Annotated in this window: 115 protein-coding genes and 1 tRNA gene (1 of these 116 running past the window's edge); 77 read left to right on the top strand and 39 right to left on the bottom strand. The window is 30.6% G+C overall.

Translation table 11 applies throughout. The features are described 5' to 3' along the window. From FVF61_RS09820 to FVF61_RS09830, 3 genes are all read left to right on the top strand, one after another. Positions 1-3,117 (top strand): gliding motility-associated C-terminal domain-containing protein (locus FVF61_RS09820; RefSeq protein WP_148455824.1); only part of this gene is annotated, 3,117 nt, incomplete at its 5' end. A 23-nt stretch (positions 3,118-3,140) separates the two neighbouring features. After that, entirely contained in the window at positions 3,141-4,049 is a 909-nt protein-coding gene (locus FVF61_RS09825; protein ID WP_148455827.1) for a PorP/SprF family type IX secretion system membrane protein, read from the top strand. A gap of 18 nt (positions 4,050-4,067) precedes the next feature. Then, a complete protein-coding gene (locus tag FVF61_RS09830; RefSeq protein ID WP_148455829.1) occupies positions 4,068-5,960 on the top strand; it encodes an OmpA family protein in 1,893 nt (630 codons plus the stop codon). Positions 5,961-6,007: 47 nt separating this feature from the next. Here the strand turns inward: FVF61_RS09830 and FVF61_RS09835 are convergent, their stop codons facing one another. Together FVF61_RS09835 and FVF61_RS09840 are read right to left on the bottom strand one after the other, a co-directional pair. Continuing rightward, positions 6,008-7,552: an Rne/Rng family ribonuclease gene (locus FVF61_RS09835; protein WP_148455831.1), complete on the bottom strand. Its 1,545-nt coding sequence runs from the start codon at positions 7,550-7,552 to the stop codon at positions 6,008-6,010. A 487-nt stretch (positions 7,553-8,039) separates the two neighbouring features. Beyond that, positions 8,040-8,330 carry an HU family DNA-binding protein gene (locus FVF61_RS09840; protein ID WP_109681930.1) on the bottom strand — a complete coding sequence of 97 codons (291 nt, stop codon included), beginning with the start codon at positions 8,328-8,330 and terminating at the stop codon, positions 8,040-8,042. Positions 8,331-8,464: 134 nt separating this feature from the next. Between FVF61_RS09840 and mutY the strand changes: the two genes are divergently transcribed. From mutY to FVF61_RS09900, 12 genes are all read left to right on the top strand, one after another. Continuing rightward, on the top strand, positions 8,465-9,505 hold the full coding sequence (mutY, locus tag FVF61_RS09845) for an A/G-specific adenine glycosylase (protein ID WP_148455833.1): 1,041 nt from the start codon (positions 8,465-8,467) through the stop codon (positions 9,503-9,505). Positions 9,506-9,598: 93 nt separating this feature from the next. Then, positions 9,599-10,042, top strand: coding sequence for a single-stranded DNA-binding protein (locus tag FVF61_RS09850; RefSeq protein WP_148455835.1), 444 nt, complete (start codon positions 9,599-9,601; stop codon positions 10,040-10,042). 31 nt (positions 10,043-10,073) lie between these two features. Beyond that, a complete protein-coding gene (locus tag FVF61_RS09855) occupies positions 10,074-11,378 on the top strand; it encodes a gliding motility-associated protein GldE (RefSeq protein ID WP_148455837.1) in 1,305 nt (434 codons plus the stop codon). 3 nt (positions 11,379-11,381) lie between these two features. Then, positions 11,382-11,963, top strand: coding sequence for a gliding motility lipoprotein GldD (gldD, locus tag FVF61_RS09860; RefSeq protein ID WP_148456641.1), 582 nt, complete (start codon positions 11,382-11,384; stop codon positions 11,961-11,963). A 296-nt stretch (positions 11,964-12,259) separates the two neighbouring features. After that, the gene (locus FVF61_RS09865) at positions 12,260-13,915 is read left to right on the top strand and encodes a hypothetical protein (protein WP_148455839.1); all 1,656 of its coding nucleotides are present in this window, start codon (positions 12,260-12,262) and stop codon (positions 13,913-13,915) included. Then, positions 13,912-14,394, top strand: a complete 483-nt coding sequence (locus tag FVF61_RS09870) for a hypothetical protein (protein ID WP_148455841.1) — start codon at positions 13,912-13,914, stop codon at positions 14,392-14,394. Before FVF61_RS09865 ends, FVF61_RS09870 begins: the two co-directional genes overlap by 4 nt. Before the next feature lie 333 nt (positions 14,395-14,727). After that, entirely contained in the window at positions 14,728-16,458 is a 1,731-nt protein-coding gene (locus FVF61_RS09875; RefSeq protein ID WP_233586787.1) for a hypothetical protein, read from the top strand. 1 nt (position 16,459) lies between these two features. Next, positions 16,460-17,206, top strand: a complete 747-nt coding sequence (locus tag FVF61_RS09880) for a hypothetical protein (RefSeq protein ID WP_148455845.1) — start codon at positions 16,460-16,462, stop codon at positions 17,204-17,206. Positions 17,207-17,282: 76 nt separating this feature from the next. Beyond that, positions 17,283-17,666 carry a hypothetical protein gene (locus FVF61_RS09885; protein ID WP_148455847.1) on the top strand — a complete coding sequence of 128 codons (384 nt, stop codon included), beginning with the start codon at positions 17,283-17,285 and terminating at the stop codon, positions 17,664-17,666. Positions 17,667-17,674: 8 nt separating this feature from the next. Beyond that, positions 17,675-18,376, top strand: coding sequence for a hypothetical protein (locus tag FVF61_RS09890; protein WP_146192549.1), 702 nt, complete (start codon positions 17,675-17,677; stop codon positions 18,374-18,376). Between the two features lie 7 nt (positions 18,377-18,383). Next, complete coding sequence (locus FVF61_RS09895) at positions 18,384-18,623, top strand: hypothetical protein (RefSeq protein ID WP_148455849.1); 240 nt, start codon at positions 18,384-18,386, stop codon at positions 18,621-18,623. 1 nt (position 18,624) lies between these two features. Next, on the top strand, positions 18,625-19,362 hold the full coding sequence (locus tag FVF61_RS09900; RefSeq protein WP_148455851.1) for a hypothetical protein: 738 nt from the start codon (positions 18,625-18,627) through the stop codon (positions 19,360-19,362). A 69-nt stretch (positions 19,363-19,431) separates the two neighbouring features. On the opposite strand, the gene FVF61_RS09905 is transcribed toward FVF61_RS09900, so the two are convergent. Continuing rightward, positions 19,432-20,067 carry a heavy-metal-associated domain-containing protein gene (locus FVF61_RS09905; RefSeq protein WP_148455852.1) on the bottom strand — a complete coding sequence of 212 codons (636 nt, stop codon included), beginning with the start codon at positions 20,065-20,067 and terminating at the stop codon, positions 19,432-19,434. A gap of 89 nt (positions 20,068-20,156) precedes the next feature. Between FVF61_RS09905 and FVF61_RS09910 the strand changes: the two genes are divergently transcribed. Then, the gene (locus tag FVF61_RS09910) at positions 20,157-21,035 is read left to right on the top strand and encodes a DMT family transporter (protein WP_148455854.1); all 879 of its coding nucleotides are present in this window, start codon (positions 20,157-20,159) and stop codon (positions 21,033-21,035) included. A 47-nt stretch (positions 21,036-21,082) separates the two neighbouring features. Here FVF61_RS09910 and FVF61_RS09915 read toward each other — a convergent pair whose 3' ends face one another. Then, complete coding sequence (locus FVF61_RS09915; protein WP_148455856.1) at positions 21,083-21,796, bottom strand: LolA-like protein; 714 nt, start codon at positions 21,794-21,796, stop codon at positions 21,083-21,085. A 145-nt stretch (positions 21,797-21,941) separates the two neighbouring features. On the opposite strand from FVF61_RS09915, the gene FVF61_RS09920 reads away from it, so the two are divergent. From FVF61_RS09920 to rpmA, 3 genes are all read left to right on the top strand, one after another. Further along, a complete protein-coding gene (locus tag FVF61_RS09920; protein WP_148455858.1) occupies positions 21,942-22,397 on the top strand; it encodes a DUF4199 domain-containing protein in 456 nt (151 codons plus the stop codon). A 75-nt stretch (positions 22,398-22,472) separates the two neighbouring features. Continuing rightward, entirely contained in the window at positions 22,473-23,018 is a 546-nt protein-coding gene (gene rplU / locus FVF61_RS09925) for a 50S ribosomal protein L21 (RefSeq protein ID WP_148455860.1), read from the top strand. 25 nt (positions 23,019-23,043) lie between these two features. After that, positions 23,044-23,304, top strand: coding sequence for a 50S ribosomal protein L27 (gene rpmA, locus FVF61_RS09930; RefSeq protein ID WP_148455862.1), 261 nt, complete (start codon positions 23,044-23,046; stop codon positions 23,302-23,304). A 53-nt stretch (positions 23,305-23,357) separates the two neighbouring features. Here rpmA and FVF61_RS09935 read toward each other — a convergent pair whose 3' ends face one another. Together FVF61_RS09935 and ahcY are read right to left on the bottom strand one after the other, a co-directional pair. Beyond that, positions 23,358-23,828, bottom strand: coding sequence for a DUF1569 domain-containing protein (locus FVF61_RS09935; RefSeq protein WP_148455864.1), 471 nt, complete (start codon positions 23,826-23,828; stop codon positions 23,358-23,360). Positions 23,829-23,979: 151 nt separating this feature from the next. After that, entirely contained in the window at positions 23,980-25,296 is a 1,317-nt protein-coding gene (ahcY, locus tag FVF61_RS09940) for an adenosylhomocysteinase (RefSeq protein ID WP_148455866.1), read from the bottom strand. Between the two features lie 135 nt (positions 25,297-25,431). On the opposite strand from ahcY, the gene FVF61_RS09945 reads away from it, so the two are divergent. Next, entirely contained in the window at positions 25,432-26,061 is a 630-nt protein-coding gene (locus FVF61_RS09945) for a 4'-phosphopantetheinyl transferase family protein (RefSeq protein WP_148455869.1), read from the top strand. Then, complete coding sequence (locus tag FVF61_RS09950) at positions 26,062-26,787, top strand: geranylgeranylglyceryl/heptaprenylglyceryl phosphate synthase (protein ID WP_148455871.1); 726 nt, start codon at positions 26,062-26,064, stop codon at positions 26,785-26,787. On the opposite strand, the gene FVF61_RS09955 is transcribed toward FVF61_RS09950, so the two are convergent. Next, positions 26,784-29,795, bottom strand: a complete 3,012-nt coding sequence (locus tag FVF61_RS09955; RefSeq protein WP_148455873.1) for a DUF3971 domain-containing protein — start codon at positions 29,793-29,795, stop codon at positions 26,784-26,786. The two genes, FVF61_RS09950 and FVF61_RS09955, sit on opposite strands and share 4 nt — an antisense overlap. Before the next feature lie 138 nt (positions 29,796-29,933). Here FVF61_RS09955 and FVF61_RS09960 point away from each other — a divergent pair, with 138 nt between their 5' ends. The 6 genes from FVF61_RS09960 to FVF61_RS09985 all read left to right on the top strand — a co-directional run bounded on the left by FVF61_RS09960 (position 29,934) and on the right by FVF61_RS09985 (position 35,769). Further along, positions 29,934-30,194 (top strand): hypothetical protein, encoded by a 261-nt coding sequence (locus FVF61_RS09960; protein ID WP_148455875.1) that lies wholly within the window; start codon positions 29,934-29,936, stop codon positions 30,192-30,194. Next, positions 30,178-30,810 (top strand): nicotinamide riboside transporter PnuC, encoded by a 633-nt coding sequence (gene pnuC / locus FVF61_RS09965; protein WP_148455877.1) that lies wholly within the window; start codon positions 30,178-30,180, stop codon positions 30,808-30,810. Before FVF61_RS09960 ends, pnuC begins: the two co-directional genes overlap by 17 nt. Continuing rightward, positions 30,771-31,334 (top strand): AAA family ATPase, encoded by a 564-nt coding sequence (locus tag FVF61_RS09970; RefSeq protein ID WP_148455879.1) that lies wholly within the window; start codon positions 30,771-30,773, stop codon positions 31,332-31,334. The genes pnuC and FVF61_RS09970 overlap by 40 nt, the downstream gene beginning before the upstream one ends. Beyond that, positions 31,335-32,885, top strand: a complete 1,551-nt coding sequence (locus FVF61_RS09975; protein ID WP_148455881.1) for a DUF4301 family protein — start codon at positions 31,335-31,337, stop codon at positions 32,883-32,885. A 1-nt stretch (position 32,886) separates the two neighbouring features. Further along, a complete protein-coding gene (gene arfB, locus FVF61_RS09980) occupies positions 32,887-33,294 on the top strand; it encodes an alternative ribosome rescue aminoacyl-tRNA hydrolase ArfB (RefSeq protein ID WP_148455883.1) in 408 nt (135 codons plus the stop codon). Positions 33,295-33,549: 255 nt separating this feature from the next. Then, positions 33,550-35,769, top strand: a complete 2,220-nt coding sequence (locus tag FVF61_RS09985; protein ID WP_148455886.1) for a TonB-dependent receptor — start codon at positions 33,550-33,552, stop codon at positions 35,767-35,769. Between the two features lie 82 nt (positions 35,770-35,851). Here FVF61_RS09985 and FVF61_RS09990 read toward each other — a convergent pair whose 3' ends face one another. Next, the gene (locus FVF61_RS09990; RefSeq protein ID WP_148455888.1) at positions 35,852-36,298 is read right to left on the bottom strand and encodes a hypothetical protein; all 447 of its coding nucleotides are present in this window, start codon (positions 36,296-36,298) and stop codon (positions 35,852-35,854) included. A 174-nt stretch (positions 36,299-36,472) separates the two neighbouring features. Between FVF61_RS09990 and greA the strand changes: the two genes are divergently transcribed. Next, entirely contained in the window at positions 36,473-36,946 is a 474-nt protein-coding gene (gene greA / locus FVF61_RS09995) for a transcription elongation factor GreA (RefSeq protein ID WP_148455890.1), read from the top strand. Positions 36,947-37,043: 97 nt separating this feature from the next. Then, entirely contained in the window at positions 37,044-37,433 is a 390-nt protein-coding gene (locus FVF61_RS10000) for an HIT family protein (RefSeq protein ID WP_148455892.1), read from the top strand. Here the strand turns inward: FVF61_RS10000 and FVF61_RS10005 are convergent. Together FVF61_RS10005 and FVF61_RS10010 are read right to left on the bottom strand one after the other, a co-directional pair. Then, on the bottom strand, positions 37,428-37,778 hold the full coding sequence (locus FVF61_RS10005) for a hypothetical protein (RefSeq protein WP_148455894.1): 351 nt from the start codon (positions 37,776-37,778) through the stop codon (positions 37,428-37,430). The two genes, FVF61_RS10000 and FVF61_RS10005, sit on opposite strands and share 6 nt — an antisense overlap. Before the next feature lie 2 nt (positions 37,779-37,780). Then, positions 37,781-38,947, bottom strand: a complete 1,167-nt coding sequence (locus FVF61_RS10010) for a sensor histidine kinase (protein WP_148455896.1) — start codon at positions 38,945-38,947, stop codon at positions 37,781-37,783. Positions 38,948-39,066: 119 nt separating this feature from the next. Here FVF61_RS10010 and FVF61_RS10015 point away from each other — a divergent pair, with 119 nt between their 5' ends. The 4 genes from FVF61_RS10015 to FVF61_RS10030 all read left to right on the top strand — a co-directional run bounded on the left by FVF61_RS10015 (position 39,067) and on the right by FVF61_RS10030 (position 41,655). After that, positions 39,067-39,936, top strand: a complete 870-nt coding sequence (locus FVF61_RS10015) for a flavin reductase family protein (protein WP_148455898.1) — start codon at positions 39,067-39,069, stop codon at positions 39,934-39,936. A 49-nt stretch (positions 39,937-39,985) separates the two neighbouring features. After that, complete coding sequence (locus tag FVF61_RS10020) at positions 39,986-40,360, top strand: DUF3127 domain-containing protein (RefSeq protein ID WP_148455899.1); 375 nt, start codon at positions 39,986-39,988, stop codon at positions 40,358-40,360. A 68-nt stretch (positions 40,361-40,428) separates the two neighbouring features. Next, the gene (aat, locus tag FVF61_RS10025) at positions 40,429-41,055 is read left to right on the top strand and encodes a leucyl/phenylalanyl-tRNA--protein transferase (RefSeq protein WP_148455901.1); all 627 of its coding nucleotides are present in this window, start codon (positions 40,429-40,431) and stop codon (positions 41,053-41,055) included. Positions 41,056-41,100: 45 nt separating this feature from the next. Then, a complete protein-coding gene (locus FVF61_RS10030; protein WP_148455903.1) occupies positions 41,101-41,655 on the top strand; it encodes a DUF4256 domain-containing protein in 555 nt (184 codons plus the stop codon). Positions 41,656-41,657: 2 nt separating this feature from the next. Here FVF61_RS10030 and FVF61_RS10035 read toward each other — a convergent pair whose 3' ends face one another. Continuing rightward, a complete protein-coding gene (locus FVF61_RS10035) occupies positions 41,658-42,221 on the bottom strand; it encodes a DNA-3-methyladenine glycosylase I (protein ID WP_148455905.1) in 564 nt (187 codons plus the stop codon). Positions 42,222-42,331: 110 nt separating this feature from the next. Between FVF61_RS10035 and FVF61_RS10040 the strand changes: the two genes are divergently transcribed. Beyond that, positions 42,332-42,934: a thioredoxin family protein gene (locus FVF61_RS10040; protein ID WP_148455907.1), complete on the top strand. Its 603-nt coding sequence runs from the start codon at positions 42,332-42,334 to the stop codon at positions 42,932-42,934. 177 nt (positions 42,935-43,111) lie between these two features. Here the strand turns inward: FVF61_RS10040 and FVF61_RS10045 are convergent, their stop codons facing one another. The 5 genes from FVF61_RS10045 to FVF61_RS10065 all read right to left on the bottom strand — a co-directional run bounded on the left by FVF61_RS10045 (position 43,112) and on the right by FVF61_RS10065 (position 46,660). Continuing rightward, entirely contained in the window at positions 43,112-43,837 is a 726-nt protein-coding gene (locus FVF61_RS10045) for a hypothetical protein (protein WP_233586790.1), read from the bottom strand. Positions 43,838-43,896: 59 nt separating this feature from the next. Beyond that, positions 43,897-44,589 carry a tRNA pseudouridine(55) synthase TruB gene (gene truB, locus FVF61_RS10050; RefSeq protein ID WP_148455910.1) on the bottom strand — a complete coding sequence of 231 codons (693 nt, stop codon included), beginning with the start codon at positions 44,587-44,589 and terminating at the stop codon, positions 43,897-43,899. Between the two features lies 1 nt (position 44,590). Beyond that, a complete protein-coding gene (locus FVF61_RS10055) occupies positions 44,591-45,388 on the bottom strand; it encodes an undecaprenyl-diphosphate phosphatase (RefSeq protein WP_148455912.1) in 798 nt (265 codons plus the stop codon). A gap of 53 nt (positions 45,389-45,441) precedes the next feature. Then, on the bottom strand, positions 45,442-45,711 hold the full coding sequence (locus FVF61_RS10060) for a DUF3098 domain-containing protein (RefSeq protein WP_148455914.1): 270 nt from the start codon (positions 45,709-45,711) through the stop codon (positions 45,442-45,444). A 70-nt stretch (positions 45,712-45,781) separates the two neighbouring features. Beyond that, positions 45,782-46,660, bottom strand: a complete 879-nt coding sequence (locus tag FVF61_RS10065) for a cell division protein FtsX (protein ID WP_148455916.1) — start codon at positions 46,658-46,660, stop codon at positions 45,782-45,784. A gap of 322 nt (positions 46,661-46,982) precedes the next feature. Between FVF61_RS10065 and FVF61_RS10070 the strand changes: the two genes are divergently transcribed. From FVF61_RS10070 to FVF61_RS10085, 4 genes are all read left to right on the top strand, one after another. Further along, complete coding sequence (locus FVF61_RS10070; RefSeq protein WP_148455918.1) at positions 46,983-50,087, top strand: leucine--tRNA ligase; 3,105 nt, start codon at positions 46,983-46,985, stop codon at positions 50,085-50,087. A 279-nt stretch (positions 50,088-50,366) separates the two neighbouring features. Continuing rightward, positions 50,367-50,894, top strand: a complete 528-nt coding sequence (locus tag FVF61_RS10075; protein WP_148455920.1) for a hypothetical protein — start codon at positions 50,367-50,369, stop codon at positions 50,892-50,894. Positions 50,895-51,050: 156 nt separating this feature from the next. Next, positions 51,051-51,749 (top strand): zinc metallopeptidase, encoded by a 699-nt coding sequence (locus FVF61_RS10080; protein ID WP_148455922.1) that lies wholly within the window; start codon positions 51,051-51,053, stop codon positions 51,747-51,749. Positions 51,750-51,850: 101 nt separating this feature from the next. Beyond that, positions 51,851-52,576 carry a Bax inhibitor-1/YccA family protein gene (locus tag FVF61_RS10085; protein ID WP_148455924.1) on the top strand — a complete coding sequence of 242 codons (726 nt, stop codon included), beginning with the start codon at positions 51,851-51,853 and terminating at the stop codon, positions 52,574-52,576. Between the two features lie 269 nt (positions 52,577-52,845). Here FVF61_RS10085 and FVF61_RS10090 read toward each other — a convergent pair whose 3' ends face one another. Further along, positions 52,846-53,316, bottom strand: a complete 471-nt coding sequence (locus FVF61_RS10090) for an Lrp/AsnC ligand binding domain-containing protein (RefSeq protein ID WP_148455926.1) — start codon at positions 53,314-53,316, stop codon at positions 52,846-52,848. Between the two features lie 10 nt (positions 53,317-53,326). Further along, positions 53,327-54,730, bottom strand: coding sequence for a saccharopine dehydrogenase family protein (locus tag FVF61_RS10095; RefSeq protein ID WP_262712021.1), 1,404 nt, complete (start codon positions 54,728-54,730; stop codon positions 53,327-53,329). Positions 54,731-54,769: 39 nt separating this feature from the next. On the opposite strand from FVF61_RS10095, the gene FVF61_RS10100 reads away from it, so the two are divergent. The 3 genes from FVF61_RS10100 to FVF61_RS10110 all read left to right on the top strand — a co-directional run bounded on the left by FVF61_RS10100 (position 54,770) and on the right by FVF61_RS10110 (position 57,887). Then, positions 54,770-55,165: a DUF423 domain-containing protein gene (locus tag FVF61_RS10100; protein WP_148455930.1), complete on the top strand. Its 396-nt coding sequence runs from the start codon at positions 54,770-54,772 to the stop codon at positions 55,163-55,165. A 60-nt stretch (positions 55,166-55,225) separates the two neighbouring features. Then, entirely contained in the window at positions 55,226-56,839 is a 1,614-nt protein-coding gene (gene pckA / locus FVF61_RS10105) for a phosphoenolpyruvate carboxykinase (ATP) (RefSeq protein WP_148455932.1), read from the top strand. Between the two features lie 103 nt (positions 56,840-56,942). Further along, entirely contained in the window at positions 56,943-57,887 is a 945-nt protein-coding gene (locus FVF61_RS10110; protein ID WP_148455934.1) for a T9SS type A sorting domain-containing protein, read from the top strand. A 75-nt stretch (positions 57,888-57,962) separates the two neighbouring features. Here the strand turns inward: FVF61_RS10110 and FVF61_RS10115 are convergent, their stop codons facing one another. Together FVF61_RS10115 and FVF61_RS10120 are read right to left on the bottom strand one after the other, a co-directional pair. Continuing rightward, positions 57,963-58,712, bottom strand: a complete 750-nt coding sequence (locus FVF61_RS10115; protein WP_148455936.1) for a uroporphyrinogen-III synthase — start codon at positions 58,710-58,712, stop codon at positions 57,963-57,965. Positions 58,713-58,732: 20 nt separating this feature from the next. Beyond that, positions 58,733-59,380 (bottom strand): DUF4271 domain-containing protein, encoded by a 648-nt coding sequence (locus FVF61_RS10120; protein ID WP_148455938.1) that lies wholly within the window; start codon positions 59,378-59,380, stop codon positions 58,733-58,735. A gap of 107 nt (positions 59,381-59,487) precedes the next feature. Between FVF61_RS10120 and FVF61_RS10125 the strand changes: the two genes are divergently transcribed. From FVF61_RS10125 to FVF61_RS10135, 3 genes are all read left to right on the top strand, one after another. Next, entirely contained in the window at positions 59,488-60,213 is a 726-nt protein-coding gene (locus FVF61_RS10125; RefSeq protein ID WP_148455940.1) for a polyprenol monophosphomannose synthase, read from the top strand. 3 nt (positions 60,214-60,216) lie between these two features. Then, on the top strand, positions 60,217-61,557 hold the full coding sequence (locus FVF61_RS10130) for a dihydroorotase (RefSeq protein ID WP_148455942.1): 1,341 nt from the start codon (positions 60,217-60,219) through the stop codon (positions 61,555-61,557). An 83-nt stretch (positions 61,558-61,640) separates the two neighbouring features. Then, entirely contained in the window at positions 61,641-62,003 is a 363-nt protein-coding gene (locus FVF61_RS10135) for a DUF4296 domain-containing protein (protein WP_158635207.1), read from the top strand. Here FVF61_RS10135 and FVF61_RS10140 read toward each other — a convergent pair whose 3' ends face one another. Beyond that, positions 62,004-63,014, bottom strand: a complete 1,011-nt coding sequence (locus FVF61_RS10140) for an NAD-dependent epimerase/dehydratase family protein (RefSeq protein ID WP_148455946.1) — start codon at positions 63,012-63,014, stop codon at positions 62,004-62,006. A gap of 88 nt (positions 63,015-63,102) precedes the next feature. On the opposite strand from FVF61_RS10140, the gene tyrS reads away from it, so the two are divergent. After that, positions 63,103-64,410: a tyrosine--tRNA ligase gene (tyrS, locus tag FVF61_RS10145; protein ID WP_148455948.1), complete on the top strand. Its 1,308-nt coding sequence runs from the start codon at positions 63,103-63,105 to the stop codon at positions 64,408-64,410. 108 nt (positions 64,411-64,518) lie between these two features. Here tyrS and FVF61_RS10150 read toward each other — a convergent pair whose 3' ends face one another. The 3 genes from FVF61_RS10150 to FVF61_RS10160 all read right to left on the bottom strand — a co-directional run bounded on the left by FVF61_RS10150 (position 64,519) and on the right by FVF61_RS10160 (position 68,163). Continuing rightward, the gene (locus FVF61_RS10150) at positions 64,519-65,499 is read right to left on the bottom strand and encodes a LuxE/PaaK family acyltransferase (RefSeq protein ID WP_148455949.1); all 981 of its coding nucleotides are present in this window, start codon (positions 65,497-65,499) and stop codon (positions 64,519-64,521) included. Between the two features lie 85 nt (positions 65,500-65,584). Further along, positions 65,585-67,720: a T9SS type A sorting domain-containing protein gene (locus tag FVF61_RS10155; protein ID WP_148455951.1), complete on the bottom strand. Its 2,136-nt coding sequence runs from the start codon at positions 67,718-67,720 to the stop codon at positions 65,585-65,587. A gap of 110 nt (positions 67,721-67,830) precedes the next feature. Continuing rightward, the gene (locus FVF61_RS10160) at positions 67,831-68,163 is read right to left on the bottom strand and encodes a T9SS type A sorting domain-containing protein (protein ID WP_148455953.1); all 333 of its coding nucleotides are present in this window, start codon (positions 68,161-68,163) and stop codon (positions 67,831-67,833) included. A gap of 193 nt (positions 68,164-68,356) precedes the next feature. On the opposite strand from FVF61_RS10160, the gene FVF61_RS10165 reads away from it, so the two are divergent. Together FVF61_RS10165 and FVF61_RS10170 are read left to right on the top strand one after the other, a co-directional pair. Then, the gene (locus FVF61_RS10165) at positions 68,357-69,040 is read left to right on the top strand and encodes a response regulator (RefSeq protein WP_148455955.1); all 684 of its coding nucleotides are present in this window, start codon (positions 68,357-68,359) and stop codon (positions 69,038-69,040) included. After that, complete coding sequence (locus tag FVF61_RS10170; protein WP_148455957.1) at positions 69,040-70,077, top strand: sensor histidine kinase; 1,038 nt, start codon at positions 69,040-69,042, stop codon at positions 70,075-70,077. The genes FVF61_RS10165 and FVF61_RS10170 overlap by 1 nt, the downstream gene beginning before the upstream one ends. On the opposite strand, the gene FVF61_RS10175 is transcribed toward FVF61_RS10170, so the two are convergent. Continuing rightward, the gene (locus FVF61_RS10175) at positions 70,051-71,106 is read right to left on the bottom strand and encodes a glycosyltransferase (protein WP_148455959.1); all 1,056 of its coding nucleotides are present in this window, start codon (positions 71,104-71,106) and stop codon (positions 70,051-70,053) included. The two genes, FVF61_RS10170 and FVF61_RS10175, sit on opposite strands and share 27 nt — an antisense overlap. Positions 71,107-71,296: 190 nt before the next feature. Between FVF61_RS10175 and trmB the strand changes: the two genes are divergently transcribed. From trmB to FVF61_RS10210, 7 genes are all read left to right on the top strand, one after another. After that, positions 71,297-71,971: a tRNA (guanosine(46)-N7)-methyltransferase TrmB gene (gene trmB, locus FVF61_RS10180; protein ID WP_148455961.1), complete on the top strand. Its 675-nt coding sequence runs from the start codon at positions 71,297-71,299 to the stop codon at positions 71,969-71,971. A 2-nt stretch (positions 71,972-71,973) separates the two neighbouring features. Next, a complete protein-coding gene (locus FVF61_RS10185; RefSeq protein WP_148455963.1) occupies positions 71,974-72,606 on the top strand; it encodes a LysE family transporter in 633 nt (210 codons plus the stop codon). Positions 72,607-72,613: 7 nt separating this feature from the next. Beyond that, positions 72,614-72,943 (top strand): MGMT family protein, encoded by a 330-nt coding sequence (locus FVF61_RS10190; protein ID WP_148455965.1) that lies wholly within the window; start codon positions 72,614-72,616, stop codon positions 72,941-72,943. A 147-nt stretch (positions 72,944-73,090) separates the two neighbouring features. After that, the gene (locus FVF61_RS10195; protein WP_148455968.1) at positions 73,091-74,227 is read left to right on the top strand and encodes an Mrp/NBP35 family ATP-binding protein; all 1,137 of its coding nucleotides are present in this window, start codon (positions 73,091-73,093) and stop codon (positions 74,225-74,227) included. Between the two features lie 3 nt (positions 74,228-74,230). Beyond that, on the top strand, positions 74,231-74,473 hold the full coding sequence (locus FVF61_RS10200; RefSeq protein ID WP_109681998.1) for a NifU family protein: 243 nt from the start codon (positions 74,231-74,233) through the stop codon (positions 74,471-74,473). A gap of 65 nt (positions 74,474-74,538) precedes the next feature. After that, positions 74,539-75,600 carry an NAD(P)/FAD-dependent oxidoreductase gene (locus tag FVF61_RS10205; RefSeq protein ID WP_148455971.1) on the top strand — a complete coding sequence of 354 codons (1,062 nt, stop codon included), beginning with the start codon at positions 74,539-74,541 and terminating at the stop codon, positions 75,598-75,600. After that, entirely contained in the window at positions 75,600-75,935 is a 336-nt protein-coding gene (locus FVF61_RS10210; protein WP_148455974.1) for a 2Fe-2S iron-sulfur cluster-binding family protein, read from the top strand. Before FVF61_RS10205 ends, FVF61_RS10210 begins: the two co-directional genes overlap by 1 nt. A gap of 53 nt (positions 75,936-75,988) precedes the next feature. Here the strand turns inward: FVF61_RS10210 and FVF61_RS10215 are convergent, their stop codons facing one another. From FVF61_RS10215 to FVF61_RS10235, 5 genes are all read right to left on the bottom strand, one after another. Further along, positions 75,989-76,888, bottom strand: coding sequence for a metallophosphoesterase family protein (locus tag FVF61_RS10215; RefSeq protein ID WP_148455977.1), 900 nt, complete (start codon positions 76,886-76,888; stop codon positions 75,989-75,991). A gap of 119 nt (positions 76,889-77,007) precedes the next feature. Next, a complete protein-coding gene (locus FVF61_RS10220; RefSeq protein WP_148455979.1) occupies positions 77,008-78,186 on the bottom strand; it encodes an acyl-CoA dehydrogenase family protein in 1,179 nt (392 codons plus the stop codon). Positions 78,187-78,226: 40 nt separating this feature from the next. Beyond that, the gene (locus tag FVF61_RS10225; RefSeq protein WP_148455981.1) at positions 78,227-78,886 is read right to left on the bottom strand and encodes a tRNA1(Val) (adenine(37)-N6)-methyltransferase; all 660 of its coding nucleotides are present in this window, start codon (positions 78,884-78,886) and stop codon (positions 78,227-78,229) included. Positions 78,887-78,945: 59 nt separating this feature from the next. Beyond that, positions 78,946-79,476, bottom strand: a complete 531-nt coding sequence (rimM, locus tag FVF61_RS10230; RefSeq protein ID WP_148455982.1) for a ribosome maturation factor RimM — start codon at positions 79,474-79,476, stop codon at positions 78,946-78,948. A 72-nt stretch (positions 79,477-79,548) separates the two neighbouring features. Next, a complete protein-coding gene (locus FVF61_RS10235; protein WP_148455984.1) occupies positions 79,549-80,109 on the bottom strand; it encodes a 30S ribosomal protein S16 in 561 nt (186 codons plus the stop codon). 147 nt (positions 80,110-80,256) lie between these two features. On the opposite strand from FVF61_RS10235, the gene FVF61_RS10240 reads away from it, so the two are divergent. The 11 genes from FVF61_RS10240 (at position 80,257) to FVF61_RS10290 (ending at position 94,699) form a co-directional block, all read left to right on the top strand. After that, on the top strand, positions 80,257-80,940 hold the full coding sequence (locus tag FVF61_RS10240; RefSeq protein WP_148455987.1) for a DUF6252 family protein: 684 nt from the start codon (positions 80,257-80,259) through the stop codon (positions 80,938-80,940). Between the two features lie 185 nt (positions 80,941-81,125). After that, positions 81,126-81,575 carry a ferritin-like domain-containing protein gene (locus FVF61_RS10245; RefSeq protein WP_148456645.1) on the top strand — a complete coding sequence of 150 codons (450 nt, stop codon included), beginning with the start codon at positions 81,126-81,128 and terminating at the stop codon, positions 81,573-81,575. A gap of 137 nt (positions 81,576-81,712) precedes the next feature. Beyond that, the gene (dnaE, locus tag FVF61_RS10250) at positions 81,713-86,098 is read left to right on the top strand and encodes a DNA polymerase III subunit alpha (RefSeq protein ID WP_148455990.1); all 4,386 of its coding nucleotides are present in this window, start codon (positions 81,713-81,715) and stop codon (positions 86,096-86,098) included. Between the two features lie 141 nt (positions 86,099-86,239). After that, positions 86,240-86,557, top strand: a complete 318-nt coding sequence (trxA, locus tag FVF61_RS10255) for a thioredoxin (protein WP_148455993.1) — start codon at positions 86,240-86,242, stop codon at positions 86,555-86,557. A 67-nt stretch (positions 86,558-86,624) separates the two neighbouring features. Then, on the top strand, positions 86,625-87,554 hold the full coding sequence (locus FVF61_RS10260; RefSeq protein ID WP_148455996.1) for a DUF58 domain-containing protein: 930 nt from the start codon (positions 86,625-86,627) through the stop codon (positions 87,552-87,554). 80 nt (positions 87,555-87,634) lie between these two features. After that, positions 87,635-87,708, top strand: a tRNA-Asp gene (locus tag FVF61_RS10265). Positions 87,709-87,986: 278 nt separating this feature from the next. Then, positions 87,987-89,204: a site-specific integrase gene (locus FVF61_RS10270; RefSeq protein WP_148455999.1), complete on the top strand. Its 1,218-nt coding sequence runs from the start codon at positions 87,987-87,989 to the stop codon at positions 89,202-89,204. Between the two features lie 47 nt (positions 89,205-89,251). After that, the gene (locus FVF61_RS10275) at positions 89,252-91,684 is read left to right on the top strand and encodes a DEAD/DEAH box helicase family protein (RefSeq protein WP_148456001.1); all 2,433 of its coding nucleotides are present in this window, start codon (positions 89,252-89,254) and stop codon (positions 91,682-91,684) included. A 169-nt stretch (positions 91,685-91,853) separates the two neighbouring features. Then, the gene (locus FVF61_RS10280; protein ID WP_148456004.1) at positions 91,854-92,717 is read left to right on the top strand and encodes an AAA family ATPase; all 864 of its coding nucleotides are present in this window, start codon (positions 91,854-91,856) and stop codon (positions 92,715-92,717) included. After that, entirely contained in the window at positions 92,689-93,723 is a 1,035-nt protein-coding gene (locus FVF61_RS10285; protein ID WP_148456007.1) for a DUF3871 family protein, read from the top strand. Before FVF61_RS10280 ends, FVF61_RS10285 begins: the two co-directional genes overlap by 29 nt. A 160-nt stretch (positions 93,724-93,883) precedes the next feature. Then, positions 93,884-94,699, top strand: a complete 816-nt coding sequence (locus FVF61_RS10290) for a toxin-antitoxin system YwqK family antitoxin (RefSeq protein WP_148456009.1) — start codon at positions 93,884-93,886, stop codon at positions 94,697-94,699. Positions 94,700-94,918: 219 nt separating this feature from the next. On the opposite strand, the gene FVF61_RS10295 is transcribed toward FVF61_RS10290, so the two are convergent. From FVF61_RS10295 to FVF61_RS10325, 7 genes are read right to left on the bottom strand one after another with little or no spacing between them, the layout of a single operon-like run. Continuing rightward, positions 94,919-95,791, bottom strand: coding sequence for an Abi family protein (locus FVF61_RS10295; protein ID WP_148456012.1), 873 nt, complete (start codon positions 95,789-95,791; stop codon positions 94,919-94,921). A gap of 2 nt (positions 95,792-95,793) precedes the next feature. Continuing rightward, the gene (locus FVF61_RS10300; protein WP_148456015.1) at positions 95,794-98,532 is read right to left on the bottom strand and encodes a DEAD/DEAH box helicase; all 2,739 of its coding nucleotides are present in this window, start codon (positions 98,530-98,532) and stop codon (positions 95,794-95,796) included. Beyond that, positions 98,522-100,282, bottom strand: a complete 1,761-nt coding sequence (locus tag FVF61_RS10305; RefSeq protein WP_148456018.1) for a site-specific DNA-methyltransferase — start codon at positions 100,280-100,282, stop codon at positions 98,522-98,524. Before FVF61_RS10305 ends, FVF61_RS10300 begins: the two co-directional genes overlap by 11 nt. 4 nt (positions 100,283-100,286) lie before the next feature. Then, entirely contained in the window at positions 100,287-103,175 is a 2,889-nt protein-coding gene (locus FVF61_RS10310; RefSeq protein WP_148456021.1) for an SNF2-related protein, read from the bottom strand. After that, positions 103,172-104,632, bottom strand: coding sequence for a DUF2779 domain-containing protein (locus FVF61_RS10315; protein WP_148456024.1), 1,461 nt, complete (start codon positions 104,630-104,632; stop codon positions 103,172-103,174). Before FVF61_RS10315 ends, FVF61_RS10310 begins: the two co-directional genes overlap by 4 nt. 5 nt (positions 104,633-104,637) lie before the next feature. Next, positions 104,638-105,204 carry a hypothetical protein gene (locus FVF61_RS10320; protein ID WP_148456027.1) on the bottom strand — a complete coding sequence of 189 codons (567 nt, stop codon included), beginning with the start codon at positions 105,202-105,204 and terminating at the stop codon, positions 104,638-104,640. 7 nt (positions 105,205-105,211) lie between these two features. Further along, positions 105,212-105,502: a helix-turn-helix domain-containing protein gene (locus tag FVF61_RS10325; protein ID WP_148456029.1), complete on the bottom strand. Its 291-nt coding sequence runs from the start codon at positions 105,500-105,502 to the stop codon at positions 105,212-105,214. Positions 105,503-105,785: 283 nt separating this feature from the next. Between FVF61_RS10325 and FVF61_RS10330 the strand changes: the two genes are divergently transcribed. After that, positions 105,786-106,181: a hypothetical protein gene (locus FVF61_RS10330; protein ID WP_148456032.1), complete on the top strand. Its 396-nt coding sequence runs from the start codon at positions 105,786-105,788 to the stop codon at positions 106,179-106,181. Between the two features lie 350 nt (positions 106,182-106,531). After that, positions 106,532-106,969, top strand: coding sequence for a JAB domain-containing protein (locus FVF61_RS10335; protein ID WP_148456035.1), 438 nt, complete (start codon positions 106,532-106,534; stop codon positions 106,967-106,969). A 148-nt stretch (positions 106,970-107,117) separates the two neighbouring features. Here FVF61_RS10335 and FVF61_RS10340 read toward each other — a convergent pair whose 3' ends face one another. Next, a complete protein-coding gene (locus FVF61_RS10340; protein ID WP_148456038.1) occupies positions 107,118-107,348 on the bottom strand; it encodes a helix-turn-helix domain-containing protein in 231 nt (76 codons plus the stop codon). 111 nt (positions 107,349-107,459) lie between these two features. Between FVF61_RS10340 and FVF61_RS10345 the strand changes: the two genes are divergently transcribed. From FVF61_RS10345 to FVF61_RS10380, 8 genes are all read left to right on the top strand, one after another. Continuing rightward, a complete protein-coding gene (locus FVF61_RS10345) occupies positions 107,460-108,329 on the top strand; it encodes a tellurite resistance TerB family protein (protein WP_148456041.1) in 870 nt (289 codons plus the stop codon). 1 nt (position 108,330) lies between these two features. Next, positions 108,331-109,119, top strand: a complete 789-nt coding sequence (locus tag FVF61_RS10350; protein ID WP_158635208.1) for a DUF3127 domain-containing protein — start codon at positions 108,331-108,333, stop codon at positions 109,117-109,119. A 7-nt stretch (positions 109,120-109,126) separates the two neighbouring features. Further along, positions 109,127-109,486 (top strand): DUF3127 domain-containing protein, encoded by a 360-nt coding sequence (locus tag FVF61_RS10355; protein ID WP_148456047.1) that lies wholly within the window; start codon positions 109,127-109,129, stop codon positions 109,484-109,486. 31 nt (positions 109,487-109,517) lie between these two features. Continuing rightward, positions 109,518-109,910, top strand: coding sequence for a hypothetical protein (locus FVF61_RS10360; protein WP_148456050.1), 393 nt, complete (start codon positions 109,518-109,520; stop codon positions 109,908-109,910). Positions 109,911-109,913: 3 nt separating this feature from the next. Next, complete coding sequence (locus FVF61_RS10365) at positions 109,914-110,258, top strand: hypothetical protein (protein ID WP_148456053.1); 345 nt, start codon at positions 109,914-109,916, stop codon at positions 110,256-110,258. 617 nt (positions 110,259-110,875) lie between these two features. Beyond that, positions 110,876-111,064: a hypothetical protein gene (locus tag FVF61_RS10370; protein WP_148456056.1), complete on the top strand. Its 189-nt coding sequence runs from the start codon at positions 110,876-110,878 to the stop codon at positions 111,062-111,064. Positions 111,065-111,223: 159 nt separating this feature from the next. Then, positions 111,224-113,242: an ATP-binding protein gene (locus FVF61_RS10375; RefSeq protein WP_233586794.1), complete on the top strand. Its 2,019-nt coding sequence runs from the start codon at positions 111,224-111,226 to the stop codon at positions 113,240-113,242. Positions 113,243-113,256: 14 nt separating this feature from the next. Continuing rightward, positions 113,257-113,931 carry a response regulator gene (locus FVF61_RS10380; RefSeq protein ID WP_148456058.1) on the top strand — a complete coding sequence of 225 codons (675 nt, stop codon included), beginning with the start codon at positions 113,257-113,259 and terminating at the stop codon, positions 113,929-113,931. Positions 113,932-114,186: 255 nt separating this feature from the next. Here the strand turns inward: FVF61_RS10380 and FVF61_RS10385 are convergent, their stop codons facing one another. Next, a complete protein-coding gene (locus FVF61_RS10385; RefSeq protein WP_148456061.1) occupies positions 114,187-114,696 on the bottom strand; it encodes a DUF456 domain-containing protein in 510 nt (169 codons plus the stop codon). Positions 114,697-114,826: 130 nt separating this feature from the next. Between FVF61_RS10385 and FVF61_RS10390 the strand changes: the two genes are divergently transcribed. Both FVF61_RS10390 and FVF61_RS10395 read left to right on the top strand, forming a co-directional pair. Next, positions 114,827-115,195: a BlaI/MecI/CopY family transcriptional regulator gene (locus tag FVF61_RS10390; RefSeq protein WP_148456064.1), complete on the top strand. Its 369-nt coding sequence runs from the start codon at positions 114,827-114,829 to the stop codon at positions 115,193-115,195. 2 nt (positions 115,196-115,197) lie between these two features. After that, positions 115,198-115,343, top strand: the 5' end (the start) of a protein-coding gene (locus tag FVF61_RS10395; RefSeq protein ID WP_148456067.1) for a M56 family metallopeptidase. It continues 1,444 nt past the right edge of the window; the window shows 146 of its 1,590 coding nt (coding positions 1-146); it begins with the start codon at positions 115,198-115,200; its stop codon lies beyond the right edge, outside the window.

Consider the following 115,343-nt stretch of genomic DNA (forward strand, 5'->3'; position numbering starts at 1 on the left):
AGCTCTGGTGGATTTCCTTTAAATATTCTTTTTAATTCAGGGACAATAGAAACCTTTAGTGATGCTATTAGAATAGAAAATGGAAATGGTACAGTTATATATGAAGGTACTGGAAATAATGGAGATCTTGCGGGTTTAACATTTCAATCGACAGGAGATACTCTTGTGTTATATGTTGAAGCGGATAGTTCTGTTAGTTGTGCTAGTGGCAATAGAACTGAATGGGATTTTGATGTTTGGTGCCAAACATGTATTCCACAAACCGTAGATTTTGATGTCGTTAATGGAGACTGCACTACAGATCCAAATAATCCAACATTTGAGATCGAAGTAAATATTACAGATATGGGAGACGCCACTTCTATAACTGTTACAGATAATATTGGTAATCCTGCTCAAGTAGTTACTAGCCCAGGAACATTAACATTTGGTCCGTATATTGCTAACTTAAATGTTATTATAACGGCAGCTAATACCGTTGATGCTAATTGTATTGTTGAAAGTGGCATGTTAACATTTTTATGTCCACCAGAACCAAACCCTTGTTCAATAATTTATGCAGGTGAAGATGCAACAGTAGATTGTAATAACCCATCGGTTGATTTAACTGCCAATTTCCAAATATATGGACAAGACACAAGCACATACGAGATTAATGCACTTGATGCGTGCGCTACACCTCCAGCATCTGGTGGTACACCAACTGGAGTTGAAATAGATGACACATGGTCTAATCCAATAGATATGGGATTTGAATTTTGTTTCTTTGGAGTGACATATAATCAGATAGTTATAGGAGCTAATGGTGTTTTATCTTTTGATAATACACTAGCTGGCGGTGATTTTAATGGTTGGGTACTTAATCCTGGAGATGTTTTACCAAATAATACAAATCCAACATTAGCTGAAGCTAATATATTTGGTGTTGCACAAGACCTTAATACGGAAACAATTATTGGTGGTTGTGGTGATATTAATTTTATGATTTTGGGAGCGTCACCTTCAAGACAATTTGTAGTGAATTTTAGTAATGTATGTCTGTACGGTTGTGATATGGATAATGCACCAAATGATTTACAAGCTTCAACACAAATTATTTTATATGAGTCCTCTAATGCGATAGATATCAATATTTTTGATAAACCAACTTGTACAAGTTGGAATAGCGGTCTTGCGGTTGCAGGTATTCAAAATCCAGCTGGAAATATAGCATTCACGCCACCAGGAAGAAATACTGGTGTTTGGTCGGCTACAAATGAATTTTGGAGATTTACACCTTCTCAAGGAGCTCCATACTATTCATTCGAGTGGCTTGATGGATCAACATCTCTAGGAAATACTGAAACTATTACAGTATCTCCAACCCAAACAACAACCTATACAGCCTCTATAACTTATGATTTATGTACAGGAGGAACTGCTACAATAACAGATGAAGTAGAAGTTGAATATATTAACCTTTCAACCTATGATGCTTCTTTTGAAATGGCAGCATTATGTGATGGCGCTACTGCGACTATAACAGGAGATACTGGAGGAGAATTTACATTCAATCCTATTCCTACAGATGGAGCAACAATAGATGCTACAACAGGTGAAATAACCAATGGACTACCTGGAACTACTTATACAATTCAATATACTGTTGGAGAAATTTCTTGTCCAGCTATAAACACAGTAGATGTTACCATATTACCTTTAGAAGATGCTTCATTTACCATGACAGCTTCATGTGATGGTGCAACAGCAACAATAACAGGAGATACTGGTGGAACATTTGCATTTAGTCCAGAACCAGGTGATGGAGCAACAATTGATACAACAACTGGTGAAATAACATATGGTGTTCCTGGTACAACATATACAGTGGAATATACTACTTCAGGCCCTTGTAGTACGTCAAGCACTCAAACAGTAACTATTATTCAGGCGGATGATTCGTCATTTACTTTAACAGCAAATTGTACTGGAGCAACGGCAACTATAACAGGAATTACAGGTGGAACGTTTGCTTTCAACCCTGTACCAACAGATGGAGCAACTATCAATCCGGTTACTGGAGAAATAACTAATGGAATTACTGGAACAACGTACACGGTTGAATACACTACAAATGGAACTTGTCCTAGCACTAGTTCTCAGACGGTTACTATTTCTCCTTTAGAAGACGCCTCATTTACTATAACAGCAGGTTGCAATGGTGCAACTGCAACTATAACAGGAGATACTGGTGGTACTTTTGCATTCAATCCTGTACCAGCAGATGGTGCAACAATCGATCCTGTTACAGGAGAAATAACTAATGGTGTTTCTGGTACAGCCTATACAGTTGAATATACAACATCAGGATCTTGTCAAGCAATTAGTTCACAAACGGTTACTATTTTGCCTTTTGAGGACGCTTCATTTAGCATGACACCTTCATGTAATGGTGCAACAGCAACTATTTTTGGAAATACAGGAGGAACATTTTCATTTAACCCTGTTCCAACAGATGGAGCTGTAATTGACCCTGTTACTGGAGAAATTACAAATGGTGTTCCAGAAGAAACTTATTTTGTAGAATATACAACTTCTGGACCTTGTCCAGAAACTGGAGGAGGATTTATTACATTATTAGCTAGTACAGAAGACGCAACATTTATGATTGATTTAACCAAGTGCGATGGAGCAACCGTAATTCTAACAGGAGACCCTGGAGGAACTTTTGCTCTTAATCCACCACCTCAAGGTGGAGCTATAATTGACCCTATTACAGGTGAAGTTACAGGTGGCGCACCTAATACTAATTATACAATTGAATATACAACTTCAGGACCTTGTCCAGTAACATCAAATGAAATTTTTACAACTGCAAATTGTGTCGTCCCTCAAGTAATTACGCCAAATGGTGATGGTTATAACGATTCATTTGATTTAAGCGGATTTGATGTAAGTAGTCTTGAAATATTCAATAGAAATGGAATAAAAGTTTACAGTAAAAATAATTATTCAAATGAATTTGAAGGAATTTCAGATAGTGGAGATGAACTTCCTACAGGTACTTATTTCTATGTCATGAGATATCAAGATAACGAAGTGAGATCAGATTGGGTATATATTAATAGAGAACAGTAAACTAACACAACCAAATTATTATAATGAAAAAACTATATATAATTCTCGTATTCTTGTTTGCATTACAAATGCAAGCACAACAAGACCCACAATACACACAGTATATGTATAATATGAATGTTGTAAACCCAGCTTATGCTGGATCTTATGACGGAGTTGCAATTGGCTTACTTTATAGAAGTCAATGGGTTGGGTTAGATGGCTCACCAAATACAGGTACTTTTAACGTTAGTGCTCCAGTTGGAAAAAGAGTAGGTATTGGGCTTTCTTTTATAACAGATGAAATAGGCCCTGTAAATGAAAATAATATCTATGCAGATTTCTCATATACGCTTCCTTTAGGTGGAGAAAATAAGTTAGCTTTTGGTCTTAAAGCTGGAGCAACTTTTCATGATATTGGATTAATTGGATTAGACGTAATTGATCCAAATGACCCTTTCTTACAAAGTGATGTTAATGAAGTAACACCCAATATTGGTTTTGGAGTGTATTTATATCAAACAAATAAATATTATGTGTCTGTTTCTATGCCTAATATGTTAAATTCAGTTCATTTAGATGCAAATGGTTATAAAATAGGATCAGAGACGCAGCATTTATTTGCAGCTGCAGGTTATGTGTTTAGTCTTTCAGACAATTTTAAATTAAAACCTAATACCATGTTCAAAATGGCTTTTGATGCTCCTTTAAGTTTCGATATAAATGCTAATGTGTTTATGTACAACATCGTTGAGGTAGGTGTTGGTTATCGTTTGGAAGACTCTTTTAGTGCAATGGTTAACTTTCTAATTACACCAAATTTAAGGGTGGGATATGCCTATGATAGTGTCGTATCAGATTTAGATGTGGCAACATCTGCATCACATGAGATTTTTATAAATTTCGATATACCACTAATGAAGAAAGTATCACGTTCACCTCGTTATTTCTAATTACTTAAGCTAAACATTATGAAGAATTTAAAAATATTTTTGACACTTATTTTAATGAGTAGTTTAAGTATAACTGCTCAAAATAAAGACACTCAAGTTGCAGATAAACATTTTGCAAAATATGAATTTGTTGAAGCTATTGAAGCCTACTCTAAATTAGTTGAAAATGGAAAAGCTAACGAGTATGTTTATGGGCAATTAGCTGAAGCTAATTATAATATATTCAGTACAACTGATGCAGAACGATGGTATGCTAAAGCTCTTGAGTCGAGTCAAGATTCCGAAATGATTTATAAATATTCTCAAATGCTAAAAGCTAATGGGAAGTACGATGAATCAAATAAGTGGATGAAAAAATTTGCAGATCAAAACCCTAAAGATGATAGAGCAAAAGCATTTAAAGCAAACCCAGATTACATTCCGGGAATTTTAGAAGGTGAAAAACTTTATGAACTTTCTACATTAGAATTTAACTCAGAATTTTCAGATTATGGAGGAACGGTTAAAGATGGGAATCTTTACTTTTCATCTGCAAGAAATAAATCTAGACGTAATTATGGTTGGAACGAAGAACCATATTTAGATGTATATCAAATAGCTTTATTAGATGGGCAAGATGCTGAACTAATAAATGGAGATGTTAATACAAGATATCATGAAGGATTAACATCTTTTAGTCCAGATGGTAACATAATGTACTTTTCTAGAGAGAGTTTCTTTGAAGGCGATTATGAAAAAAACAAAGAAGCTAAAACTAAAAAGAGTTTATTGTATTTGTTTAAAGCAAACAAGGTAGGTGATGCATGGGGAAATGTAGAGCCATTATCACTTAACAACAAAGAATATTCAGTAAAAAGTCCATCTGTAAGTAAAGATGGGAAAACACTTTATTTTGCATCAGACATGCCAGGAGGAAAAGGATTATTTGATATTTATAAAGTAGCAATTAATGCAGATGGTTCTTTTGGAATGGTTGAAAACTTAGGAGACAAAATAAATACCGAAGGTCAAGAAATGTTTCCTTATATAAGTGATAAAAACATACTTTATTTCTCATCTAACGGTCACTTAGGCTTAGGTGGATTAGATGTGTTTCATACGACTGAATCTGGAGATGTTATAAATGCTGGTGTTCCCGTAAATAGTAATGCAGACGATTTAGCTTTTACAATTAATGAAGAAACTGGCGAAGGTTTTGTGTCTTCAAATCGTGAAGGTGGTAAAGGTAACGACGATATTTATGCTTTAAAACGTTTAAAACCTTGTTTAGTAGAATTAACTACAACAGTAGTAGATAATGTTACAAATAATCCATTAGCAGGAGTTGAAGTAACAATTAAAGATGCTAGTGGACGTGTTGTTTCTTCTGAAAAATCTGATAACAACGGACAAGTTAAGTATACAGTTTCTTGTAATAAATCTTTAGAGATTTCAGGCGTTTTTAAAGATTATTTAAGCAATAATGTTACCTTTTCTGGAAGTGAAGAGGAAGAGTATGATTTACAGCTTAATTTAGACCCAATTGAAGTAATAATTGTTGATGACAAAGTTGTGTTAAACCCAATTTTCTTTGAATTTGATAAATCTAATATTACAGAGCAAGGAGCATTTGAATTAGATAAATTAGTAGCCGTTATGTCTAAATATCCAGAAATGGTTATACAAGCCGAATCTCATACAGATAGTAGAGGCTCTGCAAGTTATAACGAAAGATTATCTGATAGACGTGCAAAATCTACAGTTCAATATGTTATCTCTAAAGGTATTGAAGCGAGTAGAATTTCTGGAATTGGTAAAGGTGAAAACGAACCAAGAATTGATTGTGGGAATAAATGTACTGAAGAAGAATATCAAACAAACAGGCGTTCAGAATTTATAATTAAAAGTGGAGGTCCTTCCGTAAATAATTAAAAAAAAAGCATAAAAAAAGCCTTGCTAAATATAGCAAGGCTTTTTTATTATTTAATTTGATTACCATTTTTATCAAAAAAATGATATTCTAAGTATGTGTAAGCATCTCTTGGTAAAACTTTAACCCATTTCTTATGTTCAAAAAACCATTTTGAACGTATAGATGGAAAGCCTTTTGTTAAAAAGGCTGCTATAAAAGGATGTGTGTTTAAAGTTATCTTTTTATAGTCTTTTTTAAATAATTGCTCTAAATCATGAGTAATTTTTTGAATTAATACAATAGGTGCTTCAACTTCTTCGCCACTAATACCATTCGGATTGTCCTCTCTGGTTTTAATGTTCATTTCTTGTCTAACACGTTGTCTGGTTATTTGTATTAAACCAAATTTACTTGGAGGCAATATTTTGTGTTTAGCTCTATCATGTTTCATTTCTTCTCGTAAATGATTGAAAAGCTTTTTTCTGTTTTCTGGTTTAGTCATATCAATAAAGTCAACTACAATAATTCCTCCCATATCTCGAAGGCTTAATTGTCTGGCAATTTCAGATGCTGCTATTAAATTTACTTCTAAAGCTGTGTCTTCTTGCGTTTTTTCTTTATTAGATCTGTTTCCACTATTTACGTCAATTACGTGTAAAGCTTCTGTATGTTCAATAATAACATAAGCTCCTTTGGCCATTGAAACAGTTTTTCCAAAAGACGTTTTTATTTGTCTTTCAATTCCAAACTTTTCAAAAATGGGAACATTAGATTGATATAACTTAACGATTGATTCTTTTTTTGGTGCAATTTCTTGCACATAATCTTTTATTTGAATGTAAAGCTCTTCATCATCAACATGAATACTTGTAAAAGTGTCATTAAAAATATCGCGCAATATGGACGATGCTTTATTTAGTTCTCCTAATACTTTACTTGGATGATGCGCTTTATGTAGCTTTTTACACATTGCGGTCCAACGACCTAACAAATTTTGTAAATCTTTATCTAGTTCGGCTACTTTTTTGCCTTCAGCTACAGTACGTACAATAATACCAAACCCTTGTGGAGTTATACTCCGAACAAGACGTTTTAGCCTATCTTTTTCTTCTTTATTCTCTATTTTTTGTGAAATAGAAATTCTATCAGAAAAGGGGACTAAAACAATATATCTGCCTGCAATAGAAAGCTCAGAGCTTATTCTAGGGCCTTTAGTTGATATAGGTTCTTTAGCAATTTGTACTAAAATAGACTGATTTGATTTTAAGACGTCGTTTATTTTGCCGTCTTTATCAATATCTTTTTCAAATGGGAATTTGTTAAGAGTAAAATCTCTTAGTTTACCTGTGCTTACACTTTTTGTGAATTTTAAAAATGAAGGTAGTTTTGGTCCTAAATCATGATAATGTAAAAAGGCGTCTTTTTCGTAGCCAACATTTACAAAAGCAGCATTTAAACCAGGAACAGCTTTTCTTACCTTGGCAATAAACACGTCGCCAACAGAAAAGTTATTACTCCCTTCATCCTTATGTAATTCAATTAGTTTTCCATCTTTTAATAAGGCAAAATCAACATGTTCTGAACCAGATCGAATAATCAATTCTTTATCCATTTTGTTAATTTTTATCCATACTATTAGGTTGTAATGTCGTGAAGTTGTAAAGGTATTAAGTTGTAATCGAGCTAAGGAATTTACCTAACAAGAAACAACCAACAACTAACAACTAACAACCAACAACTAAACTGTACAGATGGATGATACAATATTTTTTATCTAGTTATAATTTTTATAACCAGATATAATACCAAAATAGACTGTAGGATAAACCTAAACAGCAATAAAGGCATTTCACAGGATTTTTTAAATCCGTGGAGTTTAAAACAACAAAAGGTCAAAATTGTGTTTTAACTCATTTCAAAGAACGTGTGTACTGTAAAACCGAAAAAGTAGTTATCTAACTACTTTTTCGACTTATTTTTTCTTTTTGTGACGATTAGCGCGTCTTCTTTTTTTACGCTTATGCGTTGCAACCTTGTGTCTTTTTCTTTTTTTACCACTTGGCATAAGTAATGCTTTTTAAAAATTAATATTATGGGTCTTATTTAACCTCTACGTTTGTTTTAACTCCTTCTACAAATACTTTTGCAGGTTTAAATGCTGGAATATTGTGAGCAGGAATCTTGATAGTTGTATTTTTTGAAATATTTCTTCCAGTTTTTTCTGCTCTTGTTTTTACTATAAAGCTACCAAAACCTCTTAAATATACATTATCACCACTTTCTAAAGAAGTTTTTACTTCTTCCATAAATGTTTCAACAGTTGCCTGAACATCACCTTTTTCAATTCCTAATTTTTCAGAAATTTTTGCTACTAAATCAGCTTTAGTCATTTTTATTTTATTTAAGTTACTATTAATTATTTAAAGGGATGCAAATATAGGAATTTAAAATTCAATATTTCAAACCTAATTCATTAAAATTTAAGATTATAAACGTTTATTTTTGCCTTTCATATATATTTTTAATGTCTGTAGCTAAAACTTTAACATCTTGGTATTCAATAAATAAACGCCATTTGCCATGGAGAGAAACTAAAGATCCTTATAAAATATGGCTTTCTGAAATTATTTTACAACAAACACAAATTAAGCAAGGTTTGTCATATTATGAGGCGTTTACAGATAAATATCCAACTGTTTTTGATTTAGCAAATGCTACCGAAAGCGATGTGTTAAAATTATGGCAAGGTTTAGGGTATTACTCTAGAGCTAGAAATTTGCATGCTACAGCTAAATATATAGTAAATAACTTAAATGGAAAGTTTCCTAATACCTATGAAAAATTATTAAAATTAAAAGGTATTGGAGATTATACAGCTAGTGCCATAGCATCCATTTGTTTTAATGAACATACAGCTGTTTTAGACGGTAATGTGTATCGATTTTTATCCAGATATTACGGGATAGATACACCAATAAATACGTCAAAGGGTTTTAAAATATTTAAGGCTTTAGCTCAAGATATTTTAGATAAAGATAATCCTGCTGAACACAATCAAGCCATTATGGACTTTGGCTCTAGACAATGTTCACCTACAAATCCAGATTGCATGTTTTGTCTTTTTAATCAAACCTGTGTGGCTTTTAGAGAAGATAAAATTTTAAAACTTCCACAAAAAATAAAGGCCAAAAAGCCAGTAAACAAATATTTCAATTTTTTAGTTTTTGTTTCAGATTCTAGCAGTACGATTCTTGAAAAACGTCAAGAAAATGGAATTTGGAAAAACCTCTATCAATTTCCTTTAATTGAAACTAAAAAAACGGCAAGTCTAAATACATTTCAATCAGCATTAAAAAATAATAGCCTAACATCTAATTTAGATTTTAAAGTATCTTTATATAATGAAATAGAAATAGTTCATAAATTATCACATCAGCATTTACATACAAAATTCTGGATAATTACAACAAAGAAACTTCCAGTACCTGGAATACCAATTAAAAATATTAAAGATTATGCTGTACCAGTATTAATTGAAAAATTTATTGAGGAATTTAATTTTTAAGGCTTAATTAATTTCACTCATTATTTTTTATTAAATTTAAAGAAATGAAAAGCAATTACGTAATTTTGCTGATTATTAACTTATAAACAAATTATGTCTGGAACATTAAATAAAGTGATGTTAATTGGTCACTTAGGAGATGAAGTAAAAATGCACTATTTTGATGGTGGTAATTGTATTGGTCGGTTTCCGTTAGCTACAAATGAAACCTATACAAACAAACAAACAAATGAGCGCATAACTAATACCGAATGGCATAACATTGTTGTAAGGAATAAAGCTGCAGAGATTTGTGAAAAATATTTAACTAAAGGCGATAAAGTCTATATTGAAGGAAGAATAAAAACTAGAAAATGGCAAGATGATAGTGGAAATGATAGATATTCTACAGAAATACATTGTACAGATTTCACGTTTCTTTCTACTAAAAGTGAAAGTGGAAATAATCAATCAACAAATCAAGGAAGTCAAAAGCCAGTAGATCAGAATCATTCAAGCAATCAAATGGAAGAAGATAATGACGATCTTCCATTTTAATTATATTATTGTTTAATTAAAGTTATAATCATTGGATCCTGAACCCACGAGATTTTATCCCTTATTATTGACAATTGATTTTTCAATTGTTTTTAGTTTTGTTTTGCTTATCTTACTGCTTTTATGCTCTGCACTTATTTCTGGAGCAGAAGTAGCTCTATTTTCTTTAAATAGAGCAGATTTAGAAGAGGGTATACAAGAAAACCCTAATACCTTTAAAATTATTTCAAAACTTTTAGAACGACCTAAAAAATTGTTGGCAACTATATTGGTCGCTAACAATTTCATAAATATTGCTATAGTTATTTTGTTTGCGTATTTAGGCGATTTTATATTTACTAGCATTACACAACCTCTTCTTAGATTTATAGTAGAAGTTGTGGTTATTACTTTTTTAATTTTACTTTTTGGAGAGATTTTACCAAAAATTTACGCCAGCAGAAACAAAGTAAAATTCTCTAATTTTATGGCTTATCCTTTAAGAGTTTTAGATGTTGTTTTTTCGCCTATAAGTCTGCCGATGAGAAGCATTACTTTAACCATACATAGTAGATTAGGAAAACAAAAATCTAATTTAAGTGTAGATCAATTATCTCAAGCATTAGAATTAACAAGTGAGCACGATACCACCAAAGAAGAACAAAAAATACTTCAAGGAATCGTATCTTTTGGCAATACAGATACCAAACAGGTAATGCGTCCAAGAATAGATATTTTTGCTTTAAATATTAATCAGAAATATCTTGAGATTATTCCTGATATTATTAGTCATGGATATTCCAGAATTCCTGTGTTTGAAGATAATATCGATAAAATTAAAGGAATACTTTATGTAAAAGATTTATTGCCATATATAGATAGAAAGCAATTTGATTGGACAACTCTTTTAAGAGAACCGTTTTTTGTACCAGAAAATAAAAAACTAGATGATTTAATGGCAGAATTCCAAGACAAAAAAGTCCATCTGGCTGTAGTTGTTGATGAATATGGAGGTACATCAGGTTTGATTTCATTAGAAGATATTATTGAAGAAATTGTTGGAGATATTAGCGATGAATATGATGATGAAGATTTAGTCTATTCAAAACTTGACGATAATAATTATGTTTTTGAAGGAAAAACTGCTTTAAAAGATTTTTATAAAATAATAAAGCTTGAAACCGATACGCTATTTGAAGACACAAAAGGAGAAGCCGAAACCCTAGCTGGTTTTGTTTTAGAGATTTCAGGAAGTTTCCCAAAAATGGGAAGTAAAATAAATTTCGAAAATTACGTTTTTACTATTGAAGCGTTGGATAAAAAACGTATTAAGCGTGTAAAAGTAACCTTACCTTAAATGATGAAAAACAGTCTTTTAGTTTTATTAATACTTGTAATTTGCATGGCCTGTGGTCAAGATCCTGTTCCAAAACCCAATGCACATTTAAGATTAGAATATCCAGAAGCTAATTATCAAAAACTTCAATTAGATCTTCCTTTTAATTTAGAAAAAAATCTAATAGCTACCAACGTAGAAACAAAACCGTTGCAAGGTGAAACAAAGAGCTATGGGGTGACTTTGCAATACCCTAGCATTAAAGGCGCTATTTATCTTACCTATAAAAGTATCGATAATAAGGAAGAAAACTTAATGGCTTTTTTACGCGATGCTCAAAAATTTACACAAGAACACACAAAAAAAGCCGATGAAATTATAGAACAAGTTTACGAAAATAATGAACGACGCGTCTATGGCATGATATACGAAGTTGGTGGTAATGCAGCTTCGCAATCTCAGTTTTATGTAACAGATAGTACCAATCATTTTTTAACAGGCTCGCTCTATTTTTACGCCAAACCTAATTACGACTCTATTTATCCAGCTGCTAAATATTTAGAAAAAGATATTAAACATATTATGGAAACAGTTTCTTGGAAATAGAATATTATTTGTCATTCCGAACGGAGTGAGGAATCTCTTTCTTTTAAAACAATTCAATCAAAATTCTCAAAAAACTCAATTAATTACGGAAAATCCGTAACGTCAAGTATGTATTTCATCGAAAAACAGCAAAAATACGTAACGTTACGTACATGATATTTTAAATTTAACCTTTAGGTTTATGGCATGTTAACCTAAAAATTATTTATTATGATCAAAAATCAAAAATCAAAAATCAAAAATCAAAAAGCGTAAAGCTAAGGCGGTTTTTATCTAAAAGTTTTATCTTACTTTTAATGATAGGTTTTTTTAGTTGTCAGAAAGAAGACGACACAATATCAGAATCAACTACAAATAACATTAGTATAAAAGAATACACTTTTGATGAATTAAATAGTAATACAACTTTTAGTAAAACATATAAAAAAGTAGTAAAAGCTATAAAGAAAAAAAATTTGAATGGAAGCAGAAGTCTAGACGATAATGATTTTGAAATAGATTCTACAATTATTAAAGAGATAAAAATTGGTAATATTACGTCATATACTTTTTTAGCTTATTTAGACAACCAAGAACCTAATAGTTTTAACAATATAGTTATTCAAATAGATAGTCTTGAAAACGAGAGGGCTTTATTAATAACATACTTTCCGGAGTCTTCAATGGAATATATTGTAGACCATAATTCTTTTACATTCCAAGGAACAAGTATGGCTGAGATAGTAAATATTGACTCTACTGCTTTTGTTAATAGAGATATGGATATAGGCTGTTTCGTAACTTGGTATTGTAATTGGGGTGGTTCAATACATTTAGCTGGAGATAATTGCACAGAAAGTTATATGTTTTCCGAGACCACTTGCAACTTAGGAGGTGGTGGATCTGGTGGTGGAGGTGGAGCAGGAGGCTCTGGTTCTCCAAATAATCCAGACCCAATAAACACTGCTCCAACATACACTATTCCATACGAGCAAAACTTAATAGAATGTTTGGGCTTGAACTCTGTAGAAAATGCTAATTTGGTTGTAAGTAATTGGATAAATAATCCAGATAATTTTATGCAAATGAGGGAAGCAAGTATATATTTGATTGGAGAAAATTGTATTGCAGATGCGCAAGCTTTTACAATAGAGGCTATTGAAACTACAATTGAAGGTGGAGAAGTTGATTTTGAAAATGAAGTTATACTAGATGAGACCTTCAAAGACTCAGAAACTCAATGCATCCATAATCTATTAAAATCAAATTCTGAATTTTATAATAACATGCTTTCTAATTTCAGTTCAGAAGATGCTAGAGGTGTTTTAGTTTTAAAAATTGGATCTACTTTAAATGGTGATTGGGGAACTACTCTTGGCTCATATAATAACTATAATGAGTTTATTATTACTACAAATAGTAATATTGAAAATTCAAGTAACTTAAAAAGAATGGTGACTCTTTCGCATGAATTAATTCATGCATACATGTTTTCTTCTTTAGAAAATTGGGGACTGATAGATTATAGTCCTGAAGGAGAACCTATTTTAAATTTAGTATGTCTGAATGGTATAAATTATAATGATTTAAACTTAAACACTTTAGATGAAAAAGATAGGTTTGTAGCGCTTATGTGTGCATTTAATCAAAATACTCCATTAAATGAACAATGGACCCATGATTTGTTTAACATCTGGTCTTTTGATACAAATACTTACAGAGAATCATTAGAAGATTTACTTATTAATGCACATGATTGGAATGGTGAAAATTCAGCTTTTAAAAACGAAGCAATAAGCTTATTTGGTACAACCAATTGGATTGAAAACGTTGCTGAAGCAATTTCATGGATTGGGCTAGAAAACACTCAAGAATATACTAATTATATAAACTCAATTGTAAATCCTGTAAAATTATTGTATATTTTAAATATTAGAAATAAAATTCAATCAGCAAAATCAAACTGTTTATGAAAAATGTATTAGTTTTATTATGCTTAATTATATCATGTCACTCTTTCTCACAGGAAATAAATTATGACATATATATATTACTTGAAAAAAATTCTGATTTTGAAGTTATTGAATCTAAAAATGATACATTATTGTTTCAAATGTTTATTCTTAAAAACCAAATTAATTCTGTAGACAAAAATTACATCATAAAAAAAGATGGTAAATTATCTACAAATATTAAGATTCAAAGTGGCAACACTAATAGTTCCATATTTCTGATTTATGAAAATATGAAAAAGCAAAATAACCCATTGTTAAAAGAGTTAAAGGAACTTAATAATGTTATTTCTTATCCTAGTGATTTTGACCATGCTGATTTAGATAATATTTATGACCTATTGAAAAATTCAAATCAAATCTTTGTTATTGAGTTTAGCGATAATTTTGGTTACTCAGTGGTAAAAAAAGTGAGATTAAAACAATTTGAACCTTTATAGTTGTTAATTGCTTAATACTTAAAAAAAAAGCATCTCATTCAATTTAGAATGAGATGCTTTCTCAAACAAGAGGAGGATTCTTTTTTGTTTACACCATATTGTTTTTATCATAAACATCAATTTTACGGAAAAACCGTAACTCCAACCATGCATTTCATCGAAAAGTAGGAAAAATACGTAATGTTACGTATAAGATATTTTAAATTTAACTTTTAGGTTTATGCCATATAAACTTAAAATATTTATTATGATCAAAATTCAAAATTCAAAATTCAAAATTCAAAAAGCGTAAAGCTAAGGCGTTTTTTATCTAACATTTCAATCTTGGTAATATTGTTTGGAGTATTTAGCTGTCAGAAAGAAGACGATGTACATATAGAATCTTATAACGAAGATTTAAGTATCAAAGAATATACGTTTGAAGAGTTAAATAACAATAATGAGTTTAACACTTCTTTTAGTAAAGTTATTGATGGATTAAAGAAAAACGGTTTTGTACATGGAAGAAGTGACGGAAATAATAACTTTGAAATAGATTCTACTGTTATCAAAGAAATACAAAAAGGCAATACTACGTCGTACACATTCTTTGCTATTCTTGAGAATCAAGAGCCAAATAGTTTCAATAATGTAGTAATTCAAGTAGATAGTATTAATAGTACAAAAGCTTTATTAATAACCTATTTTCCTGAAGCTCCAATGGAATATATAGAAGGTCACGATTCTTTTTCATTTCAAGGAACCTACACCACAGAAGAAATTGATTTTAATTTAACTTCGACCCAAAATAGAGATATGGATAATTGTACTACTGTTTATTATTGTACTTGGGGTGGGACAGTTCATTATGCTGGAGAAAATTGTACAGCAGGTTATATTTATTCTATTACATCATGTAGTAGCGGTTCTGGAGGTGGAGGTTCTGGTGGTTCTGGTAGTGGTTCTCCAAATGATCCAGATCCAGTTTATACTGCACCAGTTATAATTCCTTATAAGCAACATGTCATAGAGTGTTTGCAATTAAACCAAGTAGAAAATACTAATTTAACAATTAGCAATTGGATATATAACTCAGATAATTTCTTTCAAGTAAGAAAAATGAGTACGTTTTTAAGCAATAAAAATTGTAGTGAAAAAGCCCAAGCATTTGTAATAGCCTCTATAGAAGCTATAATAAATGGTGATATAGATGAGTTTAATGAAGATTTCTATACTTGGGGAGTAACAAAAGATGATACATTTGTTGACTCTGAATTAGATTGTATTTACGAAAAATTAAAAGGAGGAAATTTGGGTAATAATTTCTTTAAGGATATGTTATTCGAATTCGACCAATTAACACCTTTAAAATTCTCAATTGGACCAACACCTAATAGTGACTATGCTTTTACAAAAGGAGAAACAACAACTATTTTTGGGCAAACCCATGCATCATATGAGATTATTTCTTCAGCAAATGCAGAATCAGCATCCAACCTAGATAAAATGGTTACTTTGTCTCATGAGTTGATGCATGCTTTTATGTTTAAGTCTTTAGAAGATTGGGGTATTATTTCTTTTGATAACATTGGAAGACCATATCTAATCGAAACTTATGATGATATGTGCCAAGACGATAATCTGGATGAAGAAATAAATATTAATCTATTATCTATGAAGGATAGATGGGTGTTTTTAATTTGTGAAATTTTGGAAAATAGTGATGATCCTAATAATAACCAAGAATGGACACATTCTTTATTTAATAGTCCAGTTTTTGCCATTGAAACATACAGAGAAAAATTAGAACAATTACTACTTAATAACCATGATTGGGATGGTATGCCAACAAGTACTAAATCTACTATGATTTTATTGTTTGGAGATTTCAATTGGAAACAAAAAGTGGCAGAATACATGAGTTGGTCTGGGTTAGAAGATACACCAGAATTTGATACTTGGCTAGAAACCCAAGGGTCTTTCATTCCTGTAGGTTCTACATATACAAGTAATCGTGATTTTTTTGATAATGGAGTTATTGGTTATTGGATTCAAAATTATAATGTTCAAGTTAACTGCAATTAATATGAAAAATATTTTAGTATTGTTTTTGGTTCTTTATGCTTCAAGCATATTTTCTCAAAACAATTTATACCTAAAAGAAAAGGACACTATTTTTATTGTCTTTGACACTATTGTTTCCAAAAAGCATGTAATTATGGAATATTCGAATTTCAAATTAGATGAAAAGAGAAATTCTAAAGGACTAAATACTATTTATTTTTTGTTAGATAGCACTCTTATTCAAAAGCGAAAGGAATTCTATAAAAGACGAGAAGAGCATTCAAAAACTAATTTTGGCGCTATTGGTGCAAGTTCTACTTGCGATTGGTGTTTTGGTTTATATTTTGTTCATAAGTCTAATGTAAATTATAATCCATCAATTAATAATCTCGAAAATGACCATCAATATAAAACTATTAGTAAACATCTTTTAGAGAAAGAAAATGTTACTTTAAAGGACTCTTTAGAATTTGATAGAGGTGTGTATTTATTAGTTAATTACAGATATAATCCACCAACATCTATTTTATTGCTTTCAAAAGAAAAACTAATGAATAAAAATATATTTTATTTTGATGGTTCAACAAAAAAATATTTGGAGTTAAAAGAGTTACTTAAAGAGCCCCATTATCTTTTTATGTTGGATAAAACCTGGGTGAAACAAGAATTAGATTCTAAATTCACAAAAACGGAATATTTTATATTTAATGAAGTTTTGTATAGAGCTAGAACTAGGTCTGGTTATCCAGAATTGAGAAATTATGATTAATTTTTAACAATTAAAAACTAAAAAAGCACCTTATCAAAAATATGGGAAGGTGCTTTTTAGTATATAAAACTATATAATGAAAAATCAAAATAGCACTTATAATTGGACTCATTCATTATTTAACAGTCTTGTTTTCGTTGTAGAAACATATAGAGAAAAGCTAGAACAATTGTTGCTCGATAAACATGATTGGGATAGCGAACCTGATACGGTTAAAAATATAATGATTCAGACATTTGGAAATTTTAATTGGAAACAAAAAGTAGCAGAATATATGAGTTGGTCTGGATTAGAAAAAACACCAGAGTTTAACACTTTTGCCTTAACGCAAACCTCAATAGTACCTTCTGGATTATATAGCCCACCTCATATTGAAAAACAATTTGTGACAGATGTTATAAAATGGTGGACTAACAATAATAATGTTACAGATGGATTAACCTTAGGAAATTGTAATTAAATATGAGAATGAGTAATATAGTACATATAATTTTTTTTACTCTAGTAATAATATACTCAGGTAATGCACAAAATGAAGAGATGCTCTATAGCAATAAAAAAGACACCCTATTCATTTCGTATCCAAAACAATTAAAGGATAGTTTAGTTAAGATCACTTATGATAGTGTAAAAATAAAAAATAATCTAAATACCATAGAAAAAACAGTTGGTTTGAAAACTACATATAACCTATTAGATAGCGCAAATCTAAAATTGAGAAAAGAATATTTGTTGAGAAAAGAATATAACAGAATAAATGGTATTTTATCAAGTAATTCTATGGGTAAAATAGTTGGATTATATTTTGTGCATACACAAAGAGTAGACACTTCTTATTTAAGAGATCAGAATAGCAGGCTAATTTATTATAAAAATATTTTCTTAAAGCATTTAAAATCTGATGTTAGTTTTGATATTGACAAGAAATTATATTACATATACAGAACAAATGAAAGTGCAACAAGAAATTATATTATATCTTTTAATGAGCTACAAAATAAAAAGAGATTCTATTTTGATGGAACAGAAAATAAGTATAAAGAATTACAAGAAATAATTAAAACCCCTATGTATATTTATATTTATGATAAAAGTGTAATTAATAGCGAAAATGAAGAAGTACTTCTCTTTAAAGAGGTGATATGGAAACATATTCAGGGTACGTTATAAGTCTGTTTTGAAAGCGAAACATGTTCATTGGAAACAAAAAGTGGCAGAATATATGAGTTGGTCTGGATTAGAGCTAACTCCTGAATTTACAGCTTGGGCAGCTTCTCAAACAGACTTTATTCCATCAACTTTTACTGAAGATCCTGATTTTCCTGATTTAACTAGAGAGGAAGAGTTTTGTATTAGTATAACAAATTATTGGACTGAGCCTCTTTTTATTGACTATGTTTTAAATGACTGTAATTAAAATGAAAAATCCATTATTTATATTAATGTTTTTAATAAGTTCGGTGTCATTCTCACAAGAATCGTTTTTTCTAAAAGAAAAAGATACACTATATATAGTATTTGATAATCCAGATGCTAATAACCATGTTGATAAGCTATATAATAATATAAAAAAAGATGAGGGTAAAACGGTAGTTGGGCTAAGCTCTATTTACTTTTTGTTAGATAGCACTCGTATTCAAAAGCGAAAAGAATTCTATAAAGGACGTGAAGCGCATTCAAAATCTAATTTTGGCGCAATTGGAGCAAGTTCTAGCTGTGACTGGTGTTTTGGTTTATATTTTGTTCATAAATCAATAAGCACAAGTAAAATTAATCAGTCACCCAAATCAGACCCAATTTATATAAATTATAAAAAAAATCATTTAGATAAAGGAAATGTGTCTTTAAAAGACACACTTGATTTTGATAAACTTCTTTTTAATATGGTTTACTATCGATATTATCCTCCAATTTCAACATTGCAATTATCTAAAAAAGAGTTAAAAGAAAAAAAAGTGTTCTATTTTGATGGATCTACAAAAAAATATAATGAATTAAAAGAAATACTTAAAGAACCACTTTATCTATTTATGTTAGATAAAATATGGGTGAAACAAGAATTAAATTTTAAAGTTAATCAAACAGAATATTATATATTTAATGAAGTTATGTATAGATCTAGAACTAGGTCTCTTTATCCAGAATTGAGAAATTAAGTCTAAACAATTAAAAACCAAAAAAGCATCTCGATAGAGATGCTTTTTTTATTATATTTTAAAGTAAGATTACGCTTTACCTTTGTCTGTACAACAAGCCATTTTACAATCTGCTTTGCAGGCCATTTTCTTGTCTGTTGAAGCTTCAGGGGTTTCTGCCTTGTCTGCACAACATGCTTTTTTACAGTCTTTAGCACAAGCAGTTTTTTCAGCATCTGCATTGTCAGTAGAGTCAGCTTTATCTGCGCAACACGCCTTTTGGCAGTTCGCTTTTTCTTCATCTGTTTTTCCTTCACAACAAGCCATTTTACATAATTTGTTTTGATTAGAAGAACTAACTGTATGCATATCGGTAACAGAATACATATCGCCAGCTTTTTTAACTACTTCCTCTAAAGAGGTTGGAGTTACTTTAGCTTCATCGTATTCTACCATAGCTAATTTTTTATCAAAATCTACAGTAGCAGATTTTACACCTTCCAATTTAGCCATTTTCTTTTCAATGGTTTTTGCACAACCCATAGCACAAGTCATGCCTTCTATGGTAAACTCTGCTTTTGCATACGTTGCGTTTGGATCTAAAGTTACTTCTTCAGCTGCTGTTTCAACTTCAACTGTCACAACTTCTGGAGCAGTTTCGTTTTTACAAGCTGTTATAAAAACCGTTAGCAGCAATAAACCGATAATATTTTTTAATGATTTCATTTGTTTTAAATATTGATTTAATTACAAAATTAACAATTATTACTGTTTCTTGCATCAAAATTAACAACTTTGTGAATTAAAATAAATGTATGAAAAACATTCAAGTTAAATGGTTGTATTTATTTGTTTTGTCCTTAATCTGGGGAACCTCATTTATATTAATTAAAAAATCATTACTCGGGTTAACACCTTTTCAGTTAGGTGCTTTAAGAACTATTATTACAGGTGTTTTTTTATTTATTGCTGGATTTAAAAGCATCAAACAAATAGATAAAAAGCAATGGAAATGGATAGCTATTTCAGGATTTTTAGGCTCTTTTATTCCTGCTTTTTTATTTGCCATTGCTGAAACCGAAATAGATAGTGCTGTGGCTTCTATTTTAAATTCATTAGTGCCACTTAACACTATTTTATTTGGATTTGCAGTGTTTAAAATAGCATCAACTAAACGACAGGTTTTAGGGGTTATTATAGGATTTATAGGAACTGCTATTTTGATTTTAAAAGGAGCTGAATTAAATCCGCAACAAAATTATCTGTATGCTGGTTTTGTAATTTTTTCAACCATTATGTATGCTCTAAATGTGAATATTATAAAAAGGCACTTACAACATGTAAAACCTTTGGCTATTGCAGCAGGAAATTATGTCGTTATAATATTTCCTGCAATTTTGGTATTGTTTTTTTCAGATTTTTTTAATCATAAAACATTTGCAAATCCATACTTTAAAATATCTTTAGTTTATGTAACTATTTTATCGTTTTTTGGAACCGCTTTAGCAAAGGTTTTATTTAATAAATTAATTCAGATTTCTACGCCTGTTTTTGCTTCTTCTGTAACGTATTTAATGCCTATTGTTGCTTTAACTTGGGGAGTTTTAGATGGCGAATCATTTACGTTGCTACAAGGGTTTGCTACCATTATTATTTTAGTAGGGGTTTATTTATCTCATAAACGGCAGCAATAAAAAAGCCCGAAATAGTAATATTTCGATCTCTTAATTTTAAAAATTATTTATTTAAAGTCTTCTTCTGTAACTCCTTCATTAATAGTTATATTTGTGTAACTCATAGTAATTACTTGCATGCCAGCCATAATTTTTTGTTTGTAAGGAAATAAAATCTCATTAACACCTTTATAATCAGATATTTCCATGGTGGATTTTCCTTGCGATTTAGATTCCATTTCGGCACGTACAAGTAAATTGCTTTCAGTATCATAATATTTGTATGTAATATTTTCACCATGAACTACTTTAACCTTATAAGCATCTTTTCCTTTTAAAGAAGTAATTCCTTCAAAGAAAAGTTCGGAGTCTCCAGGGTATAATTCAGGAAAAATAGAATGTTTCCCTTTTTTTGAATTTATTTGTTCTTCAGTAAGGTTTGTTTTTACACCTTGCTGTTCAATATATCCAGCTTCTCCATCAAATTTTTGTCTAGATATAACTCCCATACCTTCAGCATACATTTCAACAGATTCATTGTTTGGTTCCATTAATTTTATTTCTGCTGTAAGTGACATAGGTAATCCTTCAATAGTAACATCTGCATTAAACTTAACAGTAATGACGTCTATAAGAACGTCTTTCCCTCCAATGGCTTTAATATAATTATTAAAAACAGTTTCTGCAGACATATTATCTGGAGCCTGTTTAAGTTCTTCATTTTGTGCTATAACAGATAAATTTACAGCTAAAGCAACAAATAATAATAATTTGATTTTCATAAGATTAGTTTTGTGTTTACAAATTTGTCTACAAGATATTATTTTTTGTTATAAAAAATCATGAAAATGATAAAAGGGATTAAAAATTATAATTTTAGATAATTTTTCACGAAATTTATTAAAATCTAATTTCAAAACATTTAAAATGAGCACTTCAGTAAAGGTTTCGGTTAAATATGGATTAATTACTACTATTTTATTAATTGCATATTTTTTAATTTTAAAAATAGTTGGATTTCATAATAACCCTTGGTTTAGAATGTTTAATGGTCTTTTTGTTGCTTTTGGCATTTATACTGCAATCAAAAACTTTAAACTAATTTCGGGAAATACGTTCAATTATGGTAATGGTTTTAAAACCGGATTGATTACTGGCTTTCTTGCCACTTTTTTATTCGCACTTTTTATGGGTATTTATTTGTTCCATTTAGATGTAGATTTTATGAATAGTTTGCTTAAAGATTGGTTTCAAGATTTCAATCATGGTGGAGGGATTTTAATTTTTATTATTCTAATTGAAGGTATGGCATCTACTACAATTCTTACCTTAGCATTCATGCAAATATTTAAAAACAGTAAAAATCTAGCGCAAAACAAATAAAACGTTTGTAGTTTAATTAATTAGCAGTATATTTGCACTCATTTTTTGAACAAATTAATTAATAAAAGTTACGCTATGTACGCAATTGTAGAGATAGCAGGGCAACAATTTAAAGTTGAAAAAGACCAAAAAGTCTTTGTTCATCGTTTAGCAACAGAAGAAGGAAAGCAAGTGTCTTTTGACAATGTACTTCTTTTAGCAGATGGAGACAAAGTAACTGTAGGCGCCCCAGCTATAACCGGAGCTCAAGTAGGAGCAAAAGTTTTAAAGCACCTTAAAGGTGATAAAGTAATCGTTTTCAAAAAGAAAAGACGTAAAGGTTACCGTGTAAAAAACGGACACAGACAATCTTTAACTGAAATTTTAATTGAAAATATAGTAGCTTCAGGAGCTAAGCCAGCAGCAAAAGCTGAAAAAGCTACTCCAGCAAAAGAAGTGAAAAAAGCAGAACCAAAAGCTGCTGCTCCAAAAGCAGAAGCAAAACCAGCTGCTAAAAAAGAAGAAGCTTCTCAAGATTTAAGCAGTTTAACTGTTGCTGAATTAAGAGAAATGGCAAAAGCAAAAGAAATTACTGGATATTCTTCTATGAAGAAAGCCGAGTTAATTGATGCTTTAAGTTAATTTAAAAATCTAAAATCGAAATAAAATGGCACATAAAAAAGGAGTCGGAAGTTCGAAAAACGGTAGAGAATCAGAATCCAAACGCTTAGGTGTAAAGATTTTTGGTGGTCAAGCTGCTATTGCTGGAAATATTATCGTTAGACAAAGAGGAAATACACATCATCCAGGTGAGAATGTATATTCTTCAAAAGACCATACATTACACGCTAAAGTTGATGGCGTAGTAAAATTTACAAAGAAAAAAGATAACAAATCTTATGTTTCTATTGAGCCTTTTGAAGCTTAAGAAACAATTCTTTACTCTAATGAAATCCCTTTCAATTTTTTGAAAGGGATTTTTTATTTTATCATGTCTCTTATTATTTTAAGATGATGTTTGGTATGTAGTTCTATAAAACGGATTGTTCTTTTTTTATTTAAAACTCCAAAAATAAAGTGCTTGAAATGGGCATTTCTATCAGCTAATTTAATCTTTTCAATATTTTTATTAGCAACTTCAAGTTGTGTTTCTAGATCTTCTATTGTTATATTCTCGGGAGGTTGAACATATTTTGGAGCTTTTACTTTACCTCTGGGAAAATAGCCAATTGTAAATAGTAATAAACGCCATTTATTAAATTTACTAGTATATAATTCAGGATTAGAATTTAATAAAGTTTCAGAAACTAAATTAAATACTTTTAGTGAATGGTCAATTTGCCAAGCAACATCAGAAGTCGAAACTAATTTGTTTATTTTATCTTTAAATTCAATATAGTTTTCTAACTCTTTTATTAAAGGCAGAAGTAATTCGGGATCTCTATTTAGCATGTTCTAAAATAACAAAAAAAACCCTTACATGTCTGCAAGGGTTAAAATACTTTATTGTCATTGAGAAGTAAATTTATAATTTACCGTTACAATCTTTAATTTATTTATAAAAAATGACTTCGTCATTCATTCCTCGTATTGACGAGCTTAATTAGTATCTGTAATATTCAGGTTTAAAAGGCCCTTCAACGTCTACACCAATATATTTTGCTTGGTCATCACGAAGTTCGGTTAATTCGACACCAATTTTAGCTAAATGTAATTTGGCTACTTTTTCATCTAAATGTTTTGGTAACATATAAACTTCGTTTCCATATGCATCTTTGTTTGTCCAAAGTTCTATTTGAGCTAAAGTTTGGTTTGTAAACGAGTTACTCATAACAAAACTTGGATGACCTGTGGCACAACCTAAATTTACCAAACGACCTTGAGCTAAGATGATTACATCTTTTCCATCTATAGTGTATTTATCCACTTGTGGTTTAATGGTATTTTTAGTGTTGCCATGGTTTTTGTTCAACCAAGCCATATCAATTTCATTATCAAAGTGCCCAATGTTACATACTATAGTTTTGTCTTTCATGGCATCAAAATGACGTCCTTGAACGATATCTTTATTTCCTGTAGTTGTAATTACAATATCTGCATTACCAACAACCGTTTCTAATTTTTTCACTTCAAAACCATCCATAGCAGCTTGTAATGCACAAATAGGATCGATTTCTGTAACCGTTACAATACTTCCAGCGCCTTTAAATGATGCAGCTGTTCCTTTTCCAACATCGCCATAACCACAAACAACTACACGTTTACCTGCTAACATCACATCAGTAGCACGACGGATGGCATCTACAGCACTTTCACGACAGCCATATTTGTTATCAAATTTTGATTTAGTTACACTATCATTTACGTTGATTGCTGGCATAGGCAAGGTTCCTGCTTTCATACGCTCATACAATCTGTGTACACCAGTAGTCGTTTCTTCAGATAAACCATTAATTCCTGCAGCTAGTTCAGGGTATTTATCTAAAACCATATTGGTTAAATCGCCACCATCATCCAAAATCATGTTTAATGGTTTTCTATCTTCACCAAAAAATAAGGTTTGTTCAATACACCAATCAAACTCTTCTTCAGTCATGTCCTTCCAAGCATATACAGCAGTTCCTGTAGCAGCAATAGCAGCAGCAGCCTGATCTTGTGTTGAGAATATATTACAAGAACTCCAAGTTACTTCAGCTCCTAAAGCTTGTAAGGTTTCTATTAAAACAGCCGTTTGAATGGTCATGTGCAAACATCCAGCAATTCTAGCACCTTTTAATGGTTGTGAGTTTTTGTATTCTTCACGAAGACTCATTAATCCTGGCATTTCTGCTTCTGCTAATTCAATTTCTTTTCTTCCCCAAGCTGCTAGTGAGATATCTTTTACCTTATTTGGTACGTAAGCAACAGTTTTTGTATTCATAATTAATTTTTTCTTAATGTTTTTTATAGTCTAACAACTTTGGCAATAGCACTTAAAATAGTTAAATTCGCTTGCCAGAATGGTTAAATCTGCCTTAGGCAGTGCAAAGATAACTAATAACTTTTAGAATATTAAATGCCTCTTTATAAAACCCTTAATCCCAATTCACAAACTACTGTTAAAATCTGGAAGATTACAGAATCTTATAACGATTTATTACAGCCAATTAAATTGAAACCTGAAAACTTGAAACGTGTTTTAGGAATGAAAAGTGAATTGCATCAACGTGGCTTTTTAAGTGTCAGACATTTGCTCGCTGAATTTGGTTATACTGATTCCGATTTGTTTTACGACGAAAACGGAAAACCACATTTAAAAGATGGAAAACATATTTCAATTACACATTCTTTTACTTTTTCAGGGCTTGTGGTAAGCGACTTTCAGGTTGGGATTGATATTGAAAAGCAACGAAAAAAAATTGGTGTCATTGCGCATAAATTCATGGAATATGAGTTTCAGTATTTAAAAGTAGACGAACCTGATTATATTAATAAATTAACGGTTATTTGGTGCATTAAAGAATCCTTATACAAGCTTTTTGCAACGCCTGGCTTAAGTTTTTTGCAGCACACTTTAGTTATTCCGTTTACAATGGATGAAGAATCAACAGTTGCTTGGATAGATTACGAAGATAAAAAATATAGATACAGTACCACGTTTTTAGAATTTGAAGGTTTTACTTGTGCTTACGCTTTACCATCATAAATGAAAGCCATCTACACCAACATATTACAGGCAGTTTCTAATGGTGAAAAATTACTGGCTATTCTTATTGATCCTGATAAATTTTTATTAAATAACACACAAAATTTTATAGATAAGATTGAAAAATCTATAGCAACACATATTTTTATTGGAGGAAGTACTGTGGATGATTTTGTCACTGAAACCTTGATTTCTGAAATAAAAAAATTCTCCCAATTACCAATTGTATTGTTCCCTGGAGATGTGTCACAAATTACCAATCAAGCAGATGCCTTGCTATTTCTATCTTTAATTTCGGGTAGAAATCCAGAGTATTTAATAGGAAAGCAAGTTAAGGCTGTTTCAAAATTACGACAAATGAATTTGGAAATAATCTCAACAGGATATGTTTTAATAGAGAATGGGAAAAAAACTGCTGTTCAACGAGTAACAGAAACTAAACCACTATCAAGAACGCATATTCAAAATATTGTTGATACAGCCAAAGCTGGCGAATTATTAGGAATGAAATTAATTTATTTGGAAGCTGGAAGTGGCGCTTTGCATCCAATTCCTTTAGACATTATATCTAAAGTAAAGAGCGAATTAACCGTACCTTTGATTGTTGGTGGTGGCATTAAAACAAAAGAACAATTAGAAGACGCTTATAATGCTGGAGCAGACTTAGTTGTTATAGGTACTGCCTTTGAAAATGATGAAAGCTTTTTTGAAGAATTAAAGAGCTAAAAATCTAATTCTTTTTGAATACTTAATTTTTTATTAATAACAGTACTATCTGCCTTATTCAACAAGCGTTCTTTTTCAGTAAAATAATATTTGTACTTGGCTTTAGTGATATCTATATTATAATCTTCAAAATCTCCTAAAACATCAACTCCTGCTTTAAAAGGGACAGGCGATTTTAGGATGGAGATATGATAATTGTAAGTTTTGTCTAAATTTTGAATGCCTCCAGCAGCAATACGATAGCGATCTAATGTTAATTCGGCAGGAAAAATTTCTAACTGACTGTTTTCAATACTCATTTCAACATGAAAACTATCTATAAGATTTCGTTCTTTGTTTTTAAACATCAATGTTTTTGAAATTTCAGCAAAGGTTGGACTATCAAACACAATGAGATTTTTTGCTTGAAGCGCTGCAATACTTTTAACAGATGGAATTAAAACATGCATGTCTTTGTTGAGTTTAGCAGAACCTTTCATTCTAAAATCCACTTTACCGTCAAAAGATTTAGACATTGGGAATAAGGAATCTAACGTTGGAAAAAGTGCAGTTAAATTTTTCATTTGAATGTGTTCCAAATTCATTTTATAATTGATTTCAGCTTCATCTTCTGTTTTGGCCTTATAATTTAAACTTGCTATAATATTGGCAGCCAAAGTTTCTAAATATAAGTTTTGAAGATCTAATTCCTGATTTTTTAAAGTTACCAATCCATGAATATTTGTGAAATCTAGATTGTCAAATCTAACTTTCTTAATATTGGTGTTAAATGTGAATTGAATATTATCAGGAACTATAAAAGTTGATTTTTTTGAAGTGGCAGTTGTGTCTGTTTTTATGGTGTTTGGATCAATTATTTCAGTTGAAGCTTCTTGTTTGCTGTTTAGTATGGACATAAGTTGATTTGTATCAATATAGTCGGCATCTAAATTTAATTCTGCTTCAAAATCTTTTTTGTTCTGTAAGGATGCTATAAAATGTGAAACCTTTCCTGTAAGTGTCGCATCCGAATTCCCAAACTTAAAGGCTGCTTTATTCAAAAGGAGGTCGTTATTTTTTATGGAAACAACCGTTTGTTTCATTTCTAATAGTAACGGAAATTTTGGTGTGTTCACATAAAGCGCATTAAATTCCACGCTTCCTTTGGGTTGCCAATGCTTGGTTTCGTCGTTTTCAAAAGTAAGGTTATAATTTCCGTTTTTCATCCCAATAAACCGTTTGTAGCCCCAAATAGCAACACTGTCTATGGTAAATTGACTAACAATTAAAGGTCTTTTTTTATAAGCAGTAGATTTAAACAACACTTTGGCATGACTATTTTTAATCATTCCTTTTATTGAATCTCCATAAGCGTAATTTAAATCTTTAAGAGATATTTCTGCATGGAGCGTTTTATTATCTGATGCTTGAACTTGTGTATCTAAAACTAAATTTAAATACTCCAAGGTAAGCTGATGTTTGTTTTTATATTTAAAGGTTAAGCCTTTAAAATCGATCCTTCCGTTTAAATCGTTGTTAACCTCTGATGTGAATTCTCTTCCAAAAATCACATCTGCATTTTGAGATTGAAATTTAAAATCTTCCGTTTTATGATGCAAATTAACGTTCTTTAAAAGCATGGTTCCAGAAGCATTAATACGTTTATAATCCTGGTTTATAATGGCTTTTTTTGTAAAGGATGTTTTAAAATCTACTTTAGCAATACCACTAGCATCTATGTTTTTATTAATGGGAAAGGCTTCTTTTAATTTGGTAAAATCTATATCTCCATTCAGGCTGGCATTAACAGAAGCATTTTGAATAACATTTGTAATCGTTCCTTTGGAATTTAAATGAATACCAGTACCTTTTAATTCTAGTTTATCAATTGTTACGTTTGAATTAGAAAGGGTATTAAAATCGATGGTTGAAGTTATGTCTGCTTGAAATGTTTCTATTTCACCAGGGAAATTTTTAAATTTAAACGACCCATTTTCAATGTTTAATTGAGCATTAATGTCTGGAAAAACATCTTTGCCATAAGCACCAATAATATGGGCGTTAAGCACAACTTCTCCTTCAGTGATTAAATCTTTTTTATACTCTAAAATATTTTCTGGAATTAAATCGATAAAGGTTTTTAACGAAGGTACATTTAGCCTCAAGTTCAAGTTTGTAAACACCTGTTTTTCAGGCTTGTTTATTTTTATATTTCCATCTGCTAAAAATTCGATATTATTGGTATTTAGAATGCTTTTACCAAAAACAAGTTCCTTATTTTGCTTGTTGTAATTCACATCTGTTTTTAAAGTTAATTTTAGCTTGTTTAAGAAACGAACCTCATCTTTTATAAAAACAATATCCAAGCCGTTTGTATTTACATTTAAGTCTACACCTTCCTCATTCTTGTTGATTGTGAGATCTAGATTTAAAACGGGAATATCAACAAGGGCTTTGGTGAATAAGTCTTCATAGTGCAAATTAGCATTGACAATTTCTAATTTATCAACATTAAAAGTTTTAAGATATTTTGTGGCATCAATACTTGTTGTATCTGTTTCTATTTCTGTTTCAGATTCTGATGTTTTTAAAATATTCCAATTAGCAAAGCCGTTTTCATTAATTAAAGCATGAATTTCAGGATTTATGAACGATGCTTTTTTGATATCGACTTCTTTATTTTGAAGTAATTTAATCAGGTTAAAAGTAAGTTGTAAAGATTCAAATTTAGCAAGAGTATCGTTTTTAAATTCAACAAGCTTTTCATCTTTCAAAACTTTATAATTAACAATACTTCCATTTTTTAGAGTGATAGAAAAATTAGGAAACGTAGAAAAAAAAGCAGGATCAATTGTTTGACAAGTAACAGTAGCGTTTACATTCTTGTTAATTAACTCTACTATTTGAGGCGTTATTTTTTCAGGTGTAAACACAAAATTAAGTGCAATAGCAATGGCCAGCATTAAAAGAAGAAATGCTGTAAGTAAAAAAAGGAATAATCTTTTAAAAAGTTTTTTATAACCAGCCATATAACTATTAAAATATATTTAAAAAGGAAATTTACGATTATAGCTTCACAAAAAAACTTAAAATAGTACTTTTAATTTGGATTTAAAGCATAGTCTGTTTTTTCTTGTTAATTTTGAAATATATAAAAACAAAATTTAATGGATATATCTGTAGATTTAACCTTATCACCTTTACAAGATGATTACGAAATACATGTTATTAACTTTATAAAAGAATTGAGAAATTCTAAATTTACGGTTTTAGAAAATCCTTTAAGCACTCAAATATATGGAGAATACGATGAGTTAATGCCATTTTTAACAGCACAAATCCATAAATCCTTCGAAGAACAAAAGATATGTGTATTAACCATGAAAATTGTTAAAACAGATAGAAGTGATTATGAACCACATTTTTAACTTCTTTTTTGAGCAATACGTAACCTATGAAACCATAGATGTTGTTTTAGAAATTATTGCCGTTATTTTTGGGTTTCTATCGGTCTGGTTTTCCAAACAAAATAATATCTTGGTTTTCCCAACAGGCCTAATAAGCACCAGTATTTTTGTGTATTTACTTTTAAAATGGGGATTATTAGGAGATATGATGATTAATGCCTACTATTTTATTATGAGTATTTATGGTTGGTATGTTTGGACAAGAAAAGTAGATGCTACTCATGTAACACCTGTTTCATTTACAACAAATAAAGAGAAAACAACAAGCCTATGGATATTTTTAGCAACCTTGTTATTTGTTTTTATTGTTTATAAATCTTTTAACATGTGGACCAGTTGGGTTGCTTATGTTGATACCATAACTACAGCTATCTTTTTTGTTGGGATGTGGCTTATGGCACGAAGAAAAGTAGAAAACTGGATTTTTTGGATTATTGGCGATTTAATCTCAATCCCTTTGTATTTTTATAAAGGATTTACCTTTACCAGTTTTCAATATTTAGGATTTACAATAATTGCCATTTATGGATATGTAGCATGGAAGAAACTCTTAAACAACAAGACAGTAGCTGCATAAAAGTAGTTTTATTTGGACCAGAATCTACTGGCAAAACAGTTTTAGCTAAAAAACTGGCAGCATATTATAAAACACTTTGGGTTCCGGAGTTTTCAAGAATATATGCCGAAGAAAAAATTAAAGACAACGAGTTATTAACCAAAAATGATGTTTTGCCTATAGCTATTGGACAAATGGTATTAGAAAATGCCTTAGCAAAACAAGTAGACAAATTACTTATTTGCGATACTAATTTGTTAGAAACAAAAGTGTATAGCCAAGAATATTATAATGGCTATTCTCCTGAAGTATTGGACAAATATGCTCTTGAAAATAGCTATAATCTCTATTTTTTAACTAATATTGATGTCCCTTGGGAAGAAGATGGTATTCGAGATAAACCCAATAAAAGAGAAGACATGTTTAAAGCATTTCAAAAAGCTTTAACAATAAATAAAATTCCCTATGTGTTATTAAATGGAAGTTTACCAAACAGATTGGAAATTGCCATAAAGCACATAGATAAATTGCTAAAAAATAACTGAATGTTTTCAGATAAAGACATACATCTAATAGAGAATAAAGGTTTAACTGTAGAAAAAGTAACCTCACAAATAGAGTTGTTTAAAACAGGATTGCCATATGTAAATTTGCAATCTGTAGCCATTATTAATAATGGAATTTTACAACTTACTAATGAAGAAAAAAAAGCATCAATAGATTTGTTTGAGGCGCAAAGAAATAACTATTCCATTATTAAGTTTGTTCCAGCATCAGGTGCTGCTACAAGAATGTTTAAATCTTTTTTTAGTTTTATTGAAGATTATAATCCTGATCAAGAAACAGTAAATGCGTATATAAATAGAACAAAAGAATCTGCTTTAGCTGTGTTTTTTGTAGGCTTGGAAAAATTACCTTTTTATAAAAAAGTTTTAAATAAAATTGAAAAAGTATATCCTGAATATGATACATCATCAACAGATAAACAACGCTTAATGTTTGTAAAAACCATGTTAGATGTAGATAAATTAAACTATGGTTTTTATCCAAAAGGCTTATTACCATTTCATCAATATAAAGAGCATATTGCTACAGCTTTTGAAGAACATTTATTCGAAGCAGCTTTATATGCCTCTAGTAACAATAAGGCTAATATACACTACACTATTTCAGAGAAATATAAAGATATTTTTGATGATGAATTTAAAAAAATACAAACTATTGTAGAGCGAAAAACCAATACAAAATTTGAAATTTCTTTCTCTTATCAAAAAGAAGCCACAGATACTATAGCAGTAACAGAACATAACAAACCTTTTAGATTAGAAGATGGAAGTTTATTGTTTAGACCTTCTGGTCATGGAGCTTTGCTTTCAAATTTAAACGATTTAGATGCAGATATCATTTTTATTAAAAATATTGATAATGTTGTAGTTTTTAAATACGAAAGTGAAGTTAGTGAGTTCAAAAAAATGCTAGCTGGAATATTAATTAATGTTCAAACAAAAGCTTTTAATTATTTAGAGAAGTTAGAATCTAACCATACTTCTGAAGCAGATATTTTAGAAATTGCTACGTTTTTGACTAACAAAATGAATGTGGTTATATCTTCTGAATTTGAAAAATATGCAACCGAATATCAAGTTGCTTATTTAAAAGATAAATTAAACCGTCCGATTCGTGTTTGTGGGATGGTTAAAAATGAAGGAGAGCCAGGTGGTGGTCCTTTTTGGGTAAAAGATGAAAGTGGACAAATTTCACTTCAAATTGTGGAATCTGCTCAAATTAATAAAAAGGATAAACACCAAAAAGACATCTTAAAGAATGCAACACATTTTAATCCTGTTGATTTGGTTTGTGGTATTAAAGATTACAAAGGCAACCCTTTTAATTTAGAGGAATTTGTAGACCATAAAACGGCTTTTATAACCATGAAAACAAAAACTGGAAAAGATTTAAAAGCTCTAGAGTTACCAGGTTTATGGAATGGAAGCATGGCAAACTGGAATACCATTTTTGTTGAAGTACCACTTATTACTTTTAATCCTGTAAAAACAGTAACAGATTTATTAAAACCTACTCATCAAGTAAAGTAATATGTTCGATGAAGGTTTACTTATAAATGAATTAGCTTTCAAAGCTATTAGAAGTTCTGGTTCAGGTGGTCAGCACGTAAATAAAGTGTCTTCTAAAATGGTGCTGAATTTCGATTTAACAAATTCTCAAGTATTTTCAGAAGAACAGAAAACACTAATGTTTAAAAATTTGGCAAACAGATTAACTGCAGATGGAATTCTAATTCTTCAATGCGACGAAAGCAGAAGTCAACATAAAAATAAAGAGTTAGTTATAAAACGCTTTTTAGAACTGATTCATCAAGGATTAATGGTACCTAAAAAGAGAAAACCTACTAAAATTCCGAAAGCGGTCAAGCTAAAACGATTATCGAAAAAGAAGCAACAAGCTGATAAAAAAGCGAATAGGAAACCACCAGAAATAACTTAAATAATTTTTAATTACTACTTGTAAATTATTAATTGATACCTATCTTTGCAGCGTTCTCAAAAAGGGGTGCCTATTATCGGCTGAGATCATACCCATTGAACCTAGAACAGGTAATGCTGTTTAGGAATTTTAAACAAAATGATGATGTCATTGCGAGGAGTTATATAACGACGTGGCAATCTCATCATTTTTAAACTATCAATTATTAACAAAGAATAATAACCTCTTTTTATTCGTATAAATTTATTTTATCGGATGAAACTTTTATTCAACAATCTGTCATTTAAAAGTAGGCAGAACTCACAAGTTTTATTACTTTTTTTATTGTTTAGTTTTTCAATTTATTCACAAGAAAAACAACAAGACTCTACGCAACTAGAAACTTTAGACGAAGTTTTGGTTAAAGCAGTTCGTGTAGATGCCACATCTCCAATTACACACTCTAATGTAACTAAAGAACAGTTGCAAAAACGAAATTTAGGACAAGATATACCTGTCTTATTAAACTATTTACCATCGGTTGTAACCACTTCAGATGCTGGAGCAGGTATTGGCTATACTGGCATTCGTGTTCGTGGTGTTAATTCACAATCTACCAATGTAACCATCAATGGAATTCCATATAACGATGCTGAATCTCTAGGTACTTTTTGGGTGAATTTAGGCGATTTTGCTTCTTCAGTTGAAAGTTTGCAACTGCAACGTGGTGTTGGAACATCTACCAATGGTTCTGGTGCTTTTGGAGCTAGTATAAATGTGTTAACAGACGCTATTTCAGAAAATGCCTTTGGCGAAATAGCTAATAGTTTTGGGAGTTACAACACATGGAAACATACGGTTAAATTTAGTACTGGATTACTAAACGATCACATTGAAATTGCGGGTCGTTTATCTCAAATTAAGTCTGATGGCTATATTGATAGAGCATCTTCTAACTTAAAATCGTATTTTCTTCAAGCTTCATATGTAGATAACACGACCTTAATAAAAGCCATAACGTTTAGTGGGAAAGAGAAAACGTATCAATCTTGGAATGGTATTGAAGACCCTTATGTGTTAGAACATGATAGAACTTTTAATTCTGCTGGTATGTACACAGATGAAAATGGAAACATTAAGTTTTACGAAAATGAAATTGATAATTACCAGCAAGACCATTATCAGTTACACTGGAATGAACGAGTTAATAACAATTGGTCAACTAATTTAGCATTGAATTATACCAAAGGCAAAGGCTATTTTGAGCAATACAAAGAAGATCAAGAATTGGCAGATTATGGTTTAGATAATGTTGAAATAGGCAACGAAATCATCACAGAAACAGATTTAATAAGACGCAGATGGTTAGATAATAATTTTTATGTGGTGAATGCAAACGCAAACTATAAAAACAATGCTTTAAATGTTATTTTCGGAACCTCTTATAGTTGGTATTCTGGAGATCATTTTGGGGAAGTAATTTGGGCTCAATATGCAAGCAATAGCGACAATAATTATAGATATTATAATGGAAATGGAGAAAAAGTAGACTTCAGTTCTTTTGCAAAAGCATCTTATAGGTTAAATGATCATATTAGTTTATATCTTGACTTACAATCGCGATATGTTAGCTATAAAACTACTGGAACAAATTCAGATGTGTCTCCATTTATTGTAGATAAGGATTATAATTTCTTCAACCCTAAAGCAGGAATTACTTATAATGTAAACATTAATAACAATCTGTATTTTTCTTATGCAAGAGCCAATAGAGAACCAAATAGAGACGATTTTGAAAACAATGCAGATATTAAACCAGAGCAATTAAACGATTTTGAATTAGGATGGAGACACAGTTCAAATGCATTTAGTATCAATACCAACGTATATTATATGTTGTATAACGAGCAATTGGTATTAACTGGAGAGATAAATGATGTTGGGAATCCTATTAGGAATAATAGTGGGAAAAGTTACAGATTAGGTTTGGAAGTTGACGCTGTAATTAATGTTTCAAATAAATTCAGCATTCAACCTAACTTTGCTTTAAGCACGAACAAAAATAAAGAAACAGTTGTATCTTTAGATGGAGAATTAGTTGATCTTGGATCAACAAATATTTCGTTTTCACCAAACATAGTAGCAGGAAATGCATTTGTTTTTAAGCCAATTAATGGCTTGCAAATGTCTTTATTAAGCAAATTTGTTGGAGAACAATACATGGGAAATACAGATTCTGAAGCTTCAAAGTTGGACAGTTATTTTGTGAACGATTTTAATATCATGTACGAAATTGAAACAAAATCTATTTTTAAATCTATTATTATTTCAGGATTGGTAAATAATATACTTAATGAAAAGTACAGTTCTAATGGGTTCTATTATACCTATGATGACACTTGGTCAGATCCAAACCAAGTAACCACTATTGAAGGTACTGGTTATTATCCACAAGCTACTACAAACTTTTTGTTAGGATTAACTTTGACGTTTTAATTTTCTTTAAAAGTTAGAATTTCATAATAAAAAAGCCACTCTAATTGGAGTGGCTTTTTTATTATGAAATTTTCATCTAAAACTAATTATTATAAACTCTAATTATATTTCCAGAAACTTCTACAAAGTAACGTTTTAAGGCATAATTTCCTGTAGTGCCAGGTTGTCCTACCCCATTTAAAATATCATAAGTATTACCGTCGTCACAATCGCAAACAGCAAGAACTCCATTTACACTAAGTGTAGAACAGCCTTGTAAAATATGGTTTGGATCGCTCAGTTCAAATGCACTATAGTTACCAAGTCCAGCATGATATAAAACCACTCCATTTATACCATAGTTGTTGTTTAGAATAACATGGTTATTGGGAAATTGTAAGCTACTATATTGAGGTAAATTAGTATTTACTAATGTGCCTGAATCAAATGATATGTTTGGAAGATATTGGTTATTGTTGTTGTCATCATCATTTTTGTTACAAGAAACTATTAAAAAACTAAATAAAAATATAGATAAAATACGATTCATTTTTCTTTAAAAATTTAGGTTGCAATTTACAACAAAAAGCAAACACAGTTAAATATTTTGTATATTTGTATAACGGTCTCGTATTTACGAGATTTTTTGCGTTATTCCCGAACAATTTCTCCTAGAATGTTGGAATGTGTTTCGGGATATTTATAATATATAAACGATGAAGTTATGAGTAAAGTATCTTATTACACGGAAGAAGGTTTAAAAAAATTAAGAGACGAATTAAGACAATTAAAAGATATTGAACGTCCAAGAGCATCTCAAGCCATTGCAGAAGCTAGAGATAAAGGCGATTTAAGTGAAAATGCTGAATACGATGCTGCCAAAGAAGCTCAAGGCATGTTAGAAATGCGTATATCTAAATTAGAAGAGCAACTTGCTGGTGCCCGAATTATTGATGAATCACAATTAGATACCTCTAAAATTTTAGTCTTATCTAAAGTAAAAATTAAAAACCAAACCAATGGTATGGAAATGGTTTATACATTGGTTGCAGATGGAGAAGCCGATTTAGCCTCAGGTAAAATTTCAGTAAATTCACCTATTGGTAAAGGCTTATTAGGTAAAGCTGTTGGTGAAGTAGCCGAAATAAAGGTGCCTAATGGCGTTATGAAATTCGATATTTTAGAAATATCAAGATAAGGTTTTCCAGCAGCTGCAGGTGCCTCTAAATTTTCACAAAAAAGATTCTTGCTAAACAAGAATCTTTTTATCTTTACAAGTATATCTAAATACCATTATGGCTTCAATATTTTCAAAAATAATTTCTGGTGAAATTCCTTCTTATAAAGTTGCTGATACAGATAATTTTCTAGCTTTTCTAGACATTAATCCAAATGCAAAAGGACATACGCTTTGTATTCCTAAAAAAGAAGTCAATAAAATATTCGAATTAGATGAAAAAACATATCTAGAACTAATGTCTTTTTCAAGAAAAGTGGCCATTGCTTTAGAAAAAGCAATTCCATGCAAGCGTGTTGGAATGGCAGTTATTGGACTAGAAGTTCCTCATGTGCATGTGCATTTAATTCCGTTAAATTCTATGGAAGATGCACGATTTATTAATAAGGAAAAGATGTCATCAGAAGAATTTAATGACACTGTAATTGCCATCAAAAAATACTTATAAATATGGAAGAATTATAATTCCAATCAAAGTAAGTAAAACAATCAAACTAATAATAATTAATAACCAAGCAGCCTTTTTTAATTTAGTAGAAGGTGTTTTAGGCGTAAATGCTTTCTGCTGATAGTTAAAAACACGTTCAATATCTTCTGTCCAACGAACAGGATAAATACTTGTGTTGCAATTACTACATTCTAATTGATGTGAAGTTTCTTTAGTAATTGATTTGTAAAATCTAGACTCAACAAATTTTTGTTTAAACGTTAATTGTAGTCCAGAGTTGTTGTAACATTCGGGGCAGTTGTTGTTTAAAGAAACTTCTTTGATTGTAATAAATTTCTCTTTCATATTTAAATCGATTTCATTGAAATTTGCATGGTTGTTCCTTTTCCTATTTCAGATTGTAATACTTTAATCTGACCTCCATGAAATTCTTCTATAATTCTTTTAGCTAAAGAAAGCCCTAATCCCCAACCTCTCTTTTTTGTAGTATATCCAGGTTCAAAAACAGCATGAAATTGGGTTTTAGAAAGTCCTTTGCCAGTATCACTTACATTAATTTTTACGTTGTTTTCAAGTTGGGTAATCTCTATCTTTAATTTTCCTTTGCCTTTCATGGCATCAATAGCATTTTTGACTAAATTTTCAATAGTCCAACTATATAATTGCTTGTTTAAATTTACATAAATTTCATTAGAAGGCGCAATAATCTCAAAATCAATAAGTTTCGAACTTCTGGCCTTTAAATAATCATAAGAGTCTATTGTTTCTTTTACTATATCAGCTTTTTCTAAAGTTGGTAGAGAACCTATTTTACTGAATCGTTCAGTTATGGTTTGTAATCTGTTAATGTCTTTTTCAATCTCTGTAATATATTCTGGATTAACATGTTCAGACTTTAATATTTCAGTCCAACCTATTAATGAAGACAAAGGCGTTCCAATTTGATGGGCTGTTTCTTTTGCCATGCCAGACCATAATTTATTTTGTGTGGCAATTTTAGAGCTTCGGTAAAAGAAATAAACAACAGCTCCAAACAAAAAGATAATAAGTAATAAGGCTAAAGGATAATATTTTAACTTATTTAATACTTCAGAATTACCATAATAAAGAGTGCCATAAACTATAGTTTCTTTGGTTTCACTATCTTGATAAGATATAACAATAGGTTTGTTTTCTTCAGAATATTGAGTGATTAGTTTCTCAATATATGTGGTATTATTAATTCTGTTTTCATCTATATTATTTGATAACAAGACACTTCCATTGTTATAAACAAACATGGGGTTTGTAATTTCAGAAGTAAATACTTTATCAACGAGAGGATTGACATTTTCGTCTAAAGGATTGGAATTTATTTCTTGATGGGCAGCAGCCCAAATATCCATTTTAGATTGTTCTTCAATTTTAAATTTTTGAAAAAACACATAGGTATTCCATAAAATAAGCGAAATAATACCAAACGATGCAACAACAATAATCCATCTGGTTAGATTTCTGTGTTTAGAAAAAAGCATAAAATAGTTTTAATTTGGAAATATAATGTAAATCTGTTAATAATATTGTGTTACTAGTAAACAAATCATTTTTAGTTCAATAACAGATTAGTTACATTTGTGCAAATTAAAAAAGATAAATGACATCATACGAGCCAAAAGAGTTGTCTGTAGCAAAATTGCATGCATATTTATTAAGTGCAGTAGCACCTAGACCAATTGCCTTTGCAAGTACTATGGATAAAGACGGAAACCCAAATCTATCTCCATTTAGCTTTTTTAATGTGTTTAGTGCTAACCCACCAATTTTGATTTTTTCTCCTGCTCGACGTGTTAGAAATAACACCACCAAGCATACATTAGAAAATGTAATTGCAACAAAGGAAGTGGTAATAAATGTGGTTAATTACGACATGGTTCATCAAGCTTCACTTAGTAGTACAGAATATCCAGAAGGTATTAACGAGTTTCATAAAGCAGGTTTAACCATGCTAAAATCTGACCTTGTAAAACCTTTTAGAGTAGCCGAATCTCCTATACAATTAGAATGTAAAGTAAACGAAATAGTTGCGTTAGGAAATGAAGGAGGAGCAGGAAATTTGGTAATTTGCGAAGTGGTTAAAATCCATATGGAAGACGACATTTTAGATGTAGATGATTTTATTGATCAAGAAAAATTAGACTTGGTTGCAAGAGCTGGTGGAAATTATTACTCTCGTGCCAGAAGTGGATTTTTCGAATTACCAAAACCACTTTCTAGTTTAGGAATTGGTGTCGATAATTTTCCTGATGAAGTTAAAAATAGTATGATTTTAACTGGAAACGATATAGGAATGTTGGCAAACGTAGAAGCACTTCCAACAGAAGAAGAGGTGCAAAAATTTATTACATCTGTAAGCGAACGTTATCCAGATATTGCAACTGCATCTCATAGGGAAAAACATAAATTAGCTCATAATTATTTGAGTTTTGGCGATATACAAAGTGCCTGGAAAATATTATTATCATAAATATAAAATTCCTATAAAAAGGAAACTATAAAAATTAAATTAGATTAAAATGGAAGTACAAGGAAGAATTAAATTAATTGCAGATACACAAACTTTTGGAACAAATGGGTTTAGAAAGAGAGAAGTAGTAGTAACTACAGAAGAGCAATATCCACAACATATTATGATTGAATTTGTTCAGGATAAAACTGATTTATTAAACAATTTCCAAGTGGGTCAACAAGTAAAAATCAGTATTAATTTAAGAGGAAGAGAATGGACTAATCCTCAAGGAGAAGTAAAATATTTTAACTCCATTCAAGGTTGGAGAATTGAAGCAGCTCAACCAGAAACTTCTGGAGATATGCCTCCAATGCCACCAGCAGATGCTTTCGAGCCAGCTAGTAATTTAAATGAAGACGATCACGACGATTTACCTTTCTAAGTAAGGTATAATTTTTATAAATTTAACCTCAATGCGAAAGCATTGAGGTTTTTTTATATCTCTAAATTATGATTACTCATTTAACAAAAGAAATAATCTTTCCTAATGTTCATCAAGCCGATTCCAAAGGATTATTAGCAGTTGGAGGAGATCTTTCAGTTGAACGTCTAATTCTTGCATATAAAAGAGGTGTTTTTCCTTGGTTTGAAAAAGGGCAACCCATCTTATGGTGGTCTCCAGATCCTAGATTTGTGCTTTTCCCTGAGAAATTAAAAGTATCCAAAAGCATGAAGCAAGTTTTAAAAAACAAAGACTTTTTAGTTACTATTAATCAAGATTTTAAATCAGTAATAACAGAATGTGCCAAAGCCAAAAGAGAAGGCCAACATGGCACTTGGATTACAAGCAGTATGATTGATGCTTATATAAAACTTCATGACCAAGGTTACGTTAAATCGGTTGAGGTTTGGCAAAAAGAAAAGTTGGTAGCAGGATTATATGGTGTGGATTTAAACAATGGCGTATTTTGTGGCGAAAGCATGTTTACAAATGTTAGTAATGCAAGTAAAGCTGGCTTTATAAGCTTTATTCAAAACACCAATTACAAATTAATAGATTGTCAGGTTTATACAAATCATTTATCAAGTTTGGGAGCAGAAGAAATTTCAAGAGTAGCATTTTTGAAGTATTTGTAATAATTGTCGCATGTTATTTTATTAAAAAATAGTAGTTTTATCATTATGAAAAAATTAGTGTCTACCGAGTCTGAAGCGCTTATTAAAGTTCTTAAAACGCGTTTTGAAAATAACACCCATCGCCATCAAAGTCTAGAATGGTCAAAAATAAAAGCAAAATTAGATCAAAATCCCAAAAAATTATGGTCACTAAACGAAATGGAAAAATCAGGCGGAGAACCTGATGTAGTTGATTACAACAAGCAGACTGACGAATATATTTTTTACGACTGTTCTAAAGAAAGCCCATCTGGTAGAAGAAGCGCTTGTTACGATTTGGAAGCACTTGAATCAAGAAAAAAGTTTAAACCAGAAAACAATGCTATAGATATGGCAAAAATGATGGGAATAGATATTTTAACCGTTGAGGAATACCAATACTTACAAAAACTGGAAACCTTCGATTTAAAAACCTCCAGTTGGTTAAAAACACCTCAAAATATTAGAAAACTTGGTGGCGCAATTTTTGGCGATAATCGGTTTGAGAATGTTTTTATTTACCACAATGGCGCAGAATCTTATTATGCTGGAAGAGGGTTTCGAGGTTCCTTAAGAGTTTGATTTTAAACCTCATGATACCTAAAGCATCCAACCTCATGATCGTTTACCATTCCTGTGGCTTGCATGTGTGCATACATAACAGTGGAACCAACAAATTTAAAACCACGCTTTTTTAAGTCTTTGCTCAACGCATCCGAAATGTTTGTAGTAGCAGGAGTATCTTTATAATTTTTACGCTTGTTTTTAATGGGTTTGCCATCCACAAACTTCCAAATGTAGGTACTGAAACTTCCAAACTCTTCTTGGATTTTCATAAACATTTGCGCATTGCTAACTGTAGCATGTATTTTTAATTTGTTCCTAATAATGCCTGCATCTTGGAGCAGACTGTCAATTTTATCTTGTTTATAGTGAGCAATTTTATTGTAATCAAAATCATCAAAAGCGGTTCTAAAGTTTTCTCGTTTACGCAAAATGGTAATCCAACTCAATCCAGCTTGAAAAGTTTCAAGAATTAGAAATTCAAACAGCCTATCATCATCTGTTACAGGAACTCCCCATTCTTCATCGTGATAGGCTTCGTATAAATCATCTCCTACACACCAGCCACATTTATGCTTTTCCATAAAAATTAGTATTTGTAAGTATTCGTAATAAAGATAGACATAGATATGATAAAAATCATAATTCAAATAGAATTTACATCTTATTTTTGCGAAGTTATATATACAAAAACATGGAACAAATATTAAAAGATAGTTTAGATAAGAGCATATCTTATCAAGCATACAGAGAATTAATGTCTCAATTAGTAGAAAATAATTCCACTACTGGAAACGATAAAGGTGAAGACATGGTGAATTTTACCAAGTTGAATGACCAACGTATGAAACGTTGGGATAAAACTATCAAAGTTTCTGATAGTGCAAAAGAAGATTTAGCCAATTTGGAAGCTAAGCAAACTTGGTTAGTACTTACAGAGAGTTGGTGTGGTGATGCTGCACATATAGTTCCTGTGTTTAATAAATTAGCCGAATTAAGCCCAAATATTAATTTTAGAGTGGTTCTTCGTGATGATAATGAGACTTTAATGAATCAATTTTTAACCAATGGTGGAAAATCTATTCCTAAATTGATTATAATTGATGATATTTCCAATCAAGTCATTAATTCTTATGGTCCAAGACCAACTGAAGCGACTCAACTTGTTTTAGATTATAAAACAAAACATGGTTTAATAACTCCAGAGTTTAAAGAAGAATTACAGCAATGGTATAATAAAGATAAAGGTCAAAATGTGATTAGCGATGTGATGAATCTGCTTACAGTTTCAGTGTAATAAAATAATTCAACAATTTTAGATTGAGCCTTTATAGTTACCTCTCCTTTGGAGAGGTCAGAACTGTTATTTTAGACAGTTTTGGGTGAGGCAAAAATTAAACAGGCATAATTTCTTGAGGCTAAAAAAACACGAAACTTATCTCTAACAGTTCTAATAATTCAATGTTAAGATTTTTTAATTTTTCCCTTCAAAATAAAAGGTAATGGTGCCAATTTGAGAAGATTTGGATGTGTCTCTATTAAATTTAGCATCTTTTGCATAGGCTAAAGCATGATCTTTTAAACATTCATTTGATGAAGTTGAAGAGGCGTTTACATAACTATCTGTTACTAGCCCAGCAGCATTTACCGTAATATTTACAACTATTTTCCCCCCTTCTTCACATAAATAAATGGGTGTTGGTAAAAATTCATGTGTTCTGTTAACTAAAGAATAATGCATACTACTTTTTTTGTTGACAGATTGAGCACTCTGATTAGGTTTTCGCTTATTCAATACATCGTTAACACTGCTATAAGAAGACAAAACATCGTCATCAATCTCAGAAGAAGCAGTTGAAGTACCAGATTCTGAATGGTCACTTTCATCTGTGTTTTCTGAAGGGTTAGGTACATAATCTTTTGGTGGAGCAATAGGTTGATATGCTTGTGCAAATTGTTTGTATTCTTGAGTTTCATTAAAAGCTTTATTAGTTTCAGCAGTTGTTTTAGCTTCAGCATCAGCTAATTTTTCGGCTTCAAGTTCTTCTGGAGTCTTTGGTTCTTCAGGCTCTAATAAGTAATAACTTTCAGCCATTAATTCATTTTGTTTTCTAATATTAAAATTGAATAAAGTAAGAATGATTGTCCCTGAAAATAGGAACGTAATAATAAGCGATTTATGTTTGTTTGTTAAATTCAAATGTCTCGTGTTGGGTAAAAACCCTTTAAAGGCTTTAATCTAATATACGAAAAATAGCACTATTTGGTTGTTAAGCTTTCTATAAAGGCTTCTGGAGTTAGTGCATTTTCAACTTTAAAGTCACCAATTTTTGTTCGTCTTAAAGCAGATAAATGTGAGCCAGAACCTAGTGCCTTTCCAAAATCATTAGCTAAAGAACGAATGTAAGTGCCTTTACTGCAAACAACTCTAAAATCAACGTCATTGTTGTTAATTTTGGTAATTTCAAATTCTGAAATGGTAATTTTTCTGGATTTTATTTTGACGTCTTCACCTGCTCTTGCAAATTCGTACAAACGTTTACCATCTTTTTTTATAGCTGAAAAAACAGGAGGAATTTGTTCAATCTCACCAATAAATTGTTTAGTAGCTTCATGTATCACTTTTTCAGTAATATGGTCTGTTTTAAAGGTCTCGTTAATTTCAGTTTCTAAATCGAAAGAAGGTGTGGTGCTTCCTAAAACAATAGTTCCTGTGTATTCCTTTATTTGACCTTGAAACGTATCTATTTGTTTAGTCATTTTTCCAGTACAAATAACCAATAGTCCTGTTGCAAGAGGGTCTAAAGTGCCTGCATGACCTACTTTTATTTTTTTTATGTTAAAAGCGTGCCTTATTTCCCAACGAAGTTTATTGACAGCCTGAAAGGACGTCCAGTGCAACGGTTTGTCAATCAATAGGACTTGTCCGGAAAGGTAATCTTCACCACTCATATTATGAATTTAAGGAGGAATAAATAATAGCAATCATTCCTACTATCACACAATATATAGCAAAATATGTCAATTTGCTTTTCTTAACTAATGCAATCATCCAAGTACAAGCAAATAATCCAGCAATAAAAGCAGAAATAAATCCTGCACTTAAAGCCATGAAATTAGAACTTTCATAAGTTAAATCGCCAGTAACAATATCTTTTGCTATTTTCCCAAATATTAAAGGGACTACCATTAAAAATGAAAAACGAGCAGCTCTTGTTTTATCAATTCCTAATAAAACAGAAGTTGAAATGGTTGCTCCAGATCTAGAAATACCTGGTAGCATAGCAATAGCTTGAGAAATACCAATAACAAAAGCATTCCCAAAACTTACTTTTTTATAAGTGTTTTTTGCTTTATCTGCAAAAAATAATAGGATGGCAGTTACAATAAGCATAAAACCAACCAGCATAATATTACCATCAAATAATTGTTCTAATTCTTTTTCAAAAAATAAACCAACTATAATAGCTGGAATCATGGATATAGCTATTTTTGAAACAAATTGAAGATCCTCATTCCATTCTAATTTTAAAACACCTTTTAGTAGTAACCAGATATCTTTTCTAAATACTACCATGGTACTCAAAGCTGTTGCAAAATGAAGCACTACAGTAAACATTAAACTTTCCTGAGGAATGGAATGATCGCCTAAAATGGCTTTTCCAATTTCTAAATGTCCACTAGAAGATACCGGTAAAAATTCGGTAAGACCTTGAATAACACCTAAAATAATTGAATCAATAATATCCATGAGGCAAAAATATCAAAATTGACTAACCTAAAGAGAATAGGTTGAAGTAATTGTTATTTATCTGATTTTGATTTTTTATTAGGATTTAATAAAATAGCATAAACCTGAATTCCGAATCCAATAAGAACTAAAGTAGGAGCCAACCTGATACGTCTGAAACTAAATATATCTGGATTAAAAACATTTGGGTCATCGCTTCCTCCACCAGACATCAATGCAAATCCTATAGCGATACATGCTAATCCAATAAGCATGAACTTATAATTTTTCTTTCCAAAAATAAAGTCGCTTTTAGCTTGTTCCTTACGTTTTTGTTCTCCCATAATTTTATAAAATAATGATACAAATTAACGGATTTATTTAAAAAAGAACGTTAAAGAGGTTATAAAATATCTAATAATACAACTGATCTGTTTTCAAGTTTAAAAAACGTTGTGTAGCAATAAATGTGCTTATCCAAGTAATTACTATACCTAATACAAAAATGGTAGCGAATAAAGCAGCTATTAAAATAGGACTTTGTAACAGATTCAATTCAGGAAAAGTTTGGTTTAAATAATATAAAACTACAGCCATGCCTATTAAGGCAACAACAGCTCCTACAATACCTAATCGAACACTTTTCCATACAAAAGGTTTTCTAATAAAATGTTTTGTTGCTCCAACCATTTGCATGGTTTTTATGGTAAAACGCTTAGAGTAAACAGATAGTCTTATCGAACTATTAATAAGTAAAACAGCAATGATGGTAAAAATTCCACTAATCATCAATACCCAAAAACTTATTTTTTTCACATTGTTATTCATTAAAGTCACCAAGTCATTATCATAACGTACTTCATCTACAAAATTTTTGGAGAGGGCTTCGTCTTTAATGGTTTCTAGATGTTCCGAAGTAACATAGTCTGCTTTTAAATGGACATCTATCGAATTTTGTAATGGATTATAACCAAGAAACTCCATAAAATCTTCGCCATTTTCTGCTTTCATAGATTCAGCAGCCTGCTCTTTAGATACATATTCTGTCGTTTTTACATAATCAGACATGGCCAAGCTTTTTTCAAGTTGTTTAATCTCTACATCTTTGGCAGCTTCCTTCAAATAAATAGTAACAACTACTTGTTCTTTAAAGTGATCGGAAACTTTTTTAGCATTTAAAACCAATAGACCTAATAAGCCTAAAAGGAATAAAACCAAAGCAATACTTAAAACCACCGAAAAATAGGAAGATACCAATCTGCGTTTTTGATATTTATCAAAAGATGAACTCATAAATGTTTTGTTAATGATGTAAAAATATAAAAGAAATTGAAAAGAAACTTCAAAAGACAAAAGTCTTTTGATTTCAAATAAAAATTGTCATTCCAACAAAAGTTGGAATCTTTTTAAACTAATTCCTTCAAACTCTTAATAAGTTAAATTTTAAATGTTTCACTTTATTTATGTTTACAACGTTTAAACTTTCAATATTCTTATAATAAGTTTAAATTTGCCCTTTTACAAGCTGTCATTGCGAGGACAAAGGACGAAGCAAACTTTTTGTTGGAGTCATAAATTTGCTTTCAATGTCATATATTATTTGAAATAGAAACAGATGCATTACCATTTTAACGAGATTGAAGCCAAATGGCAAAAATATTGGGCTGAAAATAAAACTTTTCAAGCCTCTAACTATAGCGAAAAACAGAAATATTACGTGCTAGATATGTTTCCTTATCCAAGTGGAGCAGGATTGCATGTTGGTCATCCACTAGGTTATATTGCTTCCGATATTTATGCTCGTTATAAGCGTCATAAAGGGTTTAATGTGTTGCATCCACAAGGTTACGATAGTTTTGGTTTGCCAGCAGAGCAATATGCCATTCAAACGGGTCAACATCCAGCCTTGACTACGGAAGAAAACATCAAAACCTATAGAAGACAATTAGATCAAATTGGTTTTTCTTTCGATTGGAGCAGAGAGGTACGAACGTCTGATCCAAGTTATTATAAATGGACTCAGTGGATTTTTATACAGTTGTTCGAATCTTGGTATAATAATGATAGTAATAAAGCAGAAGAAATTTCAACTTTAATAAACACATTCTCTTCGGAAGGAAACGCCAACATCAATGCTGTTTGCGATGATGATGTTGAAATTTTTACACCTGAAGAATGGCATAGTTTTTCTTCAGAAAAACAACAGGAAATTTTATTACAATATAGATTAACTTATTTAGCTGAAACTGAAGTAAACTGGTGTCCTGCTTTAGGAACTGTTTTAGCGAATGATGAAATAGTAAATGGCGTTTCAGAACGTGGTGGTCATCCCGTAATTAGAAAAAAAATGACCCAATGGTCTATGAGAATTTCGGCTTACGCTGAAAGATTATTACAAGGTCTTGATACGATTGATTGGACAGATTCTTTAAAAGAAAGTCAGAGAAATTGGATTGGAAAATCGGTTGGTGCTTCAGTAACTTTTAATGTGCTTCCAAATGAAGAGTGTCATGCTGAGCTTGTCGAAGCATCTCATAAAATCGAAGTATTTACAACACGTCCTGACACCATTTTTGGAGTTTCATTTATGACACTTGCGCCAGAACACGAATTGGTTTCAGAAATCACAACACCTGAGCAAAAAGCGAAAGTTGAAGCTTACATTCAAGCCACTGCAAAACGTAGCGAACGCGATAGAATGGCAGATGTAAAAACCATTTCTGGTGCGTTTACAGGAACTTATGCTAAGCATCCTTTTACAAAAAAGCCGATTCCAATTTGGATTGGCGATTATGTCTTAGCTGGTTACGGAACAGGAGCAGTCATGTCAGTGCCATGTGGAGACCAACGTGATTACGATTTTGCAAAACACTTTAATATTCCAATTCCTAATATTTTTGAAGGTGTAGATATTACTGAAGAAGCTTATGCTTCAAAAGATAACGTGATTATTGCTAATTCCGATTTCTTAAATGGAATGAACTACAAAAAAGCGACCAAACGTGCTATTTTTGAATTAGAGCAATTAGGTCAAGGCGAAGGTAAAACCAATTACAGATTACGTGATGCCGTTTTTTCAAGACAACGTTATTGGGGAGAACCATTTCCAGTGTATTATGTTAATGGCATGCCTCAAATGATTGATAAAGCACATTTACCAATTCGTTTGCCAGAAGTAGAAAAATATTTACCAACCGAAACTGGCGAACCACCTTTAGGTCGTGCAGATGTTTGGGCTTGGGACACTAATACAAATCAAGTAGTGAGTAACGACCTTTGTCATGCTGAGCCTGTCGAAGCATCTCAAGACAACGGAATTTACCCACTAGAACTAAACACCATGCCTGGTTGGGCTGGAAGTTCCTGGTATTTCTTTAGATATATGGATGCGCATAACGACTTGGAGTTTGCAAGTGAAGAAGCGCTAAAATATTGGGAAAAAGTCGATTTATACATTGGAGGAAGCGAGCATGCTACAGGGCATTTATTATACTCACGTTTTTGGGTGAAGTTTATGAAAGATAGAGGTTTTGTAAATGTAGAAGAACCTTTTAAAAAGCTTATTAATCAAGGGATGATTCTTGGTACTAGTGCTATCGTTTATAGAATTAATATCAAAACCGTAGACGCATCTAAAGATAGAATTATTTCTGATGGAGCATTTAAGTATATTTCTGTTAAATCAAACATTTTTGCTTCCTATAATTATTTAGTATCAATTTCTAATAATGAGATAAAACCTTCAAGTACAAATTCAGGATTATTTTTTGAAGCAAAAAATAAAGAATTGATTTTTTCTTTAATGAAGTTATTTGAAGTTGAAAACGAATATGTTGAACAAGTTTTAGATGGAAATTGTGTTTTAGAGATTACTTATGATCCAATTAGAATCGATGTAAATAATATTAACAATTCAGATGAAATTATTGATTTTGATAAAATGAAGCTTTGGAATGAATTTGAAAATGCCCTTTTTATAAATGATAGTGGACACATAGAAGATGAAGGAGGAGTTTTTACAGTTGGTAGAGAAGTTGAAAAGATGTCTAAACGTTGGTTAAACGTAGTCAATCCAGACAGTATTTGCGAGCAATATGGCGCAGACAGCTTACGTTTGTACGAAATGTTTTTAGGACCTCTTGAACAAGCAAAACCTTGGAATACAGCAGGAATTACAGGTGTTCATGGCTTTCTTAAAAAACTATGGAAATTGTATGTTGGAGAAAACGGACTTTATGTCAATGATTCAGAACCAACAAAAGACAATCTAAAAACCCTTCATAAAACCATTAAAAAAGTAGAAGAAGATATTGAGAATTTCTCTTTTAACACCTCTGTTTCTACCTTTATGATTGCAGTTAACGAGCTGACAGCCCAAAAATGCACAAGCAAACACGTTTTAGAACCATTATTGGTTTTACTATCGCCTTATGCACCACATATTGCTGAAGAACTATACAGTCAGTTAGGTCATAACGAATCTATTTCAACAGCACCTTTCCCTAAGTTTGACGCAAGTTATTTAGTAGAAAGCTCAAAGAATTATCCCATTTCATTCAATGGTAAAATGCGTTTTACCCTAGAGTTACCAATGGATATGAGTAAAGACGAGATAGAAGCAGCTGTTATGTCTCACGAAAAAACCAAAGATCAATTACAAGGTAGAACACCTAAAAAAGTAATTATTGTTCCAGGAAAGATTGTGAATATTGTTGGGTAACTTCTCGATACCTGTCTGCCGAAAGGCAGGCAATTTTTTCGTGTCTTAAAAGCCACTCGAAGTGACGTTGACGGATATATAAAAGTAGCCTTGCGTCAGTTCGAGTATCCCGATAATGAATCGGGATGTATCGAGAACATGTATTCAATCAATGAATCAGAACCTAACAACAAAAACCAACCCACGTCAGTTCGAGTGATTTTCAGTTTTAAAAACTGAAAATAGTATCGAGAACATCCAAAGCATAATATTTTGTATTTTAGAAGCTAAACACATATTATGAAATCTCTCTGGCTATTCATGTTTCTTGTTGCAAGCTTTTCAACTAATGCTCAAACCGATTCCTTGCAATTTCCACAAGATTTTTACGGAATCTATAAAGGCGATTTATACATTGTTAATATGCGTGGCAGACAAACCATTCAAATGGAATTTCATTTAAACAAAACAGATTCTATTGGAAAATACCAATATATGTTGGTTTATATTATGAATGGCGAACGCCAAGAACGCAAATACAACCTCATTGAAAAAGATGCGTCAAAAGGCGAATATATTGTAGACGAAAACAATGGCATTTTATTAGATGCTAAACTTATCGATAACACTATGTACAGCATGTTTGAAGTGCAAGACAATATTTTAACTACAACCGAACGTTTCTATAAAGAGGCTATGGATTTTGAAATAACAGTTACTAACAAAACACAAAAGGTGATTACAGGAACAGAAGTAGAAGATGCTACAGAGGTGGTTTCTTACCCTGTTTTTGCAGTCCAAAAAGCACATCTCATCAAACAGAAATAAATAAACTATGTGTCAGTTCGAGTGTTTATTTTTTAGCAAGAGTGAATAAAATAAATGTATCGAGAACAAACAATAAACTGACAAAATTTCTTAACGAATATTTGGCTTATTTTTTGCTATATATCTTGTAATTTTACCTTTTAAATCAAAATAAAAATGATAGGATATTATATATTAATTGGAGCTATAGCTCTTGTAAGTTGGTTGGTAAGTAATCAATTAAAAAAGAAATTTGCTTTTTACTCTAAAGTGCAATTACGTAATGGCATGAGTGGAAAAGAAATTGCTGAAAAAATGTTGTCAGATAATGGTATTTATGATGTTGAGGTTATTTCAACACCTGGACAACTTACAGACCATTACAACCCTAAAAATAAAACAGTTAACTTAAGTGAATCTGTTTATAATCAAAAAAATGCAGCTTCAGCAGCAGTTGCAGCTCACGAATGTGGTCATGCGGTTCAACATGCACAAGCTTATCAATGGTTACAAATGAGATCTTCTTTGGTGCCAGTAGTTAGTGTGACTTCTGGAATGTCTCAATGGTTAATTATAGGAGGTTTAATTTTAGGTGGAGCTGCTGGTATTGGCTTAGGATGGTATGTGGCTGTTTTGGGTGTTATTTTTATGGGAATGGCAACCATATTTAGTTTTATAACGCTTCCAGTTGAATATGATGCTAGTAATAAAGCCTTGGCTTGGTTAAAAGCTAAAAACATGGTAACACCTGATGAATATAAAGGATCTGAAGACGCGCTTAAATGGGCAGCAAGAACTTATTTAGTAGCAGCCATTGGTGCTTTAGCTTCTTTATTATATTGGGCTTTGCAAGTTTTTGGTGGAAGTAGAGACTAATAGTAAAATACATATTTTAAACCGAATGCTTTTTTATAAAGTGTTCGGTATATTTTTTTATTACATTTATCAAACTAAAATAACCAATTTAAAAATAACCTATGGAAAATCAACCTCAAAATCCTTTTGAACCTACCGAATCAAAAGTGTTGCTAAGTGCTTTATCTCAAACAGATAGAGTGGTTTTTTACAAAAAAACCTATGCGCATGTGGCAGGAGGCGTCTTGGTATTTATTTTATTTGAATATCTGTTACTTCAAAGTGAAACTATAGTCAATTTTGCTCTGTCTATGACTGAAGGTTTTAAATGGTTACTAATGTTGGGAGGCTTTATGTTTATTACCAATTATGCTGAGAAAATGACATTAAAGTCTCCAGATAAAAACATACAATACTTGGCATATGGCTTATACATTTTTGCTGAAGCTTTTATTTTTGTACCATTAATTTATATTGCAGCTTATTATATGGATTCTGGTCCAGAGATTTTAAATCAAGCTGCTATTGTAACCTTGGCTTTGTTTACAGGGTTATCTGCTGTGGTGTTTGTCACTAAAAAAGATTTTTCCTTTTTAAGAACAGGTTTAACTATTGGATTTTTTATTGCCATAGGATTAATTATAGCAGGCAGTTTATTCGGATTTAATTTAGGACTTTGGTTCTCAGCAGGCATGTGTTTATTGGCAGGAGGTTCTATCTTGTATCAAACCTCTAATCTGGTAAACAAATACACTACAGACGACTACATTCCAGCAGCTTTAGGCTTGTTTGCGTCACTCATGTTGCTGTTCTGGTACATTCTCAGCATTTTTATGTCTAAAGATTAAATTAGATATTATAAAATTTAAAAACCTTCAGTTGTTTCTAAACTGAAGGTTTTTTTATATCTGCAAATCTCATAATTGCAACTAACCTATTCATATTAATTCTTATTTTATAGCGTATTTATACTGAGTATATACTGACTATATGTCGACTATATGTCGACTTAATTGTATGTCCATTTCATTTTAAAAAACATTTAAAAGGAATGTTTCCTAGAATATAAGCTAAGGTTGAAAGTTGAAAAAGAGCTTCTAATAACAGAAGCTCTTTATTAGATTTTAATCTGTCTATCTATTTGTTGATTTAAAGATATAAAGGTTTCAGTTCTCGAAACACCTTCAATAGATTGAATATCTTTATTTAATAAATGCATTAAATGCTCGTTGTCTTTACAAAGTATTTTGATAAATATACTCCAGTTTCCTGTGGTGTAATGACATTCCAGTACTTCAGGTATTTTTTTAAGTTGTTTGACAGCATCTGGATTACTCATTGCTTTATCGAGATAAATTCCAATAAACGCCATAGTTGTATAACCTAATACTTTCGGGTTAATAACAAATTTGGAACCAGTAATAATACCAGATTTTTCAAGTTTCCTTAACCGTTGATGAATAGCTGCACCAGAAATTCCAACCTGTCTGGCAATTTCCAGAATAGGTGTTCTTGCGTCGCTCATTAAAGCTCTAAGAATAGCTTTATCAATACCATCTATTTCTATATTTTGGTTGACAACTTTCAATAAGATAAGTTTATAAGTTTAAAGGGTTGTAACCTAAATAAGGCACTTCAGTTTCTTTAAACACAATGCCATATTCTTCTAATTCTTTTAAAATTGGTTCGTAAACTTCTTTGGTAATTGGCATTTGAACACCAGGTGTTATAATCTTTTCATTTAAAATGGCAAGCGTTGCAATGGCAACAGGAAGACCAACTGTTTTAGCCATGGCAGTATAAATTCTATCTTCGCCTAGGGTAACCATAGTAGAATCTATTTGATATTTTTTACCTTCAAGTTCGTATCCAAATTTATGATACATGACTATCATGTCTTTTTCATTATCATTAAGAGTCCAGCTTTCTTCTAAAATCTTTTGAAGTATTTGTGCAGGAGTAGCTTTTTTAAGCTCAACCATCTTTGTATTACTGAATATATCTAGTTCAATAAGCTTGTCCCATACAATATCGTCTTGATCTATTTTTAAGGCATGTCTAAATTTAAGTTCAACAGAATCTGTAGGACTGTATGGCAAAAAGGCATTAACAAAATCGCGATAGCTCATGTTCTCGCTATCGTCAATAGTATATTCATCATCTGTCATTCCTAATTGTACAAACATATTCCAAGCACGAGAAAAACCAACTCGACGCATGGTTCCTCTATAAAGTGTTTTGGCACTATCAAGTCCATAAGCAGATTGGTATTTTAGCGAATCTCTATTGGCATAACCTTCAAAGCGACCATAGCCTTCTATATCTAAAAATTCAGTTCTTCTAAAAAGTCTGTTATAAGGAATGTATTTGTAAGTGCCTTCTTGTAAGAATTTTGCAGCTCCACCTTGACCAGCTACAACCACATTTCTAGGGTTCCATGTAAATTTATAATTCCACAGATTATTATCGCTTTCAGGAGCTACTAATCCTCCAGTAAAAGATTCAAATAGAATAATATGGCCACCTTTGTCACGTATTCTATCAATTACTTGCATGGCACTCATGTGGTCTATTCCAGGATCAACACCTATTTCATTCATGAAAATCAATCCTTTTTCAGTTGCCGCTTTATCAAGTTTTTGCATCTCTTCACTTATATAAGAAGCTGTAACCATATTTTTATTAAAACTAATACAGTCCTTAGCAACTTCAACATGAAACCTAGCAGGTAGCATTGAAATTACAATATCTGAATTTTGAATAGCATTTTGTCTGGATCTTTTGTCAAAAACATCAAGCATAATGGCTTGTGCATTTTCATGATTTCCTATTAGTTTTTTTGCATTTGAAAAATTGACATCTCCAACCATAACAAGTAATTCTTCTTGTTCTGATTTGTCCAATAAATATTTTATAAGGTATGATGCAGATTTTCCAGCACCAATTACTAAAATCTTTCGCATAATGAGATTTGTTGAGTATTTTTGTGTTACGAATGTAATAAATACTAACTGCAATAAAAACACAATGAATCATTTTATATGAACAAAAAAATATTAATTGCAGCAACAATTCTGGGTATAATCAGTGTTGTTTTAGGAGCTTTTGCTGCTCATGGATTGAAGGAATTAATTTCATTAGAATTTTTAAGAACTTTTGAAACTGGAGTTAGATATCAAATGTATCATGCAATTTTGTTGCTGTTTGTTGGAAGCACATCTCTAATTAGTTTAAAGTCTAAAAAAGTAATTTTTTACTTAGTGCTATTAGGATTGTTGTTTTTTTCTGGTTCAATTTATGGTTTGGCAACAAATAATTTAACAAGTTTTGATTTTAAGGTAATTGGATTTATTACTCCAATTGGAGGCTTGTTTTTAATTTTATCCTGGATTTTATTGTTAATAAACTTTTTAAAACTGAAGACTGATAATTCGTAAAATAGGTGTTTACTTTAAAATAAAATTTTAATTTTGCACTTTAAACAACACAAAATAATTATGGTAGAACATACCCAAGCATCCAATAAGATTTCACTAGAACCTTATGGAATAAAAAATGCCAAAGTACAATATCAATTATCCCCAAAACAACTTCAAGAAATAACCATAGCTAAAGGACAAGGTGTAGAAGCATCTTCAGGAGCACTAGCCGTAAATACAGGAGAATTTACAGGAAGATCACCTAAAGATAGATTTATAGTAAAAGATAGTATTACTGAAGGTAGAGTTTGGTGGGGAAATATAAATATCCCTTTTGAGTCTGATAAATTTCAAAAATTATACGATAAAGTTGTAGGCTATTTATCAGAAAAAGAAGTGTTTGTAAGAGATTGTTATGCTTGTGCAGACGAAAAATATAAATTAAATATTCGTGTTATAAACGAATACCCTTGGAGTAATATGTTTGCTTCAAATATGTTTTTAAGGCCAACTGAAGCTGAGTTAAAAAACTTTACTCCAGAATGGACTATAGTTAATGCGCCAGGATTTATGGCAAATCCTGAAGTAGACGGAACTAGACAACATAACTTTGCCATTCTAGATTTTACAAGAAAAATAGCTTTAATAGGTGGAACTGGTTACACAGGAGAAATTAAAAAAGGTATATTCTCTGCTTTAAACTTTATTTTGCCAGTATTTAAAAACACTTTACCAATGCATTGTAGTGCTAATGTAGGTGAGAATGATGATACAGCTATTTTCTTTGGTCTTTCAGGTACAGGAAAAACTACCCTTTCTGCAGATCCAGAACGTAAATTAATTGGTGATGATGAACATGGCTGGACTAACGAAAACACCGTATTTAATTTTGAAGGTGGATGTTATGCAAAAGTGATAAATCTTTCAGAAGAAAACGAACCAGATATCTATCATGCTATTAAACCAGGAGCTATTCTTGAAAATGTGATCATGAATGATAAAGGTGAGGTTCAATTTGATGATACATCTATTACTCAGAATACCAGAGTAAGTTATCCTATAGAACACATAAATAATATTCAAGTACCATCAATAGGTAAAAATCCTAAAAATATATTCTTTTTAACTGCTGATGCTTTTGGAGTATTGCCTCCAATCTCAAGATTAACTCCAGGTCAGGCTGCCTATCATTTTATTTCAGGTTATACAGCAAAAGTAGCTGGTACTGAAGCAGGAATAGATGAGCCATTACCAAGTTTTTCTGCTTGTTTTGGAGCACCATTTATGCCTTTACATCCAACGAAGTATGCAGAAATGTTAAGTGCAAAGATGAAAGAAGCTGGAGTAAATGTTTGGTTAATCAATACAGGCTGGACAGGAGGCCCTTATGGAATTGGAAGTAGAATTAAACTAAAATATACAAGAGCTATGATTAGTGCAGCTCTTAATGGAGATTTAGATGAAGTAACTCCTGAAACATACAGAACACATTCTGTATTTGGATTAAAACAACCAAGAACTTGTCCAGGAGTACCTGATGAAGTTTTAAGTTCTAGAGCAACTTGGAATGATGATGATGGATATTATAAAGCAGCATATAAATTATCTGATTCTTTTAGAGAAAACTTCAAGAAATTTGAAGAATTTGCTAACGAAGAAATACTTGCTGGAGCACCTAATTTTAAAAAATAAATTAGATTAAAGTATATAAAGTCAGCTGTATAGCTGACTTTTTTTTTGGAAATGATTTTTTTATGCATTAGCTTTATAAATTACAATTATAATATATAATACTATGAAAAAAACTACTTATTTAATAGCAATTTGCTTTGCTTTTTGCTCTTTTGCTTATGCTCAATACACTCTAATTCCAGATCCAAATTTTGAGCAAGCATTAATTGATGATGGAATAGATTCTAATTTAACAATTGATGGACAGATTTTAACTTCTGAGGCTGCAGGTCATACTGGAGAATTAAATGTGGCTTATGAAAATATTTCAGATTTTTCTGGATTAGAAGCTTTTACATCTATTAATCAAATTAATGTAAATGGCAACTTAATGACTAGTGTTGACGTTTCTAACAGTCCAAATTTAACTCGTGTTCGAGCAAGAAGTTGTTCTAATTTATTGTCAATAAATGTGTCTGGCTTATTACTAGTTAATGAAATGGATTTTGGATCAGCAAGTTTAACAGCATTAGATGTCACATCTAATCCTTCCTTAGTAGATTTAGATGTTAGAAATTGTGATATTACAAGTTTAGATTTAAGCTTAAATCCGCTTATTAGTATTGTAGATGTTAAAAATAATGGATTAACCTTTTTAGATATGCGTAATGGTAATAATGCATCAACTTCATTTGTTGGTGATTTTAATCCAGGTTTGGAATGTATATATGTAGATGATTCAACAGATTCTCATTTGCTTACTTGGATTATTGATACTAATAGTAACTTTGTTGAATCTTTATCAGAATGTAACGCTTTAACTATAGATCAAGCTAATGGTATCTCTTTTAATATGTATCCTAATCCAGTTAACAATGAGCTTTATATCTCTACAAAATCTATTAATTCTGTTGTAAATGTCTATAACATTACAGGGAAAGTAGTCTTAACAAAAACATTAACTCAAGGTGAAAATTTAGTGGATGTTTCTAACTTAGCTTCTGGAGTTTATTTAGCTAGATTTGTTTCAGATAATAAAGTAGATACTAAAAAACTCATCATAAAGTAATAATTAATATTAATTGATTATAAATAAAAAGAGCAACTATTTAGTTGCTCTTTTTATATTTACTTATAAGAATTACTATTTCTTTTTATTAACTTCATTTATATATTTTTCCAAAGCCATTGTCATTGATGGAGTTTCAGGAGTAGGGGCAGCAATGTCTACTCTTAATCCTTTTTCTTCAGCAGCTTTAATAGTTGTATTGCCAAAAACAGCTATACGTGTTTCATTTTGTTTAAAATCTGGAAAGTTATAAAATAATGAATCGATTCCTGATGGACTAAAGAACACAAGAATGTCATAATAAACATCAGCAAGATCAGATAGATCACTAATTACAGTTTTATAAAAAATAGCTTTTTTCCAGTTTATATTTAAATCATTTAAAATTTCTGGTACTTCTGGTTTTAATTTATCTGTGGTTGGTAATAAGAAAGCTTCATCCTTATATTTTTTAATTAAAGGTGTTAATTCTGCGAAGTTTCTTTTTCCAACATAAATTTTACGCTTTCTATATACTACATATTTTTGAAGATAATATGCAACGGCTTCCGATTGGCAAAAGTATTTCATAGTATCCGGAACTTTAAAACGCATTTCATCGGCTACTCTAAAATAATGGTCAACTGCATTTCTGCTAGTTAATACAATTGCTGTATAATTTTTTAAATCTACTTTTTGAAGTCTAATTTCTTTAGCATCAACTCCCTCAACATGAATAAATGGTCTAAAGTCAATTTTAACTTTTTGTTTTTCTTGAAGATCAAAATAAGGCGAATTTTCAATTTTTGGTTCTGGCTGAGACACTAAAATTGTTTTCACTTTCATAGGCTAAAAATGTTTTAAACTTAATTTTCTATAATGACCTTGTATAAAATAATATAAGGTCCAATTTCAAGTGCGCAAAGATATAAAATAAAATAGAAAATCTCTCTTTTTATTAAATTTAGATTTGATTTAAAAGACGTTAGTAAGCCAATAGAATTAATGAAAAAGAGTATAATAATAATACTAAAAATTAGATACTTATTTGGAGTTATACTAAAAAGTAATATGATATTTATAGGAGTTAATATTAAACCTAGAAAATTCTTGTAACTAGTTTTCTGAAAAAGATATCGATCTATTAAGTTATCTATATTAAATAAGCTACCTATTAGTCTTTCTATTAAGACTTTAATTAAAATAAATATCCCTATTGCAATTACTAAATTAAAAATAAAACTTGGAGATACTTCTAATGGATCTACCAGAAAGTTGTAGCTAATAAAAATAAAAATAGAAACTGAAAATATTTGATTTAAAAATAATAGCCCATCAAATAAATCTAAAAATTTCTGATCTCTCGAAAAAACATTTAAATAGCTAGAATTAATTAATACTGAAGCAAAATGATTGAATCTTTTTTCAAATAATAATTTAGCTAATGCAATAAAGATTAGGCTAACTACTATTAAAATAATAAATAAATCATTTGAAGTTTCTGGACGTAACATGATGTAAAATTATCATAAAAAATATTACTTACTTAAATTTTTTTAAGGAATATTTAAAAAACAATCTCTTTTAAATAGTTTACATTTGTTAAAATTATTTGCTTTTAATGAAGGATGCCATTGTCATTATTCCAACCTATAATGAAATAGAAAATATTGAAGCTATTATAAGAGCTGTGTTTTCTCAAAATAAAGAATTTCATATTCTGGTTGTAGACGATAATTCTCCAGATTTAACAGCATTAAAAGTTAAAGAGCTACAACAGGAATTTAATAATAAATTGTTTTTGTTGCAACGACAAGCTAAAACTGGATTAGGTTCAGCTTATATAGATGCTTTTAAATGGTGTTTGAATAAAGATTATCAATATATCTTTGAAATGGATGCGGATTTTTCGCATAACCCAGAAGATTTAATTAAACTTTATAATGCATGTTTTATTGATAATGCAGATCTAGCTATTGGTTCTAGGTATATTAATGGAGTGAATGTTGTTAATTGGCCCATGAGTCGAATTTTACTATCTTATTTTGCTTCTAAATACGTTAGGTTTATTACCAGAATGAAAATTGAAGATACAACAGCTGGCTTTGTATGTTACCATAGAAAAGTTTTAAAAGCAATTAACTTAGATAAGATTGAATTTATAGGATATGCATTTCAAATTGAAATGAAATTTAAGGCCTATTTAAAAAAGTTTAAAATTGTAGAAATACCAGTTATTTTTACGGATAGAAAAAAAGGAAAATCAAAGATGAGTGGAGGTATCATATCTGAAGCAATATTTGGTGTTATTAAAATGAAGTTTAAGAGTTTTTTCAATAGAAATTAGGAAATGAGTACACTACTTATAAAGAATGCAAAAATTGTAAATGAAGGTAAAGTCTTTGAAGGAGATATTCTTATTGAAAACGATTTTTTAAAAGAGATATCCAGTTCCATAAGTGCAAAATCTTCTAATGTTAAAATAATTGATGCAGAAGGAAATTATGTAATACCTGGAGTTATTGATGACCAAGTTCATTTTAGAGAACCTGGATTAACGCATAAAGCCAATATTGAGTCTGAATCTAAAGCTGCTATTGCAGGAGGAATCACATCTTATATTGAAATGCCTAATACAAATCCGCAAACTACAACCATCGAGGCTTTAAACAATAAGTTTAAAATTGCTTCAGAATCATCTTATGCAAACTATTCGTTTATGTTTGGTGGTACTAACGATAATTTAGAGGAAATTTTAAAAGTTAATCCTAAAGAAGTAGCAGGATTAAAATTGTTTTTAGGTTCATCTACAGGAAATATGTTGGTTGATAACCCTCAAGTGTTAGAAAAAATATTTTCAAGTACAGACATGATTATTTCTGTTCATTGTGAAGATGAAGCTACCATTCAATCTAATCTTGAAATTTATAAAAAAGAATTTGGAGATGATATTCCTATAAAGTTACACCCTTATATTAGGAGTGAAAAAGCTTGTTATATCTCATCGTCAAAAGCTATAGAATTGGCTAAAAAAACAGGTGCAAGGTTGCACGTGTTTCATCTCTCAACTGGAATTGAAACAAAACTTTTTACAAATAAAATTCCTTTAAAGGATAAAAAAATTACATCTGAAGTTTGTATCCATCATTTATATTTTTCTGAGGAAGATTATGAAACTAAAGGCACCTTAATAAAATGGAATCCAGCAGTAAAAACAGAAAAAGATAGAGAAGAATTATGGAAAGCACTTCTTGATGGCAGAATAGATGTTTTAGCTACAGATCATGCACCACATACACTTGAAGAGAAAAAACAGATATATACAAAGGCGCCATCTGGTGGACCTTTAGTGCAACATGCATTGGTAGCTATGTTAGAAGCTTATCATAAAGAAAAAATTTCATTAGAAAAGATTGTTGAAAAAATGTGTCATAATCCAGCAATCTTATTTCAAATTGAAAAAAGAGGGTTTATTAGAGAAGGATATTTTGCAGACCTAGTTATTGTTAACCTTAATAAACCTTGGACTGTAAATAAACAAAATATATTATATAAATGTGGTTGGTCTCCGTTTGAAGGTACAGCATTTAAATCAAGAGTTACACATACTATTTTAAATGGACATGTGGTTTATGAAAACTCTAAAATTATCCCTAACAAACTTGGAAAGCGATTAACTTTTATTAGATGAAAAATAGTTTAACCTACATATTGTTAGTTTGTTTTTGTATTTCTTGTTCTGGAAATAAAAAAATCAAAAAGCCAGAAAACCTAATGTCAAAAAACCAAATGGTAAATGTGTTAATTGATATGTCTTTTTTAACATCTGCTAAAGGCATTAATAAAACAAAAATTGAGGAAAATGGAATTGTTCCAGAAAGTTATGTATACGCCAAACACAATATAGACAGTTTACAGTTTATAGAAAGTAATGCTTATTATACGTATAATTTAAAGGAATATCAGGACATTATTAATAGAGTAACTGACAGTTTAAATAAGTTAAGAGATGAATATAATGTCTTAGCTGAGGAAGATGAAAAAGAGAAAAAGAAACAAGATTCAATTAAAAGATCTAAACGTAAAAACAAAGGATTCTTATTAGACGATTCGCAAGCTTTAATGAATAAAGATTAATTATTTGTGTTCGTTTAAATAAATTTTAGACACCTCTTTGATACTTTTTTCTACAGGTTTAAATTTAAAATTTAATGTGCTTTTTATTTTATCATTACTGTAGATTGATTTAGATTCTAAGGTACTAGCTAATTGCTTGCTTAAACTTCTTCTTTTACCAGTCAATTTACAATATAACCAATCTAGTTTCCATCCAATACTTAATATTAATGGTCCAGCTTTTTTTGTTGGAGGTTTTACATGAAGAGAATTAGCGATACAATCAATAAAATATTTATAGGTCCAGTTTTCTGAAATAAGAATAAAACGTTGGTTTTTAATATTGCTTTCCATTAGCCTTGTCATACTATTTACGACGTCAAACACATCAACATAGCCAATAACTCCAGTTGTATAATGTGTTAGACCTTTAGCAACTTTTTTAAAAATGTTACCACTGCCATAACACCAAATACCAGGACCAATAATTACACCTGGATTAACAATTACTGAATTTAACCCTTCCTGAGTTCCACGCCAAACTTCTATTTCAGCACCATATTTTGTAATGCCATATATACCATTATCAGCTTCAGGATTCCAGTGCGTATCCTCGTCAATATCTTGATTATTATTTGTGGTTCCTATAGCTGCAATTGAACTAACATAACATAATTTTTTAATATTATTTGCTATACTTAGATTAACAATATTGGCAGTTCCTTCAATATTAGTTTTTCGTAATAAATGGTATTTATCTGGTTCTAAAGATACAAAAGCAGCACAATGATAAACATAAGTTACATCTTTAAAAGCTTCTGTTAGTAAAGGAATATCTAATATATCTGCTTGAACCCAATCAATTTTATTATATAGTTCGTCAGGATTTTCATTATAATAAGAAAATACTTTTTTAACAATAGACAGCTTTTTTTCATTCCTATAAATGGCTTTTACAGGTTTATTCCCTTTTGTAAGCTCATATAATAAATGAGATCCTACCAATCCAGTGCCTCCAGTAACTAATATCATGTAACTAAAATAAAGAATTATAAATAAAGAGAGAGTAATTATTCTTTGATTTTTATCTTTGCCCAAATTAATTTATAAATATAGGAAAATGACCAATACATTTGTTGAAGAACTACGCTGGAGAGGAATGCTACACGATATCATGCCAGGAACAGAAGAGCAGTTAAATAAAGAAATGACTACAGGTTATGTGGGATTTGATCCTACTTCAGATTCTTTACATATTGGAAGTTTGGTTCCTATCATATTATTAGTGCATCTTGAAAAAGCTGGCCACAAGCCTATTGCTTTAGTAGGTGGAGCAACTGGAATGATTGGAGACCCTTCAGGAAAGAGTGATGAACGTAATTTGCTAACAGAAGATATTTTAAATCATAATGTGGAAGGTATTAAAAATGTACTTTCTCGTTTTTTAAATTTTAATTCAAGAGAAACAAATGCGCCTATTTTAGTAAATAATTACGATTGGATGAAATCTTTCTCATTTATCGATTTTGCTAGAGAAGTAGGAAAACGAATTACTGTCAACTACATGATGGCTAAAGATTCTGTTAAAAAACGATTATCTGGAGAAGAAGGTAGTGTAGGAATGTCTTTTACTGAATTTACCTATCAATTAATTCAAGGTTACGATTTTTACCATTTACAGAAAAATTACAATTGCTTGTTGCAAATGGGAGGCAGTGATCAATGGGGAAATATTACAACTGGAACCGAATTAGTAAGACGTATGAATGTTGGAGAAGAAGTTAAAGCGTTTGCCATGACATGTCCTTTAATAACTAAAGCAGACGGTTCTAAATTTGGTAAAAGTGAAGGTGAAAATATCTGGTTAGATGCTGATAAAACTTCAGTTTATAAATTCTATCAGTTTTGGTTAAATACTAGCGATGAAGATGCTGAAAAGTATATAAAAATCTTTACTTTTTTAGATAAAGAAACAATTGATACTTTAATTGAAGAACATAAAAACATGCCTCATTTAAGGTTGTTGCAAAAACGGTTAGCTGAAGAAGTTACAACCTTTGTACATTCTAAAGAAGATTTTGAAAATGCTGAAAAAGCATCGAATATTCTTTTTAGTAAATCGTTTAAAGAAGATATAAAAACTTTAAATGAAGCTACCTTTTTAGATGTTTTTGAAGGTGTCCCTCAAGCAGAGATTTCTCAATCAGATTTTAATGAAGGTTTAGACATGATTGCTGCTTTAAATGCTAAAACTAACTTTTTAGCATCAAATAGTGAGGCAAGAAGAGCTTTGAGAGAAAATGCTGTTTCTGTAAATAAGGAGAAGGTTAATGAAAAATATCTGTTAACTTCAGAAGATTTAATAAATAATAAATATATTATTCTTAATAAAGGGAAGAAAAATACATACATTATTAAAGTAGTTTAAAAGTAAAACGCCTGATGCTATAAAATCAGGCGTTTTGTTTTAATAACTAACTAAAAACTATGTTCTCTTTTTCAGAGCAATTATGTAGTCGTATTATAAATAATAAACTTACAAAGCCATTAAATTACATCCTCGAATATCAGAATTATCAAACCTTCCAATTATTTCAAACGTACCATTGTTATTTACATGTCCTAAATCTTGAGTAGCAATAAACGAACAGGAATTGACATTTGCTAAGTCAATAATATTGATGCCTCCAGTTTTATTTTGATTTAATATAGTAAGTGCATCTTCAGTATCACGAGTAAAAACTTTCATTGTACTTGAGCAATCAAAAACACCATTTCCTTTAGAGTAAGCCTGACTTAATAATTCTGTCATTCCATATTCACTATGTATGTTACTCACCCCAAATCCATTTTTTAATTTAGTATGAAGCTCTTCTCTAATAAGTTCTTTTCTTCGACCCTTCATACCACCTGTTTCCATAACTATTGTATTATTTAATTGGAATTGATGGGCTTCTATTAGATCTAATAATGCAAATGATACTCCAATTAAGAGAACTTTTTCACCAGATTGATCCAATTGAATTACTGTATCATTTAATTCAGATAGGTTGTCTAAATAAAAACCACTTTTAGGTTTACCAGATTGTTTAATTAAAGAGTCAACCATATAAATTAATGAAGAGTCATCACGTTCCAAATAACTAGGTAATAAGGCCAAAATGGTATAATCTTCTATATTTCCATAAAACTGTTTAAATCCTTTATTAAAACTCGCTTCATAGATTTTTAGATTAGTAACATGGTGTTTGCTTGTAGTGTTCCCTGTTGTTCCTGAACTACTAAATGTTTTTTGGATACTATGTTTCGTGCTTAATATTTGATGTGATTTAAAAAACTGAATTGGAAGAAAAGGAATGTCCTTTATAACTTTTATATCACATGGATTTTTATAAAGTAAATCGCAAAAAGAACGATATACAGTATTGTGTTCAAACTGAAAATTGAATATATTTAAAGCTATTGCTTCAAACTCTTCTTCACTTCTAATATTAAAAATGTTTGATATATCTATCATATAAAATAAGTCACAACAAAAGTATATAAAATAAAAAAGCGTTACCAATTTTGATAACGCTTTTAAAATGTAATATTAGAAATGTTTATCTAACCACTAATTTTTTAGTAATTGTATTTCCATTTTGAGATAATTTCATAATGTAAACACCAGTATTTAGTGTCGAAACATTAAGTCTGTTATTGTTTACGGTATTATTTATTACTTGTTTTCCAAGGATATCGAATACAGCAACTTTTATAGCTTCATTAGATTTGCTTGTAATATTTACAAACCCAGATGTAACTGGATTTGGGTATACGTTTAAGCCATCTATATCATAAGAAGCAGTAGATAAAGTTAAAGGAGTAACTTGAGCCCAAGTTGTTCCAAGTCTTAATTCGTCTACATCCATAAATCCAGTTTCAGTAGTACTATCTTGTCTTAGAGCAAATTGATTAATACTAGAAACTGGGCCTCCATCCATTATTGTAATTGAGACAGCAGGTGCAGAACCTTCAAAATCAGTACTAGAAGGATTAATCCAAGCATTCATTAAACCAGTAGTTGTTTCATAACTCATAACTACAAAAACCTCATCATCAAGATCGTGAGTATCTGCGTTTATAATATCAGCAGAATTTGTATTATAACCTAATCCTACCTGGTATTGTGTAGCACCAGAAGGAACTACCCATAATCTACCATCAAAATTTCCTAAAAAGGCAAAGTATCCTCCATCAACATCTGAAACACTAGTTAAATCTGTAACTCTCATTATAAATGAAGCATAAACTGTTCCAGTAGTTATTGGAGCAAACATAATAGCAGTATCACTACCACCACCATCAAAACTAGCTTTATTCCCAGATGAAGCTGCAAGTCCAGAATAAGATAAATTTCCTGAAGTAATTAAAATTTCATCTGTAGATACAGAAACATTTTCCCAGTTAGGAGCATCAGAAAGATTTGAGCCATTTCCATAAGTAAATCCATCATATAAAGGTAAAACTAATTCAGGGTCACAATCTGGACTATTAATATTTCTTGTAAAGTTACAACCACTATTTCCAGGGTCTCCTGTAAATGTTACTACAAAATTTGTGTTTTCTACAACTCCAGTTATTGTAATAGTTCCAGAAGCAACACTTGAAGGATTATCTCCGCCAACTGTTCCATTTCCTTCTGTATCTATTGTATATGTAGAAGTGTTACCACCTGTAAAATCTATTGTAGTAGTGTAAGTGTCTGTAGATCCACCTGTAATAGCATCACAAGTAGTTGTTATAGTTCCAACTTGTAAATCGCAAGGTAAAGCTACAGAAAATGTAACAGTTGCATTTACTGCAGGAACAATAGGAGTATGCGAGTTATCAACCAATTGCATAAAAACTGTGTAAGATTGTCCATCTACAACAGGAATAGATATTGGATCTGTATCATACTTCATAGTAGTACTACCACCATTTAATGTCCAGTGAATATGACCATCTCCGGTTCCACCATTACTAGGTAATTCATCCACATCAAAATTTTGCACATCAATTGTAATATCAACGTTAGTAGTTCCAGAAGCAATAATAGCAGCATCAGCAGGAGAAACTATTGTTAAAACTGGGTCAGAAACACAACCTGTGTGCATGCCAAGTTCTGCCCAACCACTGTCTTGAGGACCAACTATCCACTCAGAGTCAGAAGCATCAGTGCCAAAAGAACCTAATTCAGTAGGGTTTGGATCGCAAATAGAACTTTTTCTAGTTAAAGTATGATCTACAGTCGCATTTGATACACCAGCAACTTCCCATCCTGATCCATCAACAACAGCTAAATCACCTAGCATATCAATAATAGTGTAAGTGCTAGCAGTTGCTCCAGCAAGAGTAAGAGCAAAAGCATCATCACCATTGCTTAAAAAAGTAAAAGTAACATCAGCCATTGCAAGAATAGTTGCATCTGCACTTGGGTGCGCAATAACGTAAACATCATTATTAGCTAACATTGTGCCAGGAGCAAATGTTAAAGTATCTGGAAAATCAAATTCGTTAACTACATTACATCCATTAGAACAAGAAGATAAAGAATATCCACTTAAATCAACAGGAGCTCCAGTTCCGTTATAAATTTCTAGAAACTTATTATTGCTAGAACCTTCGCCATACATACTAAAATATAAGTCTGAAGCTTGTCCAAACGTAAGTGAAGTAGCAATTAATGTAAATAATAAAAAGTAAATTTTTTTCATAATTGATTTATATATAAAATTAGGTTAACAAATATAAGGAGATTTTAGCTTTTTAACTAAAAAAGGATTTAATTAAATCCTTTTTTACAATTATATAACATTAATAGCCATTACTTAACAATTAGCTTCCTTGTTGCTGAAATGTTATTCTCTGTAATTTTTATAATATAAACTCCTGCTTTTAGTTTAGAAATATTCAATTCTCTTTGTGTAATTATAACTGTTTGAATATTCTTACCTAAAACATTAAAGATTTCAATTTTCTTTGGAGCATTATTTTTTGATGTTATATAAATTTTTCCTTGACTTACAGGATTAGGGTAAACTGACAAGTTTTCTATATCTGTATAATCATTTTCAATTAATTCTTGAGTCTGACAGAAACTTGAAAAGCTATATAGACACATTATAATAGTTAGAAATAATAAGTATTGTTTTTTCATTCAAATAGAATTTATATAAATTTAAGGAATATTGACAATAATTGTACCAAAAAAAGTGTTAAACATGAATTTTGAATTTTTCATGTTAACACATTGTAATTAACAGGTTACCTAAATGTTATTTGTCTTTTTTTAATCTAAAATCTTTGCTAATAATACTATATTTACGCTTTAAAAGTAATTTTTATATTAAATGAACGAAAAGGATATTAAAATTCTTCTAGTGGATGATGAACCAGATATTTTAGAAATTGTAGGTTACAATTTATCTAATGAAGGATATCAAGTTTTTACAGCCGAGAATGGAATTAAAGCTATTAAAAAAGCAAAAAAAGAAAAGCCTCAGCTAATTATTCTAGATGTAATGATGCCTGAAATGGATGGTATTGAAGCTTGTGAAAACATTAGAAGAATTCCTGAATTAAAAGATACTATTATTACTTTTCTAACAGCAAGAGGGGAAGATTATTCTCAAGTAGCTGGATTTGATGCAGGAGCTGATGATTATATTACTAAACCTATAAAACCTAAAGTATTAATAAGTAAAGTAAAAGCTTTATTACGAAGAATAAAAGACACAGAAATAGATGAATCTATTGTAAAAATTGGAAACCTAATTATTAATAGAGAAGAATATAAAATTACTTTAAAGAACGAAGAAATTATTTTGCCTAGAAAAGAATTCGAATTACTGTCTCTTTTAGCGTCTAAACCTGGAAAAGTTTTTAAAAGAGAAGAAATACTTGATAAAGTTTGGGGTAATGAAGTTGTAGTTGGTGGAAGAACTATTGATGTTCATATTAGAAAACTTCGTGAGAAAATTGGGGACGATTCTTTTAAAACCGTGAAAGGTGTTGGATATAAGTTTGTAGATTAATGCAAAAAATAAAAAAAACATACAAGTTTGCTATTAAAACAGCATTATACATCTCTATATCATTAACACTCCTATTGAGTGTTTTTTTATATGTTATTGAAATTCTTAATGCACATGTTCTGCTATTTGGAGTTTTATGTTACTTCATTTGTTTTTTCATAATACAATATCGAGTTGAACGCTTTATTTATAGACGAGTAAAAAAAATATACGACGATCTAACACTACTCGAATCAACCTCTTTAACTAAGCAGCCTATAACAACAGATATGGCTACGCTTACTAAGGAAATAGATAAATATGCAAAAGACAAAAAGCTTGAAATTGAAACCCTAAAAATTAGAGAAGAATATAGAAAAGAATTTATTGGTAATGTATCTCACGAATTAAAAACTCCACTATTTACAGTTCAAGGATATCTTTTAACTTTAATAGATGGAGCTATAAACGATAAAAAAATTAGAGATAAATATTTAAATAGAGCAAATAAAGGAGTTGAAAGACTAATCTATATTGTTAAGGATTTAGATATGATTACTAAATTTGAAGCAGGTGATTTAAGACTAAACTTCACTACGTTTGATATTGTAGAATTAATTAAAAGTGTGTTCGACCTTCTTGAAATGAAAGCAGCCAAGAAAAAAATTACTTTAACTTTTGATGCAAATTACAAAAAACCAATTTTAGTAAATGCTGATATGGAACGTATTCAGCAAGTTTTAACCAATTTAATAGTTAATTCAATTAAATATGGAAGAGAAAAAGGAACTACAGAAATTAGTATAGAGAACCTAATTAAAAATAAAGTCATTATTAGAATAACAGATAATGGCGAAGGTATTGCTGAAACAAATTTGGCTAGAGTTTTTGAAAGATTTTATAGAGTAGATAAAAGTGGTTCAAGAAAAGAAGGAGGTTCTGGCTTAGGCTTATCTATTGTCAAACATATTATAGAAGCTCACGACGAAAAAATATATATAGAAAGTGAATTAGATGTAGGAAGTGAATTTTCATTTAGCCTTGAAAAGGCTGAATAATTTTTTGTAATTTATTTCAAATTCAAAATCACTTAAACCAGTATATTCATTACATTTGTTAAGTTCGTTTAAATTAAAAGTGTCCTGACTGCAACTTGGAACTAACTTTAATTTATCTAATCTTTGAGCTAAATATTCTTGTTCAAATTGTCCAGGAGTAGGGATAAAAAATGCTTTTTTGTTCAATTTAGCTAAATCCATTATGGTAGTATAACCAGACCTTGAAATAATAAGTTGACTTTCATTTATAGATGTTTCTAATTGCTCCGAAGTCATATAATTATAAACAATAATATGGTTTATTTTTTCAACAGTTTGCTTTTCCTCAACAACACCTTTTACAAATAAAACAGTTCCAGAAAAGTGCATTAATTGCTCAAATAATTTTTTTTCAAGCATGGTTCTTTGTGGTTCAGGACCAGAAAGTAAAACCATAATCTTATTTTTAATAGCATAATCTTTTTTAGTAAACCTGCTTAAAGGGCCAATATATTTAGCTTTAATTACATGTGTATCCTTATGTCCTAATGCTCCACTTAAATTAGTTTCATCTTGAAGATCTGGAATCCAGCATTTATGAAATTTTTTCATAAATTTTTCATGTAGTTTCGTGCTTAACCAAGTAGTATTCCCACTTAATACATGCAATTGATGTGTTATAAAAACCGATGGCATATGTTTACTGTAAACACCAAACCTGTTATCTGATATAATTCCAGTAATATTATATTCTTTAACAATCTGTTTTACAGCTTCTTTTTCAGCTTTTATACTCTTAAATATTTTAGGTGAGTCTATAAGTAGTTTATATTTAAAACCAATTCTACTTTTAGAATATTTAATATTATAAGAAGGTAATTCTAGAGTAATAAGTTCAGGGAATTCTTTTTTAAGAAGTTCAAGAGCTACACCATCACTAGCAATAATTGGGTTAAAATTAAATTTAATTAAAGCATTAATAATAGGAATACACCTTGTGGCATGACCCAATCCCCAATTTAAAGGTGCAACTAAAATTCTATTAATCATATGGTTTATTATGGCGTGCCTTTTGCAAGCAAAAGTCAGGCTTTACGTTAAATTTTTTTAGATAAATCTAAAAAAGATATCACTTCAATCCTTCACGCAAATTTTTACTAAAAACAAAGATAAGCATAATACCACTTGCATATATTTCCTTAATTTTACCGAATTATATTTTAATTGTAAAATTAATTCGGTGGGAAGTAAAAATAAATTAAAACGCTTTAAAGAAAACGAAACCTTTACTAATGTGTTTCAACCAACAAGAGATCGGTTGGTAAATAATCAATACAGTTTAAAAGGAAATTGGAATGCCACTTTCTTTAAAAATAATAACCCTTTAGTTTTAGAGTTAGGCTGTGGTAAAGGCGAATATTCTGTTGCATTAGCTAAAAAATATCCAAATAAGAATTTTATAGGAATAGATATTAAAGGAGCAAGATTCTGGAGAGGAGCAAAAACTGCCATTGAGGAAAAATTACCAAATGTTGCTTTTTTAAGAACTCAAATCGAATTAATCGATTATGCTTTTGCTCAAGAAGAAGTAGATGAAATCTGGATTACATTTCCAGACCCTCAAATAAAATATAAACGTACAAAACATAGAATGACAAATTCTGAGTTTTTAAAAAGATACAAAACTATTTTAAAGCCAGATGGTGTTGTTAATTTAAAAACAGATAGCGAGTTTATGCATGGTTACACGCTTGGGTTGCTTCATGGCGAAGGACATGAAATACTTTATGCAAACCATAATGTGTATAAACAAGAAGGAAGTCCGGACGAAGTTACTAGTATTCAGACGTTTTATGAGAGTCAATATTTAGAACAAAACAAACCAATTACGTATATTCGGTTTAAAATAAAATAAAATTGAGTTTACCAGCCATCTTTTTAATAGCCATGCTTGTTGCATTTTTAGCTGCAGTGCCACCAGGACTGTTAAACATGACAGCTGCAAAAATAAGCCTAAAAGAAGGTTATGCTAGAGGTGTGATGTTTTCGGTTGGTGCAGCTCTGGTATTTTTATTCCAAACACTAATAGCCACTGTGTTTGCTAGATATTTAAGCAAACACCCAGATGTTATAGATATTTTGCAACAGGTAGCATTTGTTATTTTTGTTTTAATTACCATTTACTTCTTATTAATTGCTAAAAAACAGAGTAAACCAGATACAGAATTAGAATCTAAAAGCAAGCGAAGCCGTTTTTTTCAAGGCATGTTTTTGTCAAGTATTAATATGTTTCCAATTCCATTTCAAGCATATATGACTATTACTTTTGCTTCTTTTGGATGGTTAACGTTTGATGCGTCTGAAATTTCTACTTATGTGGCTGGTGCTGCAATGGGCTCTTTTGTAAATTTATATGTATATATTTTCTTTTTTGATAAGATAAAAAAGACCAAAGAAACCTCTCAAAAAAAGATGAATTTTCTTATTGGAATTATTACAGGAATTATTTCTATTATTACATTAATAAGCATTCTTAAAAAATATTATTGATCACTTCATGCAGCCAGAAACACTTAGTTTTTTTGATAAAGTATTTCAAGTAGCAAAACAAATACCTTACGGCCGTGTTACCAGTTATGGAGCTATAGCAAACTATCTTGGAGCAGTAAGAAGTGCTAGAATGGTTGGTTACGCCATGAATGGTTCGCATAATAAAGATGTACCTGCTCACCGAGTGGTAAACAGAAAAGGCTTGTTAACTGGGAAACATCATTTTGATGGCACTAAATTAATGCAGCAACTTTTGGAGAGTGAGGGTATTCAGGTTAAAGATAATCAAATTCAAGAGTTTGAAATTGTGTTTTGGGATCCTTCAAAAGAATTATAAATTTTAAAAATAACCCATCAATCATTTCAATTAATCTTCTTCAAATTCTAAACAATTCGCTGTATATTTGCTGTTTAGAATTAATCTTAATAAAAATCGAAAATACTCTCTATTCTCTAGATTTTATTTTCAATAGTTTTTCAAATAATGAAACTTAATAAACAAGACATATTAAAAGCTTTAGAATCCATTTCTGCTCCAGGAGAAGGGCAAAACATGGTAGAAAGTGGAGCAATTAAAAATGTAGTTACTTTTGCTGATGAAGTGATTGTAGATATTACCATAAACAACCCAAGTTTACAAGCTAAAAAGAAAACCGAAGTCGATATCATGAAAACCATTCATGATTTGGTTTATGAGAAAGCTAAAATTACAGTCAATGTAAAAGTAGAAGCAGCAACAGCAAAATCGAAAAATGAAATTAAAGGGAAAGCCATTCCTGGAATTCAAAATATTATAGCAGTAGCTTCAGGTAAAGGTGGAGTTGGGAAATCTACAGTAACATCCAATTTAGCTGTTACTTTAGCTAAAATGGGTTTCAAAGTAGGTGTTTTAGATGCTGATATTTATGGACCATCTGTGCCAATTATGTTTCAAGTTGAAAATGAGAAGCCTTTAGCTGTAAATATTGATGGTAAATCTAAAATGAAACCAATTGAAAGTTATGGTGTAAAGATATTATCAATAGGCTTCTTTACAAAACCAGATCAAGCAGTTGTATGGAGAGGTCCAATGGCTGCAAAAGCATTAAATCAAATGATTTTCGATGCACATTGGGGAGAATTAGATTTTATGCTTATAGATTTGCCGCCAGGAACAGGAGATATCCATTTAAGTATCATGCAATCTTTACCAATTACAGGAGCTGTTGTGGTTAGTACACCTCAAAATGTGGCTCTATCAGATGCTAAAAAAGGCGTTGCCATGTTCCAGCAAGCGAGCATCAACGTTCCAGTTTTAGGAATCATCGAAAACATGGCATATTTTACACCAGAAGAATTACCAAATAATAAATATTATATCTTTGGAAAAGAAGGAGCTAAACATTTAGCTGAAGATTTAAAAGTGCCATTTTTAGGAGATATTCCATTGGTACAAAGTATTCGTGAGGCTGGAGATGTTGGTCGTCCAGCAGCTTTACAAACGGCAACTCCTTTAGAGGAAGCTTTTGAGAAGTTAACACAAAATGTGGTTCAAGAAGTGGTAAATAGAAATACAGCATTACCTCCAACTGAAGCAATAAAAATTACAACTATGGCTGGTTGTTCAGCAGTTAAAAAATAGGTTATGACTACAGAAGAATTAAAAATAAATATTGAAAAAGCGCTAGACGAAATTCGTCCGTTTTTACAAAGCGATGGTGGCGATATTTCATTGTTGTCAATTGAAGATGATAAACTTGTAAAAGTACAACTCCAAGGAGCTTGTGTAGGTTGTTCTGTAAATCAAATGACATTAAAGTCTGGTGTAGAGATGACTATAAAAAAATATGCACCACAAATCGAACAAGTTATTAATATTGAAGCTTAATGTGACTTTTGTCACATTATATTAATAAAGTAAATAATAACTTTGTCTCTTGATATTTACAATTCATGATTAAAACAGATATTCTTATTATTGGAGCTGGTCCAACTGGCTTATTTACCGTTTTCGAAGCCGGATTATTAAAATTAAAATGCCATCTTATTGATGCTTTGCCTCAGGCAGGAGGCCAATGTTCAGAAATTTACCCTAAAAAACCTATTTATGATATTCCTGCATATCCAGAAATTCTTGCAGGAGATTTAACCGAAAAATTACTAGAGCAATGTAAGCAGTTCGAACCAGGATTTACACTTGGAGAAAGAGCAGAAACGATTGAGAAACAAGAAGACGGTTCATTTATTGTAACAACAAATAGAGGCACAAAACATCAAGCTCCAGTAGTAGCAATTGCAGGTGGTTTAGGCAGTTTTGAGCCTAGAAAACCTTTAATCGATAATATTTTAAGCTTTGAAGATAAAGGCGTTGAGTATATAATTAAAAATCCAGAAATTTATAGAAACAAACGTGTTGTAATAGCAGGTGGTGGAGATTCTGCATTAGATTGGAGTATCTTTTTAAGTGATGTTGCTAAAGAAGTAACTTTAATTCATAGAAGAAACGAATTTCGTGGGCATTTAGATTCTGTTGAAAAAGTTCAAGAATTAAAAAATAAAGGAAAAATAAATTTAGTAACTCCAGCTGAGGTAATGAATATAGTTGGTCATCATAAAGTTGAAGCAGTTGTAGTTTCGCAATCGCAACACATTGAAAAAGAATTCGAAATTGAATGCGATCATTTTATTCCTCTTTTCGGTTTGTCACCAAAACTTGGACCTATAGCAAATTGGGGACTGGAAATTGAAAAGAATGCCATTAAAGTAAATAATGCTTTAGATTATCAAACCAATATACCAGGTATTTTCGCCATTGGTGATGTGAATACTTATCCAGGCAAATTAAAATTGATTTTATGTGGTTTTCATGAAGCTACTTTGATGTGTCAGGCAGCTTATCAAATTATTAATCCTGGAAAAAAATATGTCTTAAAATATACAACTGTTAGTGGCATAGATGGTTTTGATGGAACACGAAAAGAAGCGCCAAAAGCTGTTGTAAAAGCAATTGAATAGTGGAACAACAAGATGTAAACATAAAAATAACTGATAGAGATGGTGTAACCCATGAAATTGTTGCACCAACAGATATGGCAATGAATTTAATGGAGGTTGTTCGATCTTACGAGCTAGCTCCAGATGGTACCATTGGCATTTGTGGTGGAATGGCTATGTGTGCTTCCTGTCAATGTTATGTGTTATCAAAACATGAACTTCCAGAAATGCAAGATGATGAAGAAGCTATGTTATCAGAAGCATTCTATGTAAAAGATAATTCTCGCTTAGGATGTCAAATTCAAATCACTCCAGAAATGGAAGGTTTGGAAGTAGAATTGGCTCCAGAATCATAATAAATTACTGTGAAGACAGGAATATCATATTTCATTAGAAAAGGTCTTTTTAGTTATTCTGTTTTATAATCCATCAATTTCCTAGGGCCTTCTAATAAAACTCTAACAATTTGGAGAGTACCGTTTTCTGTGGTATCTATATACCATTTAATTAAGGAAATTTCACCTTTTTCAATTTCAATTCCAGTTATACTTCTTGGATGCACACAACTCCCATCATTAAAAAATGCAATATCTCCTGGATTTGGAAAACGAGGTCTATGTGTATGACCAACTATAGTAATTAAATTATTGTTATCAATAATCCATTTTTTAGTTCTACGCTCTACTTTTATAAGTTCTTTGTAGTTTTTAGCAGGACTAGTTGGATCTGCAATTCCCATAACATTTAGAGGTTTCCATAACACGCGAACCATAAACCTACTCCATTTCCAAAAGGTATAATTCCACCAGTCTGCTTGATGTCCATGAGTTAAAAATAATTCTTGATTAGTTTCAGAATGTTTTAAAATAAGCCCTTCATGATATTTTAAGTTGCAAAATAAATCCACATCTTTTTCAAGTTTAGGGTCGAAATAAGTTGATAGGTGTTTTTCTACATAGTCAGGGTTTCTGTAGACCATATCATGATTTCCCCAAATCATATGCAATCTGTTTTGGTCATGAAAAAGTTTCATAAGCAAATACACATTCTTATGAGCTTCAAAAATGGGTTGAAAAGATAAGTTTTCCCAAAGTTCATCTCCATCTCCAAGCTCACAATACTGAAAACCTTCAGCATAATAATGTTTTAAAGCATGAAAATAAATGTTTCGGTTATTTGCAAAATCGTCTGCAAAACTGTTATCGCCTCGATGACAATCACTAAATAGTATAAATTTACTAGAATCATCAAAGTTGATGATTTTCGCATGTTTAAAAGCCTTGTCTAATCGTTTTTTGGATGAAAACATATCAAGTAAATGTAATCAAATTTCAATAAAAAATGCTCCTCAATTTTTAAGGAGCATTCTTATAATTTTTAGAGTAACCCAGTTTCCGACCGAGTGAGATTTTAAATAAGCCTTAGGCTTTATTTGAAAGCGTTTAAGCCAGTAACATCCATTCCAGTAATCAATAAATGGATATCGTGAGTACCTTCATAGGTAATGACACTTTCAAGGTTCATAGAATGTCTCATGATTGAGTATTCACCAGTAATTCCCATACCACCTAACATTTGTCTTGCTTCACGAGCAATATTGATAGCCATATCTACATTGTTTCGTTTTGCCATAGATATTTGTGCAGAAGTTGCTTTGCCATCGTTACGTAATACACCAAGTCTCCAAGTTAATAATTGGGCTTTGGTGATTTCGGTAATCATTTCTGCTAGTTTCTTTTGTTGTAATTGAAATTGACCAATAGGTTTTCCGAATTGAATACGCTCTTTACTATAACGCAAAGCTGTATCATAGCAATCCATTGCTGCGCCAATGGCTCCCCAAGCAATACCATAACGAGCCGAATCTAAGCATCCAAGTGGAGCACCTAATCCAGATTTGTTAGGTAGTAGATTTTCTTTAGGAACTTTTACATTATCAAAAATAAGTTCTCCAGTTGCCGAAGCACGAAGTGACCATTTATTGTGTGTTTCTGGAGTTGAAAAACCTTCCATACCACGTTCCACAATTAAACCATGAATTCTACCTTCTTCGTTTTTAGCCCAAACAACTGCCACTTGTGCAAAAGGCGCATTTGAGATCCACATTTTAGCACCATTTAAAAGATAGTGATCTCCCATATCTTTAAAGTTGGTTACCATGCCTCCAGGATTTGAACCATGATCTGGCTCTGTTAGTCCAAAACAACCCATCCATTCTCCAGAAGCTAATTTTGGTAAGTATTTTTGACGTTGTTCTTCGTTTCCATATTTCCATATTGGATACATTACTAAAGAAGACTGGACCGAAGCTGTACTTCTCACGCCTGAATCACCACGCTCGATCTCTTGCATAATCAAACCATAAGAAATTTGGTCTAATCCTGCTCCTCCATATTCATGAGGAATATAAGGGCCAAAAGCACCAATTTCAGCTAAACCGTTTATAATTTGTGTTGGAAATTCTGCTTTTTGAGCATATTCCTCTATAATAGGAGATACGTCACGTTTTACCCATTCTCTGGCAGCATCACGTACCAATTTATGTTCGTCGGTTAATAATTCGTCTAGATTATAATAATCAGGAGCTTCAAATAAATCAGGCTTCATTGTTATATCATTTTGTTAGAAAAGCAAATGTAACAAAATGCTACATTTTAAGATAGAATTCTTTAGTCAAATTTATATAGTCTGAAGTGTATTGGTGTCTGGAAGATTCTATGATAAGTTCTTCAGTTAGAATTTCAGTTTTATTAAATGAAAATTCAATAAGACTTCTTTTTGTCTTAGAAGTTGAAGTTCCTTTTACATGTAATATTCTATTTGGAAATAGGCTGACTTCTAAAGCTAACGAAATTAAGTTTTCTTCTTCCTTTGAAGGAATTATTAATGAAAAACTACCACTTTTTAACAATAGTTTCGAAACACTTTCAATTAGATGATTAAAAGGCATGGCATCTTCAAAACGAGCTAAATCACGTTGGTTATTTTCCGTTTTGTAGTCTTCGGAATAAAATGGAGGATTTGAAATAATCAAATCGTACTTATCTTCAATTTCATTTGTAAATTCATCTAGCGATGCATGATAACAAAAGAGTCTGTCACTCCAAGAAGAATTTTCAAAGTTTTCAACACATTGCTCGTATGCATTCTCATCAATTTCTATTGCATCAATAAGTTCAGCATAACTTCTTTGAGCTAGCATTAAAGCTATAATGCCAGTTCCAGAACCAATATCTAAAATTGAAAACGGATTTTTTTCTAAAGAAACCCATGCTCCAAGTAACACACTATCTGTGCCAATTTTCATAGCACAACGATCTTGATTTATTGAGAATTGTTTGAATTTGAAAGGTTTTATTGACACAGTTATTCTTCTAAATATAAATCTATAAGTCCTTCGGGTGTATCAACAAATACAGTCTTGTTAGGTTTATCAATTTTTTTTATAAAATGGTCATTCATTGGAATTAAAATTTCAATGCCATCTTTATCAATTTCAAAAAGAGCTTGAGCTGTAGAGTCGTTAATAGCTTTAATAATACCTATACTTCCATGATGCAAATCCTCTACTTTAAATCCAATAACTTCATGGAAATAAAATTTATCTCCTTCTAATTTTGGTAAGAATTCAAGGGGTAAATATAAATCACATTTTAGAAGGGCATCAGCATCAGCTTCAATATCTATGTCTTCAAACTTTATTCTAAGAAGTTCGGATTTATGCAATTGTGAATTTTCAATAAAAAAAGGAACTAAATTACCCCTAAGATCAATAAACACAGAATCTAGACCATCGTAAATATCTGGCTCATCAGTATCTAATTTTATAAGTAATTCGCCTTTAAAACTGTATTTTTTAACAATTTTACCAAGATAAAAACAGTCTTTTTTTCGCATTGAAAATGTAATTTATTAAAACAAAAAACTCCGATAATTTATCGGAGTTTAAAAGTATAAAAAATAATTTTTTTATTCTTCTTCGTTTGAAGCTTCTTTTGCATTAGCAGCTTCTTCAGTTGTTTCTTCAACAACTTCTTCAGTAGTAGTTTCAGCTTCAACAGCTTCTTCGGTAGCATCTTCAACTGGAGCTGCTGCAGCAACACGTGCTTCATTTACTGCTTTTTCAGCTTCTAATGCTTTAGCTTTAGCATCTGCATCAGCTTTAGCTAAACCTTCTGCTTTTGCACCAACTTTACCAGCTTTTTCTTCTAACCAAGCAGTAAATTTAGCTTCTGCTTGCTCTTCAGTTAAAGCACCTTTTCTAACTCCACCAGCTAGGTGGTTTTTTAGTAAAGCACCTTTGTATGATAAAATTGCTTTAGCAGTATCAGTAGGTTGTGCACCATTCTGTAACCATTTAACAGCACTATCAACATCTAATTCGATAGTTGCTGGGTTTGTGTTTGGATTGTAAGCACCTATTTTTTCTAAGTATTTACCATCTCTTTTTGATCTTGCATCTGCTGCAATAATCCAGTAATAAGGTTTACCTTTTTTACCGTGTCTTTGTAATCTAATTTTAACTGACATAAAAATTAATTAGTGAGGTTCGCGACCTCGATTATTAATAAGTGTGCAAAGATACTATATTTTTTTAATTTTCAACTTTTTATCAAAAAACTAATTGTTTATTTTTTTTGTCATATTTTTGAATTCTTATAAATATCAAAGTTGATTATGAAAAAAATATTTGTATTTGCAATAACTATATTAACTGCTGTAAGTTGTAGCGATGATATAGAATTTAATTCCCCAGCCATGCAAGGCAAAAAAGATGGTAATAATTGGAAGGCACTTTCTTATTCTGCCGATATAGATTATGGAGGTTTTATTATTGAAGGAGTTGATAATTTTGGAACCGTTCAATTAATAACTAGTAATGATGCACGTGGAACTTTTGAATTAGGAGAAGGAAGTACAAGTGAGGCAATCTTTATAGACGATCAAGGAGAAGTTTATTCAACAGCTTTCAATCCTGACCCAAGTATATCATTATATCCTGCTGATGGAGAAATTATTATAGAAGATATTATAAATACAGATCCGAAAACTCTTAAAGGAACATTTTGGTTCAACGCTTATACTGTTGATGGTTTAAAAACCGTAAACTTTAGTAAAGGTATAGTATATAAAGTACCATTATTAGGTGGCCTGGTCTCAGAAGGTAGTAGTTGTTTAGAAGTTACCCAAGCAGCAAATATTGCAGGACAAAATTTTGCTGCAACAGACCCAACAATGCCAGAATATACAGATCTTTGCAACGCTTATAAAAACGCTTTAATAGCTCAAATTGCAGCCTGTGGAGATACTTCAGGAGGGTTACAAGCTATTATAGATTCGTTAGGAGATTGTATGCCATAATAAAAAGTATAATTAAATCTTAAAAAGCAACCAATGAGTTGCTTTTTTTGTTAATGAATCTTAAAGTTTTTAAATTAACAACCATAATACTTGACTTGAAGCTATCTATTCGTTATACTATATATGCAGATGTGAAACAATACACATCTTTAAAGAAATTATTGAAATTTAAAATGCAAAAGATTATGAGTTATTCAGAAGAAATTTCAAAAAAGTTAAACGAACTATTAGTAAAAAATTATGATGCCGAAAAAGGCTATATTGATGCAATGAACAATGTGGAGAGTCCAAATTTAAAAATGTTTTTTAAACGTCGTGCTACAGAAAGAAGTCAATTTGCTAAAGAATTAAGAACTGAAATTTTACAATATGGTGAAATACCTGAAAATTCTGGTAGTTTAAAAGGAACAATGCACAGAAATTGGATGAAATTAAAATCTACTTTTACTTCAAATAATGAAGAAGTTGTTTTAGAAGAAGCTATTAGAGGAGAGAAAGCAAGTCTTGAAGAATATAAAGATATTTTAAAAGAAAGTAATTTACCTCCAAGTATAGATTCGTTGCTGATTAAGCATAAAAATGCTATTCAAGCAGCCATAAATACAGAAAAAGTTCATGAAGAATTAGTTTCTTAATACGAATAATATTTAGATGTTAAAATGCAACTCAAAAGAGCTGCATTTTTTGTTTATAACTGTTTATAACTTCACTTTAAAAAAGCATTAATTATATGTAATTTTAACGTTCTTATTTTTTTGAATAAAACTTCTTTATGTACTTAATTTTCGATACAGAAACCACAGGTTTGCCTAAACGTTGGGATGCACCAATTACAGATACAGATAATTGGCCAAGATGTATTCAGATAGCTTGGCAGCTGCATGATGAGATGGGAAGATGTATCGAACATCAAGATTATTTAATCCAACCCGAAGGGTTTAATATTCCTTATGATGCTGAGAAAATTCATGGGATTTCTACAGAATTAGCGCAAGAGCAAGGTGTGCCTTTGTTAGAGGTTTTAGAAAAGTTTAATGAAGCGTTAAGAAAAACCAAATTTGTAGTTGGGCAAAATGTTAAGTTTGATCTTAATATTATGGGAGCTGAATTTGTTCGAGAAGATGTCGTAAATCCACTTCAGGAATTACCAGTTTTGGATACTTGTACTGAACATACGGCTGAACTTTGTCAACTTCCTGGTGGTCGCTATGGAAAATTCAAACTACCTACTTTAACAGAGCTACATCAATTTTTATTCAACCAACCTTTTGCCGAAGCACATAATGCTACTGCAGATGTGGAAGCAACCACGCGTTGTTTTTTAGAATTAATAAGAAGAAAAGAATACACAAAAGAAGAGTTAAACGTCCAACCAGATTATTTTAAGAATTTTTCTGAAGCAAATCCGGAAGAAATTCAGCTTATAGGTTTAAAACATATTAACCTAAAACAAGAAAGTTCAAAAATTAATAAAAGATTGCAAAAGGAGCAATCTGATGATCTTTCAGAAGCTGAGATAAAAGAAAACATCTCAGAATTAGCTGAGATAGATTTTGTTCATCTTCATAATCATTCTCAGTTTTCTGTATTACAATCAACAATCAGTATTCCTGACTTAGTGTCTGTTGCTGCAGATCAAAATATGCCAGCTGTTGCATTAACAGATCATGCCAATATGATGGGAGCTTTTCATTTTGTGAAAGCTGTAACCCTTCATAATAAAAGTGTTCAAGCTAAAAATGCTAAATTAAAAGAAGAAGGGAAAGAAGCAAATATTCAAGAAATAAAACCCATTATTGGTTGCGAATTTTTTGTTTGTGAAGATCATTTAGATAAATCCAGAAAAGATAATGGGTATCAAATAGTGCTCCTTGCTAAAACTAAAAAAGGGTATCATAATTTAGCCAAACTATCATCTTATGCCTATACAGATGGATTTTATTATGTACCCAGAATCGACAAAAAACTCATTCAGCAATACAAAGAAGATCTGATTGTATTGACTGGAAATCTTTATGGCGAAGTGCCAAGTAAGGTTTTAAATATTGGTGAGAACCAAGCTGAAGAAGCCTTGCTATGGTGGAAACAAGAGTTTGGAGAAGATTTATACATTGAATTGATGCGTCATAATCAAGAAGATGAAAATCGAGTAATCCCAGTGCTTATTGAGTTTTCTAAAAAGCATCGTGTCAAGCTTGTAGCAACAAATAATACCTATTATTGTAAAAAAGAAGATGCCAATGCACATGACATTTTACTATGTGTAAAAGAAGGTGAAAAACAAGCTACTCCTATAGGTCGTGGTCGTGGTTATCGTTATGGTTTGCCAAATCAAGAATATTATTTTAAGTCTTCTAAAGAGATGAAAGACCTCTTTAAAGATTTACCTGAAGCTATTTCAAACACTCAAGAAGTAGTTGATAAAATTGAAAATTTTCAACTTGCTAGAGAAGTCTTATTGCCTGCGTTTGATATTCCAAACGAGTTTAAAAATGAAGAAGACACTATAGATGGAGGTAAACGTGGTGAAAATGCTTACTTACGTCATTTAACCTATGAAGGAGCCAAGAAAAGATATGCCGAACTTTCAGAAGAAATCACCGAAAGGTTAAATTTTGAGTTAGAGGTTATAGAAAACACAGGATATCCAGGATATTTTTTAATTGTTGAAGATTTTATTCGAGAAGCAAGAAAGATGGATGTATCTGTAGGTCCTGGTCGTGGTTCTGCTGCAGGTTCTGTTGTGGCCTATTGTCTTAAAATAACAAATATAGATCCACTAAAATACAATTTGCTTTTTGAGCGTTTTTTAAATCCAGATCGTATTAGCATGCCAGATATCGATATCGATTTTGACGACGAAGGTAGAAGTCGTGTCATGGATTATGTTATTCAGAAATATGGAAGTAATCAAGTAGCGCAAATTATTACTTATGGAACTATGGCTGCCAAATCTTCCATTCGAGATACTGCCAGAGTTTTAGATTTACCACTTTTTGATGCAGATAGAATAGCGAAGTTAATTCCAACCATGTCCAAATTACACAAAATTTTTGGTGCAGATGAAAAAAACCTCAAAAATATGTTTAGAGCTGAAGACTTAGAAAAAGTCAATCAACTTTTAAACATTTCCGAAGGCGAAGATCTGGAAGCAGAAACAGTAAATTTGGCTAGAACTCTGGAAGGATCTGTTAGAAATACAGGGATTCACGCTTGTGGTGTAATTATTACACCAGATGATATTACTAAGTTTGTTCCAGTAGCAACTGCCAAAGATTCCGATTTGTATGTCACCCAATTCGACAACTCGGTTGTGGAAGATGCAGGTTTGTTAAAGATGGATTTTTTAGGCTTGAAAACCTTGACTTTAATTAAAGACACGGTAAAAATTGTAAAAGCCAAACACAATATCACTCTCGATCCTGATACCTTTCCATTAGACGATGAAAAAACGTATGAGCTCTTTCAAAAAGGAGAAACTGTTGGAGTTTTTCAATATGAATCTCCTGGAATGCAGAAACACTTAAAAGAGCTAAAACCAACCGTTTTTGAGGATTTAATTGCCATGAACGCCTTGTATCGTCCTGGACCAATGGAATACATACCAAGTTTTACCAGACGTAAACATGGCGACGAAGAGATTGATTACGACCTTCCTGCTATGGAAGAGTACCTTAAAGAAACTTATGGTATTACTGTGTATCAAGAGCAAGTAATGCTTTTGTCCCAAAAACTGGCAGGTTTTACGAAAGGTGAAGCAGATGTCCTCAGAAAGGCTATGGGTAAAAAACAAATAGCAGTTCTAGATAAAATGAAACCTCAATTTATTGAGCAAGCAGGAGCAAAAGGACATGATAAAGACAAATTGGAAAAAATCTGGAAAGATTGGGAAGCTTTTGCTAGTTATGCCTTTAACAAATCACATTCTACTTGTTATGCATGGATTGCTTATCAGACAGCTTATTTAAAAGCGCATTATCCTGCAGAATATATGGCAGCTGTTTTATCAAATAACATGAATGATATAAAGCAAGTGACTTTCTTTATGGAAGAATGTAAACGAATGAAATTAAATGTGCTTGGGCCAGATATTAATGAATCATATTATAAATTCTCTGTAAATAAAGATAATGCTGTTCGTTTTGGAATGGGAGCCATAAAAGGTGTTGGTCATGGAGCTGTAAAAACAATTGTTAAGAATAGAAAAGAAGATGGAAACTACAAATCCATTTTCGATTTTGCAAAACGAATTGATTTAAGAGCAGCCAATAAAAAGGCCTTTGAAAATTTAGCTTTAGCAGGAGGATTTGACTGTTTTAAAGAAACGCATAGAGCTCAATATTTTCAAGATGAAGGAGATGGAATCACATTTCTGGAAAAAGCCATAAAATATGGCGCTAAACATCAAGAAAATGAAAACTCAGCACAAGTAAGTTTATTTGGCGAATCTAGCGATGTACAGATAGCAGAACCATTAGTGCCACCTTGCGAAGAATGGGGAACTATGGAAAAATTAGCTCGAGAAAAAGAAGTAGTTGGTATTTATATTTCTGGTCATCCGTTAGACGATTTTAAAATAGAAATGAAAACATTCTGTAATGCCAATTTGGCATTATTGCAAGATTTAGAACCATTTATAAATAGGGAGTTAACTTTTGGTGGTGTTGTAACAGATGTACAGCATAGAGTAAGTAAACAAGGGAAAGGTTGGGCTTTATTTACAGTAGATGATTATACTGATAGTTTCGAATTTAGAATATTTGGAGAAGAATATTTAAAGTTTAGGCATTTCTTATTAAAAAACTCTTTTGTTTATGTAAAACTATTTGTTCGAGAAGGTTGGATTAATAGAGAAACAGGTAAAAAAAGTGATCCTAGAATTCAGTTTAATAGCTTCCAGTTATTACATGATGTTATGGATACCTATGCGAAAAAACTATCTATTCAAATAAATATTTCGGATTTACAAGACATACGCATTACAAAACTCAAGGAGTTATTTAAAATACATAATGGAGAACATATGCTAAATTTTATTATCTATGATAATGAAGAACAAATAAAACTCAATATGCCAAGTAGAAAACAAAAAGTAAAAATTTCTCAAGAGTTATTAGATGAGTTAGATTTGAATGATGTTTTTTATAAATTAAATTAGAATTCTTGAGATGTCAAGAAACATATATAAAGTGAAACAATGCATTCATAAACAAAACAAATTGTCAGGGTGTAAGCTTTGGCAGAATTTTTGACTAATATTGTATAATAATTAGAAGTAGAACTTATTAAATTATAAATTATGGCATTAGAAATAACAGATGCAACGTTTGAAGAAACAGTATTAAAAAGTGATAAACCAGTAATGGTAGATTTTTGGGCAGCTTGGTGTGGTCCATGTAGAATGGTTGGCCCAATCATTGATGAAATAAGTACAGAATACGAAGGTAAAGCTGTTGTTGGGAAAGTAGATGTAGATGCAAACCAAGAATTTGCTGCAAAATATGGTGTACGTAACATACCAACAGTTTTAGTTTTTCAAAATGGAGAAGTGGTAGGTCGTCAAGTTGGTGTGGCACAAAAAAGTGCTTATACAGAAGCTATTGACTCACTTTTATAAAATACTTTTTAAAAGAAAAGATAAAAGGTTTGCTTTAACGGCAAACCTTTTTTAGTTTAGAGACTTCATGGATATACAACAAGAACTTAATAAAACTGGAGGATTTAAAAACTTAGACTTACTTGCTAAGCAAGTAGTAGAAGGGTTTATTGCAGGTATGCATAAAAGTCCGTTTCATGGATTTTCAGCAGAATTTGCAGAACATAAAATCTATAATCAGGGAGAAAGTACCAAGCATATAGATTGGAAACTGTATGCAAAAACAGATAAACTTTTTACCAAGCGTTATGAAGAGGAGACTAATTTACGATGTCATTTAATTATAGATAATAGTAGTTCGATGCATTTTCCTGAACTAAAATTATTTTCTATAGGAAATTTAAATAAAATAGCCTTTTCTGCTTTAGCTTCTGCCTCATTAATGCACATGTTGAAAAAGCAAAGAGATGCGGTAGGATTAAGTGTTTATAGTGACTCTTATGATTATTATTCACCTGAAAAAGGTAGTGAAAGACATCATCAAATGCTTTTACATCAATTAAGTGAGCTTGTACTTTCTAAACCTGAAAAAAAACAAACTAAAACATATACGTATCTTCATCAAATAGCTGAAAAAATTAAAAGACGTTCCCTAATTTTTTTCTTTACAGATATGTTACAAACATTTGTAGATCAAGATAAATTATTTGAAGCCTTAAGACATTTAAAACATAATAAGCATGAAGTAGTTTTGTTTCATGTGTTTGATAATGAAAAAGAAGTACTATTTGATTTTGATAATACACCAAAAAAATATGTAGATGTTGAAACAGGTGAGTATATAAATTTATATGCCGAAAACATAAAGGATAATTATAAAAAATTAGTTAATGATTATTTTGAGACGATAAGGCTAAAATGTGGGCAATATAAAATAAAGTATGTTGAGGCAGATATTAATAAAAAATTTGATAATATACTCACAACGTACATGATAGAGAGACAAAGATTTCTGTAATAAAAAAAAACTAAAAAAACTTTAAAAAAGGTTTGACTTATAAAAAAAGGCGCTTATATTTGCATCCGCAATAAAGCAACGGTCTGGTAGTTCAGTTGGTTAGAATGTCGCCCTGTCACGGCGAAGGTCGCGGGTTCGAGTCCCGTCCAGACCGCTAAAATTGCTAAAGCTCCAAGAAGTTGGAGCTTTTTTTAGCAATTAAAATTAGTTGTGTTGTTTTGACAGATGTAGTAGTCTGTCAATGGTAGTAGAGCTGATTAATTCAGTTTTATCCAATGGAAAGCTTTCCTTTTTTCTTTATAGAAGATTGGGATGCTTTTTTGTTTTAGAGAGGTACTAATCTTCAAAAACTTTCAATTCTTCAAAATAAGGTGTCCTTTTAGGTGTCCCACTTTTTTTCTTCAGGTGTCCCAAAATTAAAACCACAAAAAAATGAAAATCAGAACATTAAGTATTTTGTACTATATACAGAAGTCTAAGATAAATAAACAAGGTAAGTGCCCCATTCAAGCAAGATTGACATATCTTAAAAGAAGAAAAGAGTTTTCTACAGGATTATTTACTGAACCTGATAACTGGAATAGACTACAGCAGATTATAGAGTCACTAGATAAAGAACATAATTATAAGAACACACAATTAAGCCTGATTTCAGCAAAACTGAATCAGGCTTTTTTAATGCTTCAAGTTAATCAAGTAAGTTTTGATGTAGAGGATATTTATAGACAGTATAAAGGAGTAAAGGTTAAAAAAGATGTAGGAGTCTATGAAGTTTATAATATGTTTTTAAAATACCTTGAAAGGTTAATAGGTAAGGAGTTGAATGAAAATACTCATAAGAAATATATAGCCTATGGTAAACATTTAAAGAGTTTTATTAAATGGAAATACAAATCTAAGGATATAAAGCTCTCTACTGTTAAAGGCAGTTTTGTGATTCATTATGAATATTACCTTAAAACAGAAAAGAACTTTGCTCAAATTACTTTAAATAAGGTAATTCAGAGGTTTAGGAGGTCAATAAAGTATGCAATTGCAGAAGATTATTTAGACAAAGACCCTTTTATGCTTTACAAAGCAAAACGAGTCAAAAAAGACATTATATATCTTTCTCAAGATGAACTTCTAAATTTGGAAAAGCAAACTTTTGAAATTCAAAGAGTGCAACAAATTAAAGATATGTTTGTGTTCTGTTGTTATACAGGATTAGCTTTCAAAGAAATGATAGGGTTAAAGAAATCTGATGTTGTAGTTGAATTTGATGATAATCTTTGGATTGTTGTGCATAGGATTAAAACTTCAAGAAGTTATAAAGTTCCATTAATGCCACAAGCAAAAATGATAATGGAAAAATATAATCAAGATGAATCAGATTATGTGTTTCCAAGGATTTCTAATCCAAAGTTCAATGCCTATCTGAAGGAAATAGCAGATGTTACAGGTATCAAAATCAATCTGACTCATCATATTGCCAGAAAAACTTTTGCAACAACTGTATTGCTTTATAATGATGTGCCTATGGAAATAGTGTCAAAATTATTAGGTCACAGTAAGATGCAAACTACTCAAGAACATTATGGTGAAGTTGTGCAAAAAAAGATAAGTGAGGAAATGAGTAAGTTAAGTAATAAATTGAAGAAAAAAGGATGATTAATAACTGTGTTGTAATACATTTATGGCACAGTTAAATTTTCCAAATGATTTTACCTAACATCTACTTTGAAGGAGCTACAATAGAGTTCAAAGAAATAAATCCAAAAGATTTTGATAACAACCTTTATAATGTAAAGTCAAAAGAGGTTGTAGAACCAAATGAAAAAGGATATATAAGTGATGATTTAAGCGCCAAGCTTAAAACAGACCTTAATAACCAAAATACTACTATTATTAATGCTGGTGTAGGACAAGGAAAAACTAGAGCTATAATAGAAGTTCTAACTAAATATGCTAGGAATCCAGATTACATTATTATAATAGCGGTTCCTTATAAGAGTCTAATAGAACAATACGTTAAAGACTGCTCAAAGTATATCTCAAAAGATGAAATTTTCAACTTATCTAAATATGAAACCAATATTAAAAAAGGTGTAAATAAGACCAAAAAAGAAAGTTGGGGGTTTACAAATGACGTTGACATGTTGCCTATTACATCTAGATTAAGTAGTAAAATACACGTTATGACTATTAATGCTTTAATAGGTAATCCAGGAGATGATAACCTGTTTACTTCTAAAATCAGGAGTAACTACTTTAAATTATTAAAAAATTATTGTCAGGGCACTGATAAAAAGGTGATTTGGTTAATGGATGAGATACATGATAGTATTCATAACTTTAAAGAGCAGTTTGTTTTCAACCTTTGGAATTTTCAAGGTTTAGTGCATAAGGCATATATTATAAGTGCTACATTTAATGAAGCCTCAAAAGAGGTAATAAAGTATGTGTCTGAATTTACAGATAAAAACATATTTATAATTGAATCTAAAAGGTTGCCAAAACCTTTAAGACAGAGTAATCTACATCTTAACTTTTATGTAGACCAAAAACTATATCAAGATTCTAATTTGGTTAGTTTGGTTTCAAGTTTAGTTAAAAAAAAGAAGCCTTTTGATATTTTGGTTTACTCAAAGACTTTAGCTGAAAAGCTTATAAATATTAATAAAACATCAAACTCAAAAGTCAAGAAAGTTAGTGATGTTCTTAAAGACCAAATCCATCAAGTTAATAGATGTTATTCAGATGCTTTTAATCCAAAAGCAAATAAAAAATACAATGATAATAAAGATGTAATCAACATAGGGACAAACTTTAGTACAGGAGTTAATATTGAGCAAGAAAAACATACTTTAATTATACTATTTCCTAAAGACTTATCAGTTGACTATGTAAATAATAAAGGTGTGTTTACAAATGGTTCAAATGTTATTGTACAGGCTTTAGCTAGACAAAGAAAAAATGGAGATATTCACATTTTTCTACCCAGTCCTAATGGTTTAAGTTTAGAGTCTTTACCTTATACTGAAATTCAAAATAAAGAAATGTATGAATGTTTTGAAACTTATAAACGAGGTATTGATAAGTACTCAAATTACTCTTCAATTAATGGTCAATCTAAACTTTTAGAGAATGCCTATGAGAAGTTGATTGATGATGTAAGTTATGCAGAAGAAAAGCTAAGAACAACTAACAGGGCAGGTTTAAATCGATTACTGTATCCTGCAAAAGAGATATTTATCCTTAATCAAGGAGAAAAATATATTACAAAAGAATTTTTTGGAGGAAATTTATCTGCTTACATACTTTGGGCAAGTTTGAGTAATCAGTTTTTAAACTGTAAATTAAATTCCATAAAAGCTTCAACTAAATTGAATTTTGATAAAGAAAACTTATTAGATGATGTTAAAAGCTTTTTAAATTTTGAGTTAGAAGAACTTAATAACACATTTGAAGAGTTCAATCTTTATGATAGCTTTAGTGCTTATGAAAAGTTAGAATTTATAGAGAAATTAACAGGGCAAATGTTGGTTGATTTAGATTTTAAAAAGGCTACTCAAGCAGAAATGAATAAGATTTTGTTAATGATTTTAAGTGCTGTGTTCTCTGAATCAAATGACTTTGTTTTAAGGGAAGCTAAAGTAGAAATGTATAAGCTTTATCTAAAGTCATGCTTATTTTATAGTAATAACCTTTATGAAGTTAATGACAATCTTAAAACTAGAGATTTAACTAGTGTGAAGGTCTTTAAGAAATGGTATCAACTTATAGAGTTGATTGATAAATCTAAAATAGAAAAGGATGATGGTGTTTTTAGATTGCCAATAATTCCTAGTGATAAGTTTGAAGCAGAGTTTTATAAGATTGATTTTAAAGAGAATTTAGATTATCTTCTAAATAATGATTTCCTACTTGGAACAGATGTATTTCAGTTTAAGAATACAATTATTAATGCTATAAAGAACAAGACTCTAGTTGATACATTTTACAAGGTTTGTGTTAAGGTGTGCTATGAACCTATAACAAAACAAACTTCTAAAAATGGAAAAAAAGTTAGCTACTATGAAGTAGCATCACTTAATTTCAAAAACTTACCTAATCTACTTTACAAACCATTACCAGAAGTAATTTTGTAATAGTCCTTCTTTTTCCAATTTACTATATAGGATTAAGGAAAAATAAGGACTTTTCTAAACCATTTTAAAGACTCTCATTTTATGAGGGTCTTTTTCATTATGTACTGAATCTATTCAGATTCAACATACAATTATTCAATTTAATATTAACCTTCAAAAACATAAGATTATGCAATTAAGACAATCAGAAAGAAAACAAGCAAAAATTAAAATGGCTCTGCAAGGTTCATCAGGTTCAGGTAAGAGTCTAAGCTCTCTTTTACTCGCAAAAGGACTAACTAATGACAATCTAGCCAAAGTAGCTGTAATTGACACAGAAAATGGCTCAGCAGACCTTTATGCTCATTTAGGTGATTATAATGTATTGGCTTTACAACCACCTTATACACCAGAGAAATTCATCGAGGCTATAGAGGTTTGTGAAAAAGCAGGAATGGAAGTGATAATTTTAGATTCCATATCCCAAGTCTGGGATGAACTCTTGGATTTTCATTCAAAACTTCCTGGCAATTCATTTGCTAATTGGTCCAAAGTAACACCAAGGCAGAAAGCATTTATCAATAAGATTTTACAATGTGATGCTCATGTTATAGCTACTATGAGAACAAAGCAAGATTATGTTTTGCAACAGAAAGATGGAAAGTTTGTCCCTGAAAAAGTAGGACTTAAAGCTGTACAAAGAGATGATGTTTCTTATGAATTTACCATAGTATTTGATATAGACATCAAGCACTTTGCAGTAGCAAGTAAAGATAGAACCAATTTGTTTTCTGGTAAGCCAGAATTTATGATAAATAGTGCCACAGGAAAACGCATTTTAGATTGGTGTACATCACCTATAAAAGAGCTAGATGTAAAACAGAAAATAGAAGATTGCCTATCTGTAAGTCAGTTAATGGAGCTGTATAAAGAACATCCAAGTTTTCAGTTACCATTAAAAGCTTTGTATCAAGCTAAAAAAGACCAATTAGAACAATTAGTTAACCCACAAAACTTTTCACAAAATGGAAATAATACCAGTAGTAGAGTATAACAAGCAAAGTAATGGAGTATTTAATTTGCCTGAAGGTCAGTCACAAGTTGTTCATAATTTAGAAATACCTTCAGAAAATAAAGTATATCAACATAACCCATTTATAGAGGCTAACACAAAAGAGGTTAGCCTTTCTACTTTAAAGCATGATTGCATCATTCCAGTATTTTCAAAAGATAACGAAAAGACTCTAGCACATCAAGAGTTTATAGAAATAGCTCAAGATTGTGTGGGTAAAGTGTTTTCACATCATACAATAGAAGCACCAGAAGTGAGAGTTTCTCATCAGATTAAAGGAAGGACAGCAGATGCTATTTATAAGCCTGTAAAAGAACTTTTAGACCATGAGAAAACGCAGTACTTTGAGAGGATGGCATTTATTATAAGAATTCCTTCTATTACTGAAAACATTAATGGGAATGAAGTTTCATTGACTGTTGGAGGAGTTAGAGCTTACAACCAAGAAAACCTTTATAACAGGAAAACTTATGAGAAATTTAAGTTCTTTATAGGTTTTCAAAACATGGTGTGTTGTAATCTATGTATTTCTACAGATGGTTATCAAGATGAAATGCGAGTTGGAAACTATTCTGAATTACAGTCAAAAATTATGGACTTAGTAGAGAATTACAATGCTCAATCCCATTTACAGGAAATGAAGCAGTTATCTCAACAGAGTATCACAGAACAACAATTTGCTCAACTTGTTGGTAGAGCAAGATTATATAACTTTTTACCTAAAGAAGAAAAATCTCAAATACCAGAATTATTGCTTAATGATGGACAGATTTCTACAGTAGCAAAAGACTATTATCAAGATGAAAGCTTTTGTAGAAACGAGAATGGAGACATCAACTTATGGAAAGTATATAATCTTTTCACTAGAGCCAATAAGAGCTCTTATATAGACTCTTTTCTATCAAGAAATGTCAATGCCTTTGATTTCACAAAAGGTCTGGCTAATGCTATCAATGATGATTCTAAACATCGTTGGTTTTTGAGTTGAGTGATGCCCAATCTCTATTAATTTAGAGGTTGGGTTTTCAATAAACATTGGATTATTAAGTTGTTAATATACTTTTTTCAATTTTTTTCATAAGTAGTAAAGAAGCCTAAAAAGAAAAAAGTTTTTATTTATCTTTATGGATAGATAATTATATAAAATAATGACAGAGGAATATATAAATTATAGCGATATAAAAATAATAGATAAAATTGCCTATCTGAAACGTGATATGAGTTTAGTGACTGGGGAAGTTGTAAATCGGTTTTCAAATGGTTATATACAATTTATACATAATTTTAAGGATGGTAAAGAAGTGGTAGTTAAGAGACAAGACATTGTGATTTTTTCAGGTATAGCTTCTCTAAAAGAGAAAGCGGTTTTAGTAACAGGAAAAATTAGAGGTTGGTGGAAAAATGGTCAATTAGCTGAAGAGGGAACATATTTTCATGGTAGAAGTGTTGGTGTTTGGAGACATTGGGACCGATTTGGTAAATTATGTTCTGAAGAAATAATCATTGATTCCGAACATATAATTAGAATAGATGGTATTACTTACCTTAAACACGATATGAGTTTAGTGACCGGTAAAGTTCGAGAGTGGCGTGGAGATGAAGGTATATGGTATGGAGCAGGAGAGCCATTATTCGAGGAAATTACTTATAAAGAGGGGAAAGAAAATGGTCCTAATAAACGTTGGGATGATAATGACCAATTAAGATTTGAAGGAATTTGGAAGGATGGAAAAAAGTATGGTGTTCATAAAAAGTATAATAAAGATGGTCAGTTATTCGAGGAAATTCCATATAGAGATGGTAATATAGATGGAATTCTGAAAATGTACAATGTAGATGGTAAGATAGTCTCAGAAGCAAATTACAAAGAAGGTAAACAAGATGGAGTTCATACACTTTGGAACGAAGAAGGTGAAATATTGTTTGAAATCTTCTATAAAGATGGTGAAGTTATAAGTTTATAAACTAAAAACAATTTTAATTTTTTGGTTTCAAGAAGTAATAACCTAGACCCAATCTCTATTAATTTAGAGGTTGTGTTATTTTAAGTTTATACCAATAAAAAAGCCCAGAGCAAGTCTGGGCAATTTTACTTTTTTTAAGTGCAGCACTAATGCAAATGACTAGCTGGGCACTATAAATGTTATACAAAGATACGAAATACTTTCATATTTGAAAGTATTTTAACAAAAATCATATCCTATTTTATTTTCAATAATATTTTTAATCTCTTGATTGTGTTTGTGTTGAGTGTATAATTTCTCTATACCTTTTTCTAAATCTACTTTTCTGTTAGTTGAAATTTTTCCTAAAAAATGGATAATAACTTGAATAGCAGTATTCAATGAATGTCTATTGTTATTATTTATTTTAATAAGTGGAGTTGGTTTAATAGCTAATGGTGAGTTAGCATCATAAAGCAGTCCACTATGAGCACAAATGTTTCTTATAAAAATAATGGTTCTGAAATAGTTGATAAAAACATCAACTTTTTTGATTCCATAATGCTGAATGATTTTCTTTTTTAAAGTGTCATCTTTTAGATTGTAAAAAATACTATAGATACTACCAAAAGTTAAGAATTCTAAAGTTTTCCAAGCTGGAGCATAAATGTCGTTTATGTATTTGTTGTGATGCTCTTTTATAGGTTTATTGTTTTCAATAAATTTATAGTCATAAAATTTAGGGAAATCTTGAATAAATTTAGGTTTCATTACTTTAGGGTCAGAGAACCAAGTAGGGCTATTTTTATAGTTATTTGATACCTGATAAATAATTTGAGTCCTGATGTTAATTTCAATTCTATTTAATGCCCTCATTAGTAGATACCTTAAATCAACATCTAAATAGTATAAGTTTATAACAGTTGAAAAATTTGTGTCTTTTTTGAAGTTGTGTTGGTTATCTATTTCAAAAGGATTCCAATAAAATCCAAGCCTATAATAGCCAATGTCAAGCAAGTGTTCTTTAGCTTTTTGTTCCCCACAGTCTAATACTAATCCTCTATCTGTTAGTAATTTTATTTGTTTATCAACTGTTGTTGCTATTCTTCCCATTGTTAGTATGTTTTTTCAAATTTATTTACCAAATTTTGAAAACTAGAAGTCTTGTCTACTTGGTCATGGGGAATTAATAAATAACGCCAAGTTTTACCTTCATTTTTACTAGTAAATTCATTAGCATATTGACAGTATTTTAAAGCTGCTTTCATTTTTAACTGTACTTCTTCAGTTTCTATTTCTTTAGCTTTTTTAGGTTCACACATAAAGATTGAATCTTCAGTTTCTACTATAAAGTCAGGTTCATATTTGTTAGAGTTTTTACCCCAATAAATTCTAAATTGATTTGTAGCAGGTCTTAACCATTTTATTACAGAAGCATCATTTTCTATTACAAATGAAAAATCTTTTTCTGTGTTAGAATCAAATTTATACTCTGGATGACAAGATTTTTCAAAACCTCTATAGACATATTTTGTTACAAGACTTAAAGGTGTGATTACATCAGTATAGTGTTTGTAACCATTCTCTTTCGGTACTGTAAAGTTCCAATCTTCTATTTTTACAAAAGGTAAAATAGTTGGTGGTATATAATCAGGGTTACTCATTTTAAAATGAGTTTTTAACTGGTCATAAATCTTACCTGCAATCACTTTTCTGTACTGTCTAATCAATACAGGAAGCTGTTTTTTATCTGATAAGTTTTCTGATAGTTTTTCTAAAGCTTGAGTAACTAATTTATGTAATAAATCTGCACTCTCATCATAATCAATTTCAGGGAAGTTAATAAGTTCGGCTATAACTTGGTTTACAGGTGTTTCATTTACAAAAGCACCTTGTTTTACTCCAAGAGAGTCTATTTTAGATTGGTCTTTTAAATCCATTCTTAAAATCTCTTCTTGCATGATGTTTAAATCAAAACCTTTGGTTGTGTCTAAATCAAAATCTTCAAACCAAGTTTCTACTTCTTCTAGAACTAAATCCATTCTTGGGATTTCTATAATCTGACTTTTGAAATTAGCAATTACGGAATCATATTGAGCCTCTGCTTCTGCAACAATTTGAGGCATGAAAATATTTTGCTGTCCTCTAGATAAAGTGTCTTTTATCTTTTGAAGTGCCTTTTGTTTTACTTCAGGTTTGGATAAATCATTTACACTATTTACACCTTCATTAGATGAAAAGGTAGGGATAGCATTAACAATAGCTTTTTTAGCTTCTAAAGCGTGTGTTAATTCTAGTTTCTTTTCAGGATTAACAACAGCATTTATTTTAGCTTGTTCTCTTCTTATTTCTGCATTAATCTTAGTTTCAGAAGTAACAATTGTAGATTCTGTTTTTAAGTCTTCTTCGTCTAACTCTATAAATGTTAGTTTGTTTAATACAGAATCTGGATTTTTAGCTTCTTGAATAACTCTGTTAAAATTATCATGAGCTAAAACAGTGAGTTTATCTACTTTATCAACCCCTGTTCTTTTACCATTATAGGGTAATCTTAAACCTCTACCAATAGTTTGCTCAATTAATACAGAAGCATTGGCTGCTCTTAAAGGAACAATAGTATATAGGTTGGTTACATCCCAACCTTCTTTTAGCATGTTTACATGGATTACAATTTCAATCTCATTATCTGGACTTTCTAAGGATAAAAATTGCCTTTCAATTTCTTCAACTTTTTTAGTTGATGAGTCTATCTGTAAAACTCTACCTTCATATTTACCATTATAAAAAGCATTAGAACTTATGTAATCATAAACTTCTGAAGCATGATTAATATCTTTACAAACAACAAGTATAAATGGTTTTACAAGTTGAACATTATTATTTCTAGCATATAACTCTAATTCATTTTTAGTGTCTTCATGTACTGAAATAGCATCTTCTAATTTAAACTGTTCCACCTCTTTAGGTGTTAAGTTTTTCTTGTCAAAATCTTTACGAGTTGCTATTGCAGGGGCTTTTACATATTTCCCATCTTCTAAAGCTTGGGCTAAATTATACTCATACACAACATTTTTAAATGCTTTTCCTTTTTCGTCTATTGGTGTGGCTGTAAGTTCTAAACCTAGAACAGGCTTTAGTTCATTAATTGCTTTTTTAGAGGCATCTGCATGATACCTATGAGCTTCATCCATTAAAATAACTAAATCATCTAGTCCTGCAAGATAGTTCCAATAGGACTGACCTAAATACTCTGATAACCTTTTCATTTTTGGAGGTTTTCCTTTATCATCTTTTCCTTTTCCTAATTTGATGTCTGAATTAAATTTTGAAATATTAAAAATGTTAATTCTAACCTCTTGGTCTCCAAAAAGATTACCTTTTTCAGCATAATTATCACCATTGATAATTACTGGTCTGTTTGTAACAAACTCACTAATACCTTTAAACACATATTTTTTGTAGTTTGGATTTCCAAAGTCTTCAATTAGTTTGTCGTAGATAGTTAGGTTAGGGGCTAAAATGAAAAAATTACGAATCCCTTTTTTAAGATATAAATAGGTAATAAAAGCACCCATTAATCTGGTTTTACCAACACCTGTAGCAATAGAAAAACAAAGGGAAACAAAATCCCTTTCAAAGTCTTTACAACTAGGATAATGTTTTTTTATTTTTTTTAATTCTGCTTTTAAATCAACTTCTTTTTTTAGCTCCAATTCTTCTGTTAAATAAGCCACCAATTGTAAAGAATCTCTTAAAGGGTCTCTTAATGATAATCTATTGTTTATTCTGTTAACAATAGTATCTACACTTGGGTTGGCTTGTTCTATAATATAATCTCTAGTACTATTCTCCATCTGCTAATTCTTCATCGGTTAATACTGGTGGATTGATAATATTTAGACTATAATCATCTTTACCAAATTCACACTTACCTAATAACATTTTAGGTATTTTTTTTAGTACAATATTTTTGAACTTATTGTGGCATTCTGGTTGGAATTTTTTAGCACAAATAAGTAAACTTTCTCCTTCCTGTAATTGGTCTTGTAGTTGGTCTAATAACTCTACTGTTACAAATTGTGTAGTGGTAAAAATAAAGTCTTGTTCTGCACTATAACCTTGTTTCCAATAATTGTCTTTATCTGGTGCATACCTAAACCCTTCTTGTTTAGCCATTGCAGCAGCTAACATATCAGCATTATACTCTTTGCTAATTACCCAATTGTCATATTTATCTTTATTTAATAAACTTGGTGCTAATTCATAAAACTTAAAGCCTCCACCACCTTCCCAGTTTACTGCTTTAGTTATTCCAGCGGTATCCTTATTTTTAATAACTTTTTTAAATCTAGGGACACAGTGGGTTAGAGCATGGTCACCGAGTTCAACCCCAATAAATTTTCTGCCCATTTTCATTGCAGCAGCAGCAGTGGTTCCCGAACCTAAAAATGAATCTAAAACAAAATCTCCTTTTTGAGTTGCCAGAGATAATACCTTCTGAATAAGCGCTTCAGGTTTTTTTCCATGAGGAAATTTTACTCCTCCTTCTTTTGTTAAATTATTTAAAGGGAACCCATCCCAGTAAGTTCCTGCTTTTTCAAGTTTTACTAGAGATTTGCCTTTTTTGATACAAACATCACTTAACCATGCAATCAAATCACAATTATTACCTTTATAGTAAAGCGTGGTAAGTTTGTTCTTATTTTTACCTGATTTAGGTATATAATCAATAGAGAAAAAATCACCATTTCCTTCAGTAGCCTCCATAACTCTTGTTCGTATTGAACTTTGAGCATTAGTATCTCTAAAGACCTTGTCATGATACTTTACATAACATTCTTCTTCAGTTAAGTCATCTTGTTTCATTAACTCTTTGATGGTTTTAAAGACAATATTATTATGTTTGAAAATTTTAATTATATCTCCAGAACCGTCTTTTGTTTCACCAAAATATTCTCTTTCTTCCAAACCAGAATAAATAACTCGTGTGTATTTCCAGCTTTTTCCTTGGTCTCTCATTTCTTTGATTAAATCAAATAAATTCGTTTCATCATAAAGAGGATTGAAAGATTGGAAATGATTTTTATCTTTTGAGTATATAAGTAAGTATTCAATATTCTTTTTTAACTTTTTGTCTTCACCACCACCACTAGCACCCGATGTTTGCTTCATTTTAGCACTAACTTGATTTAAAAAATTTTCTCTACCAAATATCTCATCGAGTATCACTCTACAATAAGCAACTTCATTATCATCTAATTGAACAAACAAGGTACCATCATTAGTTAAAAGGTTTCTTAACAATCTAAATCTTTGACTCATTAAATCAAGCCAAATAGAATGTTCTAAACCATCATCATAATGTTCAAATGCTTGTCCAGTATTATAAGGTGGGTCTATATAGATACACTTTATCTTTCCTGTATAGTCTTGCTCTAAAGCTTTTAAAGCTAGAAGATTATCTCCATGAATCAGCAGGTTTTCTGTATTAGGGTCTCCATAACTGTACTCAGGGTTTTCTATTAAAATTCTCGGTTCTAGAGCTGGTTCTTCTCCTTTACCTATCCACGTTAACTCTAGTTTTTGTTGTTTTTTGTTTGCCATAATTTTATATCAATTCCCACTCAATGGTAAATAATTCTTGTTCTACTATACGTTGTGCTAAACGCTCTTCTATATTACTTAAAACATCATCTTTTTTATCATCTATTTGGTCTTGTGCTTCAAAAAGATGTTTTCTTTTTTCATTACGTTTTTTTTCTAACTCTTTAATAGCACGTTGTTCTTTTACTTTTGTTTGTAAATCTAACTTTTTTCTAGCTTCTGCTTTGCGTAATTTTATTTCTGCATCAATATCTTGTATTTCCCTTTCAAGGCTAATCTTCATATCATCAGCCCACTTATCTAGCTTATCATACTCTTGGTCAAAAAACTCTGCATTACGTTGTAAGTTATCTTCTAAAACTACTTGTTTTTGAGCTTTAAATATTTTTTTTAGTAACTGGTCTATATCATAGGAGATAGAATTGATGTTTTTTGTTTTTGCAGGTAAGCTAAACATTTTTTGAGCTATTTCACTATCTATTTTATTATCTTGTTTATCTATAATCTGTATTAATAAATAATCTTCTTCTTCAAAAGATAAAATGCTTAATTGGTTAACTCTTAAAGTACCTGTGCTACCTATATAATCTTCTAAAATAGCCATGTTTTTAGGGTGGTTAGAATAATCAAAAATTACTTTTTGCACCTCTAATTGTTTTGTTTTACAAGCTTCTACTATTTGTTTGGCTAGAGGGTGACCAATTCTGTATAAATTTGCATCATTATCTAGTTCTTGTTGAGATTTCTTAATAGAATCCCCACTTTTTAAAAGTTGATATGGACCTTCATTAATTTTAAATTGGGGAAATGGATTTTTTTTAAGTCTGAAAATATCTCTTTTAAAATCAAACTCTGCATAACCTTTTAAATAGTGTTTAGTAACAGCCCATAACCAGTTTTCATATTGGTTTAAGTAGCTTTTTCCTTTCTCAAGGTTTACTTTAAGTTTTTGGTGTACTTCATCATCAAAATGTTCTAATAACTGCTCTCTAGTTTCATCAATTCTAGTATTAATACTTTCATCCATTTCTTGTTGGAGTGTATCAAAAGCATTTTTAATTTCTGAAGGTTGTCTGCATTCTTGATATATTTGAGCTATTCTTTTTTCAAAATCAACACCAGAACTGATACTACCTAAAACTTCGTCTGAAGCACCAAAAACCCCATTAAAAAGCTGAAATTTTTGGTCTAGTAGTTCATAAACTCTTTGGTCTGCTTCATTAGATTTGTTTAAGAAATTAATAACAACAACATCATGTTTTTGCCCATACCTGTGCACTCTACCAATTCGTTGTTCTATTCTCTGTGGATTCCAAGGCATATCATAATTTACTAACAAAGAACAAAATTGCAGATTAATACCTTCAGCAGCAGCTTCTGTAGCAATTAAAATGGTAGCCGTGTTTCTAAAGTAATCGACAATAGCTTGTCTAATATCAGCAGCTTTTGCACCACTAACTCTATCAGTACCATTATGTTCTTCAATCCAATCTTTGTATATCTGTCTTGATTTAACGTCGTTATTGGAACCATTAAATAGTACAATTTTATCATTGTAGCCATTACTAGATAAGTGGTCAAGTAAATATTTCTGTGTTCTAGTAGATTCTGTAAAGATGATAGCTTTTTGGTTAGCTCCTAATTCTTCAAGTTTCTCAAAGCCTTTATTTAATGCAGTTAGCAATTTTTCTCCTTTAGCATTTTTTTCAATGGAAACAGCTAGCTCTCTAAATGTTGAGACATTATCTAGCTCAGCTTGTACTTCAGCTAATTCTTCATCAGTTAGTAATTCAAAAGAATTAAGTTCTTCATCTCCCCATTCCTCTTCAAGTTCATCAATGGTTTCAAATTCAGTGCCAAGTTCAACCTTTTCATTGAGAAATTTTTGGTCAGCTAAAATAGCTTTCAACTTGTTTTCTAAAGCCTCTAAAGTACCTGAAATAGCATAAGTAGATGAAGCTAATAACTTTCTTAAAATTAAAGTCATTAACTGTCTTTGACTATTAGGTAAAGCATATAATTTGGGTGTTTGTAAATACTCTGATACTAAATCATATAGAATCTTTTCATCTTGAAAAGGAAAGTACTCTTCAACAATTGCAATTCTATTGGTGTAGTTTATATATTCTAATACTTGCCTTCTTAAAGTTCTTATGCAAACTGGTTTTAATCTTTCCTTTAATTCTAAAAAAGAATCTTCTGTAGTTATTCTACCAAATTGTGTTTTAAAACTTTTTAAATCTCCAAAAGCATATTCATCAATAAAGCTAACAAGTCCATATAGTTCTAAAATTGAGTTTTGTAATGGGGTAGCAGTCAGAAGGATTTTAGGTGCATGCTGAATAGCTGACTTTATTGCATTAGCTATTTTGTTTTTAGGTTTGTATACATTTCTTAATCTATGAGCTTCATCAATAATAACTAAATCCCAATCTATCATTCTAACAAACTCCTCTTTAGACCTTATAAATTGAAAAGATGCTAAAATTATCTGTTCTTGGTTAAATGGGTTTTTTTTACCTTGTTTTTTTAATTGGGTAAAAGATTTTGACTCTAATACAGTTGAAGGAATAAAGAACTTATCAGATAACTCTTGATTCCATTGTTTTCTTAAATTTGCTGGGCAAATAATAAGTAGCTTCCTTTTCCTTTCAGCCCATTTCTGTGAGATAATAATACCAGCTTCAATAGTCTTTCCAAGGCCAACTTCATCAGCAAGAAGAGCTCCTTTTGACAAAGGAGATTGAAAAGCAAACAATGCAGCTTCTACTTGATGTGGGTTCATATCTACTTGGGCATCTTGTAAAGATGCAGTAAACTTACCAATATCATTAGCAGGAAGTCTTCTAGTTAATTCGTGAGCAAAGTATTTAGCTTGGTAATCTGTAATCATTGATTCTTTAATTCTTTATAAATTTCTACCATAGCTAAAGTGTCCAATTTACAATATTCTAATAAGTTTTTTCTTGTTTGTTCTACATCTTCATTAAAATTAGGGTCAGATACCATTCTGCCCCAAGTATCTAATGCCATTGTGCCATCTTGAACTTCTAAATCTGAATATGAAAGTTGCGGACATAAAACAGGTAGTACCTTTTTAATAGAAGTAGAGCCGTGAAACCTATAATCAACATAATCTGTTTTAAAAATGTTCATTAAATCAAACATATGAGTATTCATATAGTTTAAGTATTCTGTAAATTGTGGAATCCAAACCAACATATCTTTATTTCTGCTTATCTCAAATGGTGCATTCCATGATATAAAAGTACCTATCAGACCAGTAAAATCCTGCATTTGTTTAAGCATGTCAATAGGTTGTTCTAGTTTACTCCCTAACCATTCAAAATGAGTTATTTCACCATTTTCCTTCATAGTGTGAATAGACACTTGAAAGACTAGGTGATTATGAGGTCCCATATTGTCCAACTTTGGTACAGCTGTTGGGAAAGTTTCATAATCTACAAAGTGTAAAGGGAATTTGAGATTATTTAAGGTTTGCTGAATTCTAGATTTATTAATTAAGACAAGTTCTTTTCTTACAGATTCAACTTGTGCTTGTTGAATTACACTTAACTCAAAGTCAAGAGGAATGTCTAAAATACTTAATTGGCTATTGTCAGCTAGCTTACCTATTTTTTTAGATGAAATTCTGGCGATTTCATAGATACTGAAATCTGGAACATCTTTATTAAAGTATTTAAAACTATCACAATGGTTGCTTCTTGTTTTGTATCTACAAGAGCATTCATCTTCGCTAATTGATTCTTTATTTATGAAGTTTGAAGCTGCATTAATGTCATTTACAACGGAAGAATATAAGTTATCCACTTGTTCAGTTACATCTATAATTTCTAATAATTTATTTGGGATAATCCCTCCTTGTTTAACATAATCTTTATTAAGGTGGATAATGGAAATTTTTGAAACAATATAACCACACTCTTGCAACACGTATTTTTGAAAACAAGCATCTTCTAATTTACCTTTTTTTATACTTGAAGCAGATTTAATTTCATAAATATGATATGTCCCATTAACCAATTTTTCTAAAACATCAATTCTTGCAAATACTCCTTTCTGGGTTGAAAATGATGGTTGAAAAAACACTTTACTATTTGAGCTTAATTGTTGTAGTGTAAACTGAGGGCTACTATTTTCTGGTAAGTCAACTCCATTTGGAAATAATAGTTTTGCATGTTCCTCAACTTCATAGCCTTCTTTAATCAACTTTTCTAAAAACAATGAAAATTCTCCCCTAGGATATTCATTAGGCTTATTTTTTAGAAGCCATAATGATTCAGGGCAATTAAGATATTGTATAAAGTCTGTTTTAGTTAGTTGATGCATTTAGATTAAGGTGTAATTATTTCTTGAAATTGTTCTTTAGTTAAAATCATAAAGTTTGTGGTGTCATAGGTGTTCTTTTCTACTCTTTTTAAGAATGCCATATAATTAAGTATTCTGACAAAAGTTCTTTTTACAGATTCATTGTATGCAATACCTATTCCTATTCTACCTAATGAAGCAGCATTTATCATGCTACCCATTATGTGTTTTCTTGTACTTGAGTTCTCAATTTCTATTGCTAAAAAGCATCTTGCATTTTGATTTTTTCTTGTTAGAAAGTCAAATTCAGGAATTTTAATCTCATTTAACCATTCTTCACCAATGTTTTCTACATGACAATCATAGATTTGTTTTAAAAAAGCATCAATATTATCATTTCGTAAAATATTATTATACTCAGCTGTTTGGTTGTTATATGGTGCTACGCTAAAAGGTCCAGCTGCTATGTCTACTCTTGGAGAATACTGATAATTAACTCCTGTAAATGCTCTCCATTCTTCTACCACATCAAGACCTTCAAGTTTATTTGATAATAATGGTGATACTAAATTTTGATATTGTGTTGCTGTCATTATAAGATTATTGCTTATCTGATTTTACTCTTTTTAGAGCTAATTTTATTGCATCAATTGCCATTTCTTCCCCATTTACTTCTTCATATACTTTTTCACTTAACCAAAGGGTTAATAGTTTATTATATTCAATATCAAGAGCTAAAGCAAGTTTTTCAATTTGTTCTCTAGTTGGCTTTCTATCTCCTTTTTCAATTTTACTTATTAAAGCAGTATCCGTATCTATCATAGAAGCTACTTCGCGCAGTAATAGGTTTTTAGTTTCTCTTTTAGATTTTAGAAATTCTGAGAGTATCATTTGGTAGTCAAATTAGTTCTTGTCAAAGATTGTCTAAATCTAGCTAGAATTATTGGTATAAAAAATTTTTGAAAAATATTTTTTTTTTTGAAAGCCTTGTGAGAGAGCAGAGTACCTTACTCTGAGACCCGCACCCATTCACAGGTGGAAAACTCCCCCTACCACTTTTTTAGAAAGGAAATTTTACAGGCAGGATAATAAATTCAAGGTGATAGTTGAGATTTATTTTCTGTAGGTAATTTGTTTTCTATGTGGTTTACTACAACTCAAAAATTTTAGAAAGATGGTTAGAATTATTAATTACAAAGAGAGACTGAAAGAGGATGGAACATCATTCTTTGTTCTCGAACTCCAAGGTGGCATTGAAATGGTGCAATCTAAAGAGACTGGCAACTTTTATGCTACTGCAAAAAAGGCATTTATATCTTCAACATTTGATGAACAGGTATGTACAAGTTTAATTGGTACAGAAATGCCAGGAAGCATCATTAAAGAGGACTGTGAGCCTTTTGATTATATTGTAAAGGAAACAGGGGAGGAAATAACCTTGAGTCATAGATGGATGTATGTTCCAGATGATGCTGTTAATCAAAAACAGCAACCTGTTAAGAATGAACTGGATTTTGTTTCAAACTCCGCTTTGTTTTCTAAAAATGGCATATTAGAACATGCAGAGTAAAATATGAGCCTAGTCTATTTGTATAGATTAGGCTTTGTTTTTTAAACTTTAAAATAATTATGCTTGATTGCCAAATACCTTCATAAAAAAATAGTCTAGCTGTAGCCAGTTAAGTCTATTATTATAAGGATATAATTAATCTTGAAGGTAAGAGTATTTCAGGGTGTCATTTTTAAATCTTCCAAAGAAAGAAACCGTGATTCCTTTCCTCTAATTTATATTTATAAAAGTTTGTTAAGAATTTTTTCGGAAGTGTACGAAAGAAACTTTCTGTTACAAAGTTATATATTCTAAAATTAAGATGCAAGTAATTAGGCAATTATTTTCCTAGGAAACTAAATTTAAAAAACATGAAAATATCAGAAATAAGTGTCTCGTACTCAAATAATAGGAGTAATAGAATAAAAATAAGTAATAGTAAACAGTCTTATGATGTTTTAAGATCCTGTTGGTGTGATGCTACAATAGAATTGCAAGAGGAGTTTAAGATATTAATGCTTAATAGGTATAATCAGGTGTTGGGTATTTATCCTCTCTCTAAAGGAGGAGTATCTTCAACTGTGGTGGATGCAAAATTGGTGTTTAGTGTTGCTCTTAAATGCAATGCATCAAACATTATTATTGCACATAATCATCCTTCAGGCAATTTAAATCCAAGTGAGGTAGATAAGAACCTCACTCAAAAGCTAAAACAAGCAGGTCAGTATTTAGATATTGTACTGTTAGACCATTTAATAGTAATTAAAGATGATTTTTATAGTTTTGCTGATAATGGATTGTTAAAATAGTCCTGTTTTTTCCATTTCTATATATAGTGATTTGGAAAAAGTGGGACTTTTTGTCTTTTGTTTATTTATGAATGAGTGTGTGAGTAGGCTTTTTAAGCAAAAAATTTACAGTTTGGAAGTAGTATAGATTAGTATTAATAGCTAAATCTTACTTCTTATCCTCAAGGTTTACAATGTCACATAAGCTAATACCTAAATTATCAGCAATTCTTTTTAATGTGTATAAAGTAGGGTTGGTTCCTCCAGCTTCTAAACGACTTAAATTAGATTTTTCTATGTTGCATTTAGCGGCAAGGTCTTGTTGAGGAATATCTCTTTCTTCTCTTAAACTTTTTACTCGCTTTCCAATTGCTAACTGAAGTTGTTCCTTATCATCCATTTTATTCTATCTAATATCTAGTTATCAAAAATGATAATTAAGTGTACTATTTTGGTTATCATAAATGATAAAATAAGTATGTTTGTTGTGTAACGTTAAAATTATTATCGAATGAAACTATTGAATCTGTTTAAAAAGAAATATGATAATTCTGAAACTATCAAAATATTGCTTTATCTAGCAAAATCTGATGGAGATATATCGGTAGATGAAATGGAATTAATATCAAAGATATCAGTTCAATTTAGCGTACCTCTAAAAACTATTAAATCTATTATTGATGATGTGCTATCAACTCCTTTCGAGAAAGCAAAAATAAGCCTACCGAAAAAGGAAGAAGATATTAGACAGTTATTAAATATCCTTGTTTCTCTTATGATTACAGATGGTAAAATAGATGTAAGAGAGTTTTTATTCTGTCGTAAGCTTGCACTAAAATTGAACCAAAATATCAATGTTATTGACGATATACTTAAGCCATTTATTTATGGTGACAAACTTAAAGGTTTCAGTGAAGCTAAAGTTCAATTAAAAGATGATTATGAAGCTATGAAGGCAAAGATGTGGAAACCAACGAGTCAAACTACTAAAGTGAATGAAGTAGTTGCGCTTACTGATATAACAATAATATTGATAGACAAATACCAAGAAAAAATGCCATATAGAATTGTATATGACTTGGCAGTTAAGTGCTATGAACAAGGTGTTAAAAGGGCGAGCAGTAAATCATATTCTGAAGGACTATATTGGAAAGATATATCTAAATTGGAAGATAATATGTTACCCCCAAGCCCATACATAGAAACAGACTTAATGAATGTAGTCCGTGCAATGACTTTAATTAAAGAATCAGCAATTCAAATAGAGGGCAAAATTGACATTGTGAAAAATGATTGGAAAGATTTGGGCATGGAATGGAAGCAAAAAGTTGCTCAAAATTTACTAGAAGGTACTATTGATTTTGTGGCTAACGAAGTTTAATGTGAGGTGTTTTACGTTAATTAAAGAGTTAGAATCTCTATCATCTATTGAAGGTTTTTACTCTAGAGATAAAATTGCTTGGTGGTTACTTAAACATGAAGAAGAATATCATTCACAAGTAAGCTTTTTTGATACCTTATCAACAGCATGTGATAGTCCTAGAAACTTGACAAAGTTCAGTAAAGAGGCGCAATTTCTTGATTTGTATGAAGCTTTAAGCAAAGTTTTAGAGTTCTATAAAGAAGAAGCTTATTACAAAGATAAACTGGAGGTTTATGATTTAGTGAAAAACAATGTAGAGCAATTAAATGCTTGGTTTGAGCTTCATAAAATAGATAATAGTTATAAGTATAATCAGTTTGTTTCTTTATTTCAGAATAATAGCACTATCAGTGGGTTTAAGCTTGAAATAGGCTATCCTTTGTCCTTGCCAGTAAAAGTAAAATTAGATGAATCAGAATTTCACTATACACTTAAGTTTCTGGAATTATTAGAAAGGTCTAGTAAAATCGAGATTATTGGTGTTATTGAAACTATAAATATTTTGGAAGTTATTAAATTAAACCAATATCAAGTTTATAATAGGCAATCTATTGTAGTATATGTAGATGATTTTAATCAAAGTAAATTACTGGTTAGGTTTTTAAAAGGTAAAATAGGATTACTTGATAAACTTAAAGTAGGACAGAAAGTAAAGGTTTACGCAGACTTGACAGGGGGCAGAAATGAAACTGACAAACAAGGATATTCATTAAGTCTTGCAGGTTGGGATATCAAAATTTTAAACTAATTAAACAATGGAAATAAAAGGAACAATAAAAGTTTTAAACGAGACTCAAAGTATAGGTGGCAATGGCTTTAGAAAAAGAGAAGTTGTTATCACTACAGAAGAACAGTACCCACAGCATATTTTAGTAGAATTCATTCAAGATAAATGTGATTTGCTAGATAATTTTGTTGTAAGTCAGGAAGTCAAAATAGACCTCAATTTAAGAGGTAGAGAATGGATAAATCCAGAAGGAGTAGCAAAATACTTTAACGCTATTCAAGGCTGGAGAATTGAGCTTTTAAATAGCGAACAACCTACAACAATTAATATGTCAAAATTAGAACCAGCAAGTTTTATAGATGAAAAAGATAATGACTTACCATTTTAAAAAAATTAAACAAACAATAAAAACCCAAATTATGAAGAACACATTTTTAGTATTAATAGCTATTTTATCGTTAACAGCTTGCTCAAGTGATGATGATAACCAAGAAGAGCAAGAACAACCAATAAGTCAATCCCACATTGTTGAGTTTACAACAGGAATTCTTGAAAGTTGGGTAACGGTAATTTTAACTACTACAATTACTTTAGAAGATGGTACACAATCTACTATTAATTCAGATTTTGATTATGCTTTAAATATTGTAAGTGTTGAGATTCCAGAGAACACAGCTAGTTTTGATTTGGAATTTTATATAGAAGATTCATCTCAAGCTGAAATGCGCTTTTATGGTTCTGTAGATAATGTTAATGTGTATCAAGAAACCATAAACCAACAAAGTTTCCAATATCAATATACTTTTAATTAAGGTATGTGTAATTCCTTATTAAAAGAATTTCGCTTTAAGATTGGAGAACAGTATGAATTAAATGAGTTTAATCTTAAGAGTCTTAAATCAACTTTTAGTAATGGATTAGAGTATGAAAATTACGAGTATATAAAAGGAGATTTTAATACACTTTTTGGAATAGATTTTTTTAGTAATCCAATCTTACAGTATAATGGAGATATACTCTATAGCATAATTTGCGAGTTTGAGCTATCTCATTACAGTTATCTTAAATCTAAAGTTAATCAGTGTACATTTAAAGAGGTAACTATTGATGTATTAATTAATGATGAAGTTACTTGTAATTTAATAGTTAAGAAGAGCTAAAAGGGTATGTTTAAAGGCATGCTATTAATAATAAATCAATGAGAACACTAGTAGAAAGTAGGATTATAACTATAATTAATTGTCCCGTCCAGACCGCTAAATTGCTAAAGCTCCAAGAAGTTGGAGCTTTTTTTGGCAATAAAATTTAGTTGTGTTGTTTTGATAGATGTAGTAGTCTATCAATAGGTTAAGTAGTTAACCAATGGAAAGCTTTCCTTTTTTCTTTAATGAAAATTGGGATGCTTTTTTGTTTTAGGGTGGTTTTGAATTTTTTATAAAACTAAATATAAAATCAATCTTTTTTACTTATAAAAATAATATATACGCAATTCATCGATTAAATAGTACATTTTAACGATTATTTATCAATTATGACTCAAGTTTGAATTATATTAGCAGTCCTTCTTAAGTCCCTAAATCGAAACCCAACTTAAAAAGGTTAATTATTCCATTCAAGACAGTTTAGTCTTATTCCCTCATGTTCTTAAAATATGTTTGTAATTAATTTATACGTGTATTTTAAAAATTAATAATCCATCTTTTCCCTCAATTAAGTTTTGCCTGAAGCAGGACTTGTTAAACATTATTTATTTGTTAAACTTAAAAATTGAGAACATATGAAATCCCTAACAATTACATTATTAGTAGCATTATTTTGTGTAACCGTATCTGGAATTAACCTACAAGAGACTACAGTTGCTAAAACAACCAAAGAAAAAACTATTTCTAAAACAGACAACTTTGAATATAATTTTGAAGTAAATAGGCATGTTAAAAAAGGACAAAGTCTTCCTTCAAACGGATAGAATAAACATTATACATTTTATGATGGGAACGCACACTTTTTATTAATAAAGGTGTGATTTTCCATGTCCATATATATAATATTTTAATCATATTATATGATACTTTGCATTCATGTCATAAAATATTTTAAATTTGGATGACATTGAAATAAACTTGTATTGTATCAGAAAATAATCTTCATACTCACTTTATTATTTTTCTTACCATTAAATGCACAAAACACGTCTTTTAATAGGCAATTGGATAGTATTTATTTTTACAGAAAATTAGCAGATAAATCTTCAAATACTAAAGAAGGAATAAATTATGCTAAATATGCCATAAAATTATCGAAAGAAACTAAACTAGATTCTACAATTTTAAACAGCAAAAGACTTCTTGCAACTCTTTATATCAGAGAGAGAAATGTTGATTCTTTATTTAACTTAAATCATGAAAATTTAAAACTGGCTACTAAATTGCATGATTCTTTAGCTATTGCAAATATAACCAATGTTTTAGGTTGGTATCATGAGCAAAAAGCTCAAATAGATAGTTCTTATTATTATTATTATTCTACATATAAAATTTTTAAGGCTCTTAATGAAGTAGAAAGAGAAGCTGAATCTTTATTTTTTATGGCTAATATTCAATTTAGTCAACGAGATTATATAGGTTGTGAACAAAATGCTGTAGCATCTATTAGATTATTACAAACATTACCAATAACTGATAAGTCATTAGATTATTTATGGGCATTGCATAATTTAATTGCAATTGCCTCTGATGAATTAGGGCTTTATGATAAAGCTATAGAATATCATGAAAAGGCTTTAACTTATAGTAATCAGCTTGAAAATAATTTTATATATACTTTATACTCTAATAGCAATATTGCATTAATTTACAAAGAGTTAAAACAATATAGTAAAGCTTTAGTAATCTATGAAGAATTATTTCAAAATAAAGAGATACTATTGAAAGAGCCAAATAATTATGCTCTTATTTTAGGTGATTATGCATATATAAAACATTTATCTAAGAATTATAAAATAGATGATATTTCAAGGATGTTTTCCGAAGCTTATAAATTAAGCGATAGTTTAAATGACCTTTATAGTATTATGTCTGTTAGTTTAAATACTTCAGAATTTTATAAAGATATTGAATATAAAGATTCTGCTCTTTTCTTTGCCAATAGAGCATATAATCTTGGTAAAGAAACTAATACTAATGATGTGATTTTGCAAGCTCTTATGTTAAAATCAAACATTGAAGATCCTACAAAATCTAAATTATATTTAAATGAATATGTGCATTTAAGTGATAGTCTCCAGAATAAAGAACGTGCCATTAGAAACAAATTTGCTAGAATAGAATTTGAAACAGATCAAATAGTTGAACGAAGCAAACAAATAGCAAAAGAAAGACTATGGCTATTGATTCTTTCAATAGGATTGATTTTTACTTTACTATTATTATACATCATTATCACTCAAAGAAATAAAAATAAGGAGTTGAGATTTAATCAACAACAACAGGAAACAAACGAGGAAATCTATAACTTGATGCTTTCTCAACAAGATAAAATAGATGAAGCCAGAGTTGCTGAGAAAAAACGAATTTCTCAAGAAATGCATGATGGAATTTTAGGAAGACTTTTTGGAATCAGGTTAAGTTTGGATAGTTTAAATATGAGTACTCAACCAGAAGCTATCAAGTCTAGAGAAAAATATTTAGAAGATTTAAAAGAGATTGAACAAGATATTCGTAAAGTTTCTCATGAACTGAATACAGATTTTGTATCTGGTTCAAATTATATAAATATTATCAGAACTCTTCTAGATAACCAAACAAAAGCTTATAAACTTGAATATATTTTAAGAAATGACGATAACATTGATTGGGATAGTGTGTCTAATAAAACTAAAATTCATTATTACAGAATTATTCAAGAAGCGCTTCAAAATATATATAAGCATGCTAATGCTTCAGAAGTTCATATTAGTTTTAAACAAAAAAATAATGTAATTTGCTTATCGATTTCAGATAATGGTGTTGGTTTCGACGTAAGCAAAGCAAGAAAAGGCATTGGTTTAAAAAATATAAACTCTAGAGTAAACGAAATTAATGGTGAACTAGAAATTAAATCGACTATAGATTCTGGAACAGAATTAATCATTAAAGCCCCAATCTAAAAACTAAATTACTCATGCAAGAAACTATTCGCATATTAATGACAGACGATCATCCAATGATTATTGAGGGATATCAAAACACATTAATAGCGACTAAAAAAGAGCATCAAGATCTAAAAATTGATATAGCAAATAGTTGCGATGAATCTATAAAGTTTATGAATAAAGCCATTTCGTTAGAAAACCCTTACGATATGCTATTCATGGACATTAGTTTACCCCCTTCAAGTGATGGAAAATATACGTCTGGTGAAGATTTAGCAATTTATGCCAGAAAGATTATGCCTAAAGCAAAAATAGTCATTCTTACCATGTTTAATGAGTCTTATAGAATACATAATATTGTAAAAACAATTAATCCTGAAGGGTTTTTAATAAAAAGCGATTTAACTTCAAGAGAGTTATCAAGCGCATTTCAGGCAGTAATAAATAATCCACCCTTTTATAGTGGAACTGTAAATAGTATTATAAGGAAAAACATTTCTAACGATATTATTGTTGATGAAATAAACAGAAAAATACTTCACTTACTATCTCAAGGTGTAAAAACTAAGAGTTTAACAGACCATATAAACTTATCTATGAGTGCTATAGAAAAACGTAAAAAGCATTTAAAAGAATTATTTATGGTAGAAGATGGAAGCGATGAAACTTTGTTAAATGAAGCTAGAATCAAAGGATTTGTATAATTTTATCAAATAAAAAGTGTTAAAATCACTCTTCATTATAACTTTAAACTCTCTGTAAAAGGTTGATATTATTGACTATTACGGTTTTTCCGTAATTAATTTGTGGTTTTACCGTAACAAAATTTTAAAAGTTCGTATTATATTTGAAGTATCAACAACAATTAGTTAATCCCTCAAAAGATATTTCGTTGATAATAGCATTTACACTAACCTCGTGACTTTTATTCCTTAATAATAGTCATGAGGTTTCTTTTTTTAGAAAGTAAAGATGCTGCTTTTATATTCCCAGACTTTCATAATAAAAAACCCAAAGTAGATTATAGCTACAATAAACTTTATAAAAGTACCAGTTAAAAAACCTAAAAATGAACCAAAAGCTGCCTTTACTGCTGTTTTAGAATTAGTTTTATTAATTTTTTCTCCAATAAAAGCACCAACAAAAGGCCAGATAATAATACCAAAAACTCCCAGTATTGGAAAAACTATAGCAACTAATAAACCAAGTGTTGTACCAAAAACACCATGCCTACTTCCTCCAAATTTTTTAGTTCCTAAAGACGGAATAATATAGTCTAGCGCAAAAACCATTATTGCAATAGCAAGAGTAATACCTAAAAACAACCAATTATTAGGAACAGCATTTGTTAAATAGAGTAATAGTAAACCAATCCAACTTAATGGAGGTCCAGGTAAAACAGGTAAAAAGCTTCCTAAAACACCTGTTAGCATAAATAATAAACCAATAAGGGTTAATAAAATGTCCATATAATTTTCTTTATAAGACGAAGATATAAAATGATTATCACATTTTTAACTAAAAAATTAGTTCAAACTAAAATTTTAGTTATATTTGTGTTCAACTAAAATTTTAGTTTTAAAATAATTCATATTAATTATGCATCATACAAAACAGCTTACCAAGGCAGAAGAAGAAATCATGCAAATGTTATGGCGGCTTGAAAAAGCCAATGTCAAACAAATTATTGATTTATTGCCTGAACCAAAACCAGCTTATAATACAGTTTCTACAATAGTTAGAATTTTAGAAAGTAAAGGATTTGTAGATTATGAAAAACAAGGGAAAGGACATGTGTATTTTCCAATTGTTAAAAAACAAGATTATAGCAATCAGAGTTTAAATACGTTGGTAGATAACTATTTTCAAGGTTCATTTAAAAGCATGGTATCTTTTTTTGTGAAGAAAAACGACATCAGTTTACAAGAGTTGGAATCTGTTTTAAAAGACATTAATAAAAAAGACTAATTATGGTAACTTATATCATTCAAACAATTGCATTTCAGTTATTCTTTTTATTAGTTTACGATGTATTCTTAAAAAAGGAAACTTTCTTTAATTGGAATAGAGCCTATCTTTTAATAACAGCTATATTATCTTTTGTATTACCAACTAT

This window comes from Xanthomarina maritima (assembly GCF_008084905.1).
Taxonomy (GTDB): domain Bacteria; phylum Bacteroidota; class Bacteroidia; order Flavobacteriales; family Flavobacteriaceae; genus Xanthomarina; species Xanthomarina maritima.

What these genes read in the sequence shown, in the direction of transcription:
- FVF61_RS09945 (WP_148455869.1), top strand. Translation starts at nt 25,432, where the DNA reads ATGCCTCTTTATAAAACCCTTAATCCCAATTCACAAACTACTGTTAAA.
- dnaE (WP_148455990.1), top strand. Translation starts at nt 81,713, where the DNA reads ATGTACTTAATTTTCGATACAGAAACCACAGGTTTGCCTAAACGTTGG.
- FVF61_RS10360 (WP_148456050.1), top strand. Translation starts at nt 109,518, where the DNA reads ATGAAGAACACATTTTTAGTATTAATAGCTATTTTATCGTTAACAGCT.
- FVF61_RS10305 (WP_148456018.1), bottom strand. Translation starts at nt 100,282, where the DNA reads ATGGCAAACAAAAAACAACAAAAACTAGAGTTAACGTGGATAGGTAAA.
- FVF61_RS10190 (WP_148455965.1), top strand. Translation starts at nt 72,614, where the DNA reads ATGCAGCCAGAAACACTTAGTTTTTTTGATAAAGTATTTCAAGTAGCA.
- FVF61_RS10080 (WP_148455922.1), top strand. Translation starts at nt 51,051, where the DNA reads ATGATAGGATATTATATATTAATTGGAGCTATAGCTCTTGTAAGTTGG.
- FVF61_RS10240 (WP_148455987.1), top strand. Translation starts at nt 80,257, where the DNA reads ATGAAAAAAATATTTGTATTTGCAATAACTATATTAACTGCTGTAAGT.
- trxA (WP_148455993.1), top strand. Translation starts at nt 86,240, where the DNA reads ATGGCATTAGAAATAACAGATGCAACGTTTGAAGAAACAGTATTAAAA.
- FVF61_RS10220 (WP_148455979.1), bottom strand. Translation starts at nt 78,186, where the DNA reads ATGAAGCCTGATTTATTTGAAGCTCCTGATTATTATAATCTAGACGAA.
- FVF61_RS10150 (WP_148455949.1), bottom strand. Translation starts at nt 65,499, where the DNA reads ATGATAGATATATCAAACATTTTTAATATTAGAAGTGAAGAAGAGTTT.
- FVF61_RS10290 (WP_148456009.1), top strand. Translation starts at nt 93,884, where the DNA reads ATGACAGAGGAATATATAAATTATAGCGATATAAAAATAATAGATAAA.
- FVF61_RS10110 (WP_148455934.1), top strand. Translation starts at nt 56,943, where the DNA reads ATGAAAAAAACTACTTATTTAATAGCAATTTGCTTTGCTTTTTGCTCT.
- FVF61_RS10175 (WP_148455959.1), bottom strand. Translation starts at nt 71,106, where the DNA reads ATGATTAATAGAATTTTAGTTGCACCTTTAAATTGGGGATTGGGTCAT.
- FVF61_RS09850 (WP_148455835.1), top strand. Translation starts at nt 9,599, where the DNA reads ATGTCTGGAACATTAAATAAAGTGATGTTAATTGGTCACTTAGGAGAT.
- FVF61_RS10010 (WP_148455896.1), bottom strand. Translation starts at nt 38,947, where the DNA reads ATGCTTTTTTCTAAACACAGAAATCTAACCAGATGGATTATTGTTGTT.
- FVF61_RS10385 (WP_148456061.1), bottom strand. Translation starts at nt 114,696, where the DNA reads ATGGACATTTTATTAACCCTTATTGGTTTATTATTTATGCTAACAGGT.
- FVF61_RS10035 (WP_148455905.1), bottom strand. Translation starts at nt 42,221, where the DNA reads ATGGAAAAGCATAAATGTGGCTGGTGTGTAGGAGATGATTTATACGAA.
- FVF61_RS10315 (WP_148456024.1), bottom strand. Translation starts at nt 104,632, where the DNA reads ATGCATCAACTAACTAAAACAGACTTTATACAATATCTTAATTGCCCT.
- FVF61_RS09955 (WP_148455873.1), bottom strand. Translation starts at nt 29,795, where the DNA reads ATGGCTGGTTATAAAAAACTTTTTAAAAGATTATTCCTTTTTTTACTT.
- FVF61_RS09915 (WP_148455856.1), bottom strand. Translation starts at nt 21,796, where the DNA reads ATGAAAATCAAATTATTATTATTTGTTGCTTTAGCTGTAAATTTATCT.
- FVF61_RS10005 (WP_148455894.1), bottom strand. Translation starts at nt 37,778, where the DNA reads ATGAAAGAGAAATTTATTACAATCAAAGAAGTTTCTTTAAACAACAAC.
- FVF61_RS10135 (WP_158635207.1), top strand. Translation starts at nt 61,641, where the DNA reads ATGTCAAAAAACCAAATGGTAAATGTGTTAATTGATATGTCTTTTTTA.
- FVF61_RS09960 (WP_148455875.1), top strand. Translation starts at nt 29,934, where the DNA reads ATGGATATATCTGTAGATTTAACCTTATCACCTTTACAAGATGATTAC.
- FVF61_RS10275 (WP_148456001.1), top strand. Translation starts at nt 89,252, where the DNA reads ATGATTTTACCTAACATCTACTTTGAAGGAGCTACAATAGAGTTCAAA.
- FVF61_RS09870 (WP_148455841.1), top strand. Translation starts at nt 13,912, where the DNA reads ATGAAAAATGTATTAGTTTTATTATGCTTAATTATATCATGTCACTCT.
- FVF61_RS10000 (WP_148455892.1), top strand. Translation starts at nt 37,044, where the DNA reads ATGGCTTCAATATTTTCAAAAATAATTTCTGGTGAAATTCCTTCTTAT.
- FVF61_RS10205 (WP_148455971.1), top strand. Translation starts at nt 74,539, where the DNA reads ATGATTAAAACAGATATTCTTATTATTGGAGCTGGTCCAACTGGCTTA.
- truB (WP_148455910.1), bottom strand. Translation starts at nt 44,589, where the DNA reads ATGAGTGGTGAAGATTACCTTTCCGGACAAGTCCTATTGATTGACAAA.
- FVF61_RS10215 (WP_148455977.1), bottom strand. Translation starts at nt 76,888, where the DNA reads ATGTTTTCATCCAAAAAACGATTAGACAAGGCTTTTAAACATGCGAAA.
- FVF61_RS10295 (WP_148456012.1), bottom strand. Translation starts at nt 95,791, where the DNA reads ATGGGAAGAATAGCAACAACAGTTGATAAACAAATAAAATTACTAACA.
- FVF61_RS10335 (WP_148456035.1), top strand. Translation starts at nt 106,532, where the DNA reads ATGAAAATATCAGAAATAAGTGTCTCGTACTCAAATAATAGGAGTAAT.
- FVF61_RS09840 (WP_109681930.1), bottom strand. Translation starts at nt 8,330, where the DNA reads ATGACTAAAGCTGATTTAGTAGCAAAAATTTCTGAAAAATTAGGAATT.
- FVF61_RS10330 (WP_148456032.1), top strand. Translation starts at nt 105,786, where the DNA reads ATGGTTAGAATTATTAATTACAAAGAGAGACTGAAAGAGGATGGAACA.
- FVF61_RS10100 (WP_148455930.1), top strand. Translation starts at nt 54,770, where the DNA reads ATGAACAAAAAAATATTAATTGCAGCAACAATTCTGGGTATAATCAGT.
- FVF61_RS10285 (WP_148456007.1), top strand. Translation starts at nt 92,689, where the DNA reads ATGGAAATAATACCAGTAGTAGAGTATAACAAGCAAAGTAATGGAGTA.
- FVF61_RS09935 (WP_148455864.1), bottom strand. Translation starts at nt 23,828, where the DNA reads ATGCTAAATAGAGATCCCGAATTACTTCTGCCTTTAATAAAAGAGTTA.
- FVF61_RS09865 (WP_148455839.1), top strand. Translation starts at nt 12,260, where the DNA reads ATGATAGGTTTTTTTAGTTGTCAGAAAGAAGACGACACAATATCAGAA.
- FVF61_RS09830 (WP_148455829.1), top strand. Translation starts at nt 4,068, where the DNA reads ATGAAGAATTTAAAAATATTTTTGACACTTATTTTAATGAGTAGTTTA.
- FVF61_RS10245 (WP_148456645.1), top strand. Translation starts at nt 81,126, where the DNA reads ATGAGTTATTCAGAAGAAATTTCAAAAAAGTTAAACGAACTATTAGTA.
- FVF61_RS10260 (WP_148455996.1), top strand. Translation starts at nt 86,625, where the DNA reads ATGGATATACAACAAGAACTTAATAAAACTGGAGGATTTAAAAACTTA.
- FVF61_RS10270 (WP_148455999.1), top strand. Translation starts at nt 87,987, where the DNA reads ATGAAAATCAGAACATTAAGTATTTTGTACTATATACAGAAGTCTAAG.
- FVF61_RS10085 (WP_148455924.1), top strand. Translation starts at nt 51,851, where the DNA reads ATGGAAAATCAACCTCAAAATCCTTTTGAACCTACCGAATCAAAAGTG.
- gldD (WP_148456641.1), top strand. Translation starts at nt 11,382, where the DNA reads ATGAAAAACAGTCTTTTAGTTTTATTAATACTTGTAATTTGCATGGCC.
- FVF61_RS10380 (WP_148456058.1), top strand. Translation starts at nt 113,257, where the DNA reads ATGCAAGAAACTATTCGCATATTAATGACAGACGATCATCCAATGATT.
- pckA (WP_148455932.1), top strand. Translation starts at nt 55,226, where the DNA reads ATGGTAGAACATACCCAAGCATCCAATAAGATTTCACTAGAACCTTAT.
- FVF61_RS09970 (WP_148455879.1), top strand. Translation starts at nt 30,771, where the DNA reads ATGGAAGAAACTCTTAAACAACAAGACAGTAGCTGCATAAAAGTAGTT.
- FVF61_RS10130 (WP_148455942.1), top strand. Translation starts at nt 60,217, where the DNA reads ATGAGTACACTACTTATAAAGAATGCAAAAATTGTAAATGAAGGTAAA.
- tyrS (WP_148455948.1), top strand. Translation starts at nt 63,103, where the DNA reads ATGACCAATACATTTGTTGAAGAACTACGCTGGAGAGGAATGCTACAC.
- arfB (WP_148455883.1), top strand. Translation starts at nt 32,887, where the DNA reads ATGTTCGATGAAGGTTTACTTATAAATGAATTAGCTTTCAAAGCTATT.
- FVF61_RS09880 (WP_148455845.1), top strand. Translation starts at nt 16,460, where the DNA reads ATGAAAAATATTTTAGTATTGTTTTTGGTTCTTTATGCTTCAAGCATA.
- rimM (WP_148455982.1), bottom strand. Translation starts at nt 79,476, where the DNA reads ATGCGAAAAAAAGACTGTTTTTATCTTGGTAAAATTGTTAAAAAATAC.
- FVF61_RS10365 (WP_148456053.1), top strand. Translation starts at nt 109,914, where the DNA reads ATGTGTAATTCCTTATTAAAAGAATTTCGCTTTAAGATTGGAGAACAG.
- FVF61_RS10390 (WP_148456064.1), top strand. Translation starts at nt 114,827, where the DNA reads ATGCATCATACAAAACAGCTTACCAAGGCAGAAGAAGAAATCATGCAA.
- FVF61_RS10015 (WP_148455898.1), top strand. Translation starts at nt 39,067, where the DNA reads ATGACATCATACGAGCCAAAAGAGTTGTCTGTAGCAAAATTGCATGCA.
- rplU (WP_148455860.1), top strand. Translation starts at nt 22,473, where the DNA reads ATGTACGCAATTGTAGAGATAGCAGGGCAACAATTTAAAGTTGAAAAA.
- FVF61_RS10115 (WP_148455936.1), bottom strand. Translation starts at nt 58,712, where the DNA reads ATGAAAGTGAAAACAATTTTAGTGTCTCAGCCAGAACCAAAAATTGAA.
- FVF61_RS09950 (WP_148455871.1), top strand. Translation starts at nt 26,062, where the DNA reads ATGAAAGCCATCTACACCAACATATTACAGGCAGTTTCTAATGGTGAA.
- FVF61_RS09910 (WP_148455854.1), top strand. Translation starts at nt 20,157, where the DNA reads ATGAAAAACATTCAAGTTAAATGGTTGTATTTATTTGTTTTGTCCTTA.
- FVF61_RS10160 (WP_148455953.1), bottom strand. Translation starts at nt 68,163, where the DNA reads ATGAAAAAACAATACTTATTATTTCTAACTATTATAATGTGTCTATAT.
- FVF61_RS10200 (WP_109681998.1), top strand. Translation starts at nt 74,231, where the DNA reads ATGACTACAGAAGAATTAAAAATAAATATTGAAAAAGCGCTAGACGAA.
- FVF61_RS09985 (WP_148455886.1), top strand. Translation starts at nt 33,550, where the DNA reads ATGAAACTTTTATTCAACAATCTGTCATTTAAAAGTAGGCAGAACTCA.
- FVF61_RS10345 (WP_148456041.1), top strand. Translation starts at nt 107,460, where the DNA reads ATGAAACTATTGAATCTGTTTAAAAAGAAATATGATAATTCTGAAACT.
- FVF61_RS09835 (WP_148455831.1), bottom strand. Translation starts at nt 7,552, where the DNA reads ATGGATAAAGAATTGATTATTCGATCTGGTTCAGAACATGTTGATTTT.
- FVF61_RS09900 (WP_148455851.1), top strand. Translation starts at nt 18,625, where the DNA reads ATGAAAAATCCATTATTTATATTAATGTTTTTAATAAGTTCGGTGTCA.
- FVF61_RS10120 (WP_148455938.1), bottom strand. Translation starts at nt 59,380, where the DNA reads ATGTTACGTCCAGAAACTTCAAATGATTTATTTATTATTTTAATAGTA.
- greA (WP_148455890.1), top strand. Translation starts at nt 36,473, where the DNA reads ATGAGTAAAGTATCTTATTACACGGAAGAAGGTTTAAAAAAATTAAGA.
- FVF61_RS10055 (WP_148455912.1), bottom strand. Translation starts at nt 45,388, where the DNA reads ATGGATATTATTGATTCAATTATTTTAGGTGTTATTCAAGGTCTTACC.
- FVF61_RS10340 (WP_148456038.1), bottom strand. Translation starts at nt 107,348, where the DNA reads ATGGATGATAAGGAACAACTTCAGTTAGCAATTGGAAAGCGAGTAAAA.
- FVF61_RS10310 (WP_148456021.1), bottom strand. Translation starts at nt 103,175, where the DNA reads ATGATTACAGATTACCAAGCTAAATACTTTGCTCACGAATTAACTAGA.
- FVF61_RS10170 (WP_148455957.1), top strand. Translation starts at nt 69,040, where the DNA reads ATGCAAAAAATAAAAAAAACATACAAGTTTGCTATTAAAACAGCATTA.
- FVF61_RS10155 (WP_148455951.1), bottom strand. Translation starts at nt 67,720, where the DNA reads ATGAAAAAAATTTACTTTTTATTATTTACATTAATTGCTACTTCACTT.
- FVF61_RS09990 (WP_148455888.1), bottom strand. Translation starts at nt 36,298, where the DNA reads ATGAATCGTATTTTATCTATATTTTTATTTAGTTTTTTAATAGTTTCT.
- FVF61_RS10060 (WP_148455914.1), bottom strand. Translation starts at nt 45,711, where the DNA reads ATGGGAGAACAAAAACGTAAGGAACAAGCTAAAAGCGACTTTATTTTT.
- FVF61_RS09890 (WP_146192549.1), top strand. Translation starts at nt 17,675, where the DNA reads ATGAGTAATATAGTACATATAATTTTTTTTACTCTAGTAATAATATAC.
- FVF61_RS10280 (WP_148456004.1), top strand. Translation starts at nt 91,854, where the DNA reads ATGCAATTAAGACAATCAGAAAGAAAACAAGCAAAAATTAAAATGGCT.
- pnuC (WP_148455877.1), top strand. Translation starts at nt 30,178, where the DNA reads ATGAACCACATTTTTAACTTCTTTTTTGAGCAATACGTAACCTATGAA.
- FVF61_RS10370 (WP_148456056.1), top strand. Translation starts at nt 110,876, where the DNA reads ATGAAATCCCTAACAATTACATTATTAGTAGCATTATTTTGTGTAACC.
- FVF61_RS10225 (WP_148455981.1), bottom strand. Translation starts at nt 78,886, where the DNA reads ATGAAAATTGGCACAGATAGTGTGTTACTTGGAGCATGGGTTTCTTTA.
- FVF61_RS10140 (WP_148455946.1), bottom strand. Translation starts at nt 63,014, where the DNA reads ATGATATTAGTTACTGGAGGCACTGGATTGGTAGGATCTCATTTATTA.
- FVF61_RS10320 (WP_148456027.1), bottom strand. Translation starts at nt 105,204, where the DNA reads ATGACAGCAACACAATATCAAAATTTAGTATCACCATTATTATCAAAT.
- FVF61_RS10125 (WP_148455940.1), top strand. Translation starts at nt 59,488, where the DNA reads ATGAAGGATGCCATTGTCATTATTCCAACCTATAATGAAATAGAAAAT.
- FVF61_RS10165 (WP_148455955.1), top strand. Translation starts at nt 68,357, where the DNA reads ATGAACGAAAAGGATATTAAAATTCTTCTAGTGGATGATGAACCAGAT.
- FVF61_RS10325 (WP_148456029.1), bottom strand. Translation starts at nt 105,502, where the DNA reads ATGATACTCTCAGAATTTCTAAAATCTAAAAGAGAAACTAAAAACCTA.
- FVF61_RS09905 (WP_148455852.1), bottom strand. Translation starts at nt 20,067, where the DNA reads ATGAAATCATTAAAAAATATTATCGGTTTATTGCTGCTAACGGTTTTT.
- FVF61_RS10195 (WP_148455968.1), top strand. Translation starts at nt 73,091, where the DNA reads ATGAAACTTAATAAACAAGACATATTAAAAGCTTTAGAATCCATTTCT.
- FVF61_RS10235 (WP_148455984.1), bottom strand. Translation starts at nt 80,109, where the DNA reads ATGTCAGTTAAAATTAGATTACAAAGACACGGTAAAAAAGGTAAACCT.
- FVF61_RS10065 (WP_148455916.1), bottom strand. Translation starts at nt 46,660, where the DNA reads ATGAGTTCATCTTTTGATAAATATCAAAAACGCAGATTGGTATCTTCC.
- FVF61_RS09885 (WP_148455847.1), top strand. Translation starts at nt 17,283, where the DNA reads ATGAAAAATCAAAATAGCACTTATAATTGGACTCATTCATTATTTAAC.
- FVF61_RS10030 (WP_148455903.1), top strand. Translation starts at nt 41,101, where the DNA reads ATGAAAAAATTAGTGTCTACCGAGTCTGAAGCGCTTATTAAAGTTCTT.
- FVF61_RS10020 (WP_148455899.1), top strand. Translation starts at nt 39,986, where the DNA reads ATGGAAGTACAAGGAAGAATTAAATTAATTGCAGATACACAAACTTTT.
- FVF61_RS10075 (WP_148455920.1), top strand. Translation starts at nt 50,367, where the DNA reads ATGAAATCTCTCTGGCTATTCATGTTTCTTGTTGCAAGCTTTTCAACT.
- FVF61_RS09975 (WP_148455881.1), top strand. Translation starts at nt 31,335, where the DNA reads ATGTTTTCAGATAAAGACATACATCTAATAGAGAATAAAGGTTTAACT.
- aat (WP_148455901.1), top strand. Translation starts at nt 40,429, where the DNA reads ATGATTACTCATTTAACAAAAGAAATAATCTTTCCTAATGTTCATCAA.
- mutY (WP_148455833.1), top strand. Translation starts at nt 8,465, where the DNA reads ATGTCTGTAGCTAAAACTTTAACATCTTGGTATTCAATAAATAAACGC.
- FVF61_RS09920 (WP_148455858.1), top strand. Translation starts at nt 21,942, where the DNA reads ATGAGCACTTCAGTAAAGGTTTCGGTTAAATATGGATTAATTACTACT.
- FVF61_RS10300 (WP_148456015.1), bottom strand. Translation starts at nt 98,532, where the DNA reads ATGGAGAATAGTACTAGAGATTATATTATAGAACAAGCCAACCCAAGT.
- FVF61_RS10355 (WP_148456047.1), top strand. Translation starts at nt 109,127, where the DNA reads ATGGAAATAAAAGGAACAATAAAAGTTTTAAACGAGACTCAAAGTATA.
- FVF61_RS10070 (WP_148455918.1), top strand. Translation starts at nt 46,983, where the DNA reads ATGCATTACCATTTTAACGAGATTGAAGCCAAATGGCAAAAATATTGG.
- rpmA (WP_148455862.1), top strand. Translation starts at nt 23,044, where the DNA reads ATGGCACATAAAAAAGGAGTCGGAAGTTCGAAAAACGGTAGAGAATCA.
- FVF61_RS10040 (WP_148455907.1), top strand. Translation starts at nt 42,332, where the DNA reads ATGGAACAAATATTAAAAGATAGTTTAGATAAGAGCATATCTTATCAA.
- ahcY (WP_148455866.1), bottom strand. Translation starts at nt 25,296, where the DNA reads ATGAATACAAAAACTGTTGCTTACGTACCAAATAAGGTAAAAGATATC.
- FVF61_RS09825 (WP_148455827.1), top strand. Translation starts at nt 3,141, where the DNA reads ATGAAAAAACTATATATAATTCTCGTATTCTTGTTTGCATTACAAATG.